This window comes from Mesorhizobium sp. WSM4307 (assembly GCF_007003945.1).
Classification (GTDB): domain Bacteria; phylum Pseudomonadota; class Alphaproteobacteria; order Rhizobiales; family Rhizobiaceae; genus Mesorhizobium.
In genome coordinates, this window is record NZ_VFTB01000001.1 from 632665 (window position 1) to 746858 (window position 114194).

Sequence of the window (114194 nt, forward strand, 5' to 3'; positions counted from 1 at the left end):
CTGGTCACAGCCGGGCTCGACACGATCGCCTTGCGCATGCCGAGGGGCTTTGGCGGCGACCTCATCGCAAAGCTCGGCCGGCCGCTGGCCGCGCCCAGCGCCAATTCCTCCGGCAGGATCAGCGCGACGACGGCGCAAGCGGTGGCGGCCGATCTCGGCGCCCGCATCAAGCTGGTGGTCGATGGCGGCGCGACGCCGGTCGGACTGGAATCGACCATCGTCAAGGCCGAAGGGGCAGGAGTGCGCCTGCTCCGGCCTGGCGGCATCGCCGCCGGGGAGATCGAGGCGGCCATCGGCATGGAACTGTTGCGCGGCGGTGCAGTCGGCGTCGAGGCGCCAGGCATGCTTGCCTCGCACTATGCGCCGGGTGCTGAGATGCGGCTCAATGCCGGAATGGTCGTCGAGGGCGAGGCGCTGCTTGCCTTCGGCGATCAGCGAGCCGAAGGCTGGCGCAATGCTGCCGCGTTCCTCAACCTATCCGCGTCTGGTGACCTGCGTGAAGCGGCGAGCAATCTTTTCGCCTTTATGCAGGAACTCGATCGCAGCGGCGCGCGCACCATCGCGGTGGAGACGATTCCGTTCGACGGGCTCGGAGAGGCCATCAATGACCGGCTCGCTCGCGCGGCCGCCCCTCGTGACAATGCACAGCCCACAACATAGTTTTGCCGCATGACCGAAATCGCAAAGACACTCGATCCCGCCCTCATCGACCGCTTTGCGGCGATCGTGGGTGACAAATACGCGCTGCGCGACGAGCAGGACATTGCGCCCTATCTCGTCGAGCGGCGCGGGCTCTGGCACGGCGCGACGTCGCTGGTGCTGCGGCCGGGTGGCGTCGACGAGGTCAGCCGCATCATGCGGCTGGCGACAGAGACGGCAACGCCGATCGTGCCGCAAAGCGGCAACACCGGGCTGGTCGGCGCCCAGGTGCCGGACAAATCCGGTCGCGAGATCATCCTGTCCTTGTCGCGGCTGAACCGCATCCGCGAGATCGACGTCCTGTCCAACACGGTGACGGCGGAGGCCGGCGTCATCCTGCAGACGCTGCAGGAGGCGGCCGACGCCGCCGACCGGCTGTTTCCGCTCTCGCTCGCCGCGCAAGGCTCCTGCCAGATCGGCGGCAATCTTTCTTCCAATGCCGGTGGCACCGGCGTGCTGGCCTACGGCAATGCCCGCGAACTCTGTCTCGGTGTCGAAGTGGTACTGCCGACGGGCGAGGTCTTCGACGATCTGCGCAAGCTGAAGAAGGACAACACCGGCTACGATTTGAAGGACCTGTTCGTGGGTGCCGAAGGCACGCTCGGCGTCATCACCGCCGCCGTGCTGAAACTGTTCCCGAAGCCGAAGGGGCGTGAGGTCGCATTCGTCGGCCTGTCGTCTGCCGAAGCGGCGCTGTCGCTGTTCAGCCTGGCGATGGACCGCGCCGGCGCTTCGCTCACCGCCTTCGAATTGATCGGCAAGAGACCCTACGATTTCACGCTCAGACATGGTCAAGGTGTCGTGCGGCCGCTGGCCGGCGACTGGCCCTGGTATGTCTTGATGCAGGTTTCCTCCGGCCGCTCGGAAGCCGATGGCCGGGCGCTGATCGAGGAGGTGCTGGCGGACGGTCTCGAGCAAGGCACCGTTGGCGATGCCGTGGTCGCGGCCAGCCTTGCCCAGGGCGACGCTTTCTGGAATTTCCGCGAGACGCTGCCCGAATGCCAGAAGCCGGAGGGCGCCTCGATCAAGCACGATATTTCGGTGCCGATCGCATCGATCCCGCGCTTCATCGCAGAGGCCGCCGGCGCGGTGGCGTCGGTCAGTGCCGGCGCCCGCGTGGTCTGCTTCGGCCATATGGGCGACGGCAACCTCCACTATAACATCTCGCGGCCCGTCAATGGCGACGACGAGGCGTTTCTCGCCCTCTACCATCCCATGAACAAGGCCGTGCACGATGTCGTGCGCGCCTTCCACGGTTCGATCTCGGCCGAGCACGGCATCGGCCAGTTGAAGCGCGACGAACTGATCGCCACGGCACCGCCGATGGCCATCGATCTGATGCACCGGGTGAAAGCCGCCTTCGATCCGGCCGGCATCATGAATCCCGGTAAGGTTATCTGATCCTTTCAACATCTAGTGGCCGGTGGCATTCCGATAACCATCCCTGAGATCAGCAAAATTTAACCGACTTTCTTAAGCGCGGCGGTAAGGAGCCCGCGCTACTGTTTCCCCATAACGAGGCCGGGAAAACTGGCCCGGAGAGAACCGGACACCGGCTCTCAGGAGACAGACAGGAAGGCATTCTATGAACACCGGACTGAAGCCAGTCTGGGCGGGACGCAACATGCGCCTCGACCCATTCCGACTGCCCCAGATGGTCAGCTACGCCACCCGCGACGATTATGGCGACGTGACGTTCACCATCGACCACCGTGGCGCCGTGATCCGCCGCATGCTCGAGATGAGCGGCGTGCCGGCGATCATCGCCCTGCCGGCCAATGCGTTCCGCGGCGTCGCCGCCCGCGCAATGGAGGATCCGGAAGGCAACGTCACGGTGACCCTGGAACTCCTGCACAATGATCCGATGCTGTCGGTGCCCCTGCTGGTCGCCGACGATCTCGACGATGTCGCCGCCGACTGGCGCGCCTGGGCCGATGCCTACCGCCTGCCTATGCTGCTGATCGAATCGGACGGCGTCGTCCGCACCCTGGAGGAATCGCTCGGCGCCGCCATCAAGACGCTGCCGCCGCAGGATCGCCGCAAGGGTCGCGTTTCCAACACGCGCCGCCCTCGCTTCCTTGCCCGCCGCAGAGCCGGCAACCTCGGTCTCAGGCTGGTCATCGGCGGCCAGGAGATCATTTCACGCGACTAAACCAGCGGCTTCAGCGCCACCCACAATGCGCCGCCGATCAGGCCGAGGAAGATCAGCCAGCCGACCTGGTTGTTCGACCGGAACAGCCGCAGGCATTGGTCCGGATCGTTGATGTCCAGAACCGCGATCTGCCGCGCCATATGGGCGCCGGCGGCGATCAGTCCGGCGAGCGCCACCACGGGCGCCTGCGCCGAGGCGAAGGCGATGGCGAAGCAGACCAGTGTGCCGCCGTAAAGTCCGGCCAGCCACGACTTGGTGTTGTCGCCGAACAGCCGCGCCGTCGAGCGCACGCCGACAATGGCGTCGTCTTCCTTGTCCTGGTGCGCATAGATCGTGTCGTAGCCGATCACCCACAGGATCGAGCCGATATAGAGCATGATGGCGGGGCCATCGAGATCGCCGAACTCGACCGCCCATCCCATCAGCGCGCCCCAGGAAAAGGCAAGGCCGAGAAACAATTGCGGCCAGTTGGTTATCCGCTTCATGAATGGATAGATGGCGACGATCACCAGCGAGCAGATGCCGAGCAGAATGGCGAAGCTGTTGAATTGCAGGAGCACGACAAGGCCGACCAGAGCCTGCAGGACAAGAAACAGCCAGGCCCGACGGCGCGTGGTCTGGCCCGATGGCAGCGGACGCGAGCGGGTGCGTTCGACCTGGTTGTCGATGCCTTCGTCGACGATGTCGTTATAGGTGCAGCCGGCGCCGCGCATGGCGATGGCGCCGACCAGGAACAGCACGAGGTACAACGGCGCCGGCAGCAGTGAGAGCAGCGGGTCGCCGGGGCGCGGATAGGCGCTTGCCGCGAGCGCCGCCGACCACCAGCATGGCCACAAAAGCAATTGCCAGCCGATCGGCCTGTCCCATCGCGCGAGCTGCGCATAGGGCCAAACCGCGCGCGGCAGCACACGATAGACCCAATGGCCGTTCGGCGCATCGGCAACACGGCCCTGGGCCGCTTTCGACTGGATAGGTTCCATGTCCATGGAGTGGCAGCAGCCGCGGAAACCGTCAAGCGGCAAGCGGATAAGCAGCGACCGTCAACCTGTCAGGAGGTGAAGATGTCGCGCGTGGAAAACCAGTCTTTCGCCGTCTCGACGAATGCCAGTGCCGCATTCGACACGCGCTGATGCGTGTCATAGGTGAGGATGATGCGTTGCATCGGCAGCGGATCCGACAGCGGCTTGCAGATCAGGGGCAGTCCATCATAGCTGCGGTCGCCATGCGGGCGGGTGTAGCTGACGGCGACGCCAAATCCGTTCGCCACCATGCTGCGCTGGAGTTCGAACGAGCTTGTCGCCCTGTCGGCCACCGGCGAGAGGCCACGGCCACGGAACAGGTCGAGCATGTGCTGCCAGCTGTGCGGCTGGTCCGTCGTGATCAGCGGATAGGCCGCCAGATCCGCCAGGCTGACCTCGGGATAGTCCACCAGCGCATGACCTGCCGGCAGCAATGCGTGCGGCCGCAGCTCGTGCAGCAGGATGCGGGCGAAATGCGCGGGCAGGCCAAGGTCGTAGCTGAGGCCGAGATCGATGGCGGCATCCGCCAGACGCCGCCCGAGCGTTTCGAAGGTTTCGTCGCGAACGATCACCGTGACGTTTGGATGGCGTTCGGAAAAGGCGCGGATCAGACCTGGCGCGAAATAGGGCGCCAGATCCTCGAAACATCCAAGCACCAGCTCGCCGCCGATGGCGGAATTGCCCGAACCCAGACTCATGAGTTCGTCGGTCTCGGCAAGAACCTGTTTTGCCTTGGCCACGACGACGCGGCCGAAGGAGGTCAGCGAAACGCCGCTGCCGCGCTGGCGCACGAACAGTTTCTGGCCAAAATCCTTCTCGACCGCGTCGATCGCCACCGAAATCGAGGGCTGGGAAATGTTCAGTGCTCTGGCCGCGCCGGTGACGCTGCCGAGGCGGGCGACAGCGACCAGATAACGCAATTGGGTGAGGCTGAGGCCCATAGTCCTGTTCTATGTGTCAGATGAGAAGTTATTATTTTACTGAATGAATCCGGGTTGCAATAGTCATCCCGATCCTGAAAGGAGGACACCATGGCTTCCCAGACTGCTGCCCGCTCCATCGACACCGGCCTGATCGATGCGGAGACGATTGCCGACTACCAGCGTGACGGCGCGGTCTGCATCCGCGGCGCTTTCAAAGGCTGGGTCGACACGATTGCCGCCGGCATCGAGCGCAACATGCAGAACCGCAGCGCCACCGCGTCCGACATCGCCAATGGCCGCGGCAGTTTCTTCGACGATTACTGCAACTGGGAGCGCATTCCCGAATTCGTCGAGCTGGTGCGGAAATCGCCGGCCGCCGAACTGGCGGCGGCGGTGATGCAGTCGCGCACCGCGCAGTTCTTCCACGATCACGTTCTGGTCAAGGAACCCGGCACGCAGAAGCCGACACCCTGGCACCAGGACATCCCCTATTATTTCGTCGATGGCCGGCAGACGGTGAGCTTCTGGATCCCCATCGACCCGGTGAAGGAGGCGACACTACGCCTGATCGCCGGCTCGCACAAATGGGACAAGATGATCCTGCCGGTGCGCTGGCTCGACGACAGCAATTTCTATGCCGGCGAGGGCGACTACCTGCCGGTGCCCGATCCCGACAACGACCCGTCGATGAAGGTGCTCGAATGGGAGATGGAGCCAGGCGACGCCATTCTGTTCGACTTCCGCACCGCGCATGGCGCGCGAGGCAATTTGACTGCGGCGCGGCGCCGGGCGCTGTCGCTGCGCTGGGTCGGCGACGATGCCCACTATGTCGAGCGGCCGGGCCGTACTTCGCCGCCCTATCACGGCCACGGCATGCAGCCCGGCCAGAAATTGCGCGAGGACTGGTTCCCGGTGCTCTTTCCCGGCTGAAGCAGGCCAGAATAGGGGCGCCGGAATTCGCCGCCCATATTCGGCTGGGATAACGTTCCCGTGCGCAATTCGGATCAAAACACCCTGATGCCTTGACCCGTCGCCCGGAGAGCAATAGCGGGTGCTCTCCAGGGTTTGCATCGAGAGGTGGCCATGAACGTTCTTCTTCTGGGCTCCGGCGGCCGCGAACACGCGCTTGCCTGGAAGATTGCCGCCTCGCCGCTGCTGACCAAGCTCTACGCGGCCCCCGGCAATCCGGGCATCGGTGCTGAGGCTGAACTGGTGAAGCTTGACATCACCGACCACGCCGCCGTGACCGCCTACTGCCGGGAGAAGAAAATCGACCTCGTCGTCGTCGGACCGGAAGGGCCGCTTGTCGCCGGTATCGCTGACGATTTGCGCGCCGAAAACATCCGCGTCTTCGGGCCTTCGAAGGCCGCCGCGCGGTTGGAAGGCTCTAAGGGTTTCACCAAGGACCTCTGCGCCCGATACGATATCCCCACCGCCGCCTATGGCCGTTTCAACGATCTGGCCTCGGCCAAGGCCTATGTCGAAAAGACCGGCGCGCCGATCGTCATCAAGGCCGATGGGCTCGCCGCCGGCAAGGGCGTCACCGCCGCCATGACGCTGGACGAGGCACGGGCGGCGCTAGATGCCTGTTTCGAGGGCTCCTTCGGCGTTGCCGGAGCGGAGGTGGTGATAGAGGAATTCATGACCGGCGAGGAGGCGAGCTTCTTCTGCCTCTGCGACGGAACCACGGCACTTCCTTTCGGCACGGCACAGGACCACAAGCGTGTCGGCGACGGCGATGTCGGCCCCAACACCGGCGGCATGGGCGCCTATTCGCCGGCGCCGGTGATGACGCCGCAGATGGTCGAACGCACCATGCGCGAGATCATCGAGCCGACCATGCGCGGCATGGCCGAGCTTGGCGCGCCCTTCGCCGGCATTCTCTTTGCCGGGCTGATGATCACCGACAAGGGACCGAAGCTGATCGAATACAACACCCGCTTCGGCGATCCCGAGTGTCAGGTGCTGATGATGCGGCTGAAGGACGACCTGCTGGTGCTGCTCAATGCCGCCGTCGACGGTCAACTGGCGCACACGTCCATACGCTGGCGCGATGAGACGGCACTCACCGTGGTGATGGCGGCGCGGGGTTATCCCGGCACGCCGGAAAAGGGGTCGGTCATCCGCGGCGTCGAGCAGGCGGCGGGCGAAGGCGTCCAGATCTTCCACGCCGGCACCGCCATCAATGGCGGCGCGCTGGTCGCCAATGGCGGCCGCGTCCTCAATGTCACCGCGACCGGCGCCACGGTCGGCGAGGCGCAGGCGCGGGCCTATGCCGCGCTCGGCCGGATCGACTGGCCGGACGGATTCTGCCGCCGCGACATCGGCTGGCAGGCCGTGGCGCGCGAGCGGGCGAGCTGAGATTTCGGAGCGGCGGGCTACGGCCGGCCGCGATCGATTTCGGTCGAACCGGTGCTGACCGGGTCGGCCGCGGCAAGGGCGGCGTCCAACTGCTCGGCTGGGCGTTGCCCGGTCCGCTTCCAGGCGACATATTGAACGATGCCGAAGCCCTGCCTTTGCGGCACCGTCTTCACCACCGGCATGCGGAACCCGTCGCGGAATTTGGACCAGCGCGAACCGAGCACCGCGACCATTTCCTCGAAGGTCGGCGGCGTTGCCACATCCGCATAGATGAGGGTGGTCTTGCCGGCGAGCGCTGCTTGGCGCGAGAGCGGCACCGGCACGCTGGCAAGGTAGTCGGATGGCACGTCGATGAGCCCGCCAAAGGGCCATTGCTGGCGCAGCGTGGCGGCATCCGCCGGCACGACGTTGACGTCGATATTATCGGGCGTGCCGGCCACCCTGTAGGGGCAGCGGAAGCGACCGCAATTGGCTTGCGCGGAAAATTGCCAGAGCGCGTAGCCTTGCCAGTTGCCCATCGGGAAATGCACGTCGATATCAGGCTTGTAGCGTGCGTACCAAAGCGGCAACCGCGACAAGAGCCGGTATTTGTAGCGGTTGTCGGCGATGTACTGCGCGGTCTTGCCGTTGGTGTAGAGCACCGGGAAGCGGCCGATGCGCCGATGCACCTGGCGCACGAACTCCTCGGCATCGTCGAGCGACATCCATTGCGAGGGATCGATGCCCTCAATGTCGAGCGCCATGAGATCGTCCGGCGCGGGATCGGCGAAATCGAGGAAATTATTGGCCTGCTCGACCGGGTTGCCAGGTCGGGCGAGGTGATAGGCGCCCCATTTCATGCCGAGTGCCTTGGCGACGACCCGTCGCGTCTGAAACAGTTCGCGCGTCACCGCATGGCGCTTCCACAGCGCCTTGCACAGCTTCACGTCGGCGTCGCTGCCGAAACAGAAATAGGGCGGCGGCATGCCGTCGGAGGCCTTGTTGATGAAGGCGACGATGCGCTTGTCGGTGGCGAGCTGCGCCCAGTCGATCGAATTGTACTCGTAGGCGTCGACGACCAGCGCGCGGTCGGCGTTCTTCCACGGCTCGGAGAAATCCGAGGCCTTTGCCGCCGATATCAGCGCCATCATCGCCGCAAGAGCGATCGCTGAGCGGCGAAGAAGGTGCGCCGGCGTTTTCAAACAGGGGATCCCCGTTGATCAAACACCGATGGTGAACCGCTATGGTTAAGGAATGCTTCTCGAAGCAGGGCCGTGGGGAGCTAGCGCCGGTTGAACGGTTGAAATTCAAACGGGTCGGGCGCGGGCTCTTGCCGCAGCGTGCCTTCGGCGGCGCGCTTGCGGTGGTGGGCAAGAGAACATTGCGGCGAGCACAATATGCCGCGATCCGACCAGTAGGCGGCGCCATGCTCCAACTGGCCGCCATGATGCCAGAACCCCGTTGCGCGATAGGGCAAGCCACATTCGATGCAGCGATAGGCGTCGGGTCTGGCGAGCATGGGCTTGTTCCGGTCGGCTGCTTCTGGTCTGTCGCCGGTCGGCTTGATGCGGCGCCTATTGAATTTAATACGGGCCGGCGCGATTGCAAAATCCGCGTGACAAAGTTTGACGTTTACGTAAAAAGAAATGGGGAGACCGCCCAAAGGCGGATGGTTTTGCGGCCGCGCCGGCTCTAGGGTTGGCGAGGCTGGTGCATCAGGAGGATCGAGCGGCATGTATCGGGCACCGGTCGAGGATATCGCGTTCACGCTGAAGCATGTTGCCGGCATGAAATCCGCCCTCGACGCCGGTAGGTTCGGCGATCTCGGCGAGGACCTGGTCGACGCCGTCCTTGGCGAGGCCGGCCGTTTCGCCACAGAGGAGGTGGCACCGCTCTACAAGATCGGAGACGAGCAGGGTGCGGTGCTCAAGGATGCCGCCGTCACCATGCCGCCCGGCTGGAAGGAGCTTTATCGCCGCTGGATCGATGGCGGCTGGAACGCGCTGTCGGGGCCTGAAGACCATGGCGGCCAGGCGCTGCCCACCATGCTGGGCGTCGCGGCGCTCGAAATGTGGAACTCCGCCGCCATGGCCTTCGGCATCGGCCCGACGCTGACCATGGGCGCGGTCGAAGCGCTCGACAAGCACGCTTCCGAAGCGCTCAAGGCGACGTATCTCGCCAAGCTCGTGTCGGGCGAATGGATGGGCACGATGAACCTGACCGAGCCGCAGGCCGGCTCCGATCTCGCCGCCTTGCGCTCCCGCGCCGAGCCCGCCGGCGACGGCACCTACCGCATCTTCGGCCAGAAGATCTTCATCACCTATGGCGAGCACGATTTCACCGACAACATCATCCATCTGGTGCTGGCACGGTTGCCGGACGCGCCCGCCGGCACGCGCGGCATCTCGCTGTTCCTGGTGCCGAAATTTTTCGTCAACGACGATGGCTCGCTCGGCGCCCGCAACGACGTCTTCTGTTCCGGCCTCGAGCACAAGCTCGGCATCCATGCTTCGCCGACCTGCACCATGATTTATGGCGACGGTTTCCAGGGCGCCAGACCCGGCGCCGTCGGCTGGCTGATCGGCGAGGAGAACAAGGGTCTCGCCTGCATGTTCACCATGATGAACAATGCCCGCCTGGCCGTCGGCATGCAGGGTGTCGCGGTCGCGGAAGCCGCCACCCAGAAGGCGATCGCCTACGCCAATGAGCGCCGCCAGGGCAAGGCGGCGGATTATGCCGGCGCCGGCATGGCGCCGATCGTCCATCACCCCGACGTGCAACGCAATCTCCTGACCATGAAGGCGCTGACGCAGACGGCGCGGGCGATCAGCTATTCCTGCGCCCACGCCATCGACATGGCGCGGGTCTCGGATGGCGATCAGGCGTCACGCTGGCGCGACCGCGCCAATCTTTTGACACCGCTTGCCAAGGCGTTTTCGACCGATGTCGGCGTCGAAGTTGCTTCGCTCGGCGTGCAGGTGCATGGCGGCATGGGCTTCATCGAGGAAACCGGTGCTGCAGCCTTCTACCGCGACGCCCGCATCGCGCCGATCTACGAGGGTACCAACGGCATCCAGGCGATCGATCTGGTCACCCGCAAGCTGCCGCTCGGCGGCGGCGAACACGTGCATGGCTTCATCGGCGAACTGGCCGCCGTCGCCAATGCCGTGCGTACTTCCAACCTGCAGGGTTTCGGCCGAACAGCCGATGCGCTCGACGCAGCCCTTGGCGACCTGACGCAAGCGACGCGCTTCCTGCAGAAACTGTCGGCCGACGGCCGGTCAGACGAGGCGCTGGCGGGAGCGACGCCGTATCTCAGGTTGATCTCGCTTGCCGCTGGCGGCGCCTATCTGGCGCGCGGCGCGCTTGCCGATCAGGACCGCATCGCCCTGTGCCGCTTCTTCGCCGAAAACCTGCTCGGCGAGGCACACGCCTTGAAGGAACGCGTCATCGACGGCGCGGAGAGCCTCGCTGCCGCCGGCAAGGCGCTGATATCAGCTTGAATTCTCATAGCGCTCCATCAGGGAAGAAGACCGTGACAGACCATATCCTCGTCGAGCGCCAGGGCGCCATCCAGATCATCCGCATGAACCGTCCGGACAAGAAGAACGCGCTGACGCGTGCCATGTACGCAAAGATGTCGGCGGCGCTTGCCGAAGGCGATGCCGATCCGGCGATCCGCGTCCATGTCTTCCTCGGCGTGCCCGGTGCCTTCTCCTCCGGCAACGATCTTGCCGATTTCATGGTTGTCGCCACCGGCGGTGACGGCGGCACGGAAGTCTGGGATTTCCTGATGGCGCTGGCCAGGGTCGAAAAACCCATCGTCTCCGGGGTCGACGGCATCGCGGTCGGCATCGGTACGACGATCAACCTGCATTGCGACCTGACCTTCGCCACGCCGCGCACCGTGTTCAGGACGCCTTTCGTCGATCTTGGCCTGGTGCCCGAGGCCGGCTCCAGTCTGCTGGCGCCGCGCATCCTGGGTCAGCAAGGCGCCTTCGCGCTGCTCGGCCTTGGCGAAGGTTTTTCCGCCGAGCGCGCGAAGGCCTCCGGCCTGATCTACGACGTGGTCGAGGAGGGCGCGCTGGAGGCCTCGGTGCTGGCGGCCGCCGGCCAGATCGCCGCCAAGCCACCGCAGGCGCTGAAGATCGCGCGCGACCTCATGCGTGGCTCGCGCGACGATCTCGTCGCCCGCATCGGCGAGGAAAGCCAGCATTTTCGCGAGCGGCTGAAGTCGGACGAGGCCCGCGCCGCGCTCACCGCGTTCATGACCAGGAAGAAGAGCTGAGGCCTTGCCCTCTCAGGGATAAAGCCGCGTCTTGTCCCAATCGCCTTTGGCATTGCGGGTAAAGACCACCCGGTCATGCAGCCGGAACGGACGGTCGTGCCAGAACTCGATCGTCTTCGGCACGATGCGGAAACCCGACCAGTGCTTCGGGCGTGGAATCTCGCCGATGGCGTAGCGCGCCGTGTATTCGGCGACAGCTTTCTCCAGCGCGAAGCGGCTTTCCAGCGGCCGTGACTGCTTCGACGCCCAGGCGCCGATGCGGCTGCCGCGTGGGCGCGTCGCGTAATAGGCGTCGGCCTCGGCATCGCTGACGATCTCCACCGGGCCGCGAATGCGCACCTGCCGGCGCAGCGATTTCCAGTGGAAACACATCGCCGCCTTCATGCTGCCTAGAATCTCCTGGCCCTTCGCGCTCTCGAAATTCGTGTAGAAAACAAAGCCGCCTTCATCGAACCCCTTCAGCAGCACCATCCGCACATCCGGCATGCCTTCGGAATCGACGGTCGCCAGCGCCACGCCGTTGGCATCGTTGATTTCGTTCTTGGTGGCGTCGTCCAGCCATGCGGCAAAGAGGCGAAATGGCTCGGCCGCTTCGGTAAAGTCACTGGTTGTTAACTCTGTGTCGCTCATAGTTTTTCTCAAATTGTCACGAAATCAGGGAGGTCGCCGATTGTCGCGTATCGCGCAAGCTTTTGACAGCAGGCAATGGGGCGTTATCGCTTCGGCCAGCGCGAAAGCGGCGATCGTGGCGGCGGCCTTGCCGCTTGCCGCCTGCGGCGCGGGTGGCTTCAGCCTGGAAAAGGCCGAAGTCGACCGCTCGATCCTGACCAGCAGCACGCAGGCTTCACCGGCGCCTGCCGATTCGGATCGCGACTCCGACCAGACGACGATCGGCAATGCGGTGTCCTCCGCCGACATCGAACAGCTCGGCGGCCAGGCCGTGCCGTGGGCCAATGCCGGCACCGGCTCGCGCGGCTCCATCACCGAACTGGCGGAATTGAAGGACAGGGGCCAGACCTGCCGCCGCTTCAAGGCCTCGCGCGAAAGCTTTGACGGCGTTGCCATGTTCGAAGGCGAACTCTGCCTGGCCAGTGCCGGCGGCTGGCGCATGCAGGGCTTCAAGGCGCTCTGATTTCCGCTTTCAATATGGCCATCAGCTACTGGAATTTCTTCCTATCCGAGCGCATATAGGAGGCAAGTATGGACTCAACTCATTTCCAGGGCAGGAAGCATGCGCGACCCGTATGAGGTCCTGGGCGTTGCAAAGAACGCATCGGCCAAGGACATAAAATCGGCGTACCGGAAACTCGCCAAGAAACATCATCCGGACCAGAATCCGAATGATCCCAAGGCGAAGGACCGTTTTGCCGCGGCCAATCAGGCCTATGAGATCGTCGGCGACGAGAAGAATCGTGCTGCTTTCGATCGCGGCGAGATCGACGCCGACGGCAAGCCGCGCTTCCAGGGCTTTGAGGGCGCCGCCGGTGGCGGCGATCCCTTTGCCGGGTTTCGCCGCCAGCAAGGCGCTGGCGGTTCGCGATTCGAATTCCGTTCGGGGCGCCCGGGCGGGGATCCGTTCGACGGCAACAGCGATATTTTCAGCCAGATTTTCGGCGACGCCTTTTCCGGCGCGCGCGGTGCCGGCATGGGCGACCGCCGCCAGCCCGCGACGGCGGCCGATCTGAACGTCACGCTCGACGTCACCATCGAGGAAGCGGCGACCGCCGAAAAGGTGACGGCGATGTTCCCGGATGGCCGCAAGGTGGCGGTCAAACTGCCGGCCTTTGTCGAGGATGGCCAGACCATCCGGCTGAAGGGGCAGGGCGAGCAGGGGCCGGGCCAGCCCGGCGACGCGCTGGTCAAGATCCATATCCGCCGGCATCCGCGCTACCGCATCGAGGGCCGCGACCTGCATGCCGATCTGCCGGTGTCGCTGGCGGATGCGGTGCTGGGCGCCAAGGTGCCGGTCGAGACGCCGACAGGCAGGCTGGCGGTCAACGTTCCCGCCTGGTCGAGCTCGGACAAGGTCCTGCGGCTCAAGGGCAGGGGCCTGCCGGAAAAGGCCGGCGGCCATGGCGACCTCTACGCGCATGTCCGCATCATGCTGCCGGAAGGCGGCGACGGCGCGCTCGAAGCGTTGCTGCGTGGTCAAAAAGGCTGATCCATCGTTCTTGTCCCCCGAACTGTCCGGTTTGAGCGCTTGAAGGGGCTGTGTGCCTGTGCGATAGGCACTCCACAAAGAACAAACCTTGCGGAGAGCGCTCACATGGCGGGTGGACAGGGCCTGATGGCCGGCAAGCGCGGCCTTATTCTTGGCGTCGCGAACAACAGGTCGATTGCCTACGGCATCGCCAAGGCATGCGTCGACCATGGCGCAGAGATCGCGCTGACCTATCAGGGCGAGGCGTTCAAGAAGCGCGTCGAGCCGTTGGCGGCGGAACTGGGCGCCTTTGTCGCCGGCCATTGCGACGTCACCGATCCGGCTAGCCTCGATGAGGTTTTCGCCAATGTCGCCAGGCATTGGGGCAAAATCGACTTCCTCGTCCATGCCATCGCCTTCTCCGACAAGGATGAGCTGACCGGCCGCTATGTCGAGACCACGCGCGACAACTTCCTGCGCACCATGGACATTTCGGTGTTTTCCTTCACCACCATCGCCAAGCGCGCCGAGGCGCTGATGACCGAGGGCGGTTCACTGCTCACGCTAACCTACTACGGCGCCGAGAAGGTGATGCCGCACTACAACGTCATGGGTGTCGCCAAGGCCGCGCTCGAAGCCAGCGTGCGTTACCTCGCCGTCGATCTCGGCGGCAAGAAGATCCGCGTCAACGCGATCTCGGCCGGCCCGATCAAGACACTGGCCGCCTCGGGCATCGGCGATTTCCGGTACATACTGAAGTGGAACGAATACAATTCGCCGCTGAAGCAGACGGTCACGCAGGAGGAGGTCGGCGATTCCGGCGTCTATTTCCTGTCCGACCTGTCGCGTGGCGTCACCGGTGAGGTGCACCATGTCGATTCCGGCTATCACGTGGTCGGCATGAAGGCGGTCGACGCGCCTGATATTTCGACGGTCAAGGATTAATTCCGTCCCCTATCCTCAGTCCAGGCCCTTGCCCGACCTTCGGAAGACTTGATGTACCCGCTGGTTTATATCGTGCGCCACGGCGAGACCGCGTGGAACGCCGAGGCCCGGCTTCAGGGCCAGGCCGACACCGATCTCAATGAGCTCGGCCGCCAACAGGCAACCGGAAACGGGAATCGGCTGGCCGGCCTCGTCAACAAGCCGGAGGATTTCGATTTCATCGCCAGCCCGATGAAGCGGACGCGCGAAACGATGGAGCGCATCCGCGTCGCGATGAGGCTCGATCCGCTCGTCTATCGAACCGATCCCGATCTCGTTGAAGTCAATTTCGGCGATTGGCAGGGGTTCACGTTTGCCGAACTCGAGACACGCTATCCTCGTGCGAAGAGGACTCGCGCTTTGGATAAATGGAACTTCCGGCCGCCCGGCGAAGGTGCCGAGAGCTACCAGATACTGCTCGAACGGGTGAAGCCCCGGTTCGACGAGATTGACCGCAAGACGGTCTGCGTGACGCATGGCGGCGTCATGCGCACCCTGTTCCGTTTCGTGCTCGATATGGCGGAGGACGAGGCCGCGAACCTGGAAATACCGCACGATCGCGTGCTCAAACTTGAAGGCCGGAGCCTGGAGTGGGTTTAAGCCGCCTGACCTAGTTCGTGTCGCTGTCCGGCAACTGCATATCGGTCACGACATTCTCGCCATTGGTCACGTCGTAAGCGATGACGATGTCCATGCCCGGCTTCAGCGAGTCGAGATCGGTTTCGGCGTTCAGCTTGTAGGATTTGCCGTCATCCAGCGTCAGGGTCAGCGCGTCCTTGTCGATCTTCTTGATCAGGCCTTCGGTCTGTCCGGCGAAGGCGGCGGTGGAATAGAGCAGGGCGGCGGCAACAGCGCCAATCAGGGTACGCATGATCGTCCTCTTTGGTCATTGCGCCGGCACTGCGGCGGCGGGTCCTCAACGGCGGATGGAAGAAAGCAGAAACCAGCCGAATGTGTCAAAACTTAAACGGCAGGGATGACAGTTTGACCACCGCAAAAAACGCCAATAGAAGGCAGGCTTCAACCGGCTCCGCTGCCGGCAGGGCACTTTATCAATGTCTCATAACACGTTCGGCCACCTTTTCCGCGTCACCACCTGGGGCGAAAGCCATGGCGCAGCACTTGGCTGCGTGGTCGACGGCTGCCCGCCCGGCATCCGCTTCACGCGTGACGAGATCCAGGCCGAACTCGACAAGCGCCGGCCGGGCCAGTCGCGCTTCGTCACCCAGCGCCGCGAACCCGACGAGGTGAAGGTGCTGTCTGGTTTCGTCCTCGACGAGGACGGCCAGACGATGATCACCACCGGCACGCCGGTCTCCATGTTGATCGAGAATGTCGACCAGCGTTCCAAGGACTATGGCGAGATCGCCCGCCAATACCGGCCGGGCCATGCCGACTACACCTATGACGTCAAATACGGCATACGCGACCATCGCGGCGGCGGCCGCTCCTCGGCCCGCGAGACCGCGGCCAGGGTCGCCGCCGGCGCGCTCGCCCGCAAGGTGGTGCCCGGCATGGTGGTGCGCGGCGCCCTGGTTTCGATGGGTGAAAAATCGATCGACCGCGCCAACTGGAACTGGAATTTCATCGGCGACGCGCAGAATCCGTTCTTCACACCCGATCCCGCTTCGGTTCCCGTCTTCACGCAGTATCTCGACGGTATCCGCAAGGCCGGATCCTCGGTCGGCGCCGTGATCGAGATCGTCGCCGACGGCGTGCCGCCAGGGCTTGGCGCGCCGATCTATGCCAAGCTCGACCAGGACATTGCGTCGGGCCTGATGTCGATCAACGCCGTCAAGGGCGTCGAGATTGGCAACGGCTTCGAGGCCGCCCAGATCACCGGCGAGCAGAATGCCGACGAGATGCGCATCGGCAATGACGGCAAGCCGGTGTTCCTGTCCAACAATGCCGGCGGCATCCTTGGCGGCATCTCGACCGGCCAGGCGATCGTGGCCCGTTTCGCCGTCAAGCCGACCTCATCGATCCTGACGCCGCGAAAGTCGATCGACAAGGACGGCAACGACGTCGAGGTGATGACCAAGGGCCGGCACGACCCCTGCGTCGGCATCCGCGCCGTGCCGATCGGCGAGGCAATGGTTGCCTGCGCCATTGCCGATCACTATCTGCGGCACAGGGGACAGACGGGGAAGGGAATAGGCAGTAGGGAATAGGCATTTGGCCGCCCGACACAGCCTTTTCATTTCCCTACTGCCTATTCACTAATCCCTGCGAGCGAAGCGAGCACCCCATGCCTTACGATCAGAAGAAGATTGTCGAAGCCATTCGCGCTTTCGAACGCGGCGAGATCGTCGTCGTCATGGACGATGACGGGCGCGAGAACGAGGGCGACCTGATCGTCGCCGCCGTTCACTGCACGCCGGAAAAGATGGCCTTCATCGTGCGCAACACCTCGGGCATCGTCTGCACGCCGATGCCGCGCGAGGAAGCCAAGCGGCTCAACCTGCAGCCGATGGTCGCCGACAATGATTCCGCCCACACCACCGCCTTCACCGTCAGCGTCGATTTCAAGCATGGCACGACGACGGGCATTTCGGCTGACGACCGAACGCTGACCGTGCGCAACCTCGCCAACGGCAATGTCGGCGCCTCCGATTTCGTCCGCCCCGGCCACATCTTCCCGCTGATCGCCCGCGAAGGCGGCGTGCTGATGCGTTCGGGCCATACCGAAGCGGCGGTCGATCTCTGCAAGCTCGCCGGCCTGCCGCCGATCGGCGTCATTTCCGAACTGGTCAACGACGACGGCACCGTCAAGCGCGGTCCGCAGGTGCAGGCTTTCGCCGAAGAGCATGGCCTGAAGCAGGTGTCGGTCGCCGACCTCATCGCTTACCGCCAGCGCAAGGAAACGCTGGTCGAGCGCGTCGCTTGCTCCGATATCGACACGCTTGGCGGCAAGGCGCAGGTCTTCACCTACACGCTGCCCTGGGACACGATGCATCACGTCGCAGTCGTGTTCGGCGATATACGCGATGGCGAGGAAGTGCCGGTGCGTCTGCATTCCGAGGATGTGGTGACCGACGTCTTCGGCACCAGCCATCGCCTGGACGGCATCATGAAGGCGATGGGCGAGCGCAAACGCGGCGTCATCGTCTATCTCAGAGAGGGCTCCGTCGGCGTCGCGCACCAGGAGCGCAAGCGCCCGCTGAGCGGTGACCGCGAGGATCACGAAGAGGCCCGCCGCCGTGAGAATGAATGGCGCGAAATCGGCCTCGGCGCACAGATCCTGAAGGATCTCGGCATTTCCTCGATCAACCTGATCGCCTCGCGCGAGCGCCACTATGTCGGCCTCGAAGGGTTTGGCATCCACATCGCCAAGACCGAGATCCTCTAAAATATATTCGAGACTCAGGTCAGGTCGGCCTGACCTGAATCTCGACATATTCTGGCTATCACTCGGCCGGAACGGCGGCTGCTTCGCATCCGTCCAACTCGCATTTATGCGTGGCCAGGATGCGTTGGCCGAGCAGCACGGTGGCGAGCGCAATCGTGCCCGATGCCACCGAGACCCAGAACCCGTTCTGGGCGCCGAACGCATCCACCACGGCGCCGGCGGCGAAGGAGCCAAGCGCCATGCCGATGCCGATCCCGGTGGTCACCCAGGTGATGCCTTCGGTCAGCATCGCTTCCGGCACATGCTGCTCAATCAGCCCGAAGGCCGTGATGAAGGTCGGCGAGATCGCCACGCCGCTGATGAAGACGGTCAGCGCCAGAAGCGGCACGCTGTTGGCGGTGAGTGGCAGCAAGGTGCCGAGCGCGACCAGGGCGACCGCGATGGCGAGCTGGCGTTGCAGCGGTGCCTTCAGGTTGAGCGCGCCGACAATGATGCCGAGCACGAACGACCCCAGCGCGTAGACGCCGATGACGAGGCTGGCGGCGCCGGGCTGGCCGAGCTCCTTGGTGATGGCCACCGTGCTCACTTCCGTCGTCGCGAAGGTCGCGCCGACGAAGATCAGGGCAAAGGTGATGACCTGTACCGGCCGCAGGCGGATCGCCGAGCCGCTCGAGCCATGGTCTACCGGGCGCACCTGCGGCTCGGTCGATCGCTGCAGGATGAACGCGGTCGAGCCCAAGGCGAGGAACAGAGTGCTCGCCAGCATGCCCGCTTCCGGAAACAGGGCGGCGCTGAGGCCGACCGACAGCGATGCGCCGGCGATATAGACCAGTTCATCCGCCGCCGATTCGAAGGCGAAGGCGGTGTTCATCTCGGGCCGACCCCGGAAAAGCTCGGTCCAGCGCGCGCGCACCATGGCCGGCATGCTGGGCATGGCCGCCGCCAGCAGCGCCGACACGAACAGCGTCCAGACCGGCCAGTCCTGATTGGCGGCCGCGACCAGCGTGATGAAGGCGACCACGGAGATGACTGTCGTGGGCACGACGATCCGCGTCTGGCCAAGGCGGTCGACCAGTCTTGATATTTGCGGCGCCAGGAATGCGTTGGCCAGCGCGAATGTCGCCGAGACAGCACCCGCCAGCCAGTATTCGCCACGCGTCTGCGACAGCATCGCCACGATGCCGATCGGCGCCATGGCGATCGGCAGGCGCGCCATGAAGCCGGCGGCCGCAAAGCCCCTCGCTCCAGGGGCGCGGAAGATTTCCGAATAGGGGTTTTGCATGGGGTTCCTCGACAAAGGGCGGTTCGACAATTACATACGAAGCGTATGATCATTAGATAGAGCATACGCGACGTATGTCAATTGGCATACGGAACGTATGTGAATAGGACCAGACGGAAATGCACAGACCCCGCAAGGAAATGATCGCCGAGACGCGCGCCAAGCTGATCGCCGCGGCCCGCCAGGCCTTTGGCACGATCGGATATGCCGAAGCGTCGATGGATGATTTCACGGCATCGGCCGGGCTGACGCGCGGCGCCCTCTACCACCATTTCGGCGACAAAAAGGGACTGCTGGAGGCGGTTATCGCCGAAATCGACGGCGAGATGGCTGCTCGGGTCAATGAGGTCGCGTCGAGAGCGCCGACCCGCTGGCAGCATTTCGTCGACGAGTGCACGACCTATATCGAAATGGCGCTGGAGCCGGAAATCCAGCGCATTATGTTCCGCGACGGTCCGGCCGTACTGGGCGATCCCGCGCAATGGTCGAATGCCAATGCCTGCGTCGGTTCAATGACCGATCATCTGACCGCGCTGCAGGGGGAAGGGGTGGTCGTCCCGGGCGTCGACCCCGAGACCGCCGCGCGGCTGATCAACGGGGCGAGCAGCCAGGCGGCGCAGCGGATCGCTAATTCGAACGACCCCGAAGCGACGTCGAAGATCGTGGTTGCGGCGTTCAAGCAATTGCTCGAGGGACTGCTCAGAAAACCAGCGTCGAAACAGAGCTAAATCCCCGTTGCGCACCGCTGTCCACCGCTCATGATTGACAATCCTCGGGGTGAGCGCATCCTTCCCAGCCATCTCTGAGGGGAGATTCGGGCATGTGGGATTTCGATATCGGCAGGTCGGTGTCCATCATGATGCGGACCTGGCCTTTCATTGTCTTTCGCATGATCGTCTATTTCGGCATCACGCTTGCCTATATCGTGGCGACCGGCACCGGTGCATCGGTCGGCTATGGCGTCGGCCATATCTCCACGGATCCCGACGGGCCGATGTCCTTTGCCCTGTGGGGCGGCGTGGTCGGCTTCGGCGTGGTTTCGATCGCCGTCTATTGGATCCGCGAATATATCCTCTACGTCGTCAAGGCCGGCCATATCGCCGTGATGGTCCATCTGATCGACGGCCGGGATGTCCCCGACGGCCAGAACCAGATCGCCTATGCCAGGCAGGTCGTGACCGAGCGTTTCGCCGAGGCCAACATCCTTTTCGTCGTCGACCAGCTGGTCAAGGGCGCCATCCGCGCCATCACCGGCCTGCTCGGCGGCATCGCTGCTTTCCTGCCCATTCCGGGCCTGAGCGGTCTGGTCTCCTTCATCAACACGGTGATCCGCCTGTCGCTCACCTATGTCGACGAGATCATCCTCGGCTACAACATCCGCATCAACTCGTCCTCACCCTTCGAGACGGCGCGGCAAGGCGTCGTGCTCTACGCCCAGAACGGCAAGACCATGGTCAAGAACGCCGTCTGGCTGGCGGTCATCATGTGGGGCGTGTCTTTCGTCATCTTCCTGCTGATGCTGGCTCCGGCCAGCGCCGTTCTCTTCATCATGCCCGGACAACTCGCCGGCTGGGCCTTCGTGCTTGCCATCGTCTTTGCCTGGGCCTTCAAGGCGGCCTTCATCGAGCCCTTCGCCATCGCTTGCCTGATGCAGGTCTATTTCAAGACCATCGCCGGCCAGGTGCCCGATCCGGCCTGGGATATCAGGCTGGCCGAGGCGTCGTCGAAGTTCAGGGAGCTGAAGGACAAGGCGCTGGCCTCCTTTGGTGGCTCGCGCTGGGGCACGGCCGGCGCGACGAACTGATCGGCTGGGCAGGTCGTCGCCGGCGCGACATCGGAGGCGTTGAGGCGGGCCACGGTCGATTTCAGTGGCGCCTCGCCTTGCCCGCAAAAAGTCTCGCTCATGATCAGGTCGGGCAGCGGCAGCCGCCGGCCCCAGCCATGCGTTTCCAGGTCTGGTTTGGATGCGAACTCGGAAACCCGGCCGACGCAGAGATAGGCGACGGGCGTCACATGCTCGGGAATGGCCAGCAGGCTCTTCAACGCTTGCGGCTCGATGATGCTGACCCAGCCGACGCCGACGCCTTCGGCACGCGCGGCCAGCCAGAAATTCTGCACCGCGCAGACCGTGCTGTAGAGATCCATTTCCGGATTGTGCCAGCGGCCCAGTGGCGAGCCTTGCGAGCGCCGACGGTCACAGGTGATGCAGATGTTGAGGGCGCTTTCGCAGATACCTTCGAGCTTCAGCTTGCGGTAGAGCGCCTGTCGTTCCCCCTCGATTTCAGGCAGTTCCTGTTCGCGCGCGGCCAGGAACAGGTCGCGCACCTCTGCCCGTCGCGCGGCGTCGCGGATGACGATGAAATTCCATGGCTGCATAAAGCCGACCGATGGCGCGTGATGGGCGGCAAGCAGAAGCCGCGCCAACACCTCGTCGTCGAGCGCGTCGGGCAGGAAATGGCTGCGCACGTCGCGCCGCGTGAACATGGCGCGATAGACCGCGTCGCGCGCCGTCTGGTCAAATCCGTCGCCCACAGGAGCGGTCATGTGTTCCGGCATCGCTCGTCCCCTTGCGATTGCAATAGCTCCACACCGTCAGAGCGCACTTTGTGCATCCAACTGGACGCACGTTGCTCCGATGCCAGCCGCCTGACCATGCGGATGACGATGGCTGCCAGGCCGGTCTTCTGGCTCGGGATCAACCCGCGTCCGGTGCCTTCCCGTCATCGACAGTGGCATTTACCGGCGCGGTCCCCCTCACAGCGTTGGGCACGCCACGGAATTCAACCGTGTTCCCGATTCTCCCGCTTGCGGCGAGCACCAGGCAGTGGCGCGACCTTACGCCGAAGCCTCGGCCGCGCCAATCCCCGCAGCGGCGCCAATGGACGCAGGCGCGATTTTCCCCAGTGATCGAGCCGCAATGCATGGCCATCGCGGCGCCGGGGCACTAGATAGGGAGCATGACAACCCGTCTCTACACGCACCCGATCTTCCTCGAACACATCACGCCGCCCGGCCACCCCGAGCGGCCGGACCGCTTGCGCGCCATCGAGCGCGTGCTCGACGACGAGGCTTTTGCCGCGCTCGATCGTGCCAAGGCGCCGGAGGGCGACGAGGCCACCATCCTCTACGCGCACCCCGCCGATTTCGTCGCCCGTGTGCGTGCCGCCATTCCCGAGGAGGGTATTGCCCGCATCGATGCCGACACCACCGCCAGCCCGAAGAGCTGGCAGGCGGTGATCGCCGCGATCGGCGCCGCCAACGCCGCCGTCGACGACGTCTTTGCAGGCCGCGCCGACAATGTCTTCGTCGCCGCAAGGCCGCCCGGCCACCATGCCGAAAAGACCACCGCGATGGGCTTCTGCTTCTTCAACACGGCGGCGATCGCCGCGCGCTATGCGCAGAAGAAGCATGGCGCCGAGCGCGTCGCCGTCGTCGACTGGGATGTGCATCACGGCAACGGCACGCAGGACATTTTCTGGGACGATCCCTCGGTTCTCTATTGCTCGACGCACCAGATGCCGCTTTATCCCGGCACTGGCGCGAAGACCGAGACCGGCGCCGGCAACATCGTCAACGCGCCCTTGGCGCCGCAGACCGGCAGCGAGGTGTTTCGCGATGCCTTCCTGTCGCGGGTGCTGCCGTCGCTCGACAATTTCGCGCCTGACCTGATCATCATCTCGGCCGGTTTCGACGCGCATCACCGCGATCCGCTGGCCGAGATCAACCTGACCGAGGACGATTTCGACTGGGCGACCGGCCAGCTGATGCAGCGCGCCGCGCGCCACAGCGGCAACCGGCTCGTCAGCCTGCTTGAGGGCGGTTACGATCTGCAGGGACTGGCATTTTCGGTCGCCGCCCATGTCGGGCGACTGATGAAAGGATGAATGATGGCTGGTGAAACCAACGAAGACGTCAAGGCGATGAGCTTCGAGCAGGCACTCGACGCGCTGGAGAAGATCGTCGATGATCTGGAGCGTGGCGACGTGCCGCTCGACCAGTCGATCAAGATCTACGAGCGCGGCGAGGCGCTGAAGGCGCATTGCGACCGGCTGCTGAAGGCCGCCGAGGACAAGGTCGAGAAGATCAGGCTGTCGCGCGACGGCAAGCCGGTCGGAACAGAACCGCTCGACGCGGACTGAGGCACGGAGCAGCCTTTCCGGTTTTTGGACACGATCATGGTTGAGAATTAAGCTCGTCCCGATTGAAACGGCTCCAGGACAAAAGGAGATACGGAAGCGATGTGCAGAAACATCAAGACCCTGTTCAATTTTGACCCGCCCGCAACCAATGACGAAGTGCGCGACGCAGCCCTTCAGTTCGTCCGCAAGCTGAGCGGAACGACACGACCGTCGAAACAGAACCAGCATGCGTTCGATCATGCGGTCGAAGCCATCGCGGCATCGGCGCGTGAACTCCTCGATTCGCTTGAAACCAACCAGCATCCGCGCAATCGCGAAGAGGTGGCGGCCAAACTGCGGGCAAAGGCGGCGATCCGCTTTGCCTGATGCCGCCAAGGGGCCCTCGACCGCTGACAAGGAGAGTCCATGAGCTTCTTTCCCGGGAAAGACCCTGAAGCCGGCGACGCCTTTGCCAGCGACCAGATCGAGTTGATGGTCATCCCGAACGCCAAGGACATTGGCGGCTTCGAGGTGCGTCGCGCGCTGCCGACCGCCAGGCGGCGGCTGGTCGGGCCGTTCATTTTCTTCGATCGCATGGGTCCGGCGATCCTGCGGGCAGGCCAGGCTCTCGATGTCCGTCCTCACCCGCATATCGGCCTGTCGACGGTGACGTATCTGTTCGACGGCAGGATCAGGCATCGGGATTCGCTGGGCACCGAAATGGTGATCCAGCCCGGCGACGTGAATTTGATGACCGCCGGCCGCGGCATCGTGCATTCCGAGCGCACGCCGGAGGAATTGCGCGGCGCGCCGATGTCGATCTCAGGCCTGCAGACATGGCTCGCCTTGCCCGATGGCAAGGAGGAAGTGGCGCCGGTGTTTGAGAACACCGCTGCCTTGCGGCTGCCCGAGATCGATGCCGAAGGCGTCCGCGGCCGCATCGTCATCGGCGATTTCCAGGGGCAGCGCTCCCCGGTAAGGGCCGATTCCGAGACACTTTACGCCGACCTTAGGCTGGCTCCGGGCGCCAGCATAAAGATTCCGGCCGACGCGGAAGAGCGCGCCATCTACACGCTGGAAGGCGAGGTCGCGATTTCGGGCGACGTCTTTCCGGCAGAGCGGCTCCTGGTGTTCCGGCCCGGTGACGAGATCATCATATCGTCGCAAACCGGTGCGCATTTCATGCTTTTCGGCGGCGCCTCGCTCGGCTCGCAGCGCTACATCTGGTGGAATTTCGTCTCCTCGTCGAAGGAGCGCATCGAACAGGCCAAGCAGGAATGGAAGACGGGACGCTTCGATATCGTTCCTGGAGATGAGAAAGAGTTCATCCCGCTGCCGGAAAGCTGAGGAAATCGGCGAGGGGACCTGATAGATCCGCGTCACCGACACGCATTTACTTTCGCCGGCCGGCGGCTTATCCCGCCGTTGAACAGAAAGCCTGAGCTCCCGTGAACGCAACGCCGCATACGCCGCTTCTCGACAAGGTCCGCATCCCGGCGGATCTGCGCGCGCTTGACGAGAGCGAGCTGCCGCAACTGGCATCCGAGCTTCGCCTCGAACTGGTCGACGCCGTGTCGCGCACCGGCGGCCATCTCGGCGCCGGCCTCGGCGTGGTCGAACTGACGGTGGCGCTGCATTATGTCTTCAACACCCCGGACGATCGCCTGATCTGGGATGTCGGCCACCAGGCCTATCCGCACAAGATCCTGACCGGCCGCCGCGACCGCATCCGCACGCTGCGCCAGGAAGGCGGCCTGTCCGGCTTCACCCGCCGCGCAGAGAGCGAATACGATCCCTTCGGCGCCGCGCATTCCTCGACATCGATATCGGCCGGCCTCGGCATGGCAGCCGCCCGCGACCTCTCCGGCGGCCGCAACAACGTCATCGCCGTCATCGGCGACGGCGCCATGTCGGCCGGCATGGCCTATGAGGCGATGAACAATGCCGGCGCGCTCGATGCCCGGCTCATCGTCATCCTCAACGACAATGACATGTCGATCGCGCCGCCCACCGGCGCCATGAGCGCCTATCTGGCGCGTCTCGCCTCAGGCAAGGCTTATGCCGGCCTTCGCGACTTCGGCAAGAAGCTGACATCCTATCTCGGCAAGCGCGCCGATCGTGCGATCACGAGGGCTGTCGAGCATGCGCGCGGATACGTCACCGGCGGCACGCTGTTCGAGGAGCTCGGCTTCTACCATATCGGCCCGATCGACGGCCACAATCTCGAACATCTGATCCCGGTGCTCAAAAACGTCCGCGACAATGGCGAAGGCCCGGTGCTGATCCATGTCGTCACCCAGAAGGGCAAGGGCTACGCGCCGGCGGAGGCCGCCGCCGACAAGTACCACGGCGTCAACAAGTTCGACGTCATCACCGGCACGCAGGCCAAGGCACCGGCCAACGCACCGGCCTACACCAAGGTGTTCGCCGAAAGCCTGATTGGGGAAGCCCGCGAGGACGACCGCATCGTCGCCGTCACCGCCGCCATGCCGAGCGGCACGGGGCTTGATCTGTTCGGCGAAGTGTTCCCGTCACGGACCTTCGACGTCGGCATTGCCGAACAGCATGCAGTGACCTTCGCCGCCGGTCTCGCGACCGAGGGCTACAAGCCGTTCGCGGCGATCTATTCGACCTTCCTGCAGCGCGCCTACGACCAGGTCGTCCATGACGTCGCCATCCAGAAGCTGCCGGTGCGTTTCCCGATCGACCGCGCCGGCTTCGTTGGCGCCGATGGCGCCACCCATTGCGGCGCGTTCGACACCACCTTCCTGGCAAGCCTGCCGGGCTTTGTCGTGATGGCGGCCGCCGACGAGGCGGAGCTGCGCCACATGGTGCGCACCGCCGCGAGTTACGATGATGGCCCGATCGCCTTCCGCTATCCGCGCGGCAACGGCGTCGGCGTCGACATGCCGGAGCGCGGCTCGGTGCTCGAACTCGGCAAGGGCCGCATCGTCAGGGAAGGCACAAAGGTGGCGCTGCTGTCGTTCGGGACGCGCCTCCAGGATTGCCTGATCGCTGCCGAGGAACTCGGTGCGGCCGGGCTTTCAACCACAGTTGCCGATGCCCGCTTCGCCAAGCCGCTCGACGAGGATCTGATCCGCCGGCTCGCCCGCTCGCACGAGGTTCTGGTCACGGTGGAGGAGGGCGCCATCGGCGGCTTTGCCAGCCATGTGCTGCAGTTCCTTGCCCATGAAGGACTGCTGGAAGGCGGCCTGAAGGTGCGCCCGCTGGTGCTGCCCGACATTTTCACCGACCACGCCAAGCCGGAGAAGATGTATGCCGATGCCGGTCTCGATGCGGCCGGCATCGTGCGCACGGTATTTGTCGCCCTCGGCCATACTGCCCGCGCCCAGCGCGCCTGAATCAAAGTCTCAGCGGCTTCAATCAGTTTGCCGGCTTGACGTCTTAACGCATTGTTAACGCTGCCGTTTGGCATTCTGCTTACCGTGTCCCTTGGCCGTTTTTCAACGGCGCCCTGCTAGATCGGTGATCAGGCAGGGAGACAAACAACAATGAGAACGCTTCTGTGCGGCGTGGCGCTTTCAGCGGTCATCGTCGCGCCGGCCGTCGCCGAAACGCGCTATGATCGCAGCCTTGAAAAGGCGGCGATGGGCATCATCGCCGGCAAGATGGGCGATATCCGCGGCGGCTTTTCCTACAAGCAGGTGCCGCAACTGGTCGTCCTGCCGGATCCTGTTCCGCCGCCCGCCACCGCCACGGAGCATCCTGCCGTGCAAGCCTCAGGGGATCGCGACGAGGGTTTGTCCCCGGCCATCGAGCGCCAGGTTCCGCGCACCATCTTCTAGAACCACATATCGCGCACGCAACGGCCGTCGCGGGGCAGGTCGTCATATGTGTCGAGGCCATCGAAATGGTCGATCGGCAGATCGGCGACCGCCTCGGGTGGCGCCAGCCTTACATTGACGGCGATGCGCGTTTGGCCAGACGCCTCTGCGCGCAAACCACGCCAGGCGAGCACGCAGGCGCAGGTCGGGCAGAACAGGATTTCGAGCGACGGCGTGTCCTTTCCGGCGCGCGTGTAGCTGCCCATCGGTCCCGAAACGCGAATGCGCTCGTCGACGTAATCATAAGCCCAGAGCACGCCATAGCGCCGGCAAAGCGTGCAGTTGCAAGCTGTCACCGGCCCCGGATCGCCTTCCAGCGTCCAGTGGGTTGCGCCACAATGGCAGGTTCCCGTCAGCATTCGTCCTCCCCGGTTCCGACAATAGAGGGCTGGTCTCCTCGATTGTCATTTTGGCGGACCTCACACGATGCACGCAAGCGGCAGCGGGGTTGGATGGGTTCGCCGCATCTTTCCTTGTCCCGCCCCAATGTCCTTGCCTTCGCTGCCGGCTTTCGCCATGAAGGCCGATGAACTCGCCTCCGCCAGCCAGCATCCGCCAGCGGCTCGACGACCTGCTCGTCCAGCGCGGGCTGTTTGCCAGCCGCTCGCGTGCCCGCGACGCGGTCGAGCGTGGCACGGTGATGGTTGACGGCGTCCTTGCCCGCAAACCCGGCCAGAACGTTTCGCCGCAATGCCTTGTTGCCATCGATGATCCGGCGCAAGGCTATGTCTCGCGCGCGGCGCTGAAGCTCCTCGGCGGGCTCGATCACTTCAGCCTCGATCCGGCCGGCCGCGAGGCCCTCGACATCGGCGCCTCGACCGGCGGCTTCACCCAGGTGCTGCTGGAGCGTGGTGCCTCCCACGTCACCGCCATCGACGTCGGGCACGGCCAGATGCATCCCGATGTCGGCAAGGACCCGCGCGTGACGGTCATCGAGGGACTGAATGCCCGTGACCTCACCGCCGCGGATCTTGCCGGCCGCATTCCGGATTTCATCGTCTCCGACGTCAGCTTCATCTCGCTGAGATTGGCGCTGCCGCCGGCGCTCGCCGTCGCGAAGCCTAGTGCTGCCGCGCTCTTTCTGGTCAAGCCGCAATTCGAGGCGGGTCGCGAGGCGATCGGCAAGGGCGGCCTGTTGAAAGACCCCTTCGATGCCGCCCGTGTCGCCGGCCTGTTGCAGGATTGGCTGGACGCCGTTCCGGGCTGGCGTTCGCTCGGCCTGCATCTGTCGCCGATCGAAGGCGGCGACGGCAATCGCGAATTCCTGCTTGGTGGGATCAAGGATCGATGAGCGCGCGCTTCACCATAAAAAAGCTTGGCGCCCAGGGTGACGGCATTGCCGAAACCGAAAGCGGCGACCTGTTCATCCCCTTCACGCTGCCCGGCGAGACCGTCACCGCCGCGCGCGAACGGGATCGTGCCGCGCTGATGGCGGTGCTGGAGGCCTCGCCGCTGCGCATCGAACCCGCCTGCCGCCATTTCACCGAATGCGGCGGCTGCGCCCTCCAGCATTTCGAGGCCGAAGCCTATCGCCAGTGGAAACGCGACAAGGTGGTGCACGCCCTGAAGGGCATCGATTGCGGCATCGACGAACTGGTCGCCTGCGCGCCGCACACGCGCCGCCGTGTCGTGCTCGCCGCCCGGCGCGCCGAGACGGGCATGCTGCTCGGCTTCAACCGTCACCTCTCGCCGGAAATCATCGCCATATCGGAATGCCCGATCTCGCTGCCCGAGATCGTCGCAGCACTCGACCGGTTGAGGGCGCTCGCCGACTTGATATGCGCGACCACCAAATCGTTCCGGATGGCGGTCACCGTGACGGGTTCGGGCCTCGACGTCGCTGTGCATGAGTCCGGCAAGCTTGGCGAGCACCAGCGCCGCATCGCTTCCAACTTTGTCCTGGCGCAAGGCTTTGCCAGGCTGTCCATCGATGACGAGATCATCATCGAACCGAGGAAGCCCGTGGTCATGTTCGGCAGCGTCGCTGTCGCCGTGCCGCCCGGCGCCTTCCTGCAGGCGACCGAGGCCGCCGAGCAGGCCATGGCCGAGATCGTCGGCTCACATCTGAAGCGCGCCAAGAAGGTCGCCGATCTTTTCGCCGGTTGCGGCAGCTTTGCCTTGCGGTTGGCCGCGAAGTCGGAAGTCCATGCGGTGGAGGGCGATGCGGCGGCTCTCTCGGCGCTCGACCGGGGGGCACGATTCGCGACCGGCCTGAAGCGGGTGACGGCCGAGCGCCGCGACCTGTTCCGCCGGCCGCTGACGTTCAAGGAGTTGAACGCCTTCGACGGCCTTGTCTTCGATCCGCCGCGTGCCGGCGCCGAGGACCAGTCGAAGCAGATCGCCCGCTCGGATGTTCCCTACGTTGCCGCGGTGTCCTGCAATCCCGTGACGCTGGCTCGCGACCTGCGCATCCTCATCGACGGCGGCTACACCCTGAAAAGCGTGACGCCGATCGACCAGTTCCTGTGGTCGTCCCATGTCGAGGCTGTCGCCCTGCTGGAAAAGCCCAGGAAAAGGCGCGGCTGACGTCGGCCCGTGATCACGTTTCGTTGAGACCAGCCACTTCAGCCGCTCCCGGCCCAAAGCGGACGGATTGACGCCGCAAAGCCGCCTTCTTGTACCAGCCTAGTCTGGCTGGGGCGGAAGCATAGGCACTCTCACCTGACGGATGATCGTAATGCGGACGGTCTCGAAACTTCTCGCTTTCTTCCTTGCCCTCTCCATTTTCGCGTTCGGGTCGACGGCAGCGGCGCTGGCGCAAAGCCAAAAGCGCCTTGCCTTCGTCATCGGCAACGCCGCCTATCCGGCGGGCGCGCTGACGACGCCGGCCAACGATGCCGGCCTGATTGCCCAGACTTTGCAAGCGGCGGGGTTCGACGTGGTCGGCGCGCGCGACGTCGACCAGGAATCGCTGCGCGGCGCCTATCGCGATTTCCTCGCCAAGGTGACGGCAGCCGGTCCCGACGCGGTGGTGTTTGTCTATCTGGCCGGCCAGGGCCTGCAGTTCGAGGGCGAGAACTACTTCGCGCCCGTCGATGCCCAGATCGCCAATGCCGCTGATGTGCCGATGGCCGCGGTGCGGATCTCCGACCTCACCAAGCCGCTTGCAGCGCTGCCGACCAAAGTCAACATCGTCGTGCTCGACGCGGCGCGGCCAAACTCCTTCGCCAAGTCGAACCAGCCGCTGGCCGGCGGCCTTGCACTGGTCGATCCCGAGCCGAACATGCTGATCGCCTTCAACGCCGCCCCGGGCACGATCGCGCCGGAAGGCGAAGGGCCTTACGGCGCCTATGCGCAGGCGCTTGCCGAGATGATCAGGGATGGCGGCCTGCAGCTTGGTGATGTCTTCGACCGCACGCGGCTGCGCGTCAACGAGGTGACGCAGGGTGCGGAATTGCCCTGGAACGCCTCCAAGATCACGGAGCCTTTCGTCTTCTTCGACCGCGGGCCGGATGCCCCGCCGCAGCAGATGTCGTCAGCCGAGGTGGGCGCCATGCGGACCAAGGAAATCCGCGACTTCGATGCGCATGATGCCTATATCGCGGCTCTCGATCGCGACACGATGCGTGGCTACGAGGATTTTCTGATCGCCTATCCCCACGATCCGATGGCCAGGCGGGTGCGCGCGATCCTGGCGGCGCGGCGCGAGGCGATCACCTGGCGCCAGACCTGGCTGAGGGACACGCCCGAAGCCTATTGGTCCTATCTCGATCGCTATCCGCATGGTCCGCACGCCTGGGACGCAAGGCGCAGGCTTGAGCATTTCGATGCCGCGCTCGAACCGCCGCAGGGTTTTGCCGTCTACGCCTACGACGTGCCGCCGCCACCGCCCGATGAGATCGTCTATGTCGACCGGCCCGTGCTCTATTTCGACGACCCGGAATTCGATTTCGCGCCACCGCCACCCGTGGCGGTCATCTTCCTGCCGCCGCGGCCGCGAGACTTCATTGAACTGGCACCACCGCCGGCGCCGGTCGGAATCTTCCTTCTGCCGACGCCTGTTTTCGTGCCGGTGCCCGCATGGGTGAACCCGCCGCGTGACATCTCCCCGCCGCCGAACGACGTCATCTTCAACAACATCCACAACACCACCATCATCAACAACACGACGATCAACGAGAACAACAACCAGGGTGGTGGCCTCACCACCGGCCAGAAACTGACTGCTGGCGCCGTGGGCCTGGGTGCGGCGGCGCTGGCAACGAAGGTGGCGTTGCCGGCTTTCCTGCAGAAAAAGGAAACCGTGCTGTCCAAGCAGAACCCGGGCGGCCTCCCGCTGAAGCCGCGGCAGGGTGGCCAGCAGCCGGGCGGTGTCACGCCGCTGTCGAAGACATTGTCCGCCAACAAGCTGACGGGTCATGCCTTGCCCGGCGCCGACGGCAAGACGCTGCCGCTCGTCAATGGCAAGCCGGTGCTGAATGGACAGAACCTGCCCAACAACCCGAATCTGCCTAAGCAGAACCCGGGCGGCATCCCGCTGAAGCCGGGGCAGGGCGGCCAGCAGCCGGGCGGTGTCACGCCGCTGTCGAAGACATTGCCTGCCAAGAAGCTGACGGGTCATGCCTTGCCCGGCGCCGACGGCAAGATGCTGCCACTCGTCAATGGCAAGCCGGTGCTCAATGGACAGAACCTGCCCAAGAACAAGTCCGGCAAGCTCCTGAACAAGCAGGCCACGGCCGGTGGAAGCGCCGTGACCGGCAACCCGGTGGCGAATGGGCAAAACGGCGCCAACGGCCAGGGCAACGGGCAAGGCCAGAACGGTACCGGCAAGAATGCCAAGTTGCGCAAGATTCCGGGCGCCAACGGCACGTCTGCGGCGAATGGGATGAACAGCCCATCGGCGTTCAATGGCCAGAATTCAGGCCAGAACCCACCCAACGGCAAGTTCAAGAAGCTTCACAATCAAGGCGGCGGCCAGCTGAACGGCCCGGCCAATGGGCAAGGCAATGGTGGGGCCCAGGTCAATGGCAATGGGCCGAAATTCCACAAGTTGCCTGCCAACGGAAACAGTGGTGGCAGTGTCCAGCAGAAATTCAAGGTCAACAACGGCAACACGCAGCTGAAGGTGCAGGCTCAGCCTAAGCCGCAGAGACCGGAGTTCCACGCCCAGCCTAAGCAGCAAATGCAGCAGCAGCGGCCGGCACAGCCAAGGCCGCCCCAGCCGCCGGCCGGCAAGCAGCCGTCTTGCGGGCACCCCAATGAGCCCGCTTGCAAGAAATAGCACATGTCGGCCAGAGGTGGTTCGGCTTGGGTCGGGACATGCATGAGACAAAGGCTTGAAACGCGTCGCTGGTCGCGGCGTCTGCCATCACGCCGGAGAAGACCGCGATCTCCAAGCAATGTTCCGCTCGCGCACGCCAAGAAGCTGCACGGCAAGGCGCGCGAGCCCAGACGGTCGCGGAATCCACCATCCCGAGCGCTGAAAACGCGTCGACAGTCTGTGGCGCTTGGACCGCTGCGGTGAAAGGTTGCTCAGTCTACGAGCTTGGCAACGTTCGTGAGGTCTGCGGCGTGCCGCCTCGCCGGTTGATCGACACCCAGATATTCGGGTTCTGCTGCGACTGGCGTTTCACGAAGTAGTAGCCGGTCACGTTCCAGGGCCTGATTTCGTCGATCAGATTGTCGAGGACCAGATCGCCCTTGTCGGTTTTCACCGTCAGGATGGTGTGGCCTTCATTGTCGAGGTCGTGCACCACGGTCATCAGCAGCGCCTGCCGGGGAAATCCCGCCTCCATGAGAAGCTTGCGCTTGTAGAGCGCGTAGATCTTGCAGTCGCCCTTGCCGTCCACCGGATAGTCCCAGTGGTCCATCATCGTGCCCCAGTGATCGAAATTGCTGACCGGTTTGATGGAACTGTTCGCCTTCTGATTTATCCGCTTGAGGATGCGCAGGGTCTGCGCGGTCAGCTTGACGTTCGTGGCCGGCAGTGCGGGCACCTTGCACTCTTTTGGTCGGCGATGGCAGAAATCGACCCACCCGTAGGGGACGCTGGTGGGGCCGCCAACCGCGGCGGAGAGTGAGGCGCCCGAGGATGATTGCGTCTTCCCGAACAATGTCGACTGCTTGGGCACGGTGGATTGCGCTGACGCCGAACCGACATTCAGCGACGTTGCGCCAAACAGCGAAACACAGCCAAGCAGGAAGGAGGAAGTCAGGACGCCGAGGGAACGCAGCACCGGCAACACCACCGCACGAGAGGTCCGATCAAAAGTAATGTGGCGATCGTGCTCGATCAATTAAACATTTAAGAAGGCGTTAACATGTTCGTGTTCGTGTTCGTGTTCGCGGCGCGCAACGCGGCGTGGCGCACTTCGCCACGCATCGCGCTATGCTTCTTGCACGTCCCCGAGCCCCGCTGCCTGCGCGGCCCTGATCAATTTGCGGTCGAAGGTCGCAAATCCCGTGCAATGCGCGGACTTGCGGAGGTGCAGCGCATCTGCGAAATCCACACCGGTCTCGACCAGATCGAGCGCGGAAGAGACAATTGCCTCGTCTTCGATTTCAACCGTGGGAAGACCGCCGAACGCCCGCAAAGCTCCGACGATAGCGGCCTGATCATAGCCGTAAGCGCTTCGCAGCACCCATTCGGCTTCCAGCATGACCGTCACGGCGACAAATACGGGTCGGTCATCGATCACGCGCCGGGCGCGCGGGGATTGCTCGGGATGGTCGTTCGTCAGGTACCGAACGACGACATTGGTATCAATCGCGAGCATGCCGCCGCCGTGCTTCGGCGAGAACGCCCGCATCCATGTCTTCAAGCGTCTTCGGCCTGCCGCTATGGGGCAGCAACCCAAAGACGTCTTGAGGCCGGGTAGCGGCGAAGGCGGGTGCCGACTTCAAGAGAATGCCTTCAGGCGTGTCTTCGACCACCAGCCGAGTGCCGGCGCCCCACTCCTTGCGTTTGCGGATGGCGCTCGGCAGGATCACTTGCCCCTTGGTTGAGACGGTGGTGGTGAGCTTTTCGGAGCCGGCCATTGTCGCTTGCCTCAATGTAAGACAAACGTAAGATAGTCGGAGGTGACGCTGATTTCAAGGCTATAAGGTCCCCATCAAACCCTGGTGCCGCCCACCGTCATCTGGTTCATCCTCAGATGCGGCTGGCCGACGCCGACCGGCACGCCCTGTCCGGCCTTGCCACACATGCCGATGCCATTGTCGAGCTTCATGTCGTTGCCGACCATCGAGACGCGGTGCATGGCGTCAGGCCCATTGCCGATCAGCATCGCGCCCTTGATCGGCTGCGTCACCTTGCCGTTCTCGATCATGTAGGCCTCGGTGCAGCCGAACACGAATTTGCCCGACGTGATGTCGACCTGGCCGCCGCCGAAGGAGACGGCGTAGATGCCGTTCTTGACCGAGGCGATGATCTCGTCCGGCTCCATGTCGCCTGACGTCATGTAGGTGTTGGTCATGCGCGGCATCGGCTGGTGCGCATAACCTTCGCGCCGGCCGTTGCCGGTGGCCTTCATGCCCATCAGCCGGGCGTTTTGCCGGTCCTGCATGTAGCCGACCAGTTTGCCGTCCTCGATCAGCACATTGCGGGCCGAAGGCGTGCCCTCATCATCGACGGTGAGCGAGCCGCGCCGCTCCGGGATGGTGCCGTCGTCGACGACGGTGACGCCCTTGGCAGCGACCTGCTGGCCCAGCAGCCCGGCGAAGGCCGACGTCTTCTTGCGGTTGAAATCGCCTTCCAGCCCGTGCCCGACGGCCTCGTGCAGCATGACGCCCGGCCAGCCGCTGGACAGCACGATGTTGAAGGTGCCGGCCGGGGCGGGGATGGCCTCGAGATTGACCAGCGCCTGCCTCAGCGCTTCCTTGGCGGCATGCTTCCAGCTGTCCTCGATCAGGAAGTCGCCGAATGCCTTGCGTCCGCCCATGCCGTAGGAGCCGCTTTCCTGGCGGTCGCCGTCGCCGACCACGACCGAGACGTTGATACGGACCAGCGGCCTGATATCGCGCACCACCTGGCCGTCGGCGCGCACGATCTCGACATGCTGCCAGGATGCGGCGAGCGAGGCCGTCACCTGGCGCACGCGTGGGTCCTCGGCGCGCAGCCAGGCGTCGATTTCCTGCAGCAGCTTTGCCTTGGCCTCGAAGGAGGGCGAGGGGATCGGGTTCTCGTCGCCGTAGAGATGGCGGTTGGTGCGGGCGGGTGCGGCGGCAAGCGTACCGGAGTAACCACCCTTGACCGTCGAGACGGCAGCGGCCGCGCGCAGCAGCGAGGCTTCGGAGAGGTCGCTCGAATGTGCGTAGCCGCTGGCTTCACCCGCGACCGCACGCAGGCCAAAACCCTGGTCGGTGTTGAAATTGGCGGTCTTCAGCCGGCCATTGTCGAACATCAGCGCCTCGCTCTCGCTGTATTCGAGAAACAGTTCGCCGTCATCGGCGCCGTTGATGGTGTCGGCGACGATCCGCTTGATACGATCGTCGGAAATTTCGAATTGGCCGATCAGGCTGTTCATGGCGCGTCCGTCCGTGGGAAGATTGCTTTCCCCCGATGTAGGCGCGAAGCCGCGCCCGCACAATCGGCAATGAGGATCAGCGTCGACGAATGGTAACGGCCGGCCCATGCGGCATTCACGAAAGCTGAGTCAGAACCGGGTTCCGCGCAAAGCACGCGATCAGGGGAGGGCGGCGAAGCCGTCGGCAAAACCCTTGAGGTCGACGGGGATGCCGATGCCTTCTTCAGGCGTCTGGAAGACGATGAACGTCGCCGACGTACCGGTCTTCAACGTGTCGAGCAGCGGCTTTTCGAGGATGACCTCGGCATAGCAGCCGTCCTGGAAGCAGCGCACGAAATAGGCGCGGCCGATGTCCTTGCCGTCGACATTGAGGCCGAGCCCGTTCGGCAAAAGCACGCCGAGCGGCGCCAGCACGCGCAGGATCTCGGCCTTGTTGTCGGCGGTGCGCAGCACGACCACCGACAGCCCCATCTCCGGACGGTCCTCGGCGACGACATTCTGCATCATCACGCATTGTTCGGAGGTGGCGCCGGCAGGCGTGTCGCAGATGATCGACCATGCGCCATGCGTCGAGCGCACCGTGCCGCTCGGCTGGGCGGCATTGGCCTGACCGGCGACGAACAGGCTGGCCGCGGACAGGGCGGCAAGAAACATGGCCTTGACCAAGATGCTCGAAAGCCCCGGTCTCGTATGCCCCAGTCTCGAAAGCCAAGAGTTCATGACGGCTCCATTGCGAATCACGGCACTTTAAGCTGCGCCAATGCCAAGTAAAGGACGAGACCGCTGCGGAACTGTCCCGAAACAGGCAATCCAGCGCTTTTCCCTGCCAAATTCGCCTGAATTACGACGCATCGCGCACCTTGCCAACATGAGCCGGGCAACCGGCCGAACATACGCGATTCGCCGCCATCGCCGCTGCCCCGGAAGAGCCGTCTCGGCTTGCGCGCAAAAATGCCGCACAGTTTCCTCCGCTCCTTTCTTGCGGAGGGAAAAAGAGTATGGTTTGAACCAGCTTGAGACTGTCGGGATTCCCGTCCCGGCATTGTTCGTTATTCTCGTTGGCGCCGCCGCGAGGGACTGGGAGACGAAGAGGGCGATGAGAAATTTCCTAGCAGACGCCAAGTTTCTAGCCAGTGCTGGGGCTGCCACCGCGCTTTTCGCCGGTACGTCCGCCCATGCCGATCAGCCCGTGGCGTGGGAGACGACCTTCCAGGCGCCGGCGACCGACATGATGCGGCAGATCGAATGGTTCGGAAATTATACGATGTGGTTCATCGTCCCGATCACCATTCTGGTGCTGCTTCTCCTCGCCTACTGCATCGTCAGGTTCCGCGCGAGCGCAAACCCGGTTCCCTCCAAGACCAGCCACAACACGCTGATCGAGGTGATCTGGACCGTCGGCCCGGTCGTGGTCTTGCTCTGCCTCGCCATTCCCTCGTTCCAGCTCCTGACCGCGCAGTACACTCCGCCGGAAGAAGCCAAGCTCACCGTCAAGGCGACCGGCAACCAGTGGAACTGGGATTACGAATACCAGACCGACAACACGCTCTCCTTCAATTCGGCCATCCTCCAGGATGGCGATCGCTCCAAGGCCGGCAAGGAGGATCGCAAGGTCTATCCGCGCCTGCTCGCCGTCGACAATGAGCTGGTGGTGCCGGTCAACACGATGACGCGCGTTCTCGTCACCGCGACTGACGTGATCCACTCCTTCGCCATGCCGTCCTTCGGCATCAAGATCGACGCCATTCCGGGGCGCACCAACGAGACCTGGTTCAAGGCGGAGAAGGAAGGTCTTTATTACGGCCAGTGCTCGCAGCTTTGCGGCAAGGACCACGCCTTCATGCCGATCGCCATCCGCGTCGTCTCCGACGCGCAGTTCAAGACCTGGCTGGCTGCGGCCAAGACCGATCTGCCCGGCGCCAACAAGACGCTGATGGCCGAGGTCGATGGCCAGAACAAGGTAGCGGCCGCCGGCAATTGATGCCGCGGGTTAGCAAGATTTAGGGAACGGAGCGGAACATGGCAGACGCTGCAGCTCACGACAGCCACGACCACAAGCCTTATCATGGCTGGGTGCGCTGGGTCTATTCGACCAACCACAAGGACATCGGCACGCTCTACCTGATCTTCGCGATCATGGCCGGCATCATCGGCGGCGCGCTATCGGTCGCCATCCGCATGGAGCTGCAGGAGCCTGGCATCCAGATCTTCAGCGGTCTGGCCCAGATGGTCTACGGCATGAACGGCGACGCCGCGGTCGACGGCGGCAAGAGCATGTACAATGCCTTTGCCACCGCGCATGCGCTGATCATGATCTTCTTCATGGTCATGCCGGCGCTGATCGGCGGCTTCGCCAACTGGATGGTGCCGATCATGATCGGCGCGCCCGACATGGCGTTCCCGCGCATGAACAACATCTCCTTCTGGCTGCTGCCGCCGGCCTTCATCCTGCTGCTCACCTCGATGTTCGTGCCGAGCGCGCCGGGCGCCTTCGGCGTCGGCGGCGGCTGGACGCTCTATCCGCCGTTGTCGACCTCGGGTCAGCCCGGACCGGCCATGGATCTGGCGATCCTGTCGATCCACATCGCCGGTGCCTCGTCGATCCTCGGCGCCATCAACTTCATCACAACCATCTTCAACATGCGCGCTCCCGGCATGACGCTGCACAAGATGCCGCTGTTCGCCTGGTCGGTACTGGTCACCGCCTTCCTGTTGCTGTTGTCCCTGCCGGTCCTGGCCGGCGGCATCACCATGCTGCTCACCGACCGCAATTTCGGCACCACCTTCTTTGCGCCCGATGGCGGCGGCGATCCGCTGCTGTTCCAGCACCTGTTCTGGTTCTTCGGTCACCCGGAAGTGTACATCCTGATCCTGCCGGGCTTCGGCATCATCAGCCACATCGTCTCGACCTTCTCGAAGAAGCCGGTGTTCGGTTATCTCGGCATGGCCTACGCCATGGTCGCGATCGGCGCCGTCGGCTTCATCGTCTGGGCGCACCACATGTATACGACCGGCCTGTCGCTGGACACGCAGCGCTATTTCGTCTTCGCCACCATGGTCATCGCGGTGCCGACGGGCGTTAAGATCTTCTCCTGGATCGCCACGATGTGGGGCGGGTCGATCTCGTTCAAGACGCCGATGCTGTGGGCGCTGGGCTTCATCTTCCTGTTCACCATCGGTGGCGTCACCGGCGTTCAGCTGGCCAATGCCGGCCTCGACCGCTCGCTGCACGACACCTATTTCGTCATCGCCCACTTCCACTACGTGCTGTCGCTGGGCGCGGTGTTCGCCATCTTCGCCGGCTGGTACTACTGGTTCCCCAAGATGACCGGCTACATGTATTCGCCCGTCATCGCCAACACCCACTTCTGGGTCACCTTCGTCGGCGTCAACCTGATCTTTTTCCCGCAGCATTTCCTTGGCCTGGCCGGCATGCCGCGCCGCACCATCGACTATCCGGACGCGTTTGCCGGCTGGAACTATGTCTCGTCGATCGGCTCCTACATCTCGGCCGTCGGTGTGGTGATCTTCCTCTACTGCGTGTTCGAAGCCTTCCAGAAGAAGCGGATCGCCGGTGCCAACCCATGGGGCGAGGGCGCCACCACGCTGGAATGGCAGCTGCCTTCGCCGCCGCCGTTCCACCAGTGGGAGCAGTTGCCGAAGATCAAGTAAGGCGGCTCCCGCCCCGAATACGAAACCGCCGGCACGCCGGCGGTTTCGGCCAACGGAATGATGGACTGAGTACGCATGGCCCTAGTCGACGAAACCAGCATTGACGAAGCGGGCTTCCGCATGTCGGAAGCGACGGCGGACGATTTCTTCGCCCTGCTGAAGCCGCGCGTCATGTCGCTGGTGGTGTTCACCGCCTTTGTCGGGCTGGTCGCCGCCCCGGTGACCATCAACCCGCTGCTGGCGGTGATCGCCATCCTGTCTATCGCCATTGGCGCCGGCGCCTCGGGCGCGCTCAACATGTGGTACGACGCCGACATCGACGCGGTGATGACCAGGACCGCAAGCCGTCCGGTGCCGTCCGGCCGCATCCAGCCGCACGAGGCGCTCAGCTTCGGCCTGGTGCTGTCGGTGCTGTCGGTGATGACGCTCGGCGTGCTGGTCAACTGGCTGTCGGCGACGCTGCTGGCCTTCACCATCTTCTTCTATGCCGTCGTCTACACGATGTGGCTGAAGCGCTGGACGCCGCAGAACATCGTCATCGGCGGCGCGGCCGGCGCCATTCCGCCGGTCATCGGCTGGGCTGCGGTGACCGGATCGGTCAGTCTGGAAAGCATCGTCCTGTTCCTGATCATCTTCCTGTGGACGCCGCCGCATTTCTGGGCGCTCGCGCTGTTCAAGTCCGGGGATTATGAGCGTGCCGGCATCCCGATGATGCCCAACGTCGCCGGCCACGCTTCGACCCGCCGTCAGATCTTCGCCTATGCGCTGGTGCTGGCCCCGGTCGGCGTGGCGCCGTGGCTGCTCGGCTATACGACGCCTTTCTATGGCGTGGCCGCCATACTGCTTGGCATTGGCTTCGTCTGGTACGCCTGGAAAGTGCTCGGCATGGCCGATGACGACCGCATCATGAAGCCGGCCAAGGCGCTGTTTGCCTATTCGCTGCTTTATCTCTTCGCCATCTTCGCTGCCTATCTGGCCGACAGCGTTGTTGAACGCGCGCTTGCCATGGGTGGGGCATGATCATGGTCGAGGAAAAGCTTGAGACGGTCACCTTGAGCGAGCGTCAGAGGAAGGCCCAGCGCAGCCGATCCGTCGCCATAGGCGTGGCGCTGGCGGTGCTTGTCGTCATTTTCTACATCGCCACGATCATCAAGTTCGGCCACAATCTGGGCACGATGTGATGAGCGTCGAGATGTCCAAAAAGCCGGCCGGCAAGAACAGCAACCGCATCGTCGCGGCGGTGTGTCTTGCCTTTTTCTCCGGCATGATCGGCATGGCCTATGCCGCCGTGCCGCTCTACAAGATGTTCTGCCAGGCGACCGGCTATGGCGGCACGACGCAACGTGTCGAGAAGCAATATGCCGGCCGTGTGCTCGATCGTGAGATCACCGTGCGCTTCGATGCCAACATTGCCGGCGTGCCGTGGGAATTCCAGCCGGTCCAGCGCTCGATGACCATGAAGATCGGCGAGACCGTGCAGGCGCATTATCAGGCGACCAACAAGTTCGATCGCGCGGTAACTGGCCGCGCCACGTTCAACGTGCAGCCGGAACTGGCGGGCCCGTATTTCAACAAGGTCGAGTGTTTCTGCTTCACCGATACGTCGCTGAAGCCGGGCGAGACGCTGGACATGCCGGTCCTGTTCTACGTGGACCCCGATATCGTGAATGTGCCGGAACTGAAGGACGTGAAGACGATCACGCTGTCCTATACGATGTTCCCGGTCGAGAAGAACAAGCCGGTTGCCTCTTCGGAGCCGGTCCAAGGCACCAGCAAGACAATTTCAGATACCGAAGCAAATCTCGGGGGTTGATATGGCAGACGCGCACGCAAAACCACAGCATGACTATCATCTCGTCAACCCGAGCCCATGGCCTTTCCTGGGCTCGATCGGGGCGCTCGTCATGGCCTTCGGCGGTGTCTGCCTCATGGAGTATTTGAAGGGCGGCTCCTTCCCGATCTTCGGCCACAACATCGCCAATCCGTGGCTGTTCTTCATCGGCCTGGTGATCGTGCTCTACACCATGTTCGCCTGGTGGTCGGACACGATCAAGGAAGCGCATGAGGGTCATCACACGCGCGTCGTGTCGCTGCATCTGCGCTACGGCATGATCATGTTCATCGCCTCGGAGGTGATGTTCTTCGTTGCCTGGTTCTGGGCCTATTTCGATGCCAGCCTTTTTGCAGGCGAGGTGCAGAACTATGCGCGCCACACATTTACCGGTGGTGTCTGGCCGCCGAAGGGCATGGAGGTTCTCGATCCCTTCCACCTGCCGCTCTACAACACCATCATCCTGCTCCTGTCGGGCACCACGGTCACCTGGGCGCACCATTCGCTGATCCATGGCGATCGCAAGGGCCTTGTCAACGGCCTGGTGCTGACCGTCGGCCTCGGCATGCTGTTCACCATGGTGCAGGCCTATGAGTACATACACGCTCCGTTCGGCTTCAAGGATTCCATCTACGGCGCTACCTTCTTCATGGCGACCGGCTTCCACGGCTTCCATGTCATCATCGGCACCATCTTCCTGCTGGTTTGCCTGATCCGCGCGATGAAGGGCGATTTCACCCCCAAGCAGCATTTCGGCTTCGAGGCGGCAGCCTGGTACTGGCACTTCGTCGACGTGGTCTGGCTGTTCCTGTTCTCGGCGATCTATGTCTGGGGATCGGCTGGTGCGGTGATCGAAGGCCACTGATCCGGCCTTTGCGATTTGGATTTCAGGGAGGGCGGCCGCGGCGACGTGGCCGCCTTCTTCTTTTCGGCGCAATGATTGCCGAATGGTGTCGGCTGATGGGGCTGGCTGCTTCAATTGGTCGACTGGACTGATGGCTGCATTGCCGTTACGGACTCCGACATGGACGAAATCTGGGCATTGGTGGCCGATGGGACACCGATAGAGATCGAGCAGTAGCGATGAGTGAAGACAAGGCGATCTGGCCTCCGATCGAACCGATTTCGGCCGGCCTGCACGGCCGCTGCCCGCGCTGCGGCGAAGGGCGCCTGTTTTCCGGCTTCCTCACCGTCGGCAAACGCTGCGTCAATTGCGGCCTCGATTATTCCTTCGCCGATGCGGGCGATGGACCGGCGGTCTTCGTCATCCTGATCATCGGCTTCATCATCGTCGGCCTTGCGCTCTGGGTCGAGGTGACGCTGAGCCCGCCGCTGTGGCTGCATCTGCTGGTCTGGATCCCGCTGGCCCTGGTGCTGTGCCTGACGGCGCTGCGACTGATCAAGGGTGTGCTGCTCACTCTCCAATATGCCAACAAGGCGGCCGAAGGCAGGCTGGACCGCGGCGAATGAGCGAAGCAACCATCAAAGGTGCCGGCCGTTCGCGGCCACGATCGGCATTGCTGCTCGGCCTTGGTCTGGTGCTGCTTTTGATCTTGCTGGCGCTCGGCACATGGCAAGTCCAGCGCCTGCACTGGAAGGAAGGTCTCCTGCAGACCATCGACCAGCGCACGCATTCGGCGCCGCTGCCGCTGGCCGAAGTCGAGAAGGAATTCACCTCGACCGGCGACGTCGACTACACGCCGGTCACGGTCTCCGGCACGTTCCTGCATTCGGGCGAACGGCATTTCTACGCGACCTGGGAAGGTGACGCCGGCTTCAATGTCTACACGCCGCTTGCCCTCGACGATGGCCGCTTCGTGCTGATCAATCGTGGTTTCATACCCTATGATCTGAAAGACCCGGCCAAGCGTGCCGAGGGGCAGATCCCAGGCAAGGTGACTATCACCGGGCTTGCCCGCAATCCGCTGCCGGCAAAGCCGTCGATGATGCTTCCCGACAATGACGTGGCGAAGAACATCTTCTATTGGAAGGACCGCGATGCCATGGCGGCGAGCGCCGGTCTGCCGGCCGGGTTCACGCTGGTGCCGATCTTCATCGATGCCGACAAGACGCCGAATCCCGGCGGTCTGCCGATCGGCGGCGTCACCATCATCGATCTGCCGAACAGCCATCTGCAATATGCCGTCACCTGGTATGGGCTTGCCGTGGCACTCGCCGCAGTGCTCATCCTGCGGCTTCGCCTTCCCGCGAAAGAAGAATGACCGCGCGCGATGCCCCCTTTCTACCGACGCCCCTTTCTACCGAGGCTCTTGACAGGGCAGGGCTAGGCACCTCATTTCGGCGCTGACGAACCGGCCAGGATTTGATGCATAAGACAACCAACAAGCCTCCGCTGACGATCCGGCTCTGCCAGCCGCGCGGTTTCTGCGCCGGCGTTGACCGTGCCATCCAGATCGTCGTGCTGGCGCTGAAGAAATACGGCGCACCGGTCTATGTCCGCCACGAGATCGTGCACAACCGTTACGTTGTCGAAGGGCTGCAGAGCCTTGGCGCCGTCTTCATCGAAGAACTCTCCGAGATCCCGGCCGAACACCGGCAGTCGCCGGTCGTCTTCTCGGCGCATGGTGTGCCGAAATCGGTGCCGGCGGACGCGCAGGCGCGCAATCTGTTCTATCTGGACGCTACCTGCCCGCTGGTCTCCAAGGTCCACAAACAGGCGATGCGCCATCAGCGGCTTGGCCGCCATGTGCTGTTGATCGGTCACGCCGGGCACCCCGAGGTGATCGGCACGATGGGGCAATTGCCGGAGGGCGCTGTCACGCTGGTCGAGACCGAGGCCGATGCCGCCAGGCTCGTGCCCGCCGATCCGAAGGCGCTTGGCTTCGTCACCCAGACCACGCTGTCGGTCGAGGACACCGCCGGCATCATCCGTGCGTTGCGGGAGCGCTTTCCCGATCTGCAGGCGCCGGCGGCGGAATCGATCTGCTACGCCACCACCAACCGCCAGGAGGCGGTCAAGGACACCGCCCCGGGCGCTGATCTCTATCTGATCGTCGGCGCTCCCAATTCCTCCAATTCGCGGCGCCTTGTCGAAGTGGCCGAGCGTGCCGGCGCCACAATGTCGCTTCTCGTGCAGCGCGCCGCCGAAATTCCGTGGAATGACATCGGCACCATTTCAACGCTTGGCCTGTCGGCCGGGGCATCGGCGCCGGAGATCATCGTCGACGAGATCGTCGACGCGTTCCGCCAGCGTTTCGATGTCACCATCGACCTGGCCATCACGGCCACCGAAACAGAGGATTTTCCGGTCATGCGGGTACTGCGCGATGTCGAACTGACGCCGGCCGACATGGCCTTCGTCAATGGGGCCGCGTAAGGCAGATGGCGGTCTATACCGACGTTGCGGAGGGCGAACTCGGCGCTTTCCTTAAGCAGTATCCGGTCGGCGATCTGCTGTCCTACAAGGGCATCGCCGAAGGCACTGAAAACTCCAACTTCCTGCTGCACACCTCCAGCGGCTCCTACATACTGACGCTCTATGAGAAGCGGGTCGACAAGGCGGATCTGCCGTTTTTCCTCGGGCTTATGGGCCATCTCGCCCACAAGGGCGTGTCCTGCCCGCTGCCGGTGACCGCGCATGACGGCAGCGTCATCGGCACGCTGGCCGGCCGGCCGGCGGTCATCATCACCTTTCTCGAAGGCCTCTCACTTCGGCGGCCGACGGCGACGCACTGCGCCGAGGTCGGCAAGGCGCTGGCCGCCTTGCACCTGGCCGGTGCCGATTTTCCGATGACCCGCCCGAATGCGCTCGCCATCGACGGTTGGCGCAAGCTGTGGAACGCGGCCCGCGACCGGGCCGACGAGGTCGAGCCAGGCCTGGCGGCCGAGGTCGACGCCGACTTCGCCGACTTCGCGCGCAACTGGCCCAAAGGCCTTCCGGCAGGCATCATCCATGCCGATCTTTTTCCGGACAACGTCTTCTTCCTGGGCGAAAAACTGTCCGGCCTGATCGACTTCTATTTCGCCTGTGACGACCTCTACGCCTACGACGTCGCCACCTGCCTCAACGCCTGGTGTTTCGAGAAGGATTTCTCCTTCAATCTCACCAAGGGCAAGGCACTGCTCGCCGGCTATCAGAGCGTGCGACCGCTGAGCGAAGAGGAAAAGGCGGCACTGCCCATGCTGGCTCGCGGTTCGGCGCTGCGTTTCATGCTGACCCGGCTCTACGACTGGCTGACCGTTCCCGATGGCGGCCTGGTCATGAAACGCGACCCGACCGAATATATCAGGCGGATGCGGTTCCATCGGGCGATCAAATCTGCTTCGGAATATGGATTGGCCTGATATGGGTGTCATGAGCAAACAGGTTGAAATCTTCACCGACGGCGCCTGTTCGGGCAATCCCGGCCCTGGTGGCTGGGGTGCCATCCTGCGCTTCAACGGCACCACCAAGGAGCTTTCCGGTGGCGAGGCCGAAACGACTAACAACCGCATGGAGTTGTTGGCGGCCATATCGGCGCTGAATGCGCTGAAGGAACCCTGCACGGTCGAGCTTCACACCGACAGCAAATATGTCATGGACGGCATTTCCAAATGGATCCATGGCTGGAAGAAGAACGGCTGGAAGACCGCCGACAAGAAGCCGGTCAAGAACGGTGAGCTGTGGCAGGCGCTGGATGAAGCCAACCGACGCCACAAGGTCACCTGGAACTGGGTGAAGGGCCATGCCGGCCACACCGAGAACGAGCGCGCCGACGAGCTCGCGCGGGAAGGCATGGCGCCGTTCAAGAAGGGCTCCTTCAAGCCGGCGGTATCAGCGCCGAAGCCGGATGCCCAGCCGAAGCAGCCGATGGCCGCGAGGGCGCGTCGGTCGACCCAGAGCTATTGAGTTCCGGCAGCCGGTCCACTTTCAGGCAGGAACCTCGATCGTGCCGATCCTCTACTATGTCACGCATCCCCAGGTTCAGATTGATGCCGCCATTCCCGTGCCGGAATGGGGGCTGTCCGACGTCGGGCGGGCGAGAGCCGTTGCCATGCTCGATCAGCCATGGGTCGGTGCAGTCCGGCGCATCGTGTCGTCGGGGGAACGCAAGGCAATAGAAACGGCCGAAATCCTGGCAAGCCATCGCCGCCTTGCGGTCGAGGTCAGGGAGCGGACGCATGAGAATGACCGGTCCGCGACCGGCTTCCTGCCGCCGCCGGAGTTCGAAGCGGTCGCCGACCAGTTCTTCGCCCACCCGCGCGAAAGCATTCGCCGGTGGGAGCGGGCCATCGATGCTCAGAACCGTATCGTGAGCGAGGTCGCGGTCGTGCTCGACGGCAATGACGCCGATGACATTGCGTTTGTGGGCCATGGAGGCGTTGGAACGCTCCTGCTGCTGTCTCTTAGCGGGCGGGAGATCAGCCGCGAGGCGGACCAACCGGCCGGCGGCGGCAACTATTTTGCCTACGATATCGGCGCCCGCCGCGTCATCCATGGATGGCGGCCGATCGACAGGCTGGAACAGCCCTAGACTCTCAGCGTATCAGCAGCGCCGTTCCCCAAAGTCCGAGCGCGAAGACCGTGTGCGCCACCAGGTTCAGCGCCCGGATTCGCATCGGATTGGGCCGCCTCGAGGCTGCCCATCCGGCACCCATGCCGGGCGCCAGCAGGAACCAGCCGGCGCCGACGGTGACGATCCCAAGGATAAAGGCCGGCAGGAAGGTCGGCGCGGCAAGCCAGTCCGTTCCAGCCAGCACTACCAGGATGATGGCGTAGACGATGCCGACGAAATAGTGAAACGCCCAGCCCAGCGCCACTTCGTGCGCGTAGGCTGCCGCGTCGCCGATATCATCGTGAAAGACCTTGTCGGTGAGATGCCAGACCCAGCGACCGACCCGTCCCCAGTTCGGCCGTGGCTGGCCAAACGCCTTGTGGAGCAGGATGGCCCAGAGATCCATCAGCACCGTGGCGCCGATGCCGATCACGACGGCGCGCCAGAAGACGTCAAACATCCTTGGGATCCCCCCCGAAAGCCGGCAGTTCTGGGGTGCAAGCGGTCCTCGGGCGAGGTCAGCCTTGCGGCCCGCCCGACGCGACCGTTGAAGCCTAGAGCTGTCCGAGAATATGAGCCGCGCCCGACTCGTCGACGCCGGGCTTGGTCTCGACATTGATCGCGGTGACCTTGCCGTCGTCGACGATCATCGAAAACCGCTTCGAGCGCAGGCCCATGCCGGCGGCGGAAAGGTCGTTGTCGAGGCCGACCGCCTTGGCGAAATCGCCGCTGCCGTCGGCGAGGAACAGGATCTTGCCCTCACCGCCGGTGAAGCGCGCCCAGGCGCCCATGACATGGACGTCGTTGACTGACACGACGGCGATGGTGTCGACGCCGCGGGCCAGGATGGCGTCATGGTTTTCGAGATAGCCGGGCAGATGGTTGTTGCTGCAGGTCGGCGTGAAGGCGCCGGGAACACCGAACAGGACCACTTTCTTGCCCGGAAAAATCTCGGCTGAGGTGATCGTCTTGGCGCCGTCGTCGGTCATCGTCTTGAACGTTACCTCGGGCAGCTTGTCGCCGACGGAAATGGTCATGAGTTCCTCGCTTGGGGAATGGGAAGGATGCATGCTTGCGTAGCGAACTCGGCGGCGTCCTGCAACCGTTCGGGCAAGCTGGATCAAGGGAAAGGCAGCAGCCCTTCGACGGCACCGGCCGAGCTCGTCAGCGTGTAGTGAAGTCCGCCATCCGTTGGCGTTGCCGAGGGGCGGTCGAGGATCGGCACGGTGAAGATCAGCTTGCCGTCCTTTTCGCTGCGGGAAGGAGCGCCGAACATGTAATCCTGCTCGCCGGCGACGAAGAAATCCGCCGCGTCGGGGTCACCGGGAAAACTCGCCTCGACAACCAGCGTCTCATGATCGCCCGGCAGGACATTGATGCCGAAATCCGATCTCGCGGGCGCCGGCAACGCCGCGAAACTGGCCTTCACCAGCGCTGCATCGTCCGCATTGTCGGGGTCGGAACCAGGGTCGACCGTCAGCCGCGTCTGCACCGGTATGCAGATCGTTTCGCAAATGCCGAGGAAGACGTCGGCGTCGATGACGGCCGAATCCTTCGCTGCCGACAATTTGAACACCACCGGCAGCGAAACCGGATAGTTGTAGCCTGCCCATTTGCCATAACCATCGTCGTGGCGTTGCGGTGCCGGAAACGAGAGTGTGGCATCGGCAATATTGGTGCTGGCCGAAACATTGAGCTGCGGCGGCACGCCGGCGTCGCCCGGATCACGCCAATAGGTCTTCCAGCCCGGCTTGAGCGCGATGTCGAGAACGCCCTGGATGCGGCCGGCCTCGTCGGGTTTGCCTGATGTCACCAGCCGCACCTTGCCGCCTTCGCTGTTGTACCAGGCGGACGAGGAGGCGGTGGCGGGGAGAACGCTCGCCGACCCGATGGCGGTGCCGAGCAGCAGGATTTTCAAGCTTTGCATGGCGGTGATTTGATCGTCCGTTCGTGGCGGTGCAATGATTTCGTGGCCCTGCCGCCATCATATTTGCGTGACTCGTGGTGGCAAGCCATGGCGGCCTGGCACCATGGGCTTTGGTCGAATCCGGCGCGGCGCATCTTTTCGGCGCCCGGGAAACACGGTACCCTCCTGCCATGGATTTGTTGCGCCACAAAAAGACGGCTGCTGGACGCGGCTTTCTCGACGATCAGTTCCTGATTGCCATGCCTGGCATGAAGGACGACCGTTTCACGCGCTCGGTCATCTACATCTGCGCGCACAGCGACGAAGGCGCGATGGGCCTGATCATCAACCAGACACAGCAGATGCTGTTTCCGGATCTGTTGGTGCAGCTCGGCATCATGAACGAGCAGGAGGCGATCCGCCTGCCGGCGCAGGCGCGCGATTTCGTCGTGCGCAATGGCGGGCCTGTCGATCGCAGCCGGGGGTTCGTCCTGCATTCTGGCGACTACCGCGTGGAATCGTCGCTGACCGTTTCCGACGACATCTGCCTGACCGCGACGGTCGATATATTGCGCGCCATATCCTCGGGCCGCGGCCCGCGTCACGCGCTGATGGCGCTCGGCTATTCCGGATGGGGTGCCGGCCAACTGGAAACCGAGATCGCCGAGAATGGCTGGCTGACCTGTCCGGCCAGTCCCGAACTTCTCTTCGACGCCGACATCGAGCGCAAATACGATCGCATCCTCGCCTCGATCGGCATCGACCTCGCCCATCTCAGCCTGGCCGCCGGACACGCCTGAGCGCTTTTGCTGCCCGGGTCCTGTGGCTAGAAGCGGCGTAGCAGGACCAATGCATCGTAAACGCAGCAGTGCCATACGACGGCGCGCGGGAACTGTTCAGCCTGGAAGCGCGTAGACAGGCGAACCGGGTGTCCAGCTTGTCTATCCCCTATGCCGGCTCATAGCCGTATGCTTCGCCTTTACGCACGACGAGCCCGATACCTGGCCAACCAAGATGCGCTCCGGCAATCCACGTTCCAGCCTCGGCCGCGTCGTGGAAAACCTTCTGGCGTGTTGCACGTGCGGTCGATTGATCGTCGTCATAACCCCAACTCAATGCCGGATTGCCAAATTGCAAGACCGGCACATGAACGATGTCCCCGAAGAACAGGAAGCTGTCCTCGTTCGTGTCGAACGCGTAGCCGGTGTGACCGGGAGCATGGCCTGGCAGCGCAACTGCTCTCAACCGCTCAACCACCTGGTCGCCATCCCGCACAGGCTTCAGCAAGGATCGGAACCGCGCAAGACGTGTCTCGGCGAGAAAGCTTTTCATAGCTTCCTCGGCAATTGCGATCGCCTTCAAATTCGGGAAGAGCATCCGGTTGTCGCGGGTCAAAAGCCCGTACACATGATCCTGATGGGCATGGGTGAGCGCCAAGACCGTGATCGAGGTGGGATCGATGCCGGATTCGGTCAACGTCTGCTCGAGACGTCCTGTTGTTGGGGCCCAGCCTCCTCCGCCGCTGTCGATCAGAATGCCGTCAACGCCGGGACCTGCGAGGGCAAAGCAATTGACAGAGAGGCGTAGCGTCCCTGCCTGCGCGACTTGCGGTACCGGCTTGTTCTGCGAATCCCGCAGAAGGTCCGGCGGCATCTCAATATAGCCGTCCGAGAGCGACCAGACGCGCCAGGCGCCAGCCGTGCAGGCGAGGACGTTGTCGCTGCGGAATGTCACGATCATAAGGTACCTCAATCCACCGTTTCAGATCGAACCTAGGACAGAGCGGCTTATGAGGATAGGGCAGTTGCGTGACAAGGCCTCATGAGGGATATTCATAAATCATGAGAAATGAACTGAACGAACTCGCTACGTTCGCGATGGTCGCCCGGGAACGAAGCTTCACAAGAGCCGCGGCAAAATTAGGCGTATCTCAATCTGCGCTGAGCCACACTATCCGCGGGCTTGAACAGCGGCTCGAGTTACGGCTTCTCGCTCGAACAACGAAGAGTGTCGCGCCAACCGCTGCAGGGGCCGCGCTTTTGAAAGATCTGTCTCCGGCGCTTGAGCAAATCGCTGCTGCCCTTGACGGGGCGCGAAGCCTCCGAAGCCGCCCCGCAGGCCGCCTTCGAATTATGATGTCACGCTCGGCTGCGGTAATGGTGTTGCTGCCGCGGTTCGCGGCATTCGCTGAGGCATACCCCGACATCGTTCTCGATGTGGTCACCGAAACAGGCCCTGTGGACCTCGTTGCCGACGAGTTCGATGCCGGAATCCAGCTTGGCGAATACATTCAGAAGGACATGATCGCGGTGCGCGTCACGCCGGAGTTGCGGCTGGCTGTGGTGGGGTCGCCTGACTATTTCTCGTCGCGAAGCATTCCGCAAAAGCCTAAGGATCTCAATGATCATCGATGCATAGCCCTGCGTCTTCCGGGCGGTCCACATCGGTGGGAGTTCGAGCGTGCACGAAAGTCAGTCACGATCAGCGTCAGCGGCCCGCTGATAATCGACGACACTCACTTGGTGATTCAGGCAGCGCTCGCTGGCGTTGGTCTCGGTCTCGCCTATGAAGAGCAGGTCGCGGAGCATATCGCAGAGGGGCGGCTTATCCGTGTCCTGGAGGAATGGACGCCACCAATTCCCGGCTTTTTCCTGTATTATCCCAGTCGTCAGCTCCAGCCGGCGGCGTTGTCCGCATTGGTCGACGCGTTGCGGCTCTCGCAGAAACAGTCGGTGTGCGACGGTCGAACCTCTCCATAACTTGCCTGAAAGCGGCCGGTCGTCACGAAGCGATGGACCTCTAAGCTTGAGTCAGCGGATACTGTTCCTTCAACGTCTTCAGCACCTGGTCGCCCGGCATCGGCGCGCCGAACATGAAGCTCTGCACATATTCGCAGCCCATCTGGCGCAGTTCCAGCGCATCGCGTTCGTCCGAGATGCCCTCCGCGACCACCGACAGGCCGAGCTCATGCGCCATGTTGACCATGGATTTGAGCAGCACGGCGCGCTTCGGCGTGCTGTCGTCGACAAAGCTCTTGTCGATCTTGATCGTGTCGAACGGGAACCGTGTCAGATAGGCGAGCGATGAATAGCCCGTGCCGAAATCGTCCAGCGACAGGCCGATGCCGAGCTGTTTCAGCTTGGTCAGCACATGGGCGGTCTGCTCGGGATTGTCCATCACCAGCGACTCGGTGAGCTCGAGCCGGAAGCAACGCGGCTTCAGATTGGCCCGTGCGATGACCGAGCGGACATCGCTGACAAGGTCGCGGCGGATCAGCTGGCGGCTGGACAAATTGACCGAGACCGACAGTGGTGCGTCGCCGATCTGCTTCTGCCATCCGGCGAGGTCTTCCGCCGCCTGCTGCATGGCGAACAGGCCGAGCTGCACGATCAGCCCGCAGCTTTCGGCGACCGGAATGAAATCCGCCGGCGGGATCATGCCGCGGCGCGGATGGTCCCAGCGCAGCAAGGCCTCGAAGCCGGCGACGCTGCCGTCCTCCAGCCGCACGATCGGCTGGTAAGCCAGCGTGAATTCGCGCCGCTCGATGGCGCGCCGCAGGTCGGATTCGAACTGCAGCCGGTCGGTGCCGACGGTACGGAAGGCCGGGCGGAACGGCTCGATCCTGTCGCCACCAAAACGCTTGGCCTGGTGCATGGCAAGCTCGGCGTCCTTGACCATGTCCTCGGCCGAAGTCTGCGCCGAGGTCCATGTGATCAGGCCGATCGAGGCGGTCAGCACGATCTCGCGCTTGGCGAAGGTGATCGGGTTGTTGATCGCATGCTTGATGGCGTCCGCCACGCCGGCAATGCGGGCAGGGTCCTGTTCGGACAAAAGCATCAGCGCGAACTGGTCGCCGGCAAAGCGCGACAGCGAATCCTTCGGCTTCAACAGCCGGTGCAGGCGGCGCGCTATGGTGAGCAGGATGGTGTCGCCCGCCGAGATGCCGAGCCCGTCATTAACCTGCTTGAAGCGGTCGATGTCGATCACGAAGACGGTCGGACGCACCTTCTCTTCGGTGCGGGCGATCGAGATGATCGCTTCCAGCCGGTTCATGAACAATTCGCGGTTCGGCAGGCCGGTCAGATTGTCGTGCACGGCGTCGTGCAGCAGCCGCTCCTCTGACTTCTTCTGCTCGGTGACGTCGACCATGGTGCCGACGCAGCGGATGACCTCGCCGTCCGATCCGATGACCGGCCGTGCCCGCAAGGCGAACCAGTGATAATGCCCGTCGGCGCCGCGCAGGCGGAAATTTTGCGCCACCCGGCCGCGGCGGTGCTCCAGCACCACGTCGAGCGTCGTGCGGAACGTGTCGCGGTCGTCGGCATGCAGCACCGGCAGCCAGTTGCGCGCCGCACCACCAAGGCTGTTGGGCGCCAGGCCGAGCTGGATGCTCACGTCGGGTTTGGTGACGACGCGGTCGCGCAGCACGTCCCAGTCCCACACCGTGTCGCCCGACCCGGCAACGGCCAGCGCCTGGCGTTCGAGGTCGGAGAACAGCCCCTGATGCAGTGCACCGCCGGCAAAGGCGTGCTGCATGACGGTGAAGCCGATCAGCAGGATGATCAGGATCAGCCCGCCGCCGAGCGCCGGCTGGGCGATGTCGTTGTCGAGCATGCCGGTGATCGCCATCCACGACCCGCATAGCCACAACAGCACCATCACCCAACTGGGCACCAGCATGATGGCGCGGTCATAACCACGAATGCCGAGGAAGATGATCAGGCCGAGCCCGGTCAACGCGGTGGCGGCAAAGGAGATGCGGGCGATGCCGGCGGCGACCGCCGGATCGACGATGGCCACGCCTGCAATCAGCACCAGCCCGAGGATCCAGACCAGCGCGCCGTAGCTGAAATGGCCGTGCCAGCGGTTGAGGTTGAGATAGGCGAACAGGAAGACCACGAAGGTCGCTGCAAGCGCCACCTCCGTTCCCGCCCGCCACATCTGCTCGTTGCCGGGCGAGATCTCGATGACCTTGTTGAGGAAGCCGAAATCGACGCAGATATAGGCAAGCACCGCCCAGGCGAGGGCCGCGGTCGCCGGGAACATCGAGGTTCCCTTGACCACGAACAGGATGGTAAGGAACAGTGCCAGAAGGCCTGCAATGCCGATGACGATGCCGCGAAACAGCGTGTAGGAGTTGACCGAGTCCTTGTAGGCCTCGGGCTCCCACAGATAGACCTGCGGCAGCTTGGGCGAGGCGAGTTCGGCGATGAAGGTGATCACCGTTCCCGGGTTCAGCGTCACCCGGAACACATCGGCGTCGGGGCTGGTCTGGCGGTCGAGCGCGAAGCCCTCGCTGGGCGTGATCGCCGCAATGCGGGTGGCGCCGAGATCGGGCCAGAAGATGCCGGAATTGACCAGCCGGAAATGCGGCGCCACGATCAGCCTGTCGAGCTGCTGGTCCGTGGTGTTGGCCAGCGCGAACACCGCCCAGTCGCCGGTCGAGCGCGCGTCATTGGCCTCGACCTCGATGCGCCGCACGATGCCGTCAGGCCCGGGCGCGGTCGATACCTGGAAGTTCTCACCCTGGTTGCGGTAGATCTCGAAGGCGCGCGACAGGTCGAGCGCGACGTCGTCGCGGGCAATCTTGATCGGTTCGACGGCAAGGGCCGACGAAGCCGCGCACAGCGTCAGGAATGCCGCGAGGACAAAGGCGAACAGCGGCCCGTTTCGCAGGAAATTCGTCAAAAATCAGTCCTTCGTTCCTGCGTCCAGCGGATCGTCCGCGATCCGGGCGTAGAGGTAATGGTCCTGCCAGATGCCGTTGATCCTGAGATAGGATCTTAACAGTCCTTCGCGCCGGAATCCGGCTTTTTCAAGCACGCGGATCGACCGGATGTTGTCGGGAATACAGGCCGCCTCGATCCGGTGCAACCTCAGCGTATCGAAGGCGAAGCGGGCCACGACCTTGACCGCGTCGGTCATCAGGCCACGGCCGCCGAAGCGCTCGCCGATCCAGTAGCCGACATGGCCGCTTTGCGAGACACCGTGGCGTATGTTGCCGAGCGTGATGCCGCCGGCCAGCTTGCCGCTCGACTTCTCGAAGATGAAGAAGGCGATCGCGGTTCCCTGCGCATAGTCTTCGCGATAGCGGCTGATGCGCAGGCGCCATGCCGTGCGGTCGAGCTCGTCGGGGGTCCAGCGCGGCTCCCACGGCTCCAGGAAGGCCCGGCTTTCGCCGCGCAATGTCGACCATTCCCGATAGTCGTTGGTGTATGGCACGCGCAGCGTGACGAGATTGCCCTTCAGCGCCGGCAGATCACGGCGAAAGAAAGCGAGCGCGAACACGGCGCTTTGGGGACTTAGACGGCGAGTCTGCGGGCCGTGGTCTGCGTGCCCGGAAGCGAATCGAGGATCGCCTCATATGGTGCCAGCGTACCCACGGGCCCGACAGCGGTAAGCGTCGGCTTGGTCGAGAACATCCGCGACGACAGGTCGGTTAGCCGCTCCACCGTCAGCGCCGACAGGCGCTCCATCAATTCCTCCTTGGCGATCGGCCTGCCGAACAAAAGCAGTTGCCTTGCGATCTGCGAGGCGCGGCTGGCCGGGCTTTCGGCGGACATGATCAGCCCGGCGCGATACTGGGCGCGGGCGCGGTCGAGTTCTTCCTGCAGGATGTTCTCGCCCGCCTTCTGCAACTCGTCGATGATGACAGGCACGAGTTCGGCGATGTCGCTCTGGCCGGTCGCGGCATGGACGCCGAAGACGCCGGTGTCGGAAAAGCCCCAGTGGAAGGCATAGACCGAATAACACAGGCCGCGTTTCTCGCGGACTTCCTGGAACAGGCGCGACGACATGCCGCCGCCGAGGATCATCGACAGCACCTGCGAGGCGTAGAAGTCGCGCACATGGTAGGCGCGGCCTTCGAAGCCCAGCACGATCTGTGCATCCATCAAGTCGCGGTCCTCGCGAAAATCGCCGCCGACATATTGTGCATATTGCGGGATGGTGCTGTCGGCCTTGCTGCGGAAGCCGCCAAGCTGCTTCTCCACCTCGCGCACGAAATTGTCGTGCTTGATGTCGCCGGCGGCCACGATCACCATCCGCTCGGCGCCATATTGGCGTTCGATGAAATCGTGCAACTGCTTGGAAGTAAAGGATTTGACGGTTTCCGGCGTGCCTAGGATCGAGCGGCCGATGGTCTGGTGGCGAAAGGCCGTCTCGGTGAAACGGTCGAAGACGATATCGTCTGGCGTATCGTGCGCGGCGCCGATCTCCTGCAGGATGACGTGCTGCTCGCGCTCGAGCTCCTGCGGGTCGAATTCGGACTCCTGCAGGATGTCGGCGAGGATGTCGACGGCCAGCGGCACGTCGTCGGACAGCACCCTGGCGTAGTAGGAGGTGGTCTCGACACTGGTGGCGGCGTTGATCTCACCGCCGACATCCTCGATTTCCGAGGCGATTTCGAAGGCCGTCCGCCGCTTCGTGCCCTTGAACGCCATGTGCTCGAGCAGATGGGCCATGCCATGCTCTTCATCACGCTCATTGCGGGCACCGGACTTGACCCAGGCACCCAAGGCAACCGATTCGATACTTGGAAGGGTTTCGGTGGCGACTGTCAGGCCGTTCGACAGACGGCTTACCTCAACACCCATATGGCTCGTACTCCCTAACGCGCCGCTCGCGCACGGCGGCTGACGTAATCTTCCACCATTTTCAGGTCGGATGGAAGTACCGTGTATTTTTCCTCAAATGTCATCAATCCACCTAGCCATGCGGGCAGGGCCGGCGAGACACCGCTGGCGGCCTCGACGGCGGCCGGAAATTTTGCCGGATGGGCGGTGCCCAGCACCACCATCGGCACGGCGCCCGATGCCTTGCCGGCCGCGACATGCATGGCCGCCGCGGTATGCGGATCCAGAAGATAATTGCTGGCCGCGAGCGTCGAACGGATGGTGGCGGCGACTTCGTCCATGGTGGCGCGGCCGGCGTCGAATTCGGACCGCATCCCATTGATTTCGCTGGCTTCTATGGTGAAGGCCCCGGACTGTTTCAGGCCGTCCATGTAGCGTCGCACGGTCGCCGCGTCGCGGTTGGAGGCTTCGAACAGCAGGCGTTCGAAATTCGACGAAACCTGGATGTCCATCGACGGTGAGGTGGTCGCAAAGACACCCTTGGTGCGGTACTCGCCGGTGGCGAAGGTGCGCGCCAATATGTCGTTGTCGTTGGTGGCGATGACCAGCCGTTCGATCGGCAGGCCCATCTTCTTGGCGGCATAGCCGGCGAAGATATCGCCGAAATTGCCCGTCGGCACGGTGAACGACACCGGCCTGTCCGGCGCGCCGAGCGACAGGGCCGAGGAGAAATAGTAGACGATCTGGGCCATGATGCGCGCCCAGTTGATCGAATTGACCCCCGACAGCGCCACCCGGTCGCGGAAAGCGTGGTCGTTGAACATGTCCTTGAGCAGGCCCTGGCAGTCGTCGAAATTGCCTTCGATCGCCAGCGCGTGGACGTTTTTGGCCTTCGACGTCGTCATCTGGCGCTGCTGCACCGGTGAAACGCGGCCATGCGGGAACAGGATGAAGATGTCGGTGCGGCTGCGCCCGGCAAAGGCGTCGATCGCCGCGCCGCCGGTGTCGCCTGACGTGGCGCCGACGATGGTGGCATGCTGGTCGCGTTCGGCAAGCACATGGTCCATCAGCCGGGCGAGCAGCTGCATCGCCACATCCTTGAATGCCAGCGTCGGCCCATGGAAGAGTTCGAGGACAAACGTGTTGGGGCCGGTCTGGACAAGCGGGCAGACCGCCTCGTGGCGGAACGTGGCATAGGCTTCGCGCACCAGGCGCTCGAAAACCGGCGCCGGAATTTCGCCGTCAAGGAACGGCGACAGCACGCGGATCGCGAGATCGGGATAGGCAAGGCCACGCATGGCGCGGATCTCGGAAGCTGAAAACTGCGGCCACTCGCGCGGCACGTAAAGCCCGCCATCGCGCGCCAGCCCTGCCAGCACGGCATCGGAAAATCCAAGCGCGGGTGCTTCCCCGCGCGTACTCACATATTGCATGTCTCAGTCCCGTTGCCGCTTGGCTTTTGCGTTCACCACAAGGTGGTTAATTTCTGTGCCGGCTCCAGTCGCATTTTTGCCGCGCCGTTGATATACGTCACCAGCTTTACGAGAGGGAAGTGCAGTTTCATGGCGTTTCGTACATCACGTGGCCGCTTTTTGGCGGGTCTTGCGCTCACCGGCTTTATGCTCGCCGCCGCCGGCTGCCAATCGGGCGACAATGGCATCCTCAACCTCGGTTTCGGCAAGAAGGACCCGACGGCGCCTCCGCCTCCGCAGGATCCCAAGATTCTGGCCAGCCAGCTGAACGCCTATTGCCCGCGGGTGACGGTGCGCGACGGCACGGCCTTTTTCAACACCTATGCCAACGAGGTCAAGAAGGCCAAGCCGAAGCTCAAAAAGACCGGCGATGCCGCTGCAGATGCCGCAGCCCAGGCTGCGGCTGACGCCGCCGCCGCCACGCCGCCCGATGATTCCGCGAGGATCATCTACCAGGCGTCGATTTCCGACGTGACCCGCGATTGCAGCCGCGCCGACGGACAGCTGACGATGAAGATCGCGGTTGCCGGCAAGATCGTGCCGGGAGCGAAGTTTACGCCCGGCACCATCACCATGCCGATCCGCACCGCGGTGATGCACGGCACCGACGTGCTTTACTCGCAGATTCACCAGTACCAGGTCCAGGTAACCGATCCGTCGGTCGCCACCCAGTTCGTCTTCACCGATTCCAATGTCGTCGTGCCAGCACCGACGGCGCAGGATTATCAGGTCTATGCCGGCTATGACGAAACCGCGCCGAAGGCGACGACGGACAAGCCGAAGAAGACTCGCAGGAAGAAGGCCGCTGCGACGAACTGAGCGGTCATCGATACAGCGTGCGCCCGGCCGGGCGCGCGTCTCAGGCGTCGGCCGACCATTCCGACAGCGCCGCGATCACGCTTTTCAGCTCTGCCCAGCGGCGGATCACCGTTTCGGCGCCGGCCTCGGTCAGCGCGTCGGCATGGCCGGGACAGGTGTGACTGGCGCCGGTGAAGCCGATCACCCGCATGCCGGCTGCCCTGGCGCCAGCGACGCCGTGCACGGAATCCTCGATGACGAAAGTGTTGGCCGGGTTCGCGCCGAGTCTTTCCGCCGCGAACAGGAACACGTCCGGCGCAGGTTTGGTCTTTTTGCTCGGTATTTCCAGTGCCGAGAAGATGCGGCCGGCGAAGAACGGCAGCAGATGCACTTTCTCCAGCATGAATTCTATCCGCTCCGAGCGTGAGTTGGAGCAAATACAGCGTTGCGCAGTGACCGATACGACCGCTTCGCGCACGCCCTCGATGGCACGCACATCGCTGCGCAGTTTGCGGTCGACGAGTTCTTCGGCGCGGTCGATCAGCGACGCCTGGAACGGAATCTTGGACTTCTCCTCGATCCGCATCAGTATGTCCTTGAACGTCAGGCCCGCATAACTTTCGGCAATCTCCTCGGCCGAGATTTCATATCCGGCGAGCGTTATCAGCTCGGCCTCGACCCGCGCGGCGATGATTTCGGAATCGACGAGCACGCCGTCGCAATCGAAGATGACAAGGTCTGGCTGGGGCATGGTGATCCGGACAAGGAAAGGATGAAGCGGCCGTGAGGGCCTCGGGCGGCGCGGCATACACCAATGGCCCGGCCTTCGCAAACCTGGCAGGCCTATCCGCGAGCCTTCACCGAATATTTACGCTGATCGGTAACCATAACGGGGAGTAAACAGTAACGCGTGCCTTGGGTGTAAAAATGTCTGCCGTGCGTCTTCTCCACGAGTTGTCCCACGCTCCCCAGCAATCCGAATGGCTGGACACGATCCTCAAGGGCGACTGCGTGGCGGCCCTCGACCGGCTGCCGGAAAAGTCGGTCGACGTCATCTTCGCCGATCCCCCCTACAATCTGCAACTCGACGGCGATCTGCACCGGCCCGACCAGTCCAAGGTCGACGCGGTCGACGATCACTGGGACCAGTTCGAGAATTTCGAGGCCTACGATGCCTTCACCCGCGCCTGGCTTTTGGCGGCGCGCCGCGTGCTGAAGCCCAACGGCACGATCTGGGTCATCGGCTCCTATCACAACATCTTCCGGGTCGGCGCCAAGATGCAGGATCTGGGCTTCTGGATCCTCAACGACGTGGTCTGGCGCAAGACCAACCCGATGCCGAATTTCCGTGGTCGCCGTTTCCAGAACGCGCATGAAACGATGATCTGGGCTTCCCGGGACCAGAAGGGCAAGGGCTACACCTTCAACTACGAGGCGCTGAAGGCGTCCAACGACGATATCCAGATGCGTTCGGACTGGCTGTTCCCGATCTGCACCGGCGGCGAGCGGCTGAAGAACGACAATGGCGACAAATTGCACCCGACGCAGAAGCCTGAGGCGCTGCTCGCCCGCATCATGATGGCCTCGACCAAGCCGGGCGACATCGTGCTCGACCCTTTCTTCGGCTCCGGCACGACGGGTGCGGTCGCCAAACGCCTCGGTCGCCATTTCGTCGGCATCGAGCGCGAGCAGGCCTATATCGATGCCGCCAACGAACGCATCGATGCGGTGCGGCCGCTGGAGGATGCCGATTTGACGGTATTGACCGGCAAGCGCGCCGAGCCGCGCGTTGCCTTCGTCAGCCTCATCGATACCGGGCTGATGACGCCGGGCGCCACGCTTTACGACGCCAAGAAGCGCTGGGCGGCCAAGGTGCGCGCCGACGGCACGGTGGCGATCGGCGACAGCGCCGGCTCGATCCACAAGATCGGCGCCGAAGTGCAAGGCCTGGACGCCTGCAATGGCTGGACCTTCTGGCATTATGAGCGCAGCGGCGGACTGACCCCGATCGACGAACTGCGCCGCATCGCCCGTCTCGGCATGGAGCGGGCAGGGGGCTGACCCCCTGCCGAATTATCGCGTATCGCGTTGAATCAAAATCTCAGCGGATCGCCGCAAGCGATTCAGATCGCGCCTTGATTCCCAAGCGTTCAAGATCTGCTTGAAGTGTCCTGGCATCGGTGAACAGCACGGCTTGCCAGCCCGCGGCCTTGGCGCCGTCGACATTCTTCTGGCTGTCGTCGATGAACAGCGTCGCGGAGGGCTCTAGCCCGAACGCGGCCACGTGATGTTCGTAAATGTCACGATCCGGCTTGATCTTGCCGATCTCGCCGGAGATGGTCACGCCGCGCGGACGATTGAGGAAATCGAAGCGTTCGCGGGCTTCCGCCAAAGTGTCGGAGGCAAAATTGGTCAGCATGGTCACGTCGTGGCCGCTTTCGATCAGGCCAAGCATGATGGCGACGCTGTCGTCATAGGCGTGCGGCACCATGTCGTGCCAGTGGCGGCGGAAATTGCGGATGTTTTCCGTGTGATCGGGATGCTCAGCGATCAAAAGCGCCTCGGCCTCTTCCCAGGTCCGCCCGCGATCCTGCTCGATGTTCCAGTCATGCGTGCAGACATTGTCGAAGAACCACTTTCTCTCTTCGGCATCGGGGATGAGGCGGCTGAACGGAATGTTCGGATCGTAGTGGATCAGCACGCGGCCGATGTCGAACACGATGTGGCGGATTTCAGTCATGAAGCCTCTTTCAATGCGGGCGTTGCTTTTTCGTCGCGCCGGGTATCGCAGCCTCGATTGCCTTTTTCATGACAGTGGGCAGTGCCTCGCCGGAAATTTCGTGGGCGTGCGTCCAGAAATGCCCTGCCGGCGCATCACCTTTGATGTGGGCGTGAAAGACTTCGAGCTCGAGCGCGAAATGGGTGAAGACATGCGTGATTGTCCCGGCGCGCCGCCAGTCGCCGGGAAAGGGCGCCGCCGTCTGCGTGGTGGCTCCGTCCACCCGCGCGGTCCAGCCCGTTGTCGGCACCTCGGTCATGCCGCCAAGCAACCCTTTCTCCGGCCGTTTGCGCAGAAGAATGGCACCATCCTCGCGCATGGCGACGAAAGCAGCGCCGCGTCGCTGCGGCTTGTCGGCTTTGGGCAGCCGCACCGGGAAGTTTTCAGGGTCGCCCGAAACGACGGCACTACAGTTCTCGCGCAGCGGGCACAGCATGCAGCGCGGCCGGCGCGGGGTGCAGATCGTGGCGCCGAGATCCATCATCGCCTGGGCGAAATCGCCCGGCCTCGCCGTCGGCACCATGGCCTCGACATGGGCGCGTATTTCGGTCTTGGCGTCGCTCAGCGGCGTGGTGATCGAAAACAGCCTCGATATGACGCGTTCGACATTGCCGTCGACCACGGCGGCGGGGCAGTCGAAAGCGATCGCCGTGATTGCCGCCGAGGTGTAGGCGCCGATGCCGGGCAAGTCTCTCAAACCGGCCTCGGTGTCGGGAAACCGGCCGCCACGCGCCGCCACCAGATCGGCGCAGGCCTTGAGGTTGCGGGCGCGGGAGTAATAGCCGAGCCCCGCCCAGGCCTTCATGACGTCCTCGGTCGGTGCCGCTGCCAGTGCCTCGACATCGGGCCATTTCTCGACAAAGACGCGGAAATAGGATTTCACCGCCTCGACCGTGGTCTGCTGCAGCATGACTTCGGACAGCCAGATGCGGTAGGGGTCGGGCCGCACACCGCGTGCATGCTCGCGCGGGCTCACCCGCCACGGCAATTCACGATGATGCATGTCGTACCAGGCGAGCAGGCGCGACGCGGTATCGTCCGGCATTGGCTTGCGTGTCTGGGCCTTGCGGGTCTGGTCTGCTGGTGCCATTGATCGTGTATTGGCCTGGCCGGTAATCTGCTGGGGTCGTGGCTGGAGAACGTACATGGCAGGGAGAACGCCCTACGGCAATCCCGTCCCGGTGAGCGATCTTGCCACCAAAATCCTCGACCCGGTGCTGCGCAAGCGGGCAGGCATCTCGATTGGTCTCGTTCAGTCCTGGGAAGAGATCGCCGGGCCGCGCCTCGCCAGCCGCTCGCGGCCTGAGAAAATTCAGTGGCCGCGCCGCCGGCATGAGGACGATCCGTTCGAGCCGGCGGTATTGGTCATTGCCTGCGAAGGCATGGCGGCACTTCATCTGCAGCACGAGACCGGCGAGATCATCAACCGGGTCAACGCCTTCCTCGGCTTTACGGCGATAGGCCGCATCAGGATCGTGCAAAAACCGGTGACGACGGACAAGGGACGGCCTAAACCGACCTTCAGGCCGTTGACGGTGGCGGAGCAGACCAGATTGTCCAATACGGTCGAGCTGATCGAGGATGACGGCCTGCGTGCCTCGCTGGAAAGGCTTGGCGCAACCATTTTGGGTGAAAGGAAGTCAAAAACCCCTTGAAGACAGTCATGGATTTGTCGTCAACATCTCGCATTCGTGATCGCCTTTGTCAGGTTTCGCGATTGGATTGGGGATGGAGATGCCTTAATTCGCGCCAACTCTCGCCTTTTCGTGCCTTTGCATTGCAAAATCCAACCCTTGTCAGGTGATTCGTATGAACCGTCCTCCGTTCGGCAAAAGTCTGTCTCGCAGAAACGTCCTGTCTTCGCTGGCCGCCATTCCGGCGGTGGCCCTGCTCGCCGCCTGCAGCGACTCCGGCGAACAGGCCAAGGCGGCGGATGTGAAGCCCGCGGATCCGGCCGCCCCCGCAAAGCCGGCCACGCCGGCTGCCGCTCAGGTTCCCGAGTCCCAGGGCAATGTCGACATGGCGGAACTGCTGAAGCCGGGCGCACTGCCCGACAAGCAGCTTGGCAAGGATGACGCCAAGGTCACCATCGTCGAATACGCCTCGATGACCTGCCCGCATTGCGCGCATTTCGCCGAAACCACCTTCCCGGACCTGAAGACGAAGTACATCGACACCGGCAAGGCGCGCTATATCCTGCGCGAATTCCCGTTCGATCCGAGCGCGGAAGCCGGTTTCATGCTGGCGCGCTGCGCCAAGGATAACTATTTCCCGATGGTGGACGTGCTGTTCAGGCAGCAGGCGAACTGGGTTGGCGTGTCGAACACCAAGGATGCGCTGCTGCAAATCTCGAAGCTCGCCGGTTTTACACAGGAGTCCTTCGAGGCCTGCTTGACGGACCAGAAACTTCTGGACGATGTGAGATCGGTCCAGAAGCGCGGCGCCAATGAATTCAAGGTCGACTCGACACCGACCTTCTTCATCAACGGTAAGACCTACAAAGGGGCGATGTCGATTGAGGAAATGTCGGCCATCATCGACCCTCTGCTCTGACATCAGTTCAGCGCTGAAGCGGCAGTGCTCCGGCGCTGCCCTGCCTTTTGTCTTGCCGCGGGTTCTCTCCGCAAAGCCGCGGAACACTTTTGCTGAACACGCCTATGAGGCGCGCGAATGAGGTTTTCGCGCCTTCGCCTCCTCGGTTTCAAGTCCTTCGTCGAGCCCGGCGAGTTCGTCATCGAACGCGGCCTGACGGGTATTGTCGGGCCAAACGGCTGCGGCAAGTCGAACCTTGTCGAGGCGCTGCGCTGGGTGATGGGCGAAAGCTCCTACAAGAACATGCGCGCGTCCGGCATGGACGATGTCATCTTTTCCGGTTCAGGCACACGGGCCGCCCGCAACACCGCCGAAGTCACGCTTTTCCTCGACAACAGTGATCGTTCGGCGCCCGCTGCCTTCAACGACGCCGACGAGTTGCAGGTGTCGCGCCGCATCGAGCGCGAGGCGGGCTCGCTCTACCGTATCAACGGCAAGGAAGCGCGCGCCAAGGATGTGCAGCTTCTGTTCGCCGACCAGTCGACCGGCGCGCGCTCGCCCTCGATGGTCGGGCAGGGCCGTATCGGCGAACTGATCCAGGCCAAGCCGCAGGCGCGCCGCGCCCTGCTCGAAGAGGCGGCCGGCATTTCCGGCCTGCACACCCGCCGCCACGAGGCGGAACTTCGGCTGAAGGCGGCCGAACAGAATCTGGAACGCCTGGACGACGTCGTCGGTGAACTGGAAAGCCAGATCGAAAGCCTGAAGCGCCAGGCGCGCCAGGCCTCGCGCTTCAAGAACCTGTCGGCCGATATCCGCAAGGCCGAAGCGACGTTGCTGCATCTGCGCTGGACGCTGGCCAAGACGCAGGAAGGCGAGGCACGTTCTGCGCTGGCTGTTGCCACGGCACTGGTCGGCGACCGCGCCGCCGCGCAGATGAACGCGGCCAAGGAACAGGGCATCAGCGCTCATCGCCTGCCCGATCTGCGCGATGCGGAAGCCGCCGCCGCCGCCGCCTTCCAGCGCCTGTCGATCGCCAGGTCGCAGATCGAGGAGGAGGCCGGCCGCATTCGCAACCGCCAGGCTGAAATCGAGCGCCGCCTGCAGCAGCTCGACGGAGACATCGCCCGCGAAGAGCGGATGGTGCGCGACAATGCCGATGTCCTCGAACGGTTGCGCACCGAGGAAGCCACGCTGAATTCCGAAAACGCTGGTGCGGCCGAGCGCGAGGCCACCACCCGCGCGGTGTTCGAACAGGCGGCGTCGACGCTGGCGCAAAGCGAAGCCAGGCTCGCCACGCTGACCGCCGAACGGGCCGAGGCCGCCGCTTCGCGCCATCAGATCGAGCGCACGCTGCGCGAGACCGCCGAGCGCCGCGATCGCTTCGCCCGCCAGCTCGCCGAGGTCGACCGCGAATTGTCGGATATCCTCTCCAAGGTCGCCGGCCTGCCGGATCCGGCTGAAAAGCGCGCTCTGGTCGAACACGCCGTGGCGCTGCTGGAAGAATCCGAGGCCGCCGTGGCGCAGGCCGAACAATCGGTCATCGATGCCCGCGCCGCCGAAAGTGCTGCCCGCCCGCCGCTTCAGGATGCCAGGGCCGAACTGGCGCGGATCGAGACCGAAGCACGCACGCTGGCCAAGATCCTCAATGCCGCCAGTGGCGATCTCTTCCCTTCGGTGCTGGAGCAGATCAGCGTCGAGCGCGGCTTCGAGACGGCGCTGGGTGCTGCCCTTGGCGAAGACCTCGACGTGCCGCTCGACCGCAGCGCGCCGGCGCATTGGGGCGAAAGCCAGATCCAATCCGGCGACGCGGCCCTACCGGAAGGCATCAAGAGCCTGGCCAGCGTGGTTCGTGCCCCGGCGCAGCTTGCCCGCCGCCTGGCGCAGATCGGCATTGTCGAGGCCGCGGACGGCCGCCGGCTGCAGGCGCTGCTTGCGCCTGGCCAGAGGCTGGTCAGCCGCGAAGGCGCGCTGTGGCGCTGGGATGGCCTGACCGCCAGCGCCGATGCGCCGACGGCCGCCGCACAAAGGCTGGCGCAGAAGAACCGGCTTGCCGAACTCGACGCCGAAGCGGTGCAGGCGACGCTCGTCCTGCGCCAGGCCGAGGAAGCGCTGGCACGGGCCGAGCAGGCGCTTCGCCAGGCGAGCGAGGCCGAACGCAACACGCGCCAGGCCGGACGCGATGCCCAGCACCGGCTGGACGCGGCCCGCAATGCGCTGGCCGAGGCCGAAAAGGCCGGTGGCGAGCTGGCGAGCCGGCGCGCGGCGCTGGATGAGGGGCGCGCGCGCATCGTCGACAGCCATGAGGAAACCTCGGCGGCTTTCGTCGAGGCCGAAATGCTGCTGCAGGACGCGCCGGATCTCGGCGACCTGCAATTGCAGCTCGAACAGTCCTCGGCCAATGTCTCCCGCGACCGCGCCACGCTTGCCGACGCGCGGGCCGTCCATGAAGGGCTGCGGCGCGAGGCCGAGGCGCGGACGCGCCGGCTCGATGCCATCGGCGCCGAGCGCAGCAACTGGCTGGTGCGCGCCGAAAACGCCTCGACCCAGATCACCTCGCTCGGTGAACGCAAGGCCGAGGCCGAGGCCGAGCGCGAACGGCTGGCCGACGCGCCCGATGAGATCGATGCCAAGCGGCGCGCGCTGCTGTCGCAATTGACCGAGGCCGAGACCTTGCGCAAGGCGGCCGCCGACCGGCTGCAGGAAGCGGAAAACAGGCAGGCCGAACTGGACAAGGCGGCCACGTCAGCCATCCAGTCACTGGCCGAGGCGCGCGAGACCCGTGCCCGTGCCGAGGAAAGGCTGACGGCGGCCGACGAGCGCCGGCTGGAGGTCGAGGCGCGTATCCAGGAAACGCTGAACACGCCGCCGCATCTGGTCATCCGCCACACCGGCCTGGAAGCCGACGACCCAATACCCGAAATGGCCGAAATCGAACGCCAGCTCGACCGGCTGAAGATCGAGCGCGAACGGCTCGGCGCCGTCAATCTGCGCGCCGAGGAAGAGCAGAAGGAGCTCTCCGACCGGCTCGAAGCGATCGTTACCGAGCGCGAGGACATCGTCGAGGCGATCCGCAAGCTTCGGCAGGCGATCCAGAGCCTCAATCGCGAAGGCCGCGAGCGGCTTCTGGCCGCCTTCGACGTCGTCAACAGCCACTTCCAGCGTCTGTTCTCGCATCTGTTCGGCGGCGGCACGGCGGAATTGCAACTGATCGAATCCGACGATCCGCTCGAGGCAGGCCTCGAAATCCTTGCCCGCCCGCCCGGCAAGAAGCCGCAGACCATGACGCTGCTGTCCGGCGGCGAGCAGGCGCTGACGGCGATGTCGCTGATCTTCGCCGTCTTCCTGACCAACCCGGCGCCGATCTGCGTGCTCGACGAAGTCGACGCGCCGCTGGACGATCACAATGTCGAGCGCTTCTGCAATCTCATGGACGAGATGGCCAAGACCACCGAGACGCGATTCGTCATCATCACCCACAACCCGATCACCATGGCGCGCATGGACCGGCTGTTCGGCGTGACCATGGCCGAGCAGGGCGTCAGTCAGCTCGTTTCGGTCGACCTGCAGGCCGCCGAGGCGATGCGCGAGGCGAGCTGATCCATCCGGGCTGCCGGATCGCCGCTGGGGATGGCGGCAAACGTCTTGGCATGGTTCAGCTTGTCGTAGTGGACCGACGTCGGTGCCGAACTCCGCGTGGCGAAGCACGAGCAGTAGCGCAAGCACCAGGATGGCGATGAGGGTGACGACAAAGGCGATTCGTTTGGCGACTGGATAAAAATCTCATCCTGCTCCAATGACAATCTGCACACGCGGCGTGCCGGCCGCCTAGAAATAGGTTCTCGGCGCGATAAGGTTGTTCTGCTGGCGCAGATAGAAACAATAGAAGCCGAATGCGGCAGCAAACCACATGAAGGCCTCGCCCATCGCCAGCCGGTTGTTCGAATTGCTGAGGATGGTGAGGGCAAAGAAGACCAGCGTCGAGATATAGCAGGGCCAGGCGACCGGCGCGATGAGCCTGGCCCGCGCGGCCAGCAGGACCTGCCTGGCCGACCAGATGTAGAGAAAGGCAAAGAAGGCCAGCCCGACCACGCCATAGCGCACGGCTATCTCCAGATAACCGTTGTGGAAGACGTTAAAGATCATCGGATGATAGGTTCTGTTCTGCCATTCGGTGAGCCAGCTGGAACTGGCTCCGAAGATCGGGTGGCGTTTCCAGACCTCGATCGCGTCGTACCACAGCATGAGCCTTTCCCTGGCCGCGAGCGGGACCGTACTGCTTGCGATGGCGCGGTCGAAGGCCGGCAAGACGCCATGGCTCAAAACATCCGAAACCAGCCCCCTGACGAAGATCATGGTGTCGCCGGCCGTGGACCAGAAGATGTCGTGCGCGGCGACAACGCCGGCTGCCACGATTGCCAGCACACCGCCCCCGACCATCAGCTCGCGGCGATGGCCTCTCGCCAGCGTCATGACTGCCAACACGAGCAGGGCGAGCGCCAACGCGAGCCAGACCCCCTTTGATCGCAGCGCAATGATGTTGACGAGAGCAAACACAAGGACGGCTGTCGACAGCGCCCAGTGCAGGCTCCTGGTCACTTTGTCCAGGTCGGTTCTTTGGGCCGTGTAAGCCATGAACTGCAGCGTGCACAAGAAGATGAAACCAGCCGACACCGACGCATGGATGGGATTGTTGAAAAGCCACGGCTCCGGTCTGGTGCCGTGAAGCATGTCCGAATAGCCGGTGTCAGCCGCCAGGAAGACAAGGCTGAGGATCATGAACCAGAGGACGAGCCGCGCCGGCCGCCTGACAAACAGCAGGAGGGCGAAGCCGGTCGTCGCATAAAACAGCGGAAACAGATAGATGCCTTCGGCGCTGCCCAACTGGTGGGTGCCTAAATAGACGATCGCCAGTCGGATGAAGGCATAGAGCGACCAACCCATGCACAGACCGCCGACCCAACCGATCAGTGGCTTGCTGTAGGTCCACAAATCCACCCTGAACCAGCGGATGAGCGCGACCAAGGCCAGGGCCAGGCCCGCATAGCGATAGGTGTGGCCTTCGCGCCAGACCGCCGAGACCAAAGCCAGAATGGCGAGTGCCGCAAGCAACAGAAGCAGGGCGTTGCGCGGCGTGTCCTCCCTGGCGTAGTCCACGGTTTCCCGCGGCAAGGGCGGCCGCAGCAGCACGTGGTGCAGGCGGCGCAGCTCGTCGATGGCTCGCAATGCCCCGGCACTTAGCCGACTCGGCCCGCGAAGCCTTGCGGATTTATAGCTGCCCGAAGGGCCGGCTATGTCGGAAATCGCGCTGCTCCTGGCAAAGCCAAGCACGTTTTGGCGAGCCGAATAGACTTTCAGGCCGGTATCCCAAAATCGTTCGAGTGCGACGTCCCACGGCATTTTCATCACCGCGAGCGCCGACAACAGCCCCTGTGCCCCCTCCCGTGTCACCAGATAGGCGGCGGCCGAGCCTTGTGGGCCATGCAGCGCTCGACCGATCTCGTCGCCTTGCGTCGTCGCCACGGCACGCATGAAGAAGCTCATGCGATGGTTGGTCAGCTTTATGACGTCGAAATCCGGCACCGCGGCAATGATGGCCTCGATGCGCCGTATGGTGTTTTCGCCGAAGAAGACGTCGTCCTCGACAATCAGGCCATGGGCGCCGCCGCCGGCCAGGAACGTTTCCAGCGCTTGGATATGGCTGCGATAACAGGCATATTCGCCGGGCAGGATGTCGCGCCCGCTCAGCTTGCGCGCCGTTGGAAGATCGATCTCCGTCCAGTCCTCCTTGGCGAGCGCCCGGCCGTCGATGGCGGCAACGCGCTGCAAGGTCAGCCCGGCCGCCTCGGCGCTGGCGCACAATTCGCTCCAGCGACCGGTTTGGCGATCGAGGTTGATGGCGAAGATAGGAAGGTTCATTGAAATTCCACGTTGGACCGCCACCCCTTCGATGACCTTGTATGGAAAGGGGGAGATGTTCAAGGCGATACTGTTCAGGCCATGTGCAACATGGCGGCCCCGATTTGCCGGCCCTCGTCTGTCCAGAACGGACCTTGTGCGCTTGGCTGGGGCGCCAGGATTCGAACCTGGGAATGTCGGTACCAAAAACCGATGCCTTACCACTTGGCGACGCCCCAATAGCCGTCAGAGTCGCTTGTGCGGCGCGTTATTAGCAGAGCAGCCGAAAAGCACAATGCTTATGAGCGAGGGCAGGAACGCCCCGATCGAGCAATCCACAAGGCAGCCGGATCCCATTCGGGTAGGCTATTGCCCCCAGACAGCCAGCTCATTGCCGGCCGGATCGACGAAGTGGAAGCGCCGGCCGCCGGGAAACGGGAAGATCGGCTTGATGATCGTGCCGCCTGCACTTTCGACGGCGCCGAGGGTTTCCTCGAGGTCGTCGCTATAGAGCACGGGCAGCGGCTTGGCTGGTGCTTCCGCGGCATCGGCCTGAAAACCGCCATCCAGGCCCTCGGCATAGGCCGAATAGGTTGGCCCGTAATCGGTGAACGACCAGGCAAAGGCGGCACTGTAGAAAGCCTTCAACCGGTCCAGCGTGCCGCCGGTCGCCGGCATTTCCAGATAGTCGAGTTTTCCGGTCAGCTTCATGGGGCACCTTTTTGTTCCCTTTATGTTCTAGTCATCAAGTCGTGAGGTGGCAAGTCTTTTTGACGCATGCCCAAGCGAGGCTTTTTCTTAATCGATTGTAGCGGCGGGACGGCTCTGCCGGCGCTTGCCTTTCGCACTGCAGCATCATATCGCTCCAAAGTCGGACCAGGGTGGAACCTTCCGTTTCGCCAATCTTTCCAATCTCCTGCAACCGGAGAGCAAAGCATGACCAAATGGGTTTTCACCTTTGGCGATGGTGCGGCGGAAGGCCGTGCCGGCGACAAGAATCTGCTGGGCGGCAAGGGCGCCAACCTGGCCGAGATGTGCAGCCTGGGCCTGCCGGTGCCGCCAGGCTTCACCATCACCACCGAGGTCTGCAATGCTTACTATGCCAATGGGCGCGCCTATCCGGCGGGGCTGGAAGGCGACGTCGCGGTCGCGCTCGATCACATCGGCCGGCTGACCGGGCGCCGGTTCGGCGATCCGTCGAAGCTGCTGCTGGTGTCGGTGCGCTCCGGGGCTCGCGCCTCGATGCCGGGCATGATGGACACTGTGCTCAATCTTGGCCTCAACGACGAAACGGTCGAGGCGCTGGCCACCGATTCCGGCGATGCGCGCTTTGCCTATGACAGCTACCGCCGCTTCATCCAGATGTATTCCGATGTCGTCATGGGCCTCGATCACGAGGTGTTCGAGGAAATCCTCGAAGACCAGAAGGCAAGCCTCGGCCATGAGCTCGACACCGAGCTGACGGCCATCGAATGGCAAGGCGTGATCGCGCTCTACAAGGCCAAGGTCGAGGAAGAGCTCGGCAGGCCGTTCCCGCAGGATCCGCAGGAGCAGCTCTGGGGCGCCATCGGCGCGGTGTTCTCGAGCTGGATGAACAACCGCGCCATCACCTACCGGCGCCTGCACGACATCCCCGAAAGCTGGGGCACGGCGGTCAACGTCCAGGCCATGGTGTTCGGCAATATGGGCGAGACTTCGGCCACCGGAGTCGCCTTCACCCGCAACCCATCGACCGGCGAAAAGCAGCTCTATGGCGAATTCCTGGTGAACGCACAGGGTGAGGATGTCGTCGCCGGCATCCGCACGCCGCAGAACATCACCGAGGCCGCCCGCATCGCCGCCGGCTCCGACAAGCCGTCGCTGCAGAAGCTGATGCCGGATGCCTTCCAGTCCTTCGTCACCATCTCCGACAGCCTGGAAAAGCACTATCGCGACATGCAGGACCTCGAATTCACCATCGAGCGCGGCAAGTTGTGGATGTTGCAGACCCGCTCGGGCAAGCGCACCGCCAAGGCGGCACTGAAGATTGCCGTCGAAATGGCAAGGGACGGCCTGATCACGAAGGAGGAAGCCGTCGCCCGCATCGACCCGGCCTCGCTCGACCAATTGCTGCACCCGACCATCGACCCGAAGGCCGCGCGCGACGTCATCGGCGTCGGCCTGCCGGCATCGCCGGGCGCTGCCACCGGCGAGATCGTCTTTTCCTCCGGCGATGCGGAGGACCTGAAGGCACAGGGCCGCAAGGCGATCCTGGTGCGCATCGAGACCAGCCCCGAGGATATCCACGGCATGCATGCGGCCGAGGGCATCCTGACCACGCGCGGCGGCATGACAAGCCACGCCGCCGTCGTCGCGCGCGGCATGGGCAAGCCTTGCGTCTCGGGCGCCGGGTCCCTGCGCGTCGACTACAAGGCCGGCACGCTGCTCTCGATGGGACAGACCTTCCGCAAGGGCGACATCATCACCATCGACGGCGGCAACGGCCAGGTGTTGAAGGGCGCCGTGGCGATGCTGCAGCCCGAACTGTCGGGCGATTTCGCCGCGATCATGGAATGGGCCGACGCGGTGCGGCGCATGAAGGTGCGCACCAACGCCGAAACGCCGCTCGATGCCCGCATGGCGCGTTCCTTCGGCGCCGAGGGCATCGGACTTTGCCGCACCGAGCACATGTTCTTCGACGGTGCCCGCATCGTCGCCATGCGCGAGATGATCCTGGCCGACACCGAGAAGGACCGGCGTGCCGCCCTTGCCAAGCTTCTGCCCATGCAGCGCTCGGATTTCCTGGAACTGTTCGAGATCATGGCCGGCCTGCCGGTGACGATCCGCCTGCTCGATCCGCCGCTGCACGAATTCCTGCCCAAGACCGAGGCCGAAATCGCCGAGGTCGCGGCCGTCATGAATGTGTCGCCCGACAAGCTCAGGCAGCGCACCGAGGCCTTGCACGAATTCAATCCGATGCTTGGCCATCGCGGCTGCAGGCTGGCCGTCTCCTATCCCGAGATCGCCGAGATGCAGGCACGCGCCATTTTCGAGGCCGCAGTCGAGGCCGGCCAGAAGGCCGGCGCGCTGGTTGTGCCCGAGATCATGGTGCCGCTGGTCGGCCTGGTGAAGGAACTCGACTACGTCAAGGCGCGCATCGATGCGGTCGCCAAGAGCGTCATGGATGAGAGCGGCGTCAAGATCGATTACCTGACCGGCACCATGATTGAGCTGCCGCGCGCGGCGATCCGTGCCCATGTCATTGCCGCTACAGCCGAGTTCTTCTCCTTCGGCACCAACGACCTCACGCAGACCACGTTCGGCATCTCTCGCGACGATGCGGCCTCGTTCCTGGAGACCTACCGCCAGAAAGGCATCATCGAGCAGGATCCGTTCGTCTCGCTCGACATCGATGGCGTCGGCGAACTGGTGCGCATGGCCGCGCAGAAGGGCAGGGCGACACGCCCCGACATCAAGCTCGGCATCTGCGGCGAACATGGCGGCGACCCGGCATCGATCCGCTTCTGCGAGGAGGTCGGACTCGACTATGTGTCGTGCTCACCCTATCGCGTGCCGATCGCCAGGCTGGCGGCCGCGCAGGCCGCGGTACAGGTGGCGAAAGCGGAGCGCGGATAGGGAGATCAAGGCATTGCGCAATCGCACCGAGATGAAGCGGGAGCGTTGCTGTCTGAAGGACGACTGATCATCAGGCTCCCGAATGGCGCTTGCACCAGTGCGGTCAAATTGCCGCGCCATGCATTTTTCTGCTATCCATCGTCCGATTTCCGCCTTCATGCGGGTCTTTGGATGCCGGCTTGAAATCGCCAATCAGGAATTCGGTTTGATGCGTCTCCTGCAAAGACATCTCTGCACGATCGCCATGTCGTTGGTGGCTGTATGCAGCGCCCATGCCGCGACGCTGGTCGAGCCCACGCTGCACATCAAGCCCGCGGCGAGCGGAGCGGGCCGCGTTGCGCTCACGCTCGACGCCTGCGACGGACAGACCGACACGCGCATTCTCTCGGTGCTGGTGGAAAACAAGATCCCCGCCACCATTTTCGTCACCGGAATCTGGCTGAAGCGCAATGCGGCGGCCGTCGAGATCATGCGGGCGCATCCTGACCTTTTCGAACTGGAAAATCACGGCGGCCACCACATTCCGGCGGTCGACTCGCCGCAAAAAATCTATGGCATAAAGAGCGCCGGAAGCCCGGATGCCGTGCTGGCCGAGGTCGAGTCAGGGGCCGCGGCGCTTGCCAGGACCGGTGAGCCGGCGCCCAAATGGTTCCGCGGTGCAACCGCCGAATACAGCCCCTCGGCGATCGCCATGATCCGCAAGCTCGGCTTCAAGATTGCCGGCTTCTCGATCAATGGCGATGGCGGTTCGCTGCTCGGCGCCAAGGAAACCGCCAGGCGCATCGCCGCGGCCAAGGACGGCGACGTCATCATCTCACACATCAACCAGCCGACCCACGCCGCCGGCGAGGGCGTGGTGCAGGGTCTGCTGGCGCTGAAGGCCAAAGGCGTGACCTTCGTGCGCCTCGACGACGCCGACGGCACGGGCAATCACGGTACCACGGACTGATCCCGCAGCACGTGCTGGAGCTGACTCTTGCTCAACCCGGCTTGGCTTCGATCGTGACCTTGCTGGCGTAGAACGCACCGTGGTCGCGGATTTCGGTCATTTCGTCGAAAGGCCGCTCGTAAGCCCACATCGCATTCTGACCGGTTTCGCCGGCAGGCAGCACGCTCCAATAGCTGGCATCGCCCTTGTAGGGGCAATGGGTCGAGTGTTCGGTGCCGCTCAGCCTGTCGAAATCGATGTCGGCGAACGGAATGTAGAAGACGGCGGGATAGGGCGCTTCGGTCAGCACCTTGGCCTTGGTGGACGACGCGATGACCGTATCGCCGGCGCGCACCGTGACGGTGCCGATATAGGGCTCGATGGTGATGATCTTGTCGGGGTTGCGCTGGAAGCCGGGGGCCGGATTGGCGATCTTGTCCATGCTGGTTCTCCTTGCGTGGCCCCTTAAAGTGTGGCGGGCACAGCTGTTGCGCAAGGTGGGTTCGGATCACGAAAACAGGCGCGCCAATCGCCGAGGCGTGGCACGACAGGGCTTTCGAGCGTCAGCCGAGGCTCAGGCCGCGGTCTTGAATGCGTCCATCAGTCCGGCATAGGCGGCCGCGATGCCCGCAACCGGGTTGCTGCTTCTGGAAACGGTCTCGACTTTCAGCGAGCCGCCGCCGGTCGGCAAGGTGAGCAGCAGGAACTGGCGATTGCCTCCAGCGCCGACGGATGCGGCCGCGACGTGCTGGCCTTCCCCTTCGTTCTGGACGCACATCTTGAACAGCAGCGTGCCGCCGACCGCTTCAAGCGCGCCGCCGACAACTTCAACAAATTCGTCTTCGGAAACAGTCTTTTCGTCCGGCACCAGATCGGCCAGGCTTTCGGCAAGTGTGCTCTCAAGGGCTTTTTCGTCGAGCTGCGTGTCCATGCGAACCTCTTTCAGTCGCCAATCGCCCCCTTTACCCGTTAACGAAACTTAACGCCGACGATGGCCGGATTGTGGCGGATTTCCCGGTCATTTCGTGGCATAGGACACCGTCGCGGCTGACATGTTTTTGACCCTCCTGCCATCGCGGTGGCACGAATGCCCAGCAGTCCAAAATCCAAAACATGTCAAAATTCAACCGCTTGCCGTTGCGGCACGGGTCCCGAAATTCGTGTCCCGCGCGAGCGGGTGACTGGACAATCCGCCGGTTCGCTTCACAATGCGCCAAAGCTACGACGCAAAATGCGCGAGGGAGGAAACCGGATGCTGGGGCTGATGCAGGAATGGCCGCTGCTGTGCCACAAGCTTATCGACAACGCCGAACGGCAGCATGGAGTGCGCGAGATCGTGTCGCGCTCGATCGAGGGGCCGATCGTGCGCACCACCTATGCCGACCTCCATCGTCGTTCTCTCAAGGTCGCCCAGCGGCTGGAGCGGGACGGTTACGGGTTGGGCGACCGCATCGCCACACTGGCCTGGAACACGGCGCGCCACCTCGAGGCCTGGTACGGCATCATGGGGGTCGGCGCGATCTATCACACGCTCAATCCGCGCCTGTTTCCCGAGCAGATCGTCTGGATCATGAACGATGCCGAGGACAAGGCCGTCTTCGTCGACCTCACCTTCATACCGCTGCTGGAGAAGATCGCCGGTGCCGTCAAATCGCTGAAGAAGGTGATCGTGCTGACCGACAAGGCGCACATGCCGCAGACGACCTTGCCCAATGCCGTCGCCTATGAGGACTGGCTTGACGAGGTCGATGGCGACTTCGCCTGGAAGACTTTCGACGAAGGCACCGCAGCCGGCATGTGCTATACATCAGGCACCACAGGCGATCCCAAGGGCGTCGTCTACAGCCACCGCTCGAACGTGCTGCACGCCATGATCGCCGCCATGCCCGACGCGATGGGCCTGTCGTCGCGCGACACGATCCTGCCGGTTGTGCCGATGTTCCACGCCAATGCCTGGGGCCTTGGCCAGAGCGGGCCGATGATCGGCGCCAAGCTGGTCATGCCCGGCTGCAAGATGGACGGCGCCTCGATCTATGAATTGCTCGACACCGAGAAGGTGACCTTCAGCGCCGCCGTGCCGACCGTCTGGATGATGCTGCTGCAATATCTGGAGGAGACCGGCAAGAAGCTTCCCTATCTGAACAAGGTCGTCATCGGCGGTTCTGCCTGTCCACGCGCGATCATGACCAAGTTTCAGGAGAACTACGACGTCCAGGTCATCCACGCCTGGGGCATGACCGAAATGTCGCCGCTCGGCACATTGTGTACCTTGAAGCCGGACTATGCCGGTCTCCAGGGTGAAGCCCGGCTCGATGTGCAGCAGAAACAGGGCTACCCGCCCTTCGGCGTCGAAATGAAGGTGACCGACGACGACGGCAACGCGCAGCCCTGGGATGGAAAGACATTTGGCCGTTTGAAAGTGCGCGGACCGGCCGTTGCCCGCGCCTACTATGGCGGTGTTGGCTCCGAGCAGTTCGACGAGGACGGGTGGTTCGACACTGGCGACGTCGCTCACATCGACGCCGGCGGCTACATGCAGATCACCGATCGCGCCAAGGACGTCATCAAGTCCGGCGGCGAATGGATTTCGACCATCGAGCTCGAGAACCTGGCCGTCGGCCACCCGGACGTCGCGGAAGCCGCGGCCATCGGCGTCCATCATTCGAAATGGGGCGAGCGGCCCTTGCTGGTCGTCGTCGCCAAGCCGGGCAAGGAGCCGACCAAGGCGGATATTCTCGGCTTCATGGACGGCAAGGTGGCCAAGTGGTGGATGCCCGACGATGTCGCTTTCGTCGGCGAAATACCGCATACCGCGACCGGCAAGATCCAGAAGATCACCTTGCGCCAGCAATTCAGGGACTACCGCCTGCCGACGGATTGAGGGGATGTTGCGTGTTTCGGCTTCAAGCCGCCGCGAAAAGGCACTAAACCTCCGTCCGGGTTGGGGCAACGCAGAGAACCATGGTTAGCATTCCCGAACGGCGAACGTCGAAGGCTGCCGGCTGGTCGCGCCGCACGGCCGCGTTTTCAGCGGTGCTTTTGCTGACCGACTTCGTCGGCCACCGCTTCGATCTCGTCGAAACGCCGGTGTTCCTGTGGGTGCTCGGCATCGTCGCGTTGCTGGCGGCGCTGGCGCTGCTGTTCGCCGCCTTCGCCTTTTCGAGACTATGGAAATTCGGCGATCGCGGCGGCCGCGACCTGACCGTCGGCGCCTTGCTGGCAATGCTGGTGCTGGTTCCCTATGGCGTTGCCGCCTACTGGGCGACGATCTACCCGCCGCTCAGGGACATTTCGACCGATTTCGATGAGCCGCCCGCGCTCGACGTCAGCGAGCGGACCAAGGACATGAATGTGCTGTCCCCATCGACGCCGGGCGAACAGAGGCTGCAGGCCGACAGCTATCCGCTGGTCACCGCGCGCAGCTACGACCTGCCATTCGAGACCATCGTCAATGCCGTCGAAACCGTGCTCGACCGGCGCAGCTGGGATCTTTCCGAACCCTATCCCGACCTTGCCGGGCAAAGCGGCGTGACCATTACCGCTGTCGCCAAGGGCTTCGTGCTCGGACTTCCGGCCGATGTGGCGATCCGCGTGACGGACGATGGCGATAGCGTGATCGTCGACATGCGGTCGGCTTCGCGTTACGGCCGCTACGACCTTGGCGACAATGCCGCGCGCATCACCGATTTCCTGGCGGAACTCGATCAGGAAGTCGCCGGCCAGGTCGGGGCGGCGCCTGCCGAGTGAAGTCCAGAACATCTTGGGCCAGGCGGATTTGCGCCGTGCCGCACAAATGTGGCTTCAGTCTGCGAACGGACTATTCGGCCGGCTCGAACCTGCCTTGCAGCAAGATCGTCGCGACCGGACCAAGCGGATTGGCGATCCGGCTCTCGAGGACTTCGATAAGTTTGTGCCCGACGTCTGCCATGTCTACCGAATGAACGCCGATCTTCGCCGGCAGGAAACGCGAGAGACGCGTGTTGTCTCGGGTAACGATGTGAACGTCGCGGCCAGGCTCAAGACCGCGCCTGCCGAGAGCGTGCAATGCTCCCAGCAGGCCCAGTTCGTTGGCGCATGCCAGGCCGGTCGGCGGATCTGACGACGCCAGCAGGTGATCGAACCATGCAGCGCTCGATTCCATCGTGAGCGTGCCATGACCGATCAGCGATGGGTCGAGCGGAATACCGGCCTCGGCCATCGCCCTTGCATAGCCTGCAAGACGCATGACACTCGCCTGATCCTCCGGAACGAGAAGCTGCAGCGCAATGCGTTGACAGCCCTTGTCCATGAGCCGTCGGGTGGCCTCGTAGGCAATCTGTTCATTGTCGATATCGACGTAGGGATACGCGATGTCCAGGTCGGTTCTTCCAAACGCCACGAACGGGATGCGTTCATCCAGCAGTAGCTTGACGCGCGGATCGTCCGAGACCATGCGCGTGATGATCAGGCCGTCCGCGCTGCGCGCCTGAAGCAGACGCTGCACGCTTTCGACGGGATCGTCGTCGGGCGTGGTGGAATAGATGGATAGACTATAACCCGCTCTCCTCGTCGCCAGCGTCATGCCCTCGATCAAGGGAAGCTTCGCCAGGTCGGAGAGGTAGTCGCGCGTTTCCATCGGCAGCACTGCCGTCAGCGTCAGGGTTCGTCCGGTTTTGAGCGCGCGACCGTGATGATTTGGGACATAGCCGACCCGCCTTGCCACCTCCTTGACGCGCGCCATGGTCGAGGGATGCACTTCCGGCCCGTCCTTGAGAGCGCGCGACACCGTGGTCACCGAAAGGGAAAGTTCCGCCGCGAGCTGTTTTAGATTGGCCATTGTCGCCTGACTTCATTTGCGAATGCGCCGGCTGATTTTGCTGACCGTCGCAACGTTACCGGATTCCACCTCACGGTCAATCCAAGCTCTTGCTAAAGCGCCTTGACTCTGGCGCCTTTGGATGCAATCGTAACGTTACGATTAAAAGAAAACAGCTCTTTTGAGCGACATTTCGATGAATCCTAGGAGGAGAACCTATGTCCTGGCTACGCATTTCCTTGGCCGCAATCGCAGTCACCGCTGCCTTGCCCGTCTGTGCTCAGACGGTAACCATCACGACCGCGGGCGGCGATTATGGCAACGCCGTGAAAACGGCTATGTGGGGCCCCGCTGCAAAGGAGCTTGGCTACGACGTCCGCGAGGAGACGCAGAGCGACGGCCTGGCTGCCCTGAAGATGCAGGTCACCTCGGGTGCGGTCTCGACAGACATCATTCACCTGGGCTCACCGGAAGGCGCGCAGGCGGCCGCACAGTCTCTGCTGGAGCCGCTCGACTACAAGATCATCGATCCAAAGTCCGTGCCGGACGGCGCAAAGTCCGACTACTGCTATCCGTTCGACTCCTATGGCACCGTCATGTCGTGGAGCACCAAGACCTATGGCCAGAATCCACCGAAGACCTGGGCTGAGTTCTGGGACGTCGCCAAATTCCCGGGCCGTCGCGCCCTGCGCGCCAACGCGCAAGACTTGATCGAGATCGCGCTGCTCTCCGATGGCGTGGCGCCGGCGGACGTCTATCCCACGCTCAGCACGCCAGAGGGCCTGGCGCGCGCCATCAAGCGGCTTGAGGCGATCAAACCGAATGTCTCGGTCTGGTGGACTTCGGGAGCCCAGTCAGCGCAATTGCTGAAAGACGGCGAGGCGGATCTGGTCGTGACCTGGAATGGGCGAGCCCAGACGGTGAAGGCGGATGGTGGCGCGGTCGACTATACATTCAAAGGTTCCGTAATCGGCACGGACTGCCTTGGGGTGCCGAAGGGAGCGCCCAACAAGGAAGCGGCCATGAAGCTGATCGCTGCGATGACGCAGCCCGCACGGGTGGCGAAGCTGACCGACTTCATAGCCTATGGTCCGGTCAATCCTGCGGGCTATGAGGGCGGTCTTATCCCCAAAGATCGTCTGAAGACCTTGGCGACGGCTCCTGAAAATGCCGGAACTTCGGTGTTCTCGAACGCGGATTGGTGGGTCAAGAACGGCGAGGCCGCCCAAAAAGCCTTCGATGAAATGATGAACCGCTGAGCCTCGAATTCGTCAACTCTAGGGTTGCAGCACATGATGAAGTCGCTCCCGATCACCATCGACAGCGTGCGCAAGGCCTATGGGTCTTACGTCGCGCTGGATGATGTCTCACTCGACATTCGGGCTGGCGAATTCCTCACATTGCTGGGGCCATCCGGGTCGGGCAAGACCACGCTGCTCATGGCTTTGGCCGGTTTTGTCCGACCCGATCGCGGTAAACTCTTGTTGGGGGATCGCGACATCACTCGCCTGGCCCCCAACAAGCGGGACATCGGCATAGTCTTTCAGAACTATGCCCTGTTTCCACACATGAACGTCCTGGCGAACGTCGAGTATCCGTTGGCACTGCGCAAGACACCGAAAGCGGAGGCGCGTCGGCGAGCGCTTGACGCCTTGGCCCGCGTCAAGCTGGACGGTCTGGCGGAGCGCGACATTGCCGCATTGTCCGGCGGCCAGCGCCAGCGGGTGGCGTTGGCGCGGGCGATCGTCTTTGAGCCACGCGTGATGCTGATGGACGAGCCGCTGTCGGCGCTCGACAAGAATCTGCGCGAAACCATGCAGTACGAAATCCGGCGTCTGCACGATGATCTGGGGATCACCACGATCTATGTGACGCACGACCAGCGCGAAGCACTGATCATGTCAGACCGGGTTGCGGTGATGAACTCCGGCCGCATTCAGCAGATCGATACGCCACAGCAGATTTATGATCGTCCATCGACCCGCTTCGTCGCGGAGTTCATGGGCGAGGCCAACATTGTGGGCCCAGGAGCAGCACGCAGAATCGACGGCGCCGATGCGTCGCACGAGACCCTGATGATCCGCGCGGAAAGCTTCCATCTTGATGCGAAAATCGTCGGACGAGACGGGGTGGCGCTTGAGGGAACGCTGCGTGCCAAGGCGTTTCGCGGCGAGAACTGGCTTTTGACTCTGGCGCTTGATGGCGGCCAGGAGATCCTGGTCTGCATACCGTCCGCACTTGCCGGCGGCTGCGCCGAACTCGCCACCGGTCAGCGGGTGACCGCCTATGCGCCAGCAGCGAAAGTTCACCCGATACCGGGAGCGGTAGCGTGACCGTCCTTGCCGATCCTGCGCTGGCGGCAGACGCTCGACGCGAGCGGCGGTTCTTCCTCTCGCTTTCACTGCCTGCGCTTTTCATCGTCGGACTGGCGGCGATACTGCCTATCCTATGGATCATCCGGCAATCCTTCCTGACCACGGGCGGCGACTATACCGTCGGCAATTACGAGAAGGTGCTGTCGAGCGGGTTGACATGGGCGGCACTCGTGACAACCGTTGAGCTGTCCTTTGGAACGCTGGCGTTCTGCATTCTTCTAGGCACCCCGCTGGCGCTCGCCCTCGCCAGCGTCAGGCCAAGGGTGGCCAATTTGCTGATGGCCTTCGTCATGCTGCCGTTGTGGACCTCCATTCTGGTGCGCACCTATGGCTGGCTCGTGCTGTTGCGGCGCGAAGGCCTGATCAACACGGCCTTGACAGGTTCGGGCCTGACAGCGGAGCCATTGCCGCTGGTCTACAATTTCACCGGAACGCTGATCGGCATGGTTCACTACATGCTGCCGCTCTTTCTGCTTCCCGTTTATGCCGCGATGCGCGATATCGACGCCAACCTTGTTCGCGCCTCGGCGAGCATGGGAGCCACACTTGCGCAAACGATCCGCACCGTCATCCTGCCCCTTTCGACCGGCGGCATCTTCTCGGGCTCATTGATCGTCTTCATCTACACCATAGGCTTCTTCATCACGCCGGCGGTGCTGGGCGGCGGCAAGGTAAATCCTCTCTCCATCCGCATCGAGCGCACGCTGTCGACCTTTCAGGACTGGGGGTCGGCGAGCGTCCTGGGCATTCTGCTCCTCGTTCTTATGGCGCTGATCGGCGTGATGTTCCTGGTGGCGCGCCGACTGATGGCGCGCAACAAATTCGGTACGGCCCATGCTTGAAGCCTATCCAGACAACAGGCTGGCCCGCATTCTCCTATGGAGCTTTTGCGCGCTCGTATTGGCGTTCTTGATGCTGCCGACGCTGGTGGTAGTGCCGCTCTCCTTTTCAGCGTCCGATCTCCTCGAGTTTCCGCCGCGCGCATACTCGTTGCGCTGGTACGAGAATTTCTTCGGTTCGGCGACATGGATGGCCGGGCTCAGGACGAGCCTGATCCTTGGGACGTTGACGGCGACGCTCGCAGTGCCCCTGGCGCTGCTGGCCTGCATCTCGATCAACCGGCTCGGAGGAAGGACCGCCTTGGCCATTCAGGGCGCTCTGCTCATCCCGTCCATCGTGCCGGGCATCCTGCTCGCGATCGGTCTCTTCTTTGTTCTGGCTGCGCAACATCTGGTCGGAACGCTGTTCGGCGTGCTGGTCGGGCATGTGGTGCTGGCCATTCCAGTCGCATGCATTGTGTTGTTGCCCGCTCTGGCCCGCTTTGACTGGAACCAGGTTCAGGCGGCGCGCAGCCTCGGCGCAAACTGGGCGAGAGCTATTGGCGGGATAATCGTCCCGCAACTCCAGATCAGCCTGTTGTCGGCGACACTGATGGCCTTCCTGACGTCGCTCGACGAGTCCGTCATTTCGATCTTCGTCGCCAGCGGTCAAAACAGCACGCTGCCGAAGCTCATGTTCCTGTCGCTGCGCGACCAGATCGATCCGACCATTGCGGCGATCTCGACCTTGTGGACCGCCATCGTCGTGGTCGCCGTCCTGATCGTGAGCCTTCGCCAAAAATCCTGACAGAGACTGGAAACATGCCTACAGATCGTCAAGCAGCCGGTGCTGCCGCGGATCAATCAACGGACATACCCCAGGTGGGGTTGGCGATCATCACCGGGTCGGCAAACTGGGGGCTTGCCTTCCCGGAAGATGTTGAATTCGAGGGTGTGCGCACCTTGCGGCGCGACATGAGTTTTGAAACGCCTTTCGGCCGCACCGACAATTGGAAGCTGCTCGAGTTCGATGCGTCGATCACCGTCGAAGGTGAAGCAAAACGTGCCTTGTGCATGTATTCGCACGGCAATCCCCGCGACCATATCGACCATTCCTGTCATCGCCGCGCGTTCTGGGTGTTGATGGAAGCGGGTGTAAGGCAAGTCCTGTCCTGCTCGACCATCGGCGCCGTCAACAAGGCGATCAAGCCCGGCGACATGGTGGTGAATGCCGATATCATCGAACTGACGCAGACGCCGTTTTCGCTGCTTCCCGGCCGACAGAGCTTCGACTGTTCGGGCAAGCAGATCGTTTGCCCGAGATGCGCGGCATTGTTGGTCGAAACCGCCCGCCGTCATTGGCCGGCCGGATGCCGTGTTCATGGCATCGAACAGCAACTGGTTGCTGGCCACTGTTACGGGCCGCGGCTGACGACCCCGGCCGAGGCCCTGGCGTTCCGCGGCATGGGGGCGGACGTGCTCAACCATTCGATAGCGCCCGAGGCCACTTTGTCCCGCGAGATCGGCGCGTGTTTTGTGCCTTTGGCGTTCGTGACCGCGGGCTTCAACGATTATATGGACCGCAATCGCCAGAAATTGCTGCAGGAGGACGTGTTGCCGAACCTGTCCATGACGGCCTCGCGGGTCGCGCTGGAAACCGCCGCACGACTCCCGGCCAATCCGGAATGCTCTTGCCAGGGTTTGAAGTCGCCTCAGCCGGAAGAACGGTCCAGCCGGTTCTGAGGCAGGGCAATTGCAAGGTCGTGGCGAGGTCTTGGATTAGCCAGCCGGCATGAAAATACCGTCAATGGCAGGAGCGGCCTCCGTCGACACCATGCCGCGCGCCACCAGGTCCTCGAGATGGGCAAGCACCGACAGTCCTGCGGCGCCATGCAACCGGGGATCTGTATCCCTGTAGATCGCCTTGACCATGTCGGGAACCGTCCGGTCCCCGGCTCTGACCCGCTCCAATATGGCCCGCTCGCGCATTTTGCGATGCGTCTTCAATCCCCGCATGAAAGCGCGCGGCTTGGCGACCGGCCCGCCGTGCCCAGGCAGCAGCAGGCGGTCGTCGCGCTCGATCAGGCGGTCCAGCGATGCCATGTAGTCGGCCATGGCCCCGTCCGGCGGCGCGACAATCGATGTCGCCCACGCCATGACATGATCGGCCGAAAACAGGATGCCGGTTTCTTCCAGCGCGAACACCGCGTGATTGGCGGTGTGGCCGGGGGTCAGAACCGTACGGATCGCCCACCCGTCGCCGGCCACCAACGCGCCGTCCGGCAGTGCGATGTCGGGAATGAAAGCGGTGTCGGCGCTGGCGTCTAGCGCATTGGTCTCGCCGATATGCAGTGGCCTCGCCGGCCGGTGCGGCCCTTCCGCCATCACCAAGGCGCCGGTGCGCTCCTTCAGTTGGGCCGCCAGCGGGGAATGGTCGCGATGCGTGTGGCTGACGAAGATATGGCTGACCGGCCTGCCGGCGATCACGCCGAGCAAGGTCTGAAGATGCGCCTCGTCATCTGGCCCGGGATCGATTACCGCCAGCGTGTCGCGCCCGACGACATAGCTGTTGGTGCCATGAAAGGTGAAGGGGCTGGGGTTCCGGACCGTGACGCGCTGCACGTCCGGGCCGACGTTCACGCCCTGGCCGTAGTGCGGATCGAAGCTGGTATCGAATTTGAGAGCCATGTCGGCACATTGTTCCCGGAACGGCAAAACCGATTGCCGCATAGCACGCAAGCCAATATAGGAAAACGCAGGATCGCGATTATCGGATCGCGCTGGACCGGATTGGGGAAGACCATGGCAACTGCAACCACGATGCGCCCGCTTGTTTCTCTGGCTTTGCCGCAGGAAGGCGCGGCGCGGCTGGCAACACAGCTTTTCCTGGCGATCGCCGGAACGCTACTGCTGACCCTGTCGGCCAAGACCAAGGTTGTGCTGGGGCCGGTCGACATCTCGATGCAGACGCTGGCCGTCTTGCTGATCGCCGCCACCTTCGGCCTGCGCCTCGGCGTCGCCACGCTGCTGCTCTATATGGCGGAGGGCGCGATGGGCTTCCCGGTCTTCCAGGGCACACCGGAGAAGGGCATTGGCCTTGCCTACATGGTTGGTCCGACGGGTGGCTATCTCGCGGGCTTTGTCGTCATGGCGGCGATTGTCGGCTGGGCCGCGGATCGCGGCTGGGATCGCCACCCGGTCAAGCTTTTCAACGCTATGCTGGTTGCCGAAGTGGTGATGATGGCGATGGGCTTTGCCTGGCTGGCGCTGCTGATCGGCCCGGAAAAATCCTGGCAGTTCGGCGTCGTGCCGTTCATCGTTGGCGATCTGATCAAGGTCGCGCTGGCGGCAAGCCTTGTGCCGGCCGTCTGGTCGCTGCTGAAGCGCTCCTGAGGCCTGTAGGAAGATTGGCGTGCCATAGACGTCAGGGATCCATTCCCGAGGATGGGCGCTTCCGATGAAGGTTCTGGTCACCGGCGCCGCCGGCTTCATAGGCTATCATGTCGCCAGGCGGCTCCTGGAGCGTGGCGACGAGGTTGTCGGCATCGACAGCGTCAACGACTATTATGATCCGCGGATCAAGCAGGCGCGGCTGCGGCTGCTGGCCGAAGCCAGCCAAGGCACCAATGCCGGCTATCATTTCATCCATGGCAATCTTGCCGACAGAGAAATCGTGGACGGCTGCTTTGCCGATCATGGCTTCGACCGGGTGATCCATCTCGCCGCCCAGGCGGGAGTGCGATACAGCCTGGAAAACCCGCGCGCCTATGTCGAAAGCAACATCGTTGCTTTCACCAACATGCTGGAGGCCTGCCGCAATGCCGGCATTGCGCACCTGACCTATGCCAGCACCTCGAGCGTTTACGGCGCCAACACCGACATGCCGTTTTCCGAGCACCGCCCGGCCGATCATCCGCTGCAGTTCTACGCCGCGACCAAGCGCGCCAACGAGCTGATGGCGCACAGTTACAGCCATCTGTTCGGATTGCCGACGAGCGGGCTGCGGTTCTTCACCGTGTACGGGCCTTGGGGGCGCCCCGACATGGCGCTGTTCCTGTTCACCAGGAGCATCCTGGCCGGCGAGCCGATCAAGCTGTTCAACAATGGTAACCACACGCGCGACTTCACCTATATCGACGACATCGCCGAAGGCGTGATCCGGACCAGCGACAGCCCTGCAGCCAGCAATCCCGCCTGGGATTCCGGCCATCCGGATCCGGCAACGAGCAGCGCGCCCTGGCGTATCTTCAACATCGGCAACAACAATCCGGTGAGGCTGACCGCCTATGTCGAGGCGCTGGAAAGCGCGCTTGGCCGCAAGGCCGTCATCGAGCTCTTGCCGCTGCAGGCCGGCGACGTGCCGGACACCTTCGCCGACACTTCCGCGCTGCAGGAGGCTGTTGGCTACCGCCCCGGCACGTCCGTGTCAGACGGGGTAGGGCAGTTCGTCGAGTGGTACCAGGCGTATTTTGGGTAAGGGTGGCTGAGGTCATGTCCTGGCGTGCGGAACAGGCCTCTGCTGTGTCGCGTGCCGCATTGACAAGCCATTGAATGAAACCTAAGCACGGTCGATCAGGGCCGGGGGGCTTCGGCATGTCAAGGAGAGCTTCTTGAAAGGAATTATCCTTGCTGGAGGCAGTGGAACGCGTCTTTATCCACTGACATTAGCAGTCTCTAAGCAAATCCTTCCGATATACGACAAGCCGATGATTTATTATCCGCTGAGCGTACTGATGCTCGCGGGAATCCGTGAGATTCTGATTGTTTCGACACCGCGCGATCTGCCGGCTTTTCGTGATTTACTCGGCGACGGATCGGAGTTCGGGCTGGCGTTCTCCTACGCCGAGCAGCCGCAGCCCAATGGTCTTGCGGAAGCTTTCATTATCGGCCGGGATTTCATCGGCAAAGACAGCGTCGCGATGATTCTTGGCGACAACATCTATTTCGGTGACGGCCTGTCGCAGCTTTGCCGCGCCGCCGCTGCGCGCGAGGCGGGTGCTTCGGTGTTCGCCTACCATGTAGAGGATCCCGAGCGCTATGGTGTCGTGTCCTTCGATAAGGCGACCGGAACCGCGCTGACGATTGAGGAAAAGCCGCAGAAGCCGAAGTCGAACTGGGCTGTCACCGGCCTCTATTTCTACGACAATGACGTGGTCGACATCGCCCCGACGATCCGCCCGTCGGCGCGTGGCGAGCTCGAGATCACGTCGGTCAACAATGTCTATCTCGAGCGCGGCAAGCTGCATGTGCACCGTTTGGGGCGTGGCTATGCCTGGCTCGACACCGGCACGCATGACAGTTTGCACGAAGCCTCTTCTTTCGTGCGCACGATCGAACATCGGCAGGGCATCAAGGTTGCTTGCCCTGAGGAGATCGCCTTCGAGCAGGGCTGGCTGACGGCAGAGCAAGTGCTGCAACGCGCAACCCGGTTGGGCAAAAATGAATATGCCGCCTATCTGCGGCGGCGCGTCGCCGATCTGTTGGAGGGCTAAGCTTTGGAGATCAGGTCCCTCGGCATCGATGGCGTGCTGGAAATCGTCCCCAAGCGACATGGCGATGCACGCGGCTTCTTCATGGAAACCTACAATGCCGAGCGGTTTTCGCAGGCAGGCATCGACTTGGTTTTCGTGCAGGACAACCATTCCTATTCCGCCGCAGCGGGCGTCCTGCGCGGCCTTCACTACCAGCTTGCGCCGCGCGCTCAGGACAAGCTGCTGCGCGTCATCAGGGGCGCGCTGCTGGACGTCGCGGTCGACATTCGCCGCAGCTCGCCGACTTTCGGAAAATGGGTTGCGCTCGAAATTACCGCCGAAAAGGGCAATCAGATCCTGGTGCCCAAGGGTTTCGCGCATGGCTTTGTGACGCTCGTGCCCGACACCGAGGTTCTCTATAAGGTTACCGACACCTATTCGCCCGAGCACGATCGGTCTGTCCGCTTCGACGATGCCGTCATCGGCATCGAATGGCCTTCGGTGGCTGGCGGATTTCAGCTTTCGGACAAGGACCTCAAGGCGCCGGTGCTCGCCGAGGCCGAAGTGTTTGCCTGATGAGGATAGCGGCATGAATTTTCTGGTGACAGGCGGGGCTGGCTTCATCGGTTCGGCGGTGTGTCGGCATCTGTGCGCCAATCCGGCCTATAGGGTGACCAATCTCGACAAGCTCACCTATGCCGGCAACCTGGCCTCGCTGCGGCAAATCGAGAACGCGCACAATTATCGCTTCGCCCAGGCCGATATATGCGACGAGAAAGCGGTGCTCGACATAATGCGCCGTGACGATATCGACATCGTCATGAACCTTGCCGCCGAGAGCCATGTCGACCGCTCGATCGATGGGCCTGGCGCCTTCATCGAGACCAACATCGTCGGCACCTACCGCATCCTCAATGCGGCGCTCGAATACTGGCGCGGCCTGTCCGACGACAGGAAAGGCCGCTTCCGCTTTCATCACGTCTCCACCGACGAGGTGTTTGGCGATCTTCCTTTCGATGGCGGCATGTTCGTCGAGGAGACGCCCTACGCGCCGTCCTCGCCCTATTCGGCTTCGAAGGCGGCCTCGGACCATCTGGTCCGCGCCTGGCACGAGACCTACGGCCTGCCGGTCGTGCTCTCCAACTGTTCGAACAATTACGGCCCCTATCATTTTCCCGAAAAACTGATCCCGCTCGTCATCCTCAACGCGCTCGACGAAAAGCCGCTGCCGGTCTATGGCGCCGGCGCCAATGTGCGCGACTGGCTGTTCGTCGAGGACCACGCGCGGGCCCTGGAACTCGTTGCCACCAAAGGCACGCCGGGCGAGAGCTACAATGTCGGCGGCAATTCGGAGCGGACAAACCTCAGCGTCGTCGAGACGATCTGCGACCTGCTCGACAGCAGGCGTCCCCGGGCCGGCGGCAAGAGCTACCGCGACCTGATTTCCTTCGTCACCGACCGCCCCGGCCACGACCGCCGCTATGCTATCGACGCATCGAAGATAAGCCGGGACCTCGGCTGGGCGCCCAACGAGAATTTCGACAGCGGCCTGGCCAGAACCGTGGACTGGTACCTCGACAACAAATGGTGGTGGGGGCCGATCCGCGAGCAGAACTATGCCGGCGAAAGACTGGGCGAAGCCCGCAAGGGGGCCGCGTGAGGCTCGTCGTTACCGGACGCGAAGGCCAGGTTGTGTCGAGCCTTCTGGAGGCCGGCCAGCTTGCCGGTGTGGACGTCATCGCCATTGGCCGTCCGCAGCTCGACCTGGCAAACCCCGCCACAGCGATCGAAGCCATTGCTGCGGCCAAGCCTGACATCGTCGTGTCGGCTGCCGCCTACACGGCCGTGGATCAGGCCGAGGATGAGCCCGATCTGGCATTCAGGGTGAATGCCGTCGGCGCCGGCAAGGTGGCGGAGGCCGCGGCGCGGCTTGGCGTTCCCGTCATCCACCTTTCGACCGACTATGTCTTCGACGGCAGCGCTTTTGGCGCCTATGTCGAAACCGATGCAACCGCGCCGGCCAGCGTATACGGCGCCTCCAAGCTCGCCGGCGAACAGGCGGTGGCATCAGCCAATCCGCGCCACCTGATCCTGCGCACCGCCTGGGTCTACAGTCCGTTCGGCAAGAATTTCGTCAAAACCATGCTTCGGCTTGCGGCCGACCGCGACGAGATTGCAGTGGTGGCCGATCAATGGGGAAATCCCACCTCCGCGCTTGACATCGCCGACGCGATCCTGCATGCGGCGGCACAGCTGCATGGCAACAAGAGCTTTGCCGCTTTCGGTGTCTATCATCTGGCCGGCACGGGCGAGACCAACTGGAGTGGCTTTGCCCGCCATATCCTGGACACAAGCCTGGCGTTTGGTGGTCCTTGGGCGCGGGTCCGCGACATTGCGACGACGGACTACCCGACCAAGGCGCGACGCCCTGCCAATTCCCGGCTATCAAGCGCAAGATTCGCGTCGGTCTTCGGCTGGAACGCGCCGGACTGGCGGCAATCGGCGGAAGCGGCAGTGCGCCGGACTGTTGTTCGGCAAACCGGCCCGAATGGCCGGGAATTTGAGGCAGGTCCTTTGAAGGGATTGCGATGAACTCGGACGTATCAATGCTGTGGTTTAGGCTCGCACAGTTCGACATAAGGCTCCGTTATCGGAATTCAACCTTCGGCCCACTGTGGATTACTGTTAATACAGCAATATTCGTGGCGTCTGTCGGGTTTCTATACGCCGTTTTGCTTAAACAGCCAGTAAAAGAGTACCTTCACCATCTGGCTGCGAGCATAGTATTATGGCAATTTTTCTCAGCGACTGTTGTAGAGGGATCTGAGACTCTGATAAATTCTCATGATTTGATCTTGAATACGAAAATATCGCCGGCCACGTGCATATTTAGATGCGTTACGAAGAATTTTATCATTTTTCTCCACAACGTGGTGGTGGTTTTAGTAACGATGGCTATCGCTTATCCAGCCATTGGTATTAATATTCCGATGTTCGTCGTTGGCGTAGCGCTTCTGGTTGTTCACGCCACGTGGATATCATCAATTGTCTCTATCGTTTCAGTGAGGTTTCGAGACGTTCCTTTGATCGCAGCCTCGGCTATGCAACTTCTATTTATACTGTCGCCGATCCTCTGGACGTCAAAGATACTGCCTTCCGAATCTTTTTTTCTGCTACTAAATCCGATCTCGTACATGATCGATGCGGCACGCACACCAATACTGAATGGTGGAACAGACTATACGAGTGTGTTCATCTCTGCAGCAATCGCTGTTCTCGGGAGCACAGGCGCGTACATGCTGTATCGTAGGACGCAGCACCGAATTCCCTACTGGCTTTGAATTCTGAAGCCTTGATGTCGTCAGAGCGGATTCCCATGTTACCACCATCCATTCAGTTAATTGACGTCACCGTTCGTATCCCAATCTGGTCGGCTCCTGCGAATCGTTCGCTTAAGCAGGCGGCGCTGAGGTTCACTACGGGTGGACGTTTGCTGGCCGGCAATTCCGGTCGCTTCGAAGTCGCGGCACTTGATGGCGTGTCTCTCAGCCTGCAGGCTGGCACGCGATTGGGCCTTTGCGGTCACAACGGTGCAGGCAAGACGACCCTGTTGAGAGTTTTGGCAGGCATTTTGAAGCCCACCAGTGGCACCGCTACCATAGTGGGAGATACGGCTGTTTTGATAAAACCTTCCATGGGTTTGTCTCCTGAACTCACGGGGCGAGAGTTCATCCGGCTTCAAAGCCTCATGGCTGGGATTTCACCAAAACAGGTCGAGGAAAAGATCGAGTCGATCGTTGATTTTTCGGAGCTCGGTGATTTCATCGATCTTCCCGTTCGTACATATTCGACGGGTATGCAGACTCGACTTTCGTTTTCGGTCGTCACCGCTTATCCTACTGATATCGTGCTTCTGGACGAAGGGTTGGGAACCGGCGATGAATCCTTCCAGAAGAAAGCACGTGACCGGATGGAGCATTGGCTCAACAATGCCGCTATCATCGTTCTGGCATCCCATTCCGACGCCCTGATTCGATCAATGTGCCACTCGGCCATGTACCTTGAAAAGGGTCGAATTGTGAAAGAAGAGGTTTTCAGCTAATGCGCCGCCGGCTTACCGCAACGCTAGCAGCCACCGGGGCTCGACTCTTTGGGCATCAGGAATTGAAGCAATCTTATCACAAGGTCTTTGATCCGAATATCAAATTGCGGAGCTATAAGAGTCGGCTTGCCTATATGTGTATGTCTGCGGCTCATAGTCTTGGCCTGCTCGCTGACCTCCAGTCGTCCTATCTGGCCCAGTTGCCACTCGTTCCGGCGGCCGCTCCGCCGAACCATATTTACGACCGCGACTTCCTCAATCTGCGACTAAACCGCGTTTACGATCTACCCGAGATCGAAATTGACGAACGCCGGCCGCAGACAATTAACGTTCTCGTTCCAGCTTTTGACTTCAAGTCGATATCTGCGGGGTTTTTTGGCGTTTTCCAGATGGCGCTCTTCCTTCGGAAGACCGGGGTCAACGTTCGCCTTGTCATGTTCGACAATTTTTACTTCAATCTATCTGAGTTCAAAGAGAAGCTTCTCAAGTACCCTGGAATGGAGCGAATCTTTGATGAGCTCGAAGTCGAATATATTGGTGAGCGACGCGCTCCCCTTCGCCTTTCAAAATATGACTACGCCGTTGCGACTGTATGGTATTCCGCTTATTTTGCCGAAAAAATACAAGCTGTTACAGAAAACGAGAAATTCATATACCTTATACAGGATTACGAAACGCTATTTTATCCAGCCAACAGCCTTCACGCAGTTGCTGACCGAACGTATTCTATGAAATACAATGCGATTTTTTCAAGCGAGAGCTTGATGAATTTCTTTGTTTTAGGTGACGTTGGTGGCATAAGATCTCGTGGGTTGTCTTATACGTTCTTCAACAATGCATGTTCTGCGAATCTGCTACCTAAGGACGTTTTCATCCAGCGCAACCGCGCGAAAAAGAAGAAGAAGATTGTATTTTATTCACGCCCGGTCGTGGATCGAAACATGTTCGAACTCACGGCATTGGCTCTTGCGACTGCATTTAGACGGGGAATATTTGACCCCGAAGAATGGGAGTGTGTCGGGATGGGCCTCGGTGAGGGGGTCGTGGAACTGCTTCCGAGTGTTCGGTCGGTTTCGCTGCCACGGATGGACCTAAGCACCTATATTGAAGAGGTTTCCAGCTTTGACATTTGTCTCACCTTGATGGCTTCTCCGCATCCAAGCATGATTCCTATGGATTTGGCTGGTTCCGGTTCTGTTGTTGTTACGAATACCTTCAAGACAAAAACTGAAGAGTATTTGAAGGCCCTCAGCAAAAACATCATCCCGGCTCAGCCGGGGTTAAATGAGATCGTTGCCGCACTGGAAGTGGCGAAGGCGAAGTGTTTGAATTTGGAAGACAGGTACAATTTTGCGAAATCTATGAAGTATCCGCGCGATTGGAATCAATCACTCACGCCAAGGCATCTAAGTTTCTTTAATCGACATTTACGTGTCCGAGTAGATCAAGAAACAAGAGGGCGGCGCGTTCGAGCAGGTACTGGAACAGGCCGGAATCTGAAGGCGTCATAAATTCTTCGAGACCTCTGGAGCCACGCTCCAGCTAACAATCAGGGACGGTAATCCAGATGCCGACGAGCAAGGGCTGTGACGATGGAAACAACTCATAAGGCGATCAAGCTTTCATCTCCAGGAGTCCAACGCACCCTGATAGTGGTAGGATGCGGTCGAGGCGGTACAAGCCTTGTCGCGGGTGCCGCTAGTATTCTTGGCATCGCGATGGGGGTATCATCGGATTCCACCAATCATGAGGATGATGAGCTTGTTAACCTTGCTCAAGGTCGAGACCTCGACGGCAATGTGATTGAATCGCCCGCAGAAACCTATTTGGAAAAGCTCAGAAATCTAATTCAAACGCGAAACGAGGCCAATGACTTCTGGGGCTGGAAAGACCCCTCTGCCGATATGTATCTCGAAGCGATATCGGACGTTCTGAGAGACCCATTGGTGTTATTTGTCAATCGCGATATGGTCGCTATCGCGCAGTCCGAAGTCAAGCGTTTACAGTGCTCGATCGAGCAAGCATATGACAACGCGCTTGCCAGATATAGCAGGTATTGGGAATTGCTTCAGCGGTTGCAGTGGCCAACACTCCTTGTCAGCTATGAGCGCGCGGCGCTCGATCCTGCGGCTCTCCTTTCCGAAATAGCGGAATTTGTCGGGCTTGAGCCTCCCGTCGAAAGACAGAGCGATTTGGTCAAGAAGTTTGCCTCGAGTCGGGATTATCGAAAAATAGATTTGAGCGAACTTTAAGGCCGAACAAGATCCATCAGGCAAGGCTGTTTGATCACTCCGCGCATCTATCAACGACGCACGCACACGGCCGAAATTCGAGGCGGGACCAACATCATTATGTCGAGGTGCTGCTATTTGTCGCCGGTCGCACGTGATGGGGCCGTTTGTTCGTCGGAACAGAATTTGCCCCGTGTCGATTGATGCAATTGGCGTGTCACCAATGGTGATCCTTTGGTTGACTAGGACTCTTTGATGCAAACCGTTTCGGCGCCGCCACATCGATTTCCAGAACTCGAGGCGGTGCGCGGCATTGCGGCAGTAATTGTCCTTGTGCATCACACACTTCTAGCGTTTGCACCAACCATTCACGGCTTGGTCGACCAGAGCCCTAGCAGCATGCTTGGTACCCCAGCCTTCGCGGCTGTTAACGGGAGCGCTGCTGTCGTCGTTTTCTTCGTCCTTTCGGGATTCGTTCTCACCTATAAGGCGATCCAGAGCCGGTCGGTTCGGATGCTCTTCGTTCAGGGCCTAAAGCGATGGCCCAGGCTGGCCGCGCCCATTCTAATAGCTAACTTGATCGCAGCAATTTTGGTAATGGGCGGCCTGATATCATACCATTCGGCTGCGCGCCTGACCGGGTCTCACTGGTTGCTTGGATCCTACACCTGGAAACCTTCAGGCCTTATCGAAATACCCAATGCTGCCACGGAAGCGCTTTTCGGCACGTTTATTTTTGGTGAAAAGGCATACAATTCAGTTTTATGGACAATGTATTTTGAGTTTTTCGGCAGCTTTTTCGCTTTGGCGCTGGCGTTATTCGCAATAGTCATTCCAAATAGATCAATTATATACTCTCTATTTGCGGTATCATGGGTAGGCGGTACCTTGGTTAGCCCCTATTTCGGCTGTTTTGTGCTAGGTGTTGCCATCGCATTCCTTCACGCATGTCGTTTCAATCTGTGGATCGGGGGGTGCGCAACTGCCCTGCTATTTGGTTTGGTTGTTGTATTGGCTGGTTACCATGAAGCGCTTAGTGGCGAAAGTCTACCAGTAAGATTCTATTCTGTTCTGGCGCCGGTCGCGAAAGAGAATGCTCTAGCGCTACGCGTTTTCATTCACTCGATATCTGCAACTTTAATAATTGTTATGGCTCTTTGGTCTGGGTCAGCACGAAATGTGTTGGGTAGGTCAGGTTTTGTATTCTTAGGGAAAATATCATTCTCAATGTACCTCATTCACACGCTAGTTATTGCCTCCGCAGGGGCATTTGTGATTGAGTTGTTGTATTATATCGGTCCGTTATTTGCGTCATTTTGCGCTATATTGTGTTCTATTTTTATGTCATTTATTTTGTCTTATCCGTTGGCCTTGGTCGACGCATGGTGGGTTAGGTTGGTTTCGCGACGGGTAACGAGTATTGTTTCCCCGCACGTTGCCAATGGCCAACGAGCGATCCACTAGGTAGAGAAGCGCCGTCATATGATATAATAGTTCTCCGAGCAAAAAAAGCGTTTGGGAGCCGCCAATGAATAGATTCGATCAGCTCAGGAGTAATCTTGATAAAGGGTCAATGGTAGGCATCGAGATCGGCCCGTTTTACAGTCCCGTTGCGCCGAAGCGGCATGGATGGAAAACAACAGTTATCGATTTTCAGGACGGTGCTGCCCTGCGCGCGTCTGCGGGCGGTCACCCAGTCGATGCTATTCGAAAGAGGGTGGGGCAGATAGAGGATGTCGATATAGTCTGGCGAGGGGAGCCGCTGGATAACCTCGCTTTGGCGAGAAACCCGGAAGGCTATGATTATTTCATCGCAAGCCATGTCATTGAGCATACGCCAGACATTCTCAGTTTCTTGCAGCAAGTTTCGCGCCTCCTTCGTAAGGGCGGCATCGTCTCGCTGGCTGTGCCCGACATGCGAAAGTGCTTCGATCTTTTCAAACCGCCAAGCAGCCTTCGAGAGGTGCTTGTGGCCTATCGAGAGAAGCGCATTCGGCACACGCCGGAAACATTGCTGGAGGCTCGCGCTATGTCTGTCAGCCGAGATGGCTCAGGTTCGTGGCTGGCCGGCTCAAAAACGCCACTCAAGTTCACCGGCAATTTCGACCATGCGTGGTTGTCCTATCAAAACGATGTCGTCAATACGGCCGGCGACTATATTGATGCTCACGCATGGTTTTTCACGCCGTCTTCCTTCGAATTGCTCATACACGAGCTTAACTATATGGGGATGCTTGATCTGGTGATCAGGAGCCTGGAGGAAAACCCCGGATCGGAATTCATCGTCCAGTTGCAAGCGAGATCTAGAGCCTCAAAAATGACCCTTGCCGAGTTTGACCTCATCAGAATTGACCTCTCAACAAGGCAGGCTGCGGAATTCGCCGCTGAAGTGGTGGGCGGGCCTGCGAAAGCACCAGCAAGGACGGTGTATGTCGAGATTCCCGTAGAGCCTCCGGTTCAATCGACCGCCGCCCTGGCGCGTCTTTTGTTCACCCGTATCTGGCGTAAGGCTATTTCCATGGTGGGCATGGCAAATTGATCAGGGGACGCGTTCCCGGCAGAAGGTGGCAACGCTATACGAGATATATGAACGGATTTGCGAAGGCCCGGCAGGCGAGCTCGCGTCCGCCGACGAGCGTGATGCCGCCCGATATGACAATCTTAGACAAGGTGTTCGACATTCGTGGATAGGGCAGATCTGCGCATAGCGGTGCTGATGGGCACGAAAGACGGCGCCGCGTTCATTGATGAGCAGTTGCAATCCCTGCTCGCACAGTCGCATCCGCTCATCGACCTCTGGATCTCCGACGATGGCTCCGTCGACGGCACGGTTCCCATCATCGAAGCCTGGAAGTCCCGCTGGACAAAGGGTCGAGTGACGTTGGTAGAGGGGCCGCACCGAGGGTTCGCGGCCAATTTCCGTTCGATGATACTCGACCGGCGTATCGATGCCGACTTCTATGCCTTCAGCGATCAGGACGATGTCTGGGAGCCGGACAGGCTGGAAAGTGCCATCCAATGGATGCAGGCGTTCGGCGCGGAAACGCCGTTGATGTTCTGCTCGCGAACCGCGACCATGACCGAAACGGGAAGCCTTGTCGGCCAGTCGCCATTGTTTCGGCGGCCGCCGTCCTTCCGCAACGCGCTCGTGCAAAGCATCGCCGGCGGCAACACCATCCTGCTCAACCGCGCGGCACGCGACCTGTTGGCAAGGGCTTCGGCACGCACGGGCTTCGTCAGCCACGACTGGTGGGCCTATCTGATTGTCACCGGCGCCGGCGGCGTTGTCCACTACGACCCGCGGCCCCTGGTGCACTACCGGCAGCACGCGGCGAACCTTGTCGGCGCCAACGTGTCGTGGCGGGCAAGAGTCTCGCGGCTTGGGCGCTTGTTCAAGGGCGAGTTTGCCGACTGGACCGATGTCAACCTTGCCGGTCTGGCGGTCAATCGCGACCTCCTTACGCCGGATGCCGCGGCGTGCCTCGACCTGTTCGCAAGCGGTCGGCAGGGCAGTCTTTTCCAGCGTTTGCGCACTCTGCCCGCAAGCGGCGTCTATCGGCAGACCCTTGCCGGAACCTTGGGGCTCTATCTCGCATTCATCCTGGGTCGCATCTGAAATCGAATTGCTTCAAGGCGCGTGGTCGAGCGGTGCCTCCGTGCTCTATCGGCTGAGCGCTTCTTCGCCGGCACAATTTGACGGCGATACGTCGGGGAGTTCCCGCATGAGGCCAGCGAACGCAGTGACCCGTCGGAAGGGGGCTTGCGCCAGTGCGATAACCATCTTCATGAGACGGCCGCTTTTCAATCCGCGGACGTGATCGCCCGCGCCCTTTCAAGCGTCAATGCCACGATCGCGGCCGCTCTGTCCGCGTTTGCAGCCTCCGAATAGCAGCGAAGTTCAGGTGCGTTGCCGGAGGGCCGCAAATGGATGATCTCACCAGTTTGCATTCGCATCCTGAAGCCGTCGGTCTCGTCGACTTCGGCAACGGTCCCGAAAGGCGCCAGGAATTGCTGCAACGCATCCCGATCCGCGAGGCGGTGCATCAGGCTGTGCGAGCTTTCCATCGGGAAGTTTTCAAGTCGCTCGCTTGCGCAAACCGGAAGTTTCCAAACCGCGCGCAGCTGCGACAGCGTTTTTCCTGTCGATGCAACCAGACCCAGGACGGCGAGGATCGGGAGTAGGGAATCCCGTGTCGGCAATGCCGCCAGTGTCTTTCCGCGCAGGGAACAATCCGATCCCAGGAGAACGCCGCCATTGGCCTCGAAGCCGACGACGATGCGGCCGGCATGGTATGATGCTTCCATCCCTTCGATGACAAAGGGAGATCCGACTTTCGTTCTCACGACCTCGAAACCGAAAGCTTTCGAAATGCCCGAATTGGAAGTCACCGGCGTCACGACGACGTCTGCCCGCAAGAACAAGGCGGTGGCGAGGCCGATCAGGTCGCCGCGAAAAAGATCGCCATTCTCGTCGGCGATAAGCGGACGATCGGCATCGGCATCTGTCGACACGATGGCATCGAGGTTGAATTCCCCAGCCCAACGTTTGAATTTGGCAAGTGTGGTCGGGCTGACGGCTTCGGTGTCAACGGGCACAAAGGTACCGGATTTCCCGACAGGCGTCACATGAGCGCCAAGGGATTGGAGAATCTCGACCAACAGATCCGCCGCCACCGAGCTGTGCTGATAAACGCCGACCCTCATGCCGGAAAGGGAATTGGGCTGCAATATGATCTCGGCGCGCGCGCGATAGGCGGCGATCGCCTGATCATGGCGTGTTGGCAAGGCCGTTCCTGGCGGAGGCGGAGGGCGATAGGCTCCCGATCTTCCGGCGGCGTATTGTGCCATGGCGGCTTCATCCGCCTTGCTGATCTCGCCGTGCGGGCCGTAAAATTTGATACCGTTGCGGTCAGCGGGAATATGCGAACCCGTCACCATAAGTGCCGCTGCGCCATGCTGCTGGCCGTACAGCGCCAAAGCCGGTGTTGGAATGGCGCCGCAATCGACCGGTTGAAGCCCACTTGCCGCCAGGGCTGCCATGCAGTTGGCCGCAATGGTGGGGCTGCTGTCGCGTAAGTCACGACCCACCAGCACCATGGCATTCGGCTGAATCCCGCCGGCAGCCAGGCGCCAGGCGAAAGCCTCAGTATAAAGCCCACTCGGGTTCCCGACCAATTCCGAAGCCAGGCCTCTGAGGCCACTCGATCCAAATTTCATCACTTCGCTTTGGCTGATGAGAGGGAAGGCTGTCATATCGAGGTAGGTTCCCCTGTTAACCGAAAAGCGCTTCGCCGCCCACCCGAGGTTTTCCCCGAGAGCTTGAAAAATAGTGCGTCGCGATGAACGAACGGGTAACGGCAGCGCTGTGGAAAGTGCGTCAGACGCCAGCCAATCGCACCGCCTGACCTGCTCCTGGCAACAGCGTGAACCTTAAACCTCTCCGCCGGTTGCGCGATATCTGGTCGGCACTTGATCGCAATCGAACTGTCTGTGAAAAAATCTCTGGCGATGACCTCACGTCCACGCTATGCGGTAGCGATGGCGGGGGCCGAGGATTTGACGCTGAGAACAGGTGGCCGGTGACGGATGGTATTCGATCTGACGCCGCATTAGTGTTGAAGTTCTCACGCCTGGAGTTCAATACTCGCCAATGACTTCCTTTGCAGAAGCCGTGTTCGGATTTCGACCGAAGATACGGCGCGTCATCATCATGGTCCAGGACCTGCTCATGGTCCTGGTTGCGGTGGCGCTTAGTCTCGTCCTCTCCCGGTCAGACCTTTCGTTCGATGCATTCTCCTACCAAGGCCTGGTCGCCTGGGCCGGGATCGTTCTCATCAGCCACCTGCTGTTCAGATATTGTGGTCTCTACACCACGATCTGGCGCTTTGCCTCGACCCCGGACTTTTTCAACATTCTGAAGAGCTGTGCGATTCTGACGGTCGTGCTTTATGCTGTTTCGCGGATGTTTCGTCTCATCCAGCCCGTGGCTGGCCTCAACGAACGCCAATTCATCGTCTTTTTCCTCGTTTCCTTCACCATCATATCGGCGCCGAGGCTGTTCTACCGATTTCTTCGCGACGGCGCGAGCTGGGGCATCCTCACCCTCAGGGTCGATAAGGTGCAGGCCAGGCGGGCGCTGTTCGTCGGTCGGCTTGGTGAGGCCGACCTGATCATTCGCTTCACGCGCACGGCAGAGCCGACCGACTATTCCATTGCCGGCATCATGGCGACCGAGCGCGGCGCACCGTTGGGCACACGGATTCAAGGTGTTCCCGTGGTGGCGTCCCGGCCACGCCTGATCGATGTCCTGGAGGACTACGCCGCTGGCACCAGGAGCATCGACCTGCTTATTTTCGGCAGCGGCGTCGAACATGAGATCGAGGAATATTCCGAGCTTGTGCGTGTCGCCCGTCATGGCGGCATAACCGTCTTGCAGTTCTCCAGCCTTTCGCAGCTTGGGCAGGAGGGAAAGATCGTTCTCGATGAAGTCGAGATGGAGACGATCCTGCGCCGCCCGACCGTGCCATCCGATATCGCGCGTATTGGCGCCTTCGTTGGCGGCAAGCGCGTCCTGGTGACGGGAGGCGCCGGATCTATCGGCCGCACGCTGGTCAAGCGGTCGCTGGAGCTGGGAGCAGGAGCGGTGCTGGTCGCCGACAATTCCGAGTTCGGCATCTTCCAGTTGAGCCAGTATGTCGACGAAAAGCACCATGATCGCCTGAAGGTGCGCATTGTCGATGTCGCGGACCGGCGTCAGATGACTCGTGTCGTCACGGAATTCAAACCGGACATCATCTTTCATGCCGCGGCGCTGAAGCACGTTCCGCTGCTCGAGGAGAACTGGGAATCAGCTATCCAGACCAATGTTTTCGGTACGCTTGTCTGCGCTGAGGTTGCCGCCAAATGCGGTGTTCCGCAATTCCTGCTCATATCGAGCGACAAGGCCGTGGATCCGACCTCGGTGCTTGGCATCACAAAGAGAGCCGCCGAGCAACTCGTCAGTTCCTTGCACGAAAGCCACGCAATCGCGCCGGACGGGCGCCGTACGGGCACCAAATTCATAGCCGTGCGGTTCGGCAACGTGTTTGGCTCCAATGGTTCGGTGGCGACCATCTTCCAGGCACAGATCGAAGCCGGCGGCCCGGTCACGATTACCGATCGACGCATGACCCGCTATTTCATGACGGTGGCGGAAGCCGTCGATCTCGTCATCATGGCGGCCGCCGACGCCCAGTCGCGTAACGGCAAGGACGACTATGCCATCTATATGCTGGACATGGGCAAACCCGTGCCGATTCTCGAGGTCGCGGAGACCATGATCCGCATGGCCGGCAAGACGCCCTATGCGGATATCCCGATCCGCTTCACCGGCATCAGGCCCGGCGAGAAGCTGCATGAGACGCTACAGGGCGCCAACGAAGAGATCATCACGCTCGACATCGCCAAGATCTTCGGTCTCAGGACCGATGTGGTGGCGTGGCCTACGGTTCAGGCTGCGCTGGCCGCGTTGCAGGCGGCAATGAAGAGCCAGGACAAGGCTTCCGCCCTTGCCGTGTTGGCGCAACTCCATCTGCCGGAGACGCCGGCGCCCGACACGCAGCAGGAAACTGGCCCGAGAAGGGTCGGGCAAGCAGGTTAGATACGTTGCGGCTGACGGTTGAATGGCGGGATTTTGCCTGGATATCGATTCCGCGGCCGGCGGTGTCGGAGCAATTTCCGCCGGGAGAGCGCTCCTGGCCTTTGCCGGGAAAACCGTTTCACACTCTTCCTGGAATGGCGCTAGTGATGAGGGGATGGCCGTGAAGGGACTGAAGCGTGCCTTCGATCTCGTCGCGGCGGTGTTGCTGTTGTTGGTGACATCCCCTGTTCTATTGCTCTGCATGCTTGCGGTGCGGGCATCGTCGCCCGGTCCGGTGATTTTTTCCCAGACGCGGGTCGGCCGCGATGGTGTGTTGTTTCGCTGCCACAAATTGCGGACGATGTATCAGGGCACGCCGTCCTTGCCCTCGCACGAGGCGCCAGCAAATGCCGTGACCGCGGTCGGAAGGACCTTGCGGAAGTTCAAGCTCGATGAGCTGCCGCAATTCTGGAATGTTCTTCGGGGCGAGATGAGCCTGGTCGGGCCGCGCCCTTGCCTGCCGACACAGACGGAACTGATCGAGCGTCGCCGGCAGCTGGGGGTTTTGGCGGCACGTCCGGGCATTACCGGCATGGCCCAGATCAGGGGCATCGACATGTCCAACCCGCAGCTTCTGGCCGAAACGGATGCCGCCTATCTCAGGACGGCGTCGTTCTGGCTCGACCTTCGCATCCTGTTTGGAACGCTCTATCGCAACTGAGGCGATTGAGCGTCTCCGAGCCGCGCTATTTCGGCCAGCCGCTCCAGCGTCCCGGTCTCCGGCAGCCAGCCTTCGGATACGAGCAGGGAAGGGTCGCATATCTGTGTCGCGGTCAGACTGTCCCAGGACGCCCGCTTGCCCAACAGGATCGCGGCCGCCCGCAACGGCCTGGCCGGCACGTCCACAAGGCGCCTCGGCCGTCCGAAACCGTCGCGAAAGGCGCCGACAATGTCGGCGATCGAAACCGGCGGCACATCGCTGGCGACATAGATCGATCGCAGCCGCCCCGAAAGGCTGAGCAGATGCCATACCGCACCTGCCGTCGATTGCGATGACAGCAGCGAGCGGGTTCCCGTCAGGGCACCTGTCGGCAGCGGCAGGCCCGTATCGGCCAGGCGCATCAGCGCCGCCAGGTTTCCTTTCATGCCGGCTCCGTAGACTGGCGGCAGCCGCAGCACGGTGGCGTCGGAACGGCCATGCGACGCATAGGCATCCAGCACCCTGATCTCTGCTTCGCGCTTCGAGCGCCCATAGGCGCATTGCGGATCGGGAATCGTGTCCTCGTCGATCGTTGCACTGACGCGCGCGCCGATCACGGCCCGGATCGAGGAGAGCTGGATGAACCGTCCGCTTGCCTGTTCGGCCGCCGCCTGCGCCAGCCTTGCGCTCAATTCCGCATTGGCCGCCCGAAAATCGGCTTCGGCGGCGTTGCCTTCATCGTTGTTCAGACCCGCGCAATGAACGACATCGGTAACACCCCCGGCAAGCGCCAGGAAGGCAGCCGTCGGCGCATCGACATCGGGCATCTGCATGGCCTCATGCCCCCGACCAAGCCTCTCCGGGTAGCGGGACGCGAGGCGAAGCTCGGCGCCCGCCTCATGAAGCCGATGCACCACTTGACGGCCGATGAAGCCTGTCGCGCCTGTGACCAGGACTTTCATTGGTCTTGCCCTAAACCGCTATTGAGTGAATCGAAGCGCCCGATCTTCATCCCTGGACGAAGGGCGTCTTCCGTCACCGGCGGAAGCACTCGCTCTTGCGTCTTGGGCGGAAACGCCTGGTCTTGCGGCAACGGAGCCTGGCGGCCCGAGGCGAGATACGTTCCCGACACCAGGAAGACCATCAGCACCGAGTCCAGAATGTCGTGGCCAATCAGGATGCCTGTCATCCCGGACGTGAGATAGGTGATCACCACGATGACAATCATGGTAGCGCCAAAACGCTCGATCGGATCGGTGCTATTTCGCAAAACCACGGCTGCGTTCCTGGCGGCAACGACGAAGATCGCGGCCAGCGTCAAGGCGCCCAGGAGTCCTGCCTGCACCAGGGCGGTCAGGAAGCCGTTGTGGAAATGATTGAAGCCTGCATCCATCCCGAATTGATCGTGGAAGCCCTGTTTTATCAGGGCCTGGGTGGCACCCACTCCATGTCCGAACAGCGGCATCCCACGAAACGCCTTCAGGCCAATATCCCACACGGCCAATCGCAATCCTGTAGCCGTCGTGTGGTCACCGTTGAGGGCGAGCGCGTCCAAGTCGGAACGCAGAAAGTCGACACGCCCGGATATTGTCTGGAAGCCGACAGCCGCGATGACGGCGCCGGCCGCCAGCAACAGCACCAGCAGGCGAATGGCGTTCCTTCCCTTGAGCCTGTGCTGGTTGATCAGCAGAACGGCGATACCGGCAATCAGCAGTGCCAGCCAGACAATGCGGGTGCCGGAGTAGATGATGGCGATCGTCCCGCCAAGTGCCGCGCAAATGAGGGCGATCCTGTGTCTCTCTATATCCGACAGGGCGCCGGCCACGCAGACCGCCACGGCAAGGCAGAGGACCTCCGCGAACACAATTGCATTCCCGGCCCCACCCTCGGCGCGGATACCAAGCCAATGTTGTTGGAAGACCGCCAGAAGCAGCGCGACAAAACAGGTCGCCATGCTGCTCAGCACGATGATACGGACAAGCGTCGTCTTCCGCGTAATGCTCCAGGTCGAATAGGAGATGGGGAAAAACAGGAAGGTGACTAGCGGGATCAGGTGCAATGCGTCCCTGGCGATCGCATGGTTGACGATGGACGCCACCAGATTGGCCGCGCAATAGGCATAGATCGCGATCGTCATCGCCATCATCGCCGGGTCGGTATTGAAGCGCCTTTTCTTGAGGGCGATCAACAGGACGGACGACAGAGCGCCGCCGTTGAATACGAAGCTGACCACCGATCCCAAAACCGGCGGAAAAAAGAAGCAAAGAATGGAGAAGTAGATATTGATCCGCGACGGCGTGAGTTGCTGACTTGCAGACGAAAGCCGGGTCAAGTTTCGGGCTCGCTATTCTCGAGTAGCTCTATGCGGCACATCCTGTTCGGCCGACCGAGTGTGCTCGCGTTGAAATTTGCCCGTGCCTGATGACGCATCTTGCCCGCTTCCGGGGGTTGTATAGCGGCTGGGCTGTCTTTTCGATAGTGCGGTGGAGCTTGTCGTCACCTAAAATCGGCGGCCGGTGCCCGACGATTGGGAATGGGCTCAAGGGGCGTCCGTCGACATGGTCTGCCGAGTAATTTTTTCCTGGCCTTTTCCCGGTTGCAAGCCTTGCGAACAGAAATTTCCGGGTTTTGGCGAAAGCATGGAAAAATCATTCCCGAACTGACTGCTGCCGGGCTCGTCTTGCATTGTTTTGCCGTGCGCCGATCTGCTAGAACGCCCGCACGAAACACTTTGTCCAGAAGCGACGCTTGAACCGGGCACAAAAGCTCGATGATTTGACGCAAGGTCTTCTGTCGCAAGGCACGAGAGAACGCTCACAGTCTATGACAATCGCGCTTACGCATCTGCAGCGGCTTGAAGCCGAGTCCATCCACATTTTCCGCGAGGTTGCGGCCGCCTTTGCCAAGCCGGTCATGCTCTATTCGGTCGGCAAGGATTCATCCGTGCTGATGCATCTGGCGATGAAGGCGTTTTATCCCGCCAAGCCGCCTTTCCCGTTCCTGCATGTCGACACGACCTGGAAGTTCCGCGAGATGATCGCTTTCCGCGACCAGATGGCGCAGAAACTGGGCTTCGACCTTTTGGTTCATGTCAATGAAGACGGCGTGCGCGACAACATCAATCCGTTCGACCACGGCTCGAACACCCACACCCATGTCATGAAGACCGTGGCGCTGCGCCAGGCGCTCGACAAGTACGGTTTCGATGCCGCCTTTGGCGGCGCCCGCCGCGACGAGGAAAAGTCGCGCGCCAAGGAGCGCATATTCTCGTTCCGCAATGCCCAACATGTCTGGGATCCGAAGAACCAGCGCCCCGAAATGTGGAAGATCTTCAACACCCGCATCGCATCGGGTGAATCGATCCGCGTCTTCCCGCTGTCGAACTGGACCGAGCTCGATATCTGGCAGTACATCCTGCAGGAGAACATCCCGATCGTGCCGCTCTATTTCGCCAAGGAACGGCCGGTGGTGGAGCGTGACGGGATGCTGATCCTCAAGGACGACGACCGCATGAAACTGCGCCCCGGCGAGACGGTGGAGAACCGCGTGGTGCGGTTCCGCACTTTGGGCTGCTATCCGCTCACCGGCGCCATCGAATCCGATGCCGACACGCTCGAAGCCATCGTCGGCGAGATGCTGACTGCGCGTACATCCGAGCGGCAGGGCCGCCTGATCGACCGTGACGAAGCCGGCTCGATGGAAAAGAAGAAGCGCGAGGGATATTTCTGACCATGCGTCACATCATGGCAAAAAGCCTCGCCCCCACCGACAGCATCCGCGACTACCTGGCAGCGCAGGAGAAGAAGTCGCTGCTGCGCTTCCTGACCTGCGGTTCGGTCGACGACGGCAAGTCGACGCTGATCGGCCGCCTCCTGTCCGACACCAAGCAGATTTTCGAGGATCAGCTTGCGGCGCTCGAACGCGACTCGCGCAAGCATGGCACCACGGGCGATGACATCGATTTCGCGCTGCTGGTCGACGGTCTCGAGGCAGAGCGCGAGCAAGGCATCACCATCGACGTCGCCTACCGCTTCTTCGCCACGCCGAAGCGCAAATTCATCGTCGCCGACACGCCCGGCCACGAGCAATACACCCGCAACATGGCGACAGGCGCCTCGACCGCCGATCTGGCGATCGTGCTGATCGACGCAAGGCAAGGGGTGCTGCGCCAGACAAGGCGCCATTCGATCATCGCCTCGCTGCTCGGCATCCGTCACATCGTGCTGGCCGTCAACAAGATCGATCTCGTCGATTTCGACCAGGCGGTCTTCGACCGGATCGTCCAAGACTATGCACAATTCTCGCGCGATCTCGGCTTCCAGACCATCGTGCCGATCCCGATGTCGGCCCGCTACGGCGACAATGTCAGCGGCCGCTCCGACAACATGCTATGGTATTCCGGTCCGACGCTGATCGAGCACCTTGAGACCGTGTCGGTGGAAGAAGCCGCCGTCGAGCAGCCGTTCCGTTTTCCGGTGCAGTACGTCAACCGCCCCAATCTCGATTTCCGCGGCTTTGCCGGCACGATCGCTTCCGGCGCCATCGCGCAGGGCGACGAACTCGTCGTCGCCAAATCCGGCAAGTCCTCGCATGTCAAACGCATTGTCGCTCATGGCGGCGATCTCAAACAGGCGGTGGCCGGCCAGGCCATCACGCTTGTTCTCGACGACGAGGTCGAAGTCTCCAGGGGCAATATGCTGGTTTCGCCGGCCGCCAGGCCGCAGGTCGCCGATCAATTCGCCGCCAACATCGTCTGGTTTGACGAGCATGCGCTGCTGCCGGGCCGCTCCTACATCCTGCGCACCGAAACCGACCAGACCAGCGCCACCGTCACCGACCTGAAATACCGCATCAACGTCAACGACTTCGCCCATGAGGCGGCCAAGTCGCTTGAAATGAATGAAGTCGGCATCTGCAACATCTCGACACGGGCGCCGATCGCCTTCGATCCCTTCGCCGAAAACCGGACCACCGGCGCCTTCATCCTGATCGACCGCATATCGAACGCCACCGTCGGCGCGGGCATGATCGTGCACTCGCTGCGTCGTGCCGAGAACATCCATTGGCAATCGCTCGATGTCGGCAAGCGCGTGCGCGCCGACATGAAGAACCAGCGCCCTGCTGTGTTCTGGTTCACCGGGCTTTCCGGCTCCGGCAAGTCGACCATCGCCAACCTGTTCGAGAAGAAGCTGTTCGCCACCGGCCGTCACACCTATATTCTGGACGGCGACAATGTCCGTCACGGTCTCAACCGCGATCTCGGCTTCACCGATGCCGACCGCGTCGAGAACATCCGCCGGGTCGCCGAAGTCGCCAAGCTGATGGCCGATGCCGGGTTGATCGTCATTGTCTCGTTCATTTCGCCGTTCAGCGCCGAACGGCGCGTGGCGCGCGAGTTGATGGCTGATGGCGAGTTCATCGAGGTGTTTGTCGACACGCCTTTCGAGGAGTGCGCCAGGCGCGATCCGAAGGGCCTTTATGCCCGCGCGCTGAATGGCGAGATCAAGAATTTCACCGGCGTGGATTCACCTTACGAAGCGCCGGAAAACCCGGAGATCCATCTGAAGACGCTCGGCAAATCGGCGGAAGAGATGGTAGATGCCCTGGAACATTGGCTGAATGAGCGCGACATTGCTGAAGACCAATATGAAAGTGGCGGCGGTATCTGACGACAGATCGATGCTCGACATCTTCGAGCGGCTGGCCCTGGCGGCTGGACGCGAGGTGATGCGCGTCTTCCACGCCGGCTGCGCCGTCGACCGGAAATCAGACGCCTCGCCGGTGACCGAGGCGGACCGCGAGAGCGAGAAGATCATTCTCTCCGGCCTGCGCGCCGCATTTCCCGAGATTCCCTGCGTGGCCGAAGAGGAAGCGGCGTCTGGAATCATGCCGACCGATCTTGGTGAGGCCTTTTTCCTTGTCGATCCGCTCGACGGCACCAAGGAATTCGTCAATCGCCGCACCGACTTCACCGTCAACATCGCGCTTGTCCGCCATGGTGTGCCGGAAGTCGGCGTCGTTTTCGCGCCTTGCACCGGCCGCTTCTTTTCGGGACGGCCGGGCCGCGCGGAAGCCCTGGAAATCAATGACGACTATCAGATCGTCGGCCGCCGGCCGATTTCGGTGAGAGCGGCGACATCACCACTTGCCGTGGTTGCCAGCCGCTCCCACAACACGCCTGAAACCGAAGCCTATATTCGCGACCTCGGCGCAGCCGAGATCGTTTCCGTTGGCTCTTCCTTGAAATTCTGTCTTCTCGCCAGCGCCGAGGCGGATGTCTATCCTCGCTTTGGACGAACCATGGAATGGGACACCGCCGCGGGGGACGCGGTGCTGCGCGCGGCGGGCGGTACGACACGAACGCTCGATGGCAAGCCCTTGGCTTACGGCAAACGCGATCAGGCCGATGACGAGGATTTCGCCAACCCGCATTTCATTGCCAGCGGCAGGGCAGGGGCGAGCCCCGCCTGAGAGCTGCTGCCGATTACTCGGCAGCGGCCTGCGCCGAGTTCGAGCCGATATAGTTGCGGATCGTCTCGATGATCCGGTCCTGGTCAGCTTCGCTGAGATAGGGGTGCATCGGCAGGCACAGGATGCGCTTCGGCAGTTCCTCCGAGACGGCAAGACCGGTCGGCGTGCGCGGGTAGTCGCTATAGGCGACCTGCGCATGTAGCGGCTTGACGTAGTAGATGACGGACGGAATGCCCTTTTCGCTCAGATGAACCTTCAGGCCGTCGCGCTTGGTCGTCTCGATGGCGTACTGCGCCCAGGCCGAACGGCTGCTGTCGAGGTTGCGGGCTGCGGTGACGATGTCGCCCAGCCCTTCGGCATAGCGGTTTGCCACCAACTGGCGCGCCACCATCTCGTCTTCGAGAATGGCGAGCTTTTCAATGAGGATCGCCGCCTGCAGCGTGTCGAGCCGCGAATTGATGCCGACGCGGATGTTGTCGTACTGCGTCTCGCCCTTGCCGTGGAAGGCAAAGGAACGCAGCTTGTCGGCCATCTCGTCGTCGTTGGTGAACATCGCGCCGCCGTCGCCATAGCAGCCAAGCGGCTTGGCGGGATAGAAGCTGGTCGAGCCGACATGGCCGAACGCACCGCACATCTTGCCATCGAGCGACCCGCCCATCGACTGGGCGGCGTCCTCGATCACCAACAGCCCTTCGCGGTTGGCGATCGCCATGATCGCATCGTAGTCGGCGGCGAGGCCGAACAGGTCGACCGGGATGATCGCCTTCGGCTGCAGCCGGCCTTCTTTCTTGATCATGGCGATGGCCGCCTCGAGGCTGGCGATGTCGATGTTGTAGGTCACCGGATCGACATCGACGAACACAGGTTCCGCCTTGGCCAGCGCCACCACTTCGGCGGTGGCGGCAAAGGTGAAGCTCGGCACGAACACCGCGTCGCCCGGGCCGATCCCGGCGGCGAACAGCGGCAGCAGCAGCGCATCGGTGCCGTTGGCGCAGGCCACGACATGTTTGGTGCCGATATAGGCCGCAAGCTTCTTCTCGAACTCCGCGACCTGCGGGCCAAGGATATAACGGCCGTCCTCGACGACATGGTCGATCGCGGCCTTCAGCCGGTCGCGGATGCGTTCGCGCTGTGCGCCAAGATCGATGAACTGCATGTCAGCCTCAAAAACGATTTTTAACCAGGCGGTTTAGCCAAAGAACGGCCCGCTGGTACCAGAGTTGTGCTTGCCGAGAAAGCCGGACAGCCAGAGCCGCCAATTGCCTGGATGTCGCAGTCTGTTACCTCCGATTTCCGGCGTATCTTCACAAGATGCCGGAAATCCGGGCTTCGTCAGGCGCGCTTGCGTCTTTATAGTCCCGCTGGGCGGCCCCGCGAAACATAAAGTGATCGGCTGGCTCAACTTAAATTGAGCGTTACTCAGGCGATTTCATGCCGCCATGGCGGATTGGCGCCCGCGCGCGACACGGTCACTGCCGCTGCCTTGGCACCAAGCGCCAATGCCTTGCGAATGGCGTCTTGCGGAAGGCCGCCGATGGCCGCCTTCGTCAGCAGGCCCTGTTCATGCAGCGAGGCGAGAATGCCGGCGTTGAACGTATCGCCCGCGCCGACCGTATCGACCACCTCGACCTTTTCCGGCATCACGGTGACGGTGTGGTCCTTGGTGTAACCGACGGCACCTTCGCTGCCATGGGTCACGACGATCAGCTTGGGTCCTCGATCGAGCCAGTTGCGGATGACATCCTCATGCGAGCCGGCTTCGCCGAACCAATGGAGGTCTTCGTCCGACAGTTTCACGATGTCGGCCATCGCCATCATCTCGCGGATGCGCTTGAGGTGCTTGGCCTTGTCCGGGATGAAGTTCGGCCTGATGTTGGGGTCGAGCATCATGACGCGGCTTGCATGCTCGCGCCGCATGAACTCTTCATAGGCGCCGCCGGCTGGCTCCGAGATCAGGCTGATGGCGCCGAACAGCATGGCCTCGATCTCGTTGCCGAGCGACGGCAGGTCGTCGATCGTCAGCATGCGCCCCGCGGTGTTCTCGTCGTAGAACGTGTAGGTCGCCTGGCCATTGGTGAGCCGCACGAAGGCGAGCGTGGTCGGCCTGGGCGAGGTGTGGGCATAGGTGGAACTGACCTTGCTCGCGCCCAGCGCATCCCTGAACTGGCCGCCGAAAAGATCCGACGACAGGCCCGAAAAGAAGCCGGCCGGCGCACCCAATCGGCCAAGCGCGATCGCCGTGTTGAACACCGCGCCGCCGACATAAGGGGCAAAGGCCGGCTCGCCCTGCGTCGTGATGCGCGGCAGCATGTCGATCAGGGCTTCGCCGCAGCAGAGGATCATGGCGTCTTGGTCTCCGGCGGATAGATCACGCCCTTGCGGATGATGATGTTGGCGTAAAGCCTGGGCTCGCTTGTCGCGACAATGGCATGCGCCGACTTGACCCGTGCATAGAAGTCGGCGCCTGCCAGTGCAACCACCTTGCGGCCCGGCGCGTGCTTGGCGCAGATCGCCTCGATCTCGTGATGGACTGGATCGGCAATCGAGGGATTGCCTTTGACGGAGGCGCGAAACAGGGCTTCCGGAACGGCGTCGTCGACCGGCAGCACGCTCAAGATCGCATCAAGCACCGGAATGAGGTGATGACCATCGGCCCGGATCAGGCGCTTTGCCTGCTCCTCGGCCGGATAGTTTCCGTCGACCAGGGCGATCTCATCGCCATGGCCCATGGCGCGCAGTGTCGCCAGAAGGTCCGGACCGAGCAGCGCCGGGATTCCGATAAGCATTCAGGCGCTCCTGGAAATCGTCGTCGAGCCGATCAGGAAGCGCTCGGAAAGCGGCAGGCTGGCCCCGCCGAGCGCCCGGGCATGAATGCCGACGGTGCCCTCGCGAACGGCGGGAAGTTTCAGACCTTCGCCGTCGATTGTCGCAATGGCCGCGATGATGGCATCGACCAGCCTGCGGCGCACCGCCCGCGGCATCCAGCCGTCGACCACCGCCGCCTCGAAATCGATGACCGAGGACGCCGCGACGATGGCATAGGCGAGCGCCTGTGAAGCGCTGGCGATCCAGTCGTCGAGTTCGGAACCGATCTCGCCCCAATCCTCTGGCGACGTCCATAGGTGCGAGGCCTCGACGCCGCGGGCATTGAGCGCTTTTTCCAGCATGGCGATCGACGCCACGTCGATCAGCTGAGTCGGCTTGCCGTCCGGCCCGGGCACCGGCATGGAGCCGAGCGCGCCGGCATTGCCGGTTGGGCCTCCGAACAGCCGGCCGTTGAGCACGATGCCGCCGCCGGCGAAGGCACCGATATAGAAATAGACGAAGTCACGTGCGCCGCCCGCCTGGCCGAAGACGAGCTCGGCGCCGCAGGCCGAGGTGGCGTCGTTCTGCAGATAGACCGGAAAATCGCATTGCGACTGGATATCGGCCCTAATGTCGCGGTGGCGCCATTCGTCCATGACGTCGCGCGGCGCACCGGCGGTGTCGGCCCAGTTCCACAGTTCGAACGGCATGGCGATGCCGAGCCCGGCGATGCGCTTGTCCTGCGCCGGTGTCAGTTCGCCGCGCATCTTCTTCATCCCTGAAGTGACGAATTCAACCGTCTCGCGCGGTGCCGGATAGCGATAGGAGTGCTGCAGCATCGAGCGCACGTGCCCAAGAAAATCGATCAGCACCAGTTCCGCGCTGCGGCGGCCGATCTTGAGGCCGATGAAGAAGGCGCCCTCCGGATTGAGCGCCATGGGTATGGAAGGCTGGCCGATCTTGCCGCGCAGCGGCGCCTGGCGCACGAGCAGGCCTTCTTCCTCGAGTTCGCGCATGATGACCGAAACCGTCTGCGCCGAAAGTCCGGTCATGCGGGCGATGTCGGATTTCGCCAGGCTGCCTTGCTGGCGCACCAGCGAGAGCACCAGCCGCTCGTTGTGATCGCGCATGCCGCTCTGGTTGGTGCCGCGGTGAATCAGGCTGTCATTCGCTTCGGGCGAACCGTGCCTCGCAGTGGCGGTCTCCACCCTGTTCCTCCCGTCGTTTCCCCTCAACGCTTTTGGGCCAGAATGAGTGAACGACGCAAGGCTGTCAATAATAAATAAGAGTGATTTAATTATTGACAGCGGCCGCGGTCTGGTGTCTGTTGAGGCGGCGTCCACGCTGGGAGAATTCGTAGGATGCGCCGTAGATGCCGGTGGCCGGCATCCGGAATGGTTCCACTGGGAGGAAGATCGTGACCAATACAAAATTGTTGAAATCGACCGTGTTTGCCGCGGCTGCCCTGGGTCTGATGGCGTTTGCGTCGTCCGCCTCCGCAGCCGGCGTCGGCGCTTGCCTGATCACCAAGACCGACACCAATCCCTTCTTCGTCAAGATGAAGGAAGGCGCGACCGCAAAGGCCAAGGAACTCGGCGTCGACCTCAAGACCTATGCCGGCAAGATCGACGGCGACAGCGAAAGCCAGGTGGCGGCGATCGAAAGCTGCATTGCCGACGGCGCCAAGGGCATCCTGATCACCGCATCCGACACCAAGGGCATCGTGCCGACCGTGAAGAAGGCGCGTGACGCCGGCCTGCTGGTGATCGCGCTCGACACGCCGCTCGACCCGATCGACGCGGCCGATGCGACCTTCGCCACCGACAATCTCGAGGCCGGCAAGCTGATCGGCGCCTGGGCTGCCGCGACGCTCGGCGACAAGGCCAAGGACGCCAAGATCGGCTTCCTCGACCTGACGCCGTCGCAGCCGACCGTGGACGTGCTGCGCGACCAGGGCTTCATGATGGGCTACGGCATCGACGTGAAGGATCCCAACAAGATCGGCGACGAAACCGATCCGCGCATCGTCGGCCACGACGTCACCAACGGCAATGAGGAGGGCGGCCGCAAGGCGATGGAGAACCTTCTGCAGAAGGACAACACCATCAACGTCATCCACACCATCAACGAGCCCGCAGCAGTCGGCGCCTACCAGGCGCTCAAGGCTGTCGGCCTTGAAAAGCAGGTGCTGATCGTCTCCGTCGACGGCGGCTGCCCCGGCGTAAAGTCGGTGACGGAAGGTGTCATCGGCGCGACGTCGCAGCAGTACCCGCTGCAGATGGCGGCGCTCGGCATCGAGGCGATCGCCGCCTTCGCCAAGGATGGAACCAAGCCGAAGCCGACCGAAGGCAAGAATTTCTTCGACACCGGCGTCAACCTGGTGACCGACAAGCCGGCCAACGGCGTGAAGTCCATCGACACCAAGGAAGGCCTCGCCAAGTGCTGGGGCTGATGCCGACCTGACCGGCAATTACCGAACTCGAGCGGTCGGGGCTTGATCCCCGGCCGCTTCGGGTGGACGATGGGTCGCGTGACCGCGAGCAATCCCGGCGACAGACCGGAAAGACGTGGATGGGCGTCGGCGCTAGGCTGACCCCTCACGGGGAGGAAACATGGCTCAAACTCAGGAATTCGAGAAGGTTCTCTCGGGCAGCGACACCAGCGTTGCCGCGTTCGACGAACACAAATCCGCAGTCAGGCGCGTCCA

At 62.5% G+C, this 114194-nt stretch carries 109 protein-coding genes, 1 tRNA gene, 2 pseudogenes and 1 riboswitch (2 of these 113 only partly in view); of the genes and pseudogenes, 72 read left to right on the forward strand and 40 right to left on the reverse strand.

Going from position 1 to position 114194, the window contains the following annotated elements; genetic code table 11:
* From FJV83_RS02910 to FJV83_RS02920, 3 genes are all read left to right on the forward strand, one after another.
* Positions 1-660 carry the 3' portion of an L-threonylcarbamoyladenylate synthase gene (locus FJV83_RS02910; protein WP_185973311.1) on the forward strand. The gene continues 315 nt to the left of window position 1, outside the view, so 660 of the gene's 975 nt are visible here — the last part of the coding sequence; its start codon lies beyond the left edge, outside the window; the stop codon is at positions 658-660.
* Between the two features lie 9 nt (positions 661-669).
* Positions 670-2100 carry an FAD-binding oxidoreductase gene (locus tag FJV83_RS02915; protein WP_142884986.1) on the forward strand — a complete coding sequence of 477 codons (1431 nt, stop codon included), beginning with the start codon at positions 670-672 and terminating at the stop codon, positions 2098-2100.
* Between the two features lie 184 nt (positions 2101-2284).
* Positions 2285-2851: a DUF6101 family protein gene (locus FJV83_RS02920; RefSeq protein WP_142884987.1), complete on the forward strand. Its 567-nt coding sequence runs from the start codon at positions 2285-2287 to the stop codon at positions 2849-2851.
* Here the strand turns inward: FJV83_RS02920 and ubiA are convergent.
* The gene (gene ubiA / locus FJV83_RS02925; RefSeq protein WP_179300986.1) at positions 2848-3831 is read right to left on the reverse strand and encodes a 4-hydroxybenzoate octaprenyltransferase; all 984 of its coding nucleotides are present in this window, start codon (positions 3829-3831) and stop codon (positions 2848-2850) included. The genes FJV83_RS02920 and ubiA overlap by 4 nt on opposite strands.
* A 68-nt stretch (positions 3832-3899) precedes the next feature.
* The gene (locus FJV83_RS02930) at positions 3900-4811 is read right to left on the reverse strand and encodes a LysR family transcriptional regulator (RefSeq protein WP_142884988.1); all 912 of its coding nucleotides are present in this window, start codon (positions 4809-4811) and stop codon (positions 3900-3902) included.
* Positions 4812-4901: 90 nt separating this feature from the next.
* On the opposite strand from FJV83_RS02930, the gene FJV83_RS02935 reads away from it, so the two are divergent.
* Entirely contained in the window at positions 4902-5723 is an 822-nt protein-coding gene (locus FJV83_RS02935) for a phytanoyl-CoA dioxygenase family protein (protein ID WP_142884989.1), read from the forward strand.
* A gap of 153 nt (positions 5724-5876) precedes the next feature.
* Positions 5877-7154, forward strand: coding sequence for a phosphoribosylamine--glycine ligase (gene purD, locus FJV83_RS02940; RefSeq protein ID WP_142884990.1), 1278 nt, complete (start codon positions 5877-5879; stop codon positions 7152-7154).
* Positions 7155-7171: 17 nt separating this feature from the next.
* Here the strand turns inward: purD and FJV83_RS02945 are convergent, their stop codons facing one another.
* On the reverse strand, positions 7172-8284 hold the full coding sequence (locus FJV83_RS02945; protein WP_095771055.1) for a glycoside hydrolase family 25 protein: 1113 nt from the start codon (positions 8282-8284) through the stop codon (positions 7172-7174).
* Between the two features lie 131 nt (positions 8285-8415).
* Positions 8416-8652, reverse strand: a complete 237-nt coding sequence (locus FJV83_RS02950) for a hypothetical protein (protein WP_095771431.1) — start codon at positions 8650-8652, stop codon at positions 8416-8418.
* A 214-nt stretch (positions 8653-8866) separates the two neighbouring features.
* Between FJV83_RS02950 and FJV83_RS02955 the strand changes: the two genes are divergently transcribed.
* Both FJV83_RS02955 and FJV83_RS02960 read left to right on the forward strand, forming a co-directional pair.
* Positions 8867-10636 carry an acyl-CoA dehydrogenase gene (locus FJV83_RS02955; protein ID WP_142875388.1) on the forward strand — a complete coding sequence of 590 codons (1770 nt, stop codon included), beginning with the start codon at positions 8867-8869 and terminating at the stop codon, positions 10634-10636.
* A gap of 32 nt (positions 10637-10668) precedes the next feature.
* Positions 10669-11421 carry a crotonase/enoyl-CoA hydratase family protein gene (locus tag FJV83_RS02960; RefSeq protein ID WP_095786625.1) on the forward strand — a complete coding sequence of 251 codons (753 nt, stop codon included), beginning with the start codon at positions 10669-10671 and terminating at the stop codon, positions 11419-11421.
* A 12-nt stretch (positions 11422-11433) separates the two neighbouring features.
* Here the strand turns inward: FJV83_RS02960 and pdxH are convergent, their stop codons facing one another.
* Positions 11434-12051, reverse strand: a complete 618-nt coding sequence (pdxH, locus tag FJV83_RS02965; RefSeq protein WP_095771052.1) for a pyridoxamine 5'-phosphate oxidase — start codon at positions 12049-12051, stop codon at positions 11434-11436.
* Between the two features lie 40 nt (positions 12052-12091).
* On the opposite strand from pdxH, the gene FJV83_RS02970 reads away from it, so the two are divergent.
* The 4 genes from FJV83_RS02970 to FJV83_RS02985 all read left to right on the forward strand — a co-directional run bounded on the left by FJV83_RS02970 (position 12092) and on the right by FJV83_RS02985 (position 15145).
* Positions 12092-12553 carry an RT0821/Lpp0805 family surface protein gene (locus FJV83_RS02970; RefSeq protein ID WP_095771051.1) on the forward strand — a complete coding sequence of 154 codons (462 nt, stop codon included), beginning with the start codon at positions 12092-12094 and terminating at the stop codon, positions 12551-12553.
* A 99-nt stretch (positions 12554-12652) separates the two neighbouring features.
* A complete protein-coding gene (locus tag FJV83_RS02975) occupies positions 12653-13582 on the forward strand; it encodes a DnaJ C-terminal domain-containing protein (RefSeq protein ID WP_095771050.1) in 930 nt (309 codons plus the stop codon).
* A gap of 105 nt (positions 13583-13687) precedes the next feature.
* Positions 13688-14506, forward strand: coding sequence for an enoyl-ACP reductase FabI (gene fabI, locus FJV83_RS02980; protein ID WP_095771049.1), 819 nt, complete (start codon positions 13688-13690; stop codon positions 14504-14506).
* 51 nt (positions 14507-14557) lie between these two features.
* Positions 14558-15145 carry a histidine phosphatase family protein gene (locus FJV83_RS02985; protein ID WP_142884991.1) on the forward strand — a complete coding sequence of 196 codons (588 nt, stop codon included), beginning with the start codon at positions 14558-14560 and terminating at the stop codon, positions 15143-15145.
* A 10-nt stretch (positions 15146-15155) separates the two neighbouring features.
* Here the strand turns inward: FJV83_RS02985 and FJV83_RS02990 are convergent, their stop codons facing one another.
* Positions 15156-15416, reverse strand: a complete 261-nt coding sequence (locus FJV83_RS02990) for a DUF1344 domain-containing protein (RefSeq protein ID WP_095771047.1) — start codon at positions 15414-15416, stop codon at positions 15156-15158.
* Between the two features lie 184 nt (positions 15417-15600).
* Between FJV83_RS02990 and aroC the strand changes: the two genes are divergently transcribed.
* The gene (aroC, locus tag FJV83_RS02995) at positions 15601-16716 is read left to right on the forward strand and encodes a chorismate synthase (RefSeq protein ID WP_095771046.1); all 1116 of its coding nucleotides are present in this window, start codon (positions 15601-15603) and stop codon (positions 16714-16716) included.
* A gap of 77 nt (positions 16717-16793) precedes the next feature.
* Complete coding sequence (gene ribB / locus FJV83_RS03000; RefSeq protein WP_010914867.1) at positions 16794-17894, forward strand: 3,4-dihydroxy-2-butanone-4-phosphate synthase; 1101 nt, start codon at positions 16794-16796, stop codon at positions 17892-17894.
* A gap of 58 nt (positions 17895-17952) precedes the next feature.
* On the opposite strand, the gene FJV83_RS03005 is transcribed toward ribB, so the two are convergent.
* Positions 17953-19176, reverse strand: a complete 1224-nt coding sequence (locus FJV83_RS03005) for an MFS transporter (RefSeq protein WP_142884992.1) — start codon at positions 19174-19176, stop codon at positions 17953-17955.
* Positions 19177-19295: 119 nt separating this feature from the next.
* Here FJV83_RS03005 and FJV83_RS03010 point away from each other — a divergent pair, with 119 nt between their 5' ends.
* Together FJV83_RS03010 and FJV83_RS03015 are read left to right on the forward strand one after the other, a co-directional pair.
* Positions 19296-19904 (forward strand): TetR/AcrR family transcriptional regulator, encoded by a 609-nt coding sequence (locus FJV83_RS03010; RefSeq protein WP_095771044.1) that lies wholly within the window; start codon positions 19296-19298, stop codon positions 19902-19904.
* A gap of 92 nt (positions 19905-19996) precedes the next feature.
* Positions 19997-20980: a hypothetical protein gene (locus FJV83_RS03015; protein WP_245318034.1), complete on the forward strand. Its 984-nt coding sequence runs from the start codon at positions 19997-19999 to the stop codon at positions 20978-20980.
* Positions 20981-21153: 173 nt separating this feature from the next.
* Here FJV83_RS03015 and bluB read toward each other — a convergent pair.
* Positions 21154-21732 (reverse strand): annotated as a pseudogene (gene bluB, locus FJV83_RS36830) (5,6-dimethylbenzimidazole synthase); the annotation flags it as partial.
* A 100-nt stretch (positions 21733-21832) separates the two neighbouring features.
* A riboswitch (cobalamin riboswitch) is annotated at positions 21833-22013 on the reverse strand.
* Positions 22014-22133: 120 nt separating this feature from the next.
* Here bluB and FJV83_RS03025 point away from each other — a divergent pair.
* The 6 genes from FJV83_RS03025 (at position 22134) to FJV83_RS03050 (ending at position 27100) form a co-directional block, all read left to right on the forward strand.
* A complete protein-coding gene (locus FJV83_RS03025) occupies positions 22134-23060 on the forward strand; it encodes a histone deacetylase family protein (protein ID WP_095786619.1) in 927 nt (308 codons plus the stop codon).
* Between the two features lie 3 nt (positions 23061-23063).
* The gene (locus tag FJV83_RS03030) at positions 23064-23315 is read left to right on the forward strand and encodes an exodeoxyribonuclease VII small subunit (protein ID WP_027046614.1); all 252 of its coding nucleotides are present in this window, start codon (positions 23064-23066) and stop codon (positions 23313-23315) included.
* A 99-nt stretch (positions 23316-23414) separates the two neighbouring features.
* Positions 23415-23681 carry a DUF2277 domain-containing protein gene (locus FJV83_RS03035; protein WP_010914875.1) on the forward strand — a complete coding sequence of 89 codons (267 nt, stop codon included), beginning with the start codon at positions 23415-23417 and terminating at the stop codon, positions 23679-23681.
* Between the two features lie 39 nt (positions 23682-23720).
* Positions 23721-24641 carry a pirin family protein gene (locus FJV83_RS03040; RefSeq protein ID WP_095786618.1) on the forward strand — a complete coding sequence of 307 codons (921 nt, stop codon included), beginning with the start codon at positions 23721-23723 and terminating at the stop codon, positions 24639-24641.
* A gap of 101 nt (positions 24642-24742) precedes the next feature.
* A complete protein-coding gene (gene dxs / locus FJV83_RS03045; RefSeq protein WP_142884994.1) occupies positions 24743-26656 on the forward strand; it encodes a 1-deoxy-D-xylulose-5-phosphate synthase in 1914 nt (637 codons plus the stop codon).
* A 150-nt stretch (positions 26657-26806) separates the two neighbouring features.
* Positions 26807-27100, forward strand: coding sequence for a hypothetical protein (locus FJV83_RS03050; protein WP_095771040.1), 294 nt, complete (start codon positions 26807-26809; stop codon positions 27098-27100).
* On the opposite strand, the gene FJV83_RS03055 is transcribed toward FJV83_RS03050, so the two are convergent.
* Positions 27097-27498 carry a GFA family protein gene (locus tag FJV83_RS03055; protein WP_142884995.1) on the reverse strand — a complete coding sequence of 134 codons (402 nt, stop codon included), beginning with the start codon at positions 27496-27498 and terminating at the stop codon, positions 27097-27099. The genes FJV83_RS03050 and FJV83_RS03055 overlap by 4 nt on opposite strands.
* Positions 27499-27665: 167 nt before the next feature.
* Between FJV83_RS03055 and FJV83_RS03060 the strand changes: the two genes are divergently transcribed.
* The 3 genes from FJV83_RS03060 (at position 27666) to FJV83_RS03070 (ending at position 32360) form a co-directional block, all read left to right on the forward strand.
* Positions 27666-28430, forward strand: coding sequence for a TlyA family RNA methyltransferase (locus FJV83_RS03060; protein WP_142884996.1), 765 nt, complete (start codon positions 27666-27668; stop codon positions 28428-28430).
* Positions 28427-29665: a class I SAM-dependent RNA methyltransferase gene (locus FJV83_RS03065; RefSeq protein ID WP_142884997.1), complete on the forward strand. Its 1239-nt coding sequence runs from the start codon at positions 28427-28429 to the stop codon at positions 29663-29665. Before FJV83_RS03060 ends, FJV83_RS03065 begins: the two co-directional genes overlap by 4 nt.
* Positions 29666-29807: 142 nt before the next feature.
* On the forward strand, positions 29808-32360 hold the full coding sequence (locus FJV83_RS03070; protein ID WP_142884998.1) for a caspase domain-containing protein: 2553 nt from the start codon (positions 29808-29810) through the stop codon (positions 32358-32360).
* Positions 32361-32616: 256 nt separating this feature from the next.
* Here FJV83_RS03070 and FJV83_RS03075 read toward each other — a convergent pair whose 3' ends face one another.
* The 5 genes from FJV83_RS03075 to FJV83_RS03095 all read right to left on the reverse strand — a co-directional run bounded on the left by FJV83_RS03075 (position 32617) and on the right by FJV83_RS03095 (position 36324).
* Positions 32617-33375 carry a transglutaminase-like cysteine peptidase gene (locus FJV83_RS03075; RefSeq protein ID WP_348645154.1) on the reverse strand — a complete coding sequence of 253 codons (759 nt, stop codon included), beginning with the start codon at positions 33373-33375 and terminating at the stop codon, positions 32617-32619.
* Between the two features lie 90 nt (positions 33376-33465).
* Complete coding sequence (locus tag FJV83_RS03080; RefSeq protein ID WP_142884999.1) at positions 33466-33855, reverse strand: type II toxin-antitoxin system VapC family toxin; 390 nt, start codon at positions 33853-33855, stop codon at positions 33466-33468.
* The gene (locus FJV83_RS03085) at positions 33842-34117 is read right to left on the reverse strand and encodes an AbrB/MazE/SpoVT family DNA-binding domain-containing protein (protein ID WP_142885000.1); all 276 of its coding nucleotides are present in this window, start codon (positions 34115-34117) and stop codon (positions 33842-33844) included. Before FJV83_RS03085 ends, FJV83_RS03080 begins: the two co-directional genes overlap by 14 nt.
* Before the next feature lie 74 nt (positions 34118-34191).
* Positions 34192-35604 (reverse strand): metalloprotease TldD, encoded by a 1413-nt coding sequence (gene tldD / locus FJV83_RS03090; RefSeq protein WP_142885001.1) that lies wholly within the window; start codon positions 35602-35604, stop codon positions 34192-34194.
* Between the two features lie 159 nt (positions 35605-35763).
* Positions 35764-36324 carry an invasion associated locus B family protein gene (locus FJV83_RS03095; RefSeq protein WP_095786609.1) on the reverse strand — a complete coding sequence of 187 codons (561 nt, stop codon included), beginning with the start codon at positions 36322-36324 and terminating at the stop codon, positions 35764-35766.
* Positions 36325-36700: 376 nt separating this feature from the next.
* On the opposite strand from FJV83_RS03095, the gene coxB reads away from it, so the two are divergent.
* The 13 genes and pseudogenes from coxB to FJV83_RS03160 all read left to right on the forward strand — a co-directional run bounded on the left by coxB (position 36701) and on the right by FJV83_RS03160 (position 46581).
* Positions 36701-37585 (forward strand): cytochrome c oxidase subunit II, encoded by an 885-nt coding sequence (coxB, locus tag FJV83_RS03100; RefSeq protein ID WP_142885002.1) that lies wholly within the window; start codon positions 36701-36703, stop codon positions 37583-37585.
* A gap of 38 nt (positions 37586-37623) precedes the next feature.
* Positions 37624-39276: a cytochrome c oxidase subunit I gene (gene ctaD, locus FJV83_RS03105; protein WP_095786608.1), complete on the forward strand. Its 1653-nt coding sequence runs from the start codon at positions 37624-37626 to the stop codon at positions 39274-39276.
* Between the two features lie 75 nt (positions 39277-39351).
* Positions 39352-40296: a heme o synthase gene (locus FJV83_RS03110; protein ID WP_142885003.1), complete on the forward strand. Its 945-nt coding sequence runs from the start codon at positions 39352-39354 to the stop codon at positions 40294-40296.
* A gap of 2 nt (positions 40297-40298) precedes the next feature.
* Positions 40299-40457 carry a hypothetical protein gene (locus tag FJV83_RS03115; protein WP_142885004.1) on the forward strand — a complete coding sequence of 53 codons (159 nt, stop codon included), beginning with the start codon at positions 40299-40301 and terminating at the stop codon, positions 40455-40457.
* Positions 40457-41089, forward strand: coding sequence for a cytochrome c oxidase assembly protein (locus FJV83_RS03120; RefSeq protein WP_142885005.1), 633 nt, complete (start codon positions 40457-40459; stop codon positions 41087-41089). The genes FJV83_RS03115 and FJV83_RS03120 overlap by 1 nt, the downstream gene beginning before the upstream one ends.
* Position 41090: 1 nt before the next feature.
* The gene (locus FJV83_RS03125) at positions 41091-41972 is read left to right on the forward strand and encodes a cytochrome c oxidase subunit 3 (RefSeq protein WP_095771027.1); all 882 of its coding nucleotides are present in this window, start codon (positions 41091-41093) and stop codon (positions 41970-41972) included.
* A gap of 78 nt (positions 41973-42050) precedes the next feature.
* Positions 42051-42188: pseudogene (locus tag FJV83_RS03130) on the forward strand (L,D-transpeptidase family protein); the annotation flags it as partial.
* Positions 42189-42190: 2 nt separating this feature from the next.
* A complete protein-coding gene (locus FJV83_RS03135) occupies positions 42191-42577 on the forward strand; it encodes a DUF983 domain-containing protein (protein WP_095771026.1) in 387 nt (128 codons plus the stop codon).
* Positions 42574-43329, forward strand: a complete 756-nt coding sequence (locus FJV83_RS03140; protein ID WP_185973313.1) for an SURF1 family protein — start codon at positions 42574-42576, stop codon at positions 43327-43329. Before FJV83_RS03135 ends, FJV83_RS03140 begins: the two co-directional genes overlap by 4 nt.
* A gap of 104 nt (positions 43330-43433) precedes the next feature.
* On the forward strand, positions 43434-44444 hold the full coding sequence (gene ispH, locus FJV83_RS03145; protein ID WP_095771025.1) for a 4-hydroxy-3-methylbut-2-enyl diphosphate reductase: 1011 nt from the start codon (positions 43434-43436) through the stop codon (positions 44442-44444).
* A 5-nt stretch (positions 44445-44449) separates the two neighbouring features.
* A complete protein-coding gene (locus FJV83_RS03150) occupies positions 44450-45412 on the forward strand; it encodes a homoserine kinase (RefSeq protein ID WP_095771024.1) in 963 nt (320 codons plus the stop codon).
* A 10-nt stretch (positions 45413-45422) separates the two neighbouring features.
* A complete protein-coding gene (gene rnhA, locus FJV83_RS03155) occupies positions 45423-45956 on the forward strand; it encodes a ribonuclease HI (RefSeq protein ID WP_095786884.1) in 534 nt (177 codons plus the stop codon).
* A 40-nt stretch (positions 45957-45996) separates the two neighbouring features.
* Complete coding sequence (locus FJV83_RS03160; RefSeq protein ID WP_246691783.1) at positions 45997-46581, forward strand: histidine phosphatase family protein; 585 nt, start codon at positions 45997-45999, stop codon at positions 46579-46581.
* Between the two features lie 4 nt (positions 46582-46585).
* Here FJV83_RS03160 and FJV83_RS03165 read toward each other — a convergent pair whose 3' ends face one another.
* From FJV83_RS03165 to FJV83_RS03175, 3 genes are all read right to left on the reverse strand, one after another.
* Complete coding sequence (locus FJV83_RS03165; RefSeq protein WP_142885007.1) at positions 46586-47062, reverse strand: DUF2938 domain-containing protein; 477 nt, start codon at positions 47060-47062, stop codon at positions 46586-46588.
* A gap of 94 nt (positions 47063-47156) precedes the next feature.
* Complete coding sequence (locus FJV83_RS03170) at positions 47157-47639, reverse strand: peroxiredoxin (RefSeq protein WP_038645430.1); 483 nt, start codon at positions 47637-47639, stop codon at positions 47157-47159.
* 83 nt (positions 47640-47722) lie between these two features.
* Positions 47723-48529: a protein-disulfide reductase DsbD domain-containing protein gene (locus FJV83_RS03175; protein WP_095771021.1), complete on the reverse strand. Its 807-nt coding sequence runs from the start codon at positions 48527-48529 to the stop codon at positions 47723-47725.
* 170 nt (positions 48530-48699) lie between these two features.
* Here FJV83_RS03175 and FJV83_RS03180 point away from each other — a divergent pair, with 170 nt between their 5' ends.
* On the forward strand, positions 48700-49308 hold the full coding sequence (locus FJV83_RS03180; protein ID WP_027046619.1) for a YqgE/AlgH family protein: 609 nt from the start codon (positions 48700-48702) through the stop codon (positions 49306-49308).
* A 148-nt stretch (positions 49309-49456) separates the two neighbouring features.
* On the opposite strand, the gene FJV83_RS03185 is transcribed toward FJV83_RS03180, so the two are convergent.
* On the reverse strand, positions 49457-50248 hold the full coding sequence (locus FJV83_RS03185; RefSeq protein WP_142885008.1) for an MBL fold metallo-hydrolase: 792 nt from the start codon (positions 50246-50248) through the stop codon (positions 49457-49459).
* A gap of 98 nt (positions 50249-50346) precedes the next feature.
* On the opposite strand from FJV83_RS03185, the gene FJV83_RS03190 reads away from it, so the two are divergent.
* Positions 50347-51267, forward strand: a complete 921-nt coding sequence (locus tag FJV83_RS03190) for a LysR family transcriptional regulator (RefSeq protein WP_210248203.1) — start codon at positions 50347-50349, stop codon at positions 51265-51267.
* Between the two features lie 40 nt (positions 51268-51307).
* Here FJV83_RS03190 and FJV83_RS03195 read toward each other — a convergent pair whose 3' ends face one another.
* The 4 genes from FJV83_RS03195 to thrC are packed head-to-tail and all read right to left on the reverse strand — an operon-like array spanning position 51308 to position 57515.
* Positions 51308-54196 carry an EAL domain-containing protein gene (locus FJV83_RS03195; RefSeq protein WP_142885010.1) on the reverse strand — a complete coding sequence of 963 codons (2889 nt, stop codon included), beginning with the start codon at positions 54194-54196 and terminating at the stop codon, positions 51308-51310.
* Positions 54197-54199: 3 nt separating this feature from the next.
* Positions 54200-54796, reverse strand: a complete 597-nt coding sequence (locus FJV83_RS03200; RefSeq protein WP_095771017.1) for a GNAT family protein — start codon at positions 54794-54796, stop codon at positions 54200-54202.
* A 14-nt stretch (positions 54797-54810) separates the two neighbouring features.
* Positions 54811-56103 carry a pitrilysin family protein gene (locus FJV83_RS03205; RefSeq protein WP_095771016.1) on the reverse strand — a complete coding sequence of 431 codons (1293 nt, stop codon included), beginning with the start codon at positions 56101-56103 and terminating at the stop codon, positions 54811-54813.
* A 14-nt stretch (positions 56104-56117) separates the two neighbouring features.
* Entirely contained in the window at positions 56118-57515 is a 1398-nt protein-coding gene (gene thrC / locus FJV83_RS03210) for a threonine synthase (protein ID WP_142885011.1), read from the reverse strand.
* A gap of 129 nt (positions 57516-57644) precedes the next feature.
* On the opposite strand from thrC, the gene FJV83_RS03215 reads away from it, so the two are divergent.
* The gene (locus FJV83_RS03215; RefSeq protein WP_095771014.1) at positions 57645-58373 is read left to right on the forward strand and encodes a hypothetical protein; all 729 of its coding nucleotides are present in this window, start codon (positions 57645-57647) and stop codon (positions 58371-58373) included.
* A 40-nt stretch (positions 58374-58413) separates the two neighbouring features.
* Here FJV83_RS03215 and FJV83_RS03220 read toward each other — a convergent pair whose 3' ends face one another.
* Positions 58414-59103 carry an HAD family phosphatase gene (locus tag FJV83_RS03220; RefSeq protein ID WP_142885012.1) on the reverse strand — a complete coding sequence of 230 codons (690 nt, stop codon included), beginning with the start codon at positions 59101-59103 and terminating at the stop codon, positions 58414-58416.
* Positions 59104-59279: 176 nt separating this feature from the next.
* On the opposite strand from FJV83_RS03220, the gene FJV83_RS03225 reads away from it, so the two are divergent.
* The gene (locus FJV83_RS03225) at positions 59280-60413 is read left to right on the forward strand and encodes a site-specific DNA-methyltransferase (protein WP_095771013.1); all 1134 of its coding nucleotides are present in this window, start codon (positions 59280-59282) and stop codon (positions 60411-60413) included.
* A gap of 40 nt (positions 60414-60453) precedes the next feature.
* Here the strand turns inward: FJV83_RS03225 and FJV83_RS03230 are convergent, their stop codons facing one another.
* Both FJV83_RS03230 and mutY read right to left on the reverse strand, forming a co-directional pair.
* Entirely contained in the window at positions 60454-61092 is a 639-nt protein-coding gene (locus FJV83_RS03230; RefSeq protein WP_095771012.1) for an HAD family phosphatase, read from the reverse strand.
* A gap of 10 nt (positions 61093-61102) precedes the next feature.
* On the reverse strand, positions 61103-62221 hold the full coding sequence (gene mutY, locus FJV83_RS03235) for an A/G-specific adenine glycosylase (protein WP_185973314.1): 1119 nt from the start codon (positions 62219-62221) through the stop codon (positions 61103-61105).
* Positions 62222-62276: 55 nt separating this feature from the next.
* Between mutY and FJV83_RS03240 the strand changes: the two genes are divergently transcribed.
* The 3 genes from FJV83_RS03240 (at position 62277) to smc (ending at position 67260) form a co-directional block, all read left to right on the forward strand.
* Entirely contained in the window at positions 62277-62786 is a 510-nt protein-coding gene (locus FJV83_RS03240; protein ID WP_142885014.1) for a DUF721 domain-containing protein, read from the forward strand.
* A gap of 154 nt (positions 62787-62940) precedes the next feature.
* Positions 62941-63684 carry a DsbA family protein gene (locus FJV83_RS03245; RefSeq protein ID WP_095786596.1) on the forward strand — a complete coding sequence of 248 codons (744 nt, stop codon included), beginning with the start codon at positions 62941-62943 and terminating at the stop codon, positions 63682-63684.
* Positions 63685-63801: 117 nt separating this feature from the next.
* Positions 63802-67260, forward strand: coding sequence for a chromosome segregation protein SMC (gene smc / locus FJV83_RS03250; RefSeq protein WP_142885015.1), 3459 nt, complete (start codon positions 63802-63804; stop codon positions 67258-67260).
* A gap of 228 nt (positions 67261-67488) precedes the next feature.
* Here smc and FJV83_RS03255 read toward each other — a convergent pair whose 3' ends face one another.
* From FJV83_RS03255 to FJV83_RS03265, 3 genes are all read right to left on the reverse strand, one after another.
* Positions 67489-69579, reverse strand: coding sequence for an O-antigen ligase family protein (locus FJV83_RS03255; protein WP_142885016.1), 2091 nt, complete (start codon positions 69577-69579; stop codon positions 67489-67491).
* A 143-nt stretch (positions 69580-69722) separates the two neighbouring features.
* Positions 69723-69797, reverse strand: a tRNA-Gln gene (locus FJV83_RS03260).
* Positions 69798-69924: 127 nt separating this feature from the next.
* Positions 69925-70269, reverse strand: coding sequence for a VOC family protein (locus FJV83_RS03265; RefSeq protein ID WP_142885017.1), 345 nt, complete (start codon positions 70267-70269; stop codon positions 69925-69927).
* A gap of 225 nt (positions 70270-70494) precedes the next feature.
* On the opposite strand from FJV83_RS03265, the gene ppdK reads away from it, so the two are divergent.
* Together ppdK and FJV83_RS03275 are read left to right on the forward strand one after the other, a co-directional pair.
* Entirely contained in the window at positions 70495-73173 is a 2679-nt protein-coding gene (ppdK, locus tag FJV83_RS03270) for a pyruvate, phosphate dikinase (protein ID WP_142885018.1), read from the forward strand.
* A 208-nt stretch (positions 73174-73381) separates the two neighbouring features.
* Positions 73382-74122 (forward strand): polysaccharide deacetylase family protein, encoded by a 741-nt coding sequence (locus FJV83_RS03275; protein ID WP_142875413.1) that lies wholly within the window; start codon positions 73382-73384, stop codon positions 74120-74122.
* A 31-nt stretch (positions 74123-74153) separates the two neighbouring features.
* Here FJV83_RS03275 and FJV83_RS03280 read toward each other — a convergent pair whose 3' ends face one another.
* Positions 74154-74543 carry a DUF427 domain-containing protein gene (locus tag FJV83_RS03280; protein WP_095770961.1) on the reverse strand — a complete coding sequence of 130 codons (390 nt, stop codon included), beginning with the start codon at positions 74541-74543 and terminating at the stop codon, positions 74154-74156.
* Between the two features lie 132 nt (positions 74544-74675).
* Positions 74676-75032, reverse strand: coding sequence for a hypothetical protein (locus FJV83_RS03285; protein WP_095770960.1), 357 nt, complete (start codon positions 75030-75032; stop codon positions 74676-74678).
* A 321-nt stretch (positions 75033-75353) separates the two neighbouring features.
* Here FJV83_RS03285 and FJV83_RS03290 point away from each other — a divergent pair, with 321 nt between their 5' ends.
* Entirely contained in the window at positions 75354-76982 is a 1629-nt protein-coding gene (locus FJV83_RS03290) for a fatty-acid--CoA ligase (protein ID WP_142885019.1), read from the forward strand.
* A gap of 80 nt (positions 76983-77062) precedes the next feature.
* Positions 77063-77848: a DUF1499 domain-containing protein gene (locus tag FJV83_RS03295; RefSeq protein ID WP_142885020.1), complete on the forward strand. Its 786-nt coding sequence runs from the start codon at positions 77063-77065 to the stop codon at positions 77846-77848.
* Positions 77849-77918: 70 nt separating this feature from the next.
* Here the strand turns inward: FJV83_RS03295 and FJV83_RS03300 are convergent, their stop codons facing one another.
* The gene (locus FJV83_RS03300) at positions 77919-78875 is read right to left on the reverse strand and encodes a LacI family DNA-binding transcriptional regulator (protein WP_246691784.1); all 957 of its coding nucleotides are present in this window, start codon (positions 78873-78875) and stop codon (positions 77919-77921) included.
* Between the two features lie 239 nt (positions 78876-79114).
* Between FJV83_RS03300 and FJV83_RS03305 the strand changes: the two genes are divergently transcribed.
* Genes FJV83_RS03305 through FJV83_RS03315 form a run of 3 tightly spaced genes read left to right on the forward strand, consistent with a single transcriptional unit; the run spans position 79115 to position 82113 of the window.
* Positions 79115-80155: an ABC transporter substrate-binding protein gene (locus FJV83_RS03305; RefSeq protein WP_095770956.1), complete on the forward strand. Its 1041-nt coding sequence runs from the start codon at positions 79115-79117 to the stop codon at positions 80153-80155.
* A 36-nt stretch (positions 80156-80191) separates the two neighbouring features.
* The gene (locus tag FJV83_RS03310) at positions 80192-81229 is read left to right on the forward strand and encodes an ABC transporter ATP-binding protein (RefSeq protein WP_095771417.1); all 1038 of its coding nucleotides are present in this window, start codon (positions 80192-80194) and stop codon (positions 81227-81229) included.
* Entirely contained in the window at positions 81226-82113 is an 888-nt protein-coding gene (locus FJV83_RS03315; protein ID WP_142885021.1) for an ABC transporter permease, read from the forward strand. The genes FJV83_RS03310 and FJV83_RS03315 overlap by 4 nt, the downstream gene beginning before the upstream one ends.
* Positions 82114-82116: 3 nt before the next feature.
* On the opposite strand, the gene FJV83_RS36835 is transcribed toward FJV83_RS03315, so the two are convergent.
* On the reverse strand, positions 82117-82419 hold the full coding sequence (locus FJV83_RS36835) for a hypothetical protein (protein WP_246691785.1): 303 nt from the start codon (positions 82417-82419) through the stop codon (positions 82117-82119).
* Between FJV83_RS36835 and FJV83_RS36840 the strand changes: the two genes are divergently transcribed.
* Complete coding sequence (locus FJV83_RS36840) at positions 82412-82897, forward strand: ABC transporter permease subunit (RefSeq protein WP_246691786.1); 486 nt, start codon at positions 82412-82414, stop codon at positions 82895-82897. The two genes, FJV83_RS36835 and FJV83_RS36840, sit on opposite strands and share 8 nt — an antisense overlap.
* Positions 82898-82911: 14 nt before the next feature.
* Positions 82912-83832 (forward strand): 5'-methylthioadenosine phosphorylase, encoded by a 921-nt coding sequence (locus FJV83_RS03325; protein WP_142885071.1) that lies wholly within the window; start codon positions 82912-82914, stop codon positions 83830-83832.
* Positions 83833-83868: 36 nt separating this feature from the next.
* Here the strand turns inward: FJV83_RS03325 and FJV83_RS03330 are convergent, their stop codons facing one another.
* Positions 83869-84777 carry an MBL fold metallo-hydrolase gene (locus tag FJV83_RS03330; protein ID WP_095770954.1) on the reverse strand — a complete coding sequence of 303 codons (909 nt, stop codon included), beginning with the start codon at positions 84775-84777 and terminating at the stop codon, positions 83869-83871.
* Positions 84778-84891: 114 nt separating this feature from the next.
* On the opposite strand from FJV83_RS03330, the gene FJV83_RS03335 reads away from it, so the two are divergent.
* From FJV83_RS03335 to FJV83_RS03395, 12 genes are all read left to right on the forward strand, one after another.
* Complete coding sequence (locus FJV83_RS03335; protein ID WP_142885023.1) at positions 84892-85482, forward strand: biotin transporter BioY; 591 nt, start codon at positions 84892-84894, stop codon at positions 85480-85482.
* Between the two features lie 64 nt (positions 85483-85546).
* Positions 85547-86566, forward strand: coding sequence for an NAD-dependent epimerase (locus tag FJV83_RS03340; protein ID WP_142885024.1), 1020 nt, complete (start codon positions 85547-85549; stop codon positions 86564-86566).
* Positions 86567-86699: 133 nt separating this feature from the next.
* Entirely contained in the window at positions 86700-87581 is an 882-nt protein-coding gene (gene rfbA, locus FJV83_RS03345) for a glucose-1-phosphate thymidylyltransferase RfbA (protein ID WP_142885025.1), read from the forward strand.
* Positions 87582-87584: 3 nt separating this feature from the next.
* Positions 87585-88136: a dTDP-4-dehydrorhamnose 3,5-epimerase gene (gene rfbC, locus FJV83_RS03350; RefSeq protein WP_142885026.1), complete on the forward strand. Its 552-nt coding sequence runs from the start codon at positions 87585-87587 to the stop codon at positions 88134-88136.
* A 13-nt stretch (positions 88137-88149) separates the two neighbouring features.
* Positions 88150-89220 (forward strand): dTDP-glucose 4,6-dehydratase, encoded by a 1071-nt coding sequence (rfbB, locus tag FJV83_RS03355; RefSeq protein ID WP_142885027.1) that lies wholly within the window; start codon positions 88150-88152, stop codon positions 89218-89220.
* Positions 89217-90152 (forward strand): dTDP-4-dehydrorhamnose reductase, encoded by a 936-nt coding sequence (gene rfbD / locus FJV83_RS03360; RefSeq protein ID WP_142885028.1) that lies wholly within the window; start codon positions 89217-89219, stop codon positions 90150-90152. Before rfbB ends, rfbD begins: the two co-directional genes overlap by 4 nt.
* Before the next feature lie 784 nt (positions 90153-90936).
* Entirely contained in the window at positions 90937-91662 is a 726-nt protein-coding gene (locus tag FJV83_RS03370) for an ABC transporter ATP-binding protein (RefSeq protein ID WP_185973315.1), read from the forward strand.
* Complete coding sequence (locus FJV83_RS03375) at positions 91662-93173, forward strand: hypothetical protein (RefSeq protein ID WP_142885031.1); 1512 nt, start codon at positions 91662-91664, stop codon at positions 93171-93173. The genes FJV83_RS03370 and FJV83_RS03375 overlap by 1 nt, the downstream gene beginning before the upstream one ends.
* Positions 93174-93248: 75 nt before the next feature.
* The gene (locus tag FJV83_RS03380) at positions 93249-93914 is read left to right on the forward strand and encodes a sulfotransferase domain-containing protein (protein WP_142885032.1); all 666 of its coding nucleotides are present in this window, start codon (positions 93249-93251) and stop codon (positions 93912-93914) included.
* Positions 93915-94148: 234 nt separating this feature from the next.
* Positions 94149-95357: an acyltransferase gene (locus FJV83_RS03385; RefSeq protein WP_142885033.1), complete on the forward strand. Its 1209-nt coding sequence runs from the start codon at positions 94149-94151 to the stop codon at positions 95355-95357.
* A gap of 64 nt (positions 95358-95421) precedes the next feature.
* On the forward strand, positions 95422-96432 hold the full coding sequence (locus FJV83_RS03390; protein WP_142885034.1) for a methyltransferase: 1011 nt from the start codon (positions 95422-95424) through the stop codon (positions 96430-96432).
* Positions 96433-96576: 144 nt separating this feature from the next.
* On the forward strand, positions 96577-97509 hold the full coding sequence (locus tag FJV83_RS03395) for a glycosyltransferase family 2 protein (RefSeq protein WP_142885035.1): 933 nt from the start codon (positions 96577-96579) through the stop codon (positions 97507-97509).
* Between the two features lie 185 nt (positions 97510-97694).
* On the opposite strand, the gene FJV83_RS03400 is transcribed toward FJV83_RS03395, so the two are convergent.
* Complete coding sequence (locus tag FJV83_RS03400; RefSeq protein WP_142885036.1) at positions 97695-99146, reverse strand: phosphomannomutase; 1452 nt, start codon at positions 99144-99146, stop codon at positions 97695-97697.
* 397 nt (positions 99147-99543) lie between these two features.
* Between FJV83_RS03400 and FJV83_RS03405 the strand changes: the two genes are divergently transcribed.
* Both FJV83_RS03405 and FJV83_RS03410 read left to right on the forward strand, forming a co-directional pair.
* Entirely contained in the window at positions 99544-101532 is a 1989-nt protein-coding gene (locus FJV83_RS03405) for a nucleoside-diphosphate sugar epimerase/dehydratase (RefSeq protein ID WP_095770833.1), read from the forward strand.
* 154 nt (positions 101533-101686) lie between these two features.
* Positions 101687-102232 carry a sugar transferase gene (locus FJV83_RS03410; protein WP_185973316.1) on the forward strand — a complete coding sequence of 182 codons (546 nt, stop codon included), beginning with the start codon at positions 101687-101689 and terminating at the stop codon, positions 102230-102232.
* On the opposite strand, the gene FJV83_RS03415 is transcribed toward FJV83_RS03410, so the two are convergent.
* Together FJV83_RS03415 and FJV83_RS03420 are read right to left on the reverse strand one after the other, a co-directional pair.
* Positions 102220-103173, reverse strand: a complete 954-nt coding sequence (locus tag FJV83_RS03415; RefSeq protein WP_095770831.1) for an SDR family oxidoreductase — start codon at positions 103171-103173, stop codon at positions 102220-102222. The genes FJV83_RS03410 and FJV83_RS03415 overlap by 13 nt on opposite strands.
* Positions 103170-104543: an O-antigen ligase gene (locus tag FJV83_RS03420; RefSeq protein WP_246691788.1), complete on the reverse strand. Its 1374-nt coding sequence runs from the start codon at positions 104541-104543 to the stop codon at positions 103170-103172. Before FJV83_RS03420 ends, FJV83_RS03415 begins: the two co-directional genes overlap by 4 nt.
* Before the next feature lie 491 nt (positions 104544-105034).
* Here FJV83_RS03420 and cysD point away from each other — a divergent pair, with 491 nt between their 5' ends.
* The 3 genes from cysD to cysQ are packed head-to-tail and all read left to right on the forward strand — an operon-like array spanning position 105035 to position 108682.
* Complete coding sequence (gene cysD, locus FJV83_RS03425) at positions 105035-105940, forward strand: sulfate adenylyltransferase subunit CysD (RefSeq protein ID WP_095786568.1); 906 nt, start codon at positions 105035-105037, stop codon at positions 105938-105940.
* Between the two features lie 2 nt (positions 105941-105942).
* Entirely contained in the window at positions 105943-107880 is a 1938-nt protein-coding gene (gene cysN / locus FJV83_RS03430; protein ID WP_185973317.1) for a sulfate adenylyltransferase subunit CysN, read from the forward strand.
* Between the two features lie 10 nt (positions 107881-107890).
* Entirely contained in the window at positions 107891-108682 is a 792-nt protein-coding gene (cysQ, locus tag FJV83_RS03435; RefSeq protein ID WP_185973323.1) for a 3'(2'),5'-bisphosphate nucleotidase CysQ, read from the forward strand.
* Positions 108683-108695: 13 nt separating this feature from the next.
* On the opposite strand, the gene FJV83_RS03440 is transcribed toward cysQ, so the two are convergent.
* The 4 genes from FJV83_RS03440 to FJV83_RS03455 form a co-directional block, all read right to left on the reverse strand.
* Positions 108696-109838, reverse strand: coding sequence for a DegT/DnrJ/EryC1/StrS aminotransferase family protein (locus tag FJV83_RS03440; RefSeq protein WP_142885039.1), 1143 nt, complete (start codon positions 109836-109838; stop codon positions 108696-108698).
* 263 nt (positions 109839-110101) lie between these two features.
* Complete coding sequence (locus FJV83_RS03445; RefSeq protein ID WP_095786565.1) at positions 110102-111025, reverse strand: carbohydrate kinase; 924 nt, start codon at positions 111023-111025, stop codon at positions 110102-110104.
* On the reverse strand, positions 111022-111468 hold the full coding sequence (locus tag FJV83_RS03450) for an RbsD/FucU family protein (protein WP_095770827.1): 447 nt from the start codon (positions 111466-111468) through the stop codon (positions 111022-111024). The genes FJV83_RS03445 and FJV83_RS03450 overlap by 4 nt, the downstream gene beginning before the upstream one ends.
* Positions 111469-112695 (reverse strand): ROK family transcriptional regulator, encoded by a 1227-nt coding sequence (locus FJV83_RS03455; protein ID WP_095786564.1) that lies wholly within the window; start codon positions 112693-112695, stop codon positions 111469-111471.
* 227 nt (positions 112696-112922) lie between these two features.
* Between FJV83_RS03455 and FJV83_RS03460 the strand changes: the two genes are divergently transcribed.
* A complete protein-coding gene (locus tag FJV83_RS03460; protein WP_179295792.1) occupies positions 112923-113939 on the forward strand; it encodes a sugar ABC transporter substrate-binding protein in 1017 nt (338 codons plus the stop codon).
* 160 nt (positions 113940-114099) lie between these two features.
* Positions 114100-114194 carry the 5' portion of an ABC transporter permease gene (locus FJV83_RS03465; RefSeq protein ID WP_095770825.1) on the forward strand. The gene runs 967 nt beyond the window's last position, so 95 of the gene's 1062 nt are visible here — the first part of the coding sequence; it begins with the start codon at positions 114100-114102; its stop codon lies beyond the right edge, outside the window.

Coding starts and splice junctions, on each gene's coding strand:
- FJV83_RS02915 (WP_142884986.1), top strand. CDS start 670: ATGACCGAAATCGCAAAGACACTCGATCCCGCCCTCATCGACCGCTTT.
- FJV83_RS02920 (WP_142884987.1), top strand. CDS start 2,285: ATGAACACCGGACTGAAGCCAGTCTGGGCGGGACGCAACATGCGCCTC.
- ubiA (WP_179300986.1), bottom strand. CDS start 3,831: ATGGAACCTATCCAGTCGAAAGCGGCCCAGGGCCGTGTTGCCGATGCG.
- FJV83_RS02930 (WP_142884988.1), bottom strand. CDS start 4,811: ATGGGCCTCAGCCTCACCCAATTGCGTTATCTGGTCGCTGTCGCCCGC.
- FJV83_RS02935 (WP_142884989.1), top strand. CDS start 4,902: ATGGCTTCCCAGACTGCTGCCCGCTCCATCGACACCGGCCTGATCGAT.
- purD (WP_142884990.1), top strand. CDS start 5,877: ATGAACGTTCTTCTTCTGGGCTCCGGCGGCCGCGAACACGCGCTTGCC.
- FJV83_RS02945 (WP_095771055.1), bottom strand. CDS start 8,284: ATGATGGCGCTGATATCGGCGGCAAAGGCCTCGGATTTCTCCGAGCCG.
- FJV83_RS02950 (WP_095771431.1), bottom strand. CDS start 8,652: ATGCTCGCCAGACCCGACGCCTATCGCTGCATCGAATGTGGCTTGCCC.
- FJV83_RS02955 (WP_142875388.1), top strand. CDS start 8,867: ATGTATCGGGCACCGGTCGAGGATATCGCGTTCACGCTGAAGCATGTT.
- pdxH (WP_095771052.1), bottom strand. CDS start 12,051: ATGAGCGACACAGAGTTAACAACCAGTGACTTTACCGAAGCGGCCGAG.
- FJV83_RS02975 (WP_095771050.1), top strand. CDS start 12,653: ATGCGCGACCCGTATGAGGTCCTGGGCGTTGCAAAGAACGCATCGGCC.
- fabI (WP_095771049.1), top strand. CDS start 13,688: ATGGCGGGTGGACAGGGCCTGATGGCCGGCAAGCGCGGCCTTATTCTT.
- FJV83_RS02985 (WP_142884991.1), top strand. CDS start 14,558: ATGTACCCGCTGGTTTATATCGTGCGCCACGGCGAGACCGCGTGGAAC.
- FJV83_RS02990 (WP_095771047.1), bottom strand. CDS start 15,416: ATGCGTACCCTGATTGGCGCTGTTGCCGCCGCCCTGCTCTATTCCACC.
- aroC (WP_095771046.1), top strand. CDS start 15,601: ATGTCTCATAACACGTTCGGCCACCTTTTCCGCGTCACCACCTGGGGC.
- ribB (WP_010914867.1), top strand. CDS start 16,794: ATGCCTTACGATCAGAAGAAGATTGTCGAAGCCATTCGCGCTTTCGAA.
- FJV83_RS03005 (WP_142884992.1), bottom strand. CDS start 19,176: ATGCAAAACCCCTATTCGGAAATCTTCCGCGCCCCTGGAGCGAGGGGC.
- FJV83_RS03010 (WP_095771044.1), top strand. CDS start 19,296: ATGCACAGACCCCGCAAGGAAATGATCGCCGAGACGCGCGCCAAGCTG.
- FJV83_RS03015 (WP_245318034.1), top strand. CDS start 19,997: ATGTGGGATTTCGATATCGGCAGGTCGGTGTCCATCATGATGCGGACC.
- FJV83_RS03025 (WP_095786619.1), top strand. CDS start 22,134: ATGACAACCCGTCTCTACACGCACCCGATCTTCCTCGAACACATCACG.
- FJV83_RS03030 (WP_027046614.1), top strand. CDS start 23,064: ATGGCTGGTGAAACCAACGAAGACGTCAAGGCGATGAGCTTCGAGCAG.
- FJV83_RS03035 (WP_010914875.1), top strand. CDS start 23,415: ATGTGCAGAAACATCAAGACCCTGTTCAATTTTGACCCGCCCGCAACC.
- FJV83_RS03040 (WP_095786618.1), top strand. CDS start 23,721: ATGAGCTTCTTTCCCGGGAAAGACCCTGAAGCCGGCGACGCCTTTGCC.
- FJV83_RS03050 (WP_095771040.1), top strand. CDS start 26,807: ATGAGAACGCTTCTGTGCGGCGTGGCGCTTTCAGCGGTCATCGTCGCG.
- FJV83_RS03055 (WP_142884995.1), bottom strand. CDS start 27,498: ATGCTGACGGGAACCTGCCATTGTGGCGCAACCCACTGGACGCTGGAA.
- FJV83_RS03060 (WP_142884996.1), top strand. CDS start 27,666: ATGAACTCGCCTCCGCCAGCCAGCATCCGCCAGCGGCTCGACGACCTG.
- FJV83_RS03065 (WP_142884997.1), top strand. CDS start 28,427: ATGAGCGCGCGCTTCACCATAAAAAAGCTTGGCGCCCAGGGTGACGGC.
- FJV83_RS03070 (WP_142884998.1), top strand. CDS start 29,808: ATGATCGTAATGCGGACGGTCTCGAAACTTCTCGCTTTCTTCCTTGCC.
- FJV83_RS03080 (WP_142884999.1), bottom strand. CDS start 33,855: ATGCTCGCGATTGATACCAATGTCGTCGTTCGGTACCTGACGAACGAC.
- FJV83_RS03085 (WP_142885000.1), bottom strand. CDS start 34,117: ATGGCCGGCTCCGAAAAGCTCACCACCACCGTCTCAACCAAGGGGCAA.
- tldD (WP_142885001.1), bottom strand. CDS start 35,604: ATGAACAGCCTGATCGGCCAATTCGAAATTTCCGACGATCGTATCAAG.
- FJV83_RS03095 (WP_095786609.1), bottom strand. CDS start 36,324: ATGAACTCTTGGCTTTCGAGACTGGGGCATACGAGACCGGGGCTTTCG.
- coxB (WP_142885002.1), top strand. CDS start 36,701: ATGAGAAATTTCCTAGCAGACGCCAAGTTTCTAGCCAGTGCTGGGGCT.
- ctaD (WP_095786608.1), top strand. CDS start 37,624: ATGGCAGACGCTGCAGCTCACGACAGCCACGACCACAAGCCTTATCAT.
- FJV83_RS03110 (WP_142885003.1), top strand. CDS start 39,352: ATGGCCCTAGTCGACGAAACCAGCATTGACGAAGCGGGCTTCCGCATG.
- FJV83_RS03115 (WP_142885004.1), top strand. CDS start 40,299: ATGGTCGAGGAAAAGCTTGAGACGGTCACCTTGAGCGAGCGTCAGAGG.
- FJV83_RS03120 (WP_142885005.1), top strand. CDS start 40,457: ATGAGCGTCGAGATGTCCAAAAAGCCGGCCGGCAAGAACAGCAACCGC.
- FJV83_RS03125 (WP_095771027.1), top strand. CDS start 41,091: ATGGCAGACGCGCACGCAAAACCACAGCATGACTATCATCTCGTCAAC.
- FJV83_RS03135 (WP_095771026.1), top strand. CDS start 42,191: ATGAGTGAAGACAAGGCGATCTGGCCTCCGATCGAACCGATTTCGGCC.
- FJV83_RS03140 (WP_185973313.1), top strand. CDS start 42,574: ATGAGCGAAGCAACCATCAAAGGTGCCGGCCGTTCGCGGCCACGATCG.
- ispH (WP_095771025.1), top strand. CDS start 43,434: ATGCATAAGACAACCAACAAGCCTCCGCTGACGATCCGGCTCTGCCAG.
- FJV83_RS03150 (WP_095771024.1), top strand. CDS start 44,450: ATGGCGGTCTATACCGACGTTGCGGAGGGCGAACTCGGCGCTTTCCTT.
- rnhA (WP_095786884.1), top strand. CDS start 45,423: ATGAGCAAACAGGTTGAAATCTTCACCGACGGCGCCTGTTCGGGCAAT.
- FJV83_RS03165 (WP_142885007.1), bottom strand. CDS start 47,062: ATGTTTGACGTCTTCTGGCGCGCCGTCGTGATCGGCATCGGCGCCACG.
- FJV83_RS03170 (WP_038645430.1), bottom strand. CDS start 47,639: ATGACCATTTCCGTCGGCGACAAGCTGCCCGAGGTAACGTTCAAGACG.
- FJV83_RS03175 (WP_095771021.1), bottom strand. CDS start 48,529: ATGCAAAGCTTGAAAATCCTGCTGCTCGGCACCGCCATCGGGTCGGCG.
- FJV83_RS03180 (WP_027046619.1), top strand. CDS start 48,700: ATGGATTTGTTGCGCCACAAAAAGACGGCTGCTGGACGCGGCTTTCTC.
- FJV83_RS03185 (WP_142885008.1), bottom strand. CDS start 50,248: ATGATCGTGACATTCCGCAGCGACAACGTCCTCGCCTGCACGGCTGGC.
- FJV83_RS03205 (WP_095771016.1), bottom strand. CDS start 56,103: ATGGGTGTTGAGGTAAGCCGTCTGTCGAACGGCCTGACAGTCGCCACC.
- thrC (WP_142885011.1), bottom strand. CDS start 57,515: ATGCAATATGTGAGTACGCGCGGGGAAGCACCCGCGCTTGGATTTTCC.
- FJV83_RS03215 (WP_095771014.1), top strand. CDS start 57,645: ATGGCGTTTCGTACATCACGTGGCCGCTTTTTGGCGGGTCTTGCGCTC.
- FJV83_RS03220 (WP_142885012.1), bottom strand. CDS start 59,103: ATGCCCCAGCCAGACCTTGTCATCTTCGATTGCGACGGCGTGCTCGTC.
- FJV83_RS03225 (WP_095771013.1), top strand. CDS start 59,280: ATGTCTGCCGTGCGTCTTCTCCACGAGTTGTCCCACGCTCCCCAGCAA.
- FJV83_RS03230 (WP_095771012.1), bottom strand. CDS start 61,092: ATGACTGAAATCCGCCACATCGTGTTCGACATCGGCCGCGTGCTGATC.
- mutY (WP_185973314.1), bottom strand. CDS start 62,221: ATGGCACCAGCAGACCAGACCCGCAAGGCCCAGACACGCAAGCCAATG.
- FJV83_RS03240 (WP_142885014.1), top strand. CDS start 62,277: ATGGCAGGGAGAACGCCCTACGGCAATCCCGTCCCGGTGAGCGATCTT.
- FJV83_RS03245 (WP_095786596.1), top strand. CDS start 62,941: ATGAACCGTCCTCCGTTCGGCAAAAGTCTGTCTCGCAGAAACGTCCTG.
- smc (WP_142885015.1), top strand. CDS start 63,802: ATGAGGTTTTCGCGCCTTCGCCTCCTCGGTTTCAAGTCCTTCGTCGAG.
- FJV83_RS03255 (WP_142885016.1), bottom strand. CDS start 69,579: ATGAACCTTCCTATCTTCGCCATCAACCTCGATCGCCAAACCGGTCGC.
- FJV83_RS03265 (WP_142885017.1), bottom strand. CDS start 70,269: ATGAAGCTGACCGGAAAACTCGACTATCTGGAAATGCCGGCGACCGGC.
- ppdK (WP_142885018.1), top strand. CDS start 70,495: ATGACCAAATGGGTTTTCACCTTTGGCGATGGTGCGGCGGAAGGCCGT.
- FJV83_RS03275 (WP_142875413.1), top strand. CDS start 73,382: ATGCGTCTCCTGCAAAGACATCTCTGCACGATCGCCATGTCGTTGGTG.
- FJV83_RS03280 (WP_095770961.1), bottom strand. CDS start 74,543: ATGGACAAGATCGCCAATCCGGCCCCCGGCTTCCAGCGCAACCCCGAC.
- FJV83_RS03285 (WP_095770960.1), bottom strand. CDS start 75,032: ATGGACACGCAGCTCGACGAAAAAGCCCTTGAGAGCACACTTGCCGAA.
- FJV83_RS03290 (WP_142885019.1), top strand. CDS start 75,354: ATGCTGGGGCTGATGCAGGAATGGCCGCTGCTGTGCCACAAGCTTATC.
- FJV83_RS03295 (WP_142885020.1), top strand. CDS start 77,063: ATGGTTAGCATTCCCGAACGGCGAACGTCGAAGGCTGCCGGCTGGTCG.
- FJV83_RS03305 (WP_095770956.1), top strand. CDS start 79,115: ATGTCCTGGCTACGCATTTCCTTGGCCGCAATCGCAGTCACCGCTGCC.
- FJV83_RS03310 (WP_095771417.1), top strand. CDS start 80,192: ATGAAGTCGCTCCCGATCACCATCGACAGCGTGCGCAAGGCCTATGGG.
- FJV83_RS36835 (WP_246691785.1), bottom strand. CDS start 82,419: ATGGCCAAGGCGGTCCTTCCTCCGAGCCGGTTGATCGAGATGCAGGCC.
- FJV83_RS03325 (WP_142885071.1), top strand. CDS start 82,912: ATGCCTACAGATCGTCAAGCAGCCGGTGCTGCCGCGGATCAATCAACG.
- FJV83_RS03330 (WP_095770954.1), bottom strand. CDS start 84,777: ATGGCTCTCAAATTCGATACCAGCTTCGATCCGCACTACGGCCAGGGC.
- FJV83_RS03335 (WP_142885023.1), top strand. CDS start 84,892: ATGGCAACTGCAACCACGATGCGCCCGCTTGTTTCTCTGGCTTTGCCG.
- FJV83_RS03340 (WP_142885024.1), top strand. CDS start 85,547: ATGAAGGTTCTGGTCACCGGCGCCGCCGGCTTCATAGGCTATCATGTC.
- rfbB (WP_142885027.1), top strand. CDS start 88,150: ATGAATTTTCTGGTGACAGGCGGGGCTGGCTTCATCGGTTCGGCGGTG.
- FJV83_RS03370 (WP_185973315.1), top strand. CDS start 90,937: ATGTTACCACCATCCATTCAGTTAATTGACGTCACCGTTCGTATCCCA.
- FJV83_RS03375 (WP_142885031.1), top strand. CDS start 91,662: ATGCGCCGCCGGCTTACCGCAACGCTAGCAGCCACCGGGGCTCGACTC.
- FJV83_RS03385 (WP_142885033.1), top strand. CDS start 94,149: ATGCAAACCGTTTCGGCGCCGCCACATCGATTTCCAGAACTCGAGGCG.
- FJV83_RS03390 (WP_142885034.1), top strand. CDS start 95,422: ATGAATAGATTCGATCAGCTCAGGAGTAATCTTGATAAAGGGTCAATG.
- FJV83_RS03400 (WP_142885036.1), bottom strand. CDS start 99,146: ATGACAGCCTTCCCTCTCATCAGCCAAAGCGAAGTGATGAAATTTGGA.
- FJV83_RS03405 (WP_095770833.1), top strand. CDS start 99,544: ATGACTTCCTTTGCAGAAGCCGTGTTCGGATTTCGACCGAAGATACGG.
- FJV83_RS03410 (WP_185973316.1), top strand. CDS start 101,687: ATGGCCGTGAAGGGACTGAAGCGTGCCTTCGATCTCGTCGCGGCGGTG.
- FJV83_RS03415 (WP_095770831.1), bottom strand. CDS start 103,173: ATGAAAGTCCTGGTCACAGGCGCGACAGGCTTCATCGGCCGTCAAGTG.
- cysD (WP_095786568.1), top strand. CDS start 105,035: ATGACAATCGCGCTTACGCATCTGCAGCGGCTTGAAGCCGAGTCCATC.
- cysN (WP_185973317.1), top strand. CDS start 105,943: ATGCGTCACATCATGGCAAAAAGCCTCGCCCCCACCGACAGCATCCGC.
- cysQ (WP_185973323.1), top strand. CDS start 107,891: ATGCTCGACATCTTCGAGCGGCTGGCCCTGGCGGCTGGACGCGAGGTG.
- FJV83_RS03440 (WP_142885039.1), bottom strand. CDS start 109,838: ATGCAGTTCATCGATCTTGGCGCACAGCGCGAACGCATCCGCGACCGG.
- FJV83_RS03445 (WP_095786565.1), bottom strand. CDS start 111,025: ATGATCCTCTGCTGCGGCGAAGCCCTGATCGACATGCTGCCGCGCATC.
- FJV83_RS03450 (WP_095770827.1), bottom strand. CDS start 111,468: ATGCTTATCGGAATCCCGGCGCTGCTCGGTCCGGACCTTCTGGCGACA.